The organism is Oligoflexus sp. (assembly GCF_035638955.1).
Lineage (GTDB): Bacteria > Bdellovibrionota_B > Oligoflexia > Oligoflexales > Oligoflexaceae > Oligoflexus.
This window is the reverse complement of the sequence record NZ_DASQYZ010000141.1, coordinates 1-104,587: the sequence shown is the minus strand read 5'-3', so window position 1 is coordinate 104,587 and position 104,587 is coordinate 1. Positions and strand designations below refer to the sequence as shown.

The 104,587-nt window shown below is 52.9% G+C and carries 84 protein-coding genes and 4 pseudogenes; 46 read left to right on the top strand and 42 right to left on the bottom strand.

Translation table 11 applies throughout. The features are described from left to right. The 3 genes from VE954_RS14085 to VE954_RS14080 all read right to left on the bottom strand — a co-directional run. Positions 1 to 796 (bottom strand): 2-hydroxyacid dehydrogenase (locus VE954_RS14085; RefSeq protein WP_324953768.1); only part of this gene is annotated, 796 nt, incomplete at its 3' end. Positions 797 to 951: 155 nt separating this feature from the next. After that, positions 952 to 1,446 (bottom strand): transposase, encoded by a 495-nt coding sequence (locus VE954_RS44250; protein WP_414699006.1) that lies wholly within the window; start codon positions 1,444 to 1,446, stop codon positions 952 to 954. Beyond that, positions 1,353 to 1,862 carry a hypothetical protein gene (locus VE954_RS14080; RefSeq protein ID WP_324953766.1) on the bottom strand — a complete coding sequence of 170 codons (510 nt, stop codon included), beginning with the start codon at positions 1,860 to 1,862 and terminating at the stop codon, positions 1,353 to 1,355. The genes VE954_RS44250 and VE954_RS14080 overlap by 94 nt, the downstream gene beginning before the upstream one ends. A gap of 218 nt (positions 1,863 to 2,080) precedes the next feature. Between VE954_RS14080 and VE954_RS14075 the strand changes: the two genes are divergently transcribed. The 4 genes and pseudogenes from VE954_RS14075 to VE954_RS44245 all read left to right on the top strand — a co-directional run bounded on the left by VE954_RS14075 (position 2,081) and on the right by VE954_RS44245 (position 5,539). Beyond that, entirely contained in the window at positions 2,081 to 2,728 is a 648-nt protein-coding gene (locus VE954_RS14075) for a hypothetical protein (RefSeq protein ID WP_324953764.1), read from the top strand. Positions 2,729 to 3,018: 290 nt separating this feature from the next. Next, positions 3,019 to 3,914: pseudogene (locus VE954_RS43790) on the top strand (dienelactone hydrolase family protein). A gap of 386 nt (positions 3,915 to 4,300) precedes the next feature. Further along, a pseudogene (locus tag VE954_RS43785) lies at positions 4,301 to 4,486 on the top strand (N-acetylglucosamine-binding protein GbpA); the annotation flags it as partial. Between the two features lie 63 nt (positions 4,487 to 4,549). Next, positions 4,550 to 5,539: pseudogene (locus VE954_RS44245) on the top strand (lytic polysaccharide monooxygenase). Between the two features lie 42 nt (positions 5,540 to 5,581). Here VE954_RS44245 and VE954_RS14050 read toward each other — a convergent pair. The 4 genes from VE954_RS14050 to VE954_RS14035 all read right to left on the bottom strand — a co-directional run bounded on the left by VE954_RS14050 (position 5,582) and on the right by VE954_RS14035 (position 13,186). Then, positions 5,582 to 6,724, bottom strand: a complete 1,143-nt coding sequence (locus VE954_RS14050; RefSeq protein ID WP_324953757.1) for a chitinase — start codon at positions 6,722 to 6,724, stop codon at positions 5,582 to 5,584. Positions 6,725 to 6,840: 116 nt separating this feature from the next. Next, positions 6,841 to 7,539, bottom strand: a complete 699-nt coding sequence (locus VE954_RS14045; RefSeq protein ID WP_324953755.1) for a YkgJ family cysteine cluster protein — start codon at positions 7,537 to 7,539, stop codon at positions 6,841 to 6,843. 237 nt (positions 7,540 to 7,776) lie between these two features. After that, positions 7,777 to 8,382, bottom strand: a complete 606-nt coding sequence (gstA, locus tag VE954_RS14040) for a glutathione transferase GstA (protein ID WP_324953753.1) — start codon at positions 8,380 to 8,382, stop codon at positions 7,777 to 7,779. Positions 8,383 to 8,494: 112 nt separating this feature from the next. Then, positions 8,495 to 13,186, bottom strand: coding sequence for a cytochrome b5 domain-containing protein (locus tag VE954_RS14035; protein WP_324953751.1), 4,692 nt, complete (start codon positions 13,184 to 13,186; stop codon positions 8,495 to 8,497). Positions 13,187 to 13,393: 207 nt separating this feature from the next. On the opposite strand from VE954_RS14035, the gene VE954_RS14030 reads away from it, so the two are divergent. After that, positions 13,394 to 14,230: a hypothetical protein gene (locus VE954_RS14030; protein ID WP_324953749.1), complete on the top strand. Its 837-nt coding sequence runs from the start codon at positions 13,394 to 13,396 to the stop codon at positions 14,228 to 14,230. A gap of 71 nt (positions 14,231 to 14,301) precedes the next feature. On the opposite strand, the gene VE954_RS14025 is transcribed toward VE954_RS14030, so the two are convergent. Further along, positions 14,302 to 15,762 carry an ice-binding family protein gene (locus tag VE954_RS14025; RefSeq protein WP_324953747.1) on the bottom strand — a complete coding sequence of 487 codons (1,461 nt, stop codon included), beginning with the start codon at positions 15,760 to 15,762 and terminating at the stop codon, positions 14,302 to 14,304. Positions 15,763 to 16,311: 549 nt separating this feature from the next. Between VE954_RS14025 and VE954_RS14020 the strand changes: the two genes are divergently transcribed. Beyond that, entirely contained in the window at positions 16,312 to 16,557 is a 246-nt protein-coding gene (locus tag VE954_RS14020) for a WGxxGxxG family protein (RefSeq protein WP_324953745.1), read from the top strand. Between the two features lie 160 nt (positions 16,558 to 16,717). Here the strand turns inward: VE954_RS14020 and VE954_RS14015 are convergent, their stop codons facing one another. The 6 genes from VE954_RS14015 to VE954_RS13990 are packed head-to-tail and all read right to left on the bottom strand — an operon-like array spanning position 16,718 to position 25,198. Further along, the gene (locus VE954_RS14015; RefSeq protein ID WP_324953743.1) at positions 16,718 to 18,805 is read right to left on the bottom strand and encodes an adenylate/guanylate cyclase domain-containing protein; all 2,088 of its coding nucleotides are present in this window, start codon (positions 18,803 to 18,805) and stop codon (positions 16,718 to 16,720) included. Positions 18,806 to 18,862: 57 nt separating this feature from the next. Then, on the bottom strand, positions 18,863 to 19,528 hold the full coding sequence (gene pdeM, locus VE954_RS14010) for a ligase-associated DNA damage response endonuclease PdeM (RefSeq protein ID WP_324953741.1): 666 nt from the start codon (positions 19,526 to 19,528) through the stop codon (positions 18,863 to 18,865). Next, positions 19,441 to 21,984, bottom strand: coding sequence for a ligase-associated DNA damage response DEXH box helicase (locus VE954_RS14005; RefSeq protein ID WP_324953739.1), 2,544 nt, complete (start codon positions 21,982 to 21,984; stop codon positions 19,441 to 19,443). The genes pdeM and VE954_RS14005 overlap by 88 nt, the downstream gene beginning before the upstream one ends. Then, a complete protein-coding gene (locus VE954_RS14000) occupies positions 21,953 to 23,569 on the bottom strand; it encodes an ATP-dependent DNA ligase (RefSeq protein ID WP_324953737.1) in 1,617 nt (538 codons plus the stop codon). Before VE954_RS14000 ends, VE954_RS14005 begins: the two co-directional genes overlap by 32 nt. Continuing rightward, positions 23,570 to 24,568: a ligase-associated DNA damage response exonuclease gene (locus VE954_RS13995; RefSeq protein WP_324953735.1), complete on the bottom strand. Its 999-nt coding sequence runs from the start codon at positions 24,566 to 24,568 to the stop codon at positions 23,570 to 23,572. 27 nt (positions 24,569 to 24,595) lie between these two features. Then, positions 24,596 to 25,198 (bottom strand): hypothetical protein, encoded by a 603-nt coding sequence (locus tag VE954_RS13990; protein WP_324953733.1) that lies wholly within the window; start codon positions 25,196 to 25,198, stop codon positions 24,596 to 24,598. An 80-nt stretch (positions 25,199 to 25,278) separates the two neighbouring features. On the opposite strand from VE954_RS13990, the gene VE954_RS13985 reads away from it, so the two are divergent. Then, positions 25,279 to 25,959, top strand: coding sequence for an endonuclease III (locus VE954_RS13985; RefSeq protein ID WP_324953731.1), 681 nt, complete (start codon positions 25,279 to 25,281; stop codon positions 25,957 to 25,959). 34 nt (positions 25,960 to 25,993) lie between these two features. Here the strand turns inward: VE954_RS13985 and VE954_RS13980 are convergent, their stop codons facing one another. Then, positions 25,994 to 26,269, bottom strand: a complete 276-nt coding sequence (locus VE954_RS13980) for a hypothetical protein (protein WP_324953729.1) — start codon at positions 26,267 to 26,269, stop codon at positions 25,994 to 25,996. A gap of 79 nt (positions 26,270 to 26,348) precedes the next feature. Between VE954_RS13980 and VE954_RS13975 the strand changes: the two genes are divergently transcribed. Beyond that, positions 26,349 to 28,076, top strand: a complete 1,728-nt coding sequence (locus VE954_RS13975; RefSeq protein WP_324953727.1) for a PQQ-binding-like beta-propeller repeat protein — start codon at positions 26,349 to 26,351, stop codon at positions 28,074 to 28,076. Here the strand turns inward: VE954_RS13975 and VE954_RS13970 are convergent. After that, positions 28,022 to 28,633: a DUF4142 domain-containing protein gene (locus VE954_RS13970; RefSeq protein WP_324953725.1), complete on the bottom strand. Its 612-nt coding sequence runs from the start codon at positions 28,631 to 28,633 to the stop codon at positions 28,022 to 28,024. The genes VE954_RS13975 and VE954_RS13970 overlap by 55 nt on opposite strands. Positions 28,634 to 28,882: 249 nt before the next feature. On the opposite strand from VE954_RS13970, the gene VE954_RS13965 reads away from it, so the two are divergent. Next, positions 28,883 to 29,044, top strand: a complete 162-nt coding sequence (locus VE954_RS13965; RefSeq protein WP_324953723.1) for a hypothetical protein — start codon at positions 28,883 to 28,885, stop codon at positions 29,042 to 29,044. 33 nt (positions 29,045 to 29,077) lie between these two features. Here the strand turns inward: VE954_RS13965 and VE954_RS13960 are convergent, their stop codons facing one another. Together VE954_RS13960 and VE954_RS13955 are read right to left on the bottom strand one after the other, a co-directional pair. Next, complete coding sequence (locus tag VE954_RS13960; protein ID WP_324953721.1) at positions 29,078 to 29,371, bottom strand: hypothetical protein; 294 nt, start codon at positions 29,369 to 29,371, stop codon at positions 29,078 to 29,080. Positions 29,372 to 29,387: 16 nt separating this feature from the next. Beyond that, the gene (locus tag VE954_RS13955) at positions 29,388 to 31,316 is read right to left on the bottom strand and encodes an acyl-CoA dehydrogenase family protein (protein ID WP_324953719.1); all 1,929 of its coding nucleotides are present in this window, start codon (positions 31,314 to 31,316) and stop codon (positions 29,388 to 29,390) included. 164 nt (positions 31,317 to 31,480) lie between these two features. Here VE954_RS13955 and VE954_RS13950 point away from each other — a divergent pair, with 164 nt between their 5' ends. Beyond that, positions 31,481 to 31,834 (top strand): hypothetical protein, encoded by a 354-nt coding sequence (locus tag VE954_RS13950; protein WP_324953717.1) that lies wholly within the window; start codon positions 31,481 to 31,483, stop codon positions 31,832 to 31,834. A gap of 5 nt (positions 31,835 to 31,839) precedes the next feature. Here VE954_RS13950 and VE954_RS13945 read toward each other — a convergent pair whose 3' ends face one another. Beyond that, complete coding sequence (locus VE954_RS13945; protein WP_324953715.1) at positions 31,840 to 32,721, bottom strand: ribonuclease H-like domain-containing protein; 882 nt, start codon at positions 32,719 to 32,721, stop codon at positions 31,840 to 31,842. Positions 32,722 to 33,606: 885 nt separating this feature from the next. On the opposite strand from VE954_RS13945, the gene gltB reads away from it, so the two are divergent. Then, entirely contained in the window at positions 33,607 to 38,184 is a 4,578-nt protein-coding gene (gene gltB / locus VE954_RS13940; protein WP_324953713.1) for a glutamate synthase large subunit, read from the top strand. After that, positions 38,177 to 39,625 (top strand): glutamate synthase subunit beta, encoded by a 1,449-nt coding sequence (locus tag VE954_RS13935; protein ID WP_324953711.1) that lies wholly within the window; start codon positions 38,177 to 38,179, stop codon positions 39,623 to 39,625. The genes gltB and VE954_RS13935 overlap by 8 nt, the downstream gene beginning before the upstream one ends. A 91-nt stretch (positions 39,626 to 39,716) precedes the next feature. Here VE954_RS13935 and VE954_RS13930 read toward each other — a convergent pair whose 3' ends face one another. Beyond that, positions 39,717 to 42,533, bottom strand: a complete 2,817-nt coding sequence (locus tag VE954_RS13930) for an ATP-binding protein (protein ID WP_324953709.1) — start codon at positions 42,531 to 42,533, stop codon at positions 39,717 to 39,719. Positions 42,534 to 42,732: 199 nt separating this feature from the next. Next, positions 42,733 to 43,146 (bottom strand): hypothetical protein, encoded by a 414-nt coding sequence (locus VE954_RS13925; protein ID WP_324953707.1) that lies wholly within the window; start codon positions 43,144 to 43,146, stop codon positions 42,733 to 42,735. A 293-nt stretch (positions 43,147 to 43,439) separates the two neighbouring features. On the opposite strand from VE954_RS13925, the gene VE954_RS13920 reads away from it, so the two are divergent. After that, positions 43,440 to 43,829 carry a DUF4189 domain-containing protein gene (locus VE954_RS13920; RefSeq protein WP_324953705.1) on the top strand — a complete coding sequence of 130 codons (390 nt, stop codon included), beginning with the start codon at positions 43,440 to 43,442 and terminating at the stop codon, positions 43,827 to 43,829. Between the two features lie 164 nt (positions 43,830 to 43,993). Here the strand turns inward: VE954_RS13920 and VE954_RS13915 are convergent, their stop codons facing one another. Next, positions 43,994 to 44,461, bottom strand: coding sequence for a response regulator (locus VE954_RS13915; RefSeq protein WP_324953703.1), 468 nt, complete (start codon positions 44,459 to 44,461; stop codon positions 43,994 to 43,996). Positions 44,462 to 44,646: 185 nt separating this feature from the next. Here VE954_RS13915 and VE954_RS13910 point away from each other — a divergent pair, with 185 nt between their 5' ends. From VE954_RS13910 to VE954_RS13900, 3 genes are all read left to right on the top strand, one after another. After that, positions 44,647 to 45,228 carry a LysM peptidoglycan-binding domain-containing protein gene (locus tag VE954_RS13910; RefSeq protein ID WP_324953701.1) on the top strand — a complete coding sequence of 194 codons (582 nt, stop codon included), beginning with the start codon at positions 44,647 to 44,649 and terminating at the stop codon, positions 45,226 to 45,228. A 168-nt stretch (positions 45,229 to 45,396) separates the two neighbouring features. Continuing rightward, positions 45,397 to 46,752, top strand: a complete 1,356-nt coding sequence (locus tag VE954_RS13905) for an adenylate/guanylate cyclase domain-containing protein (RefSeq protein ID WP_324953699.1) — start codon at positions 45,397 to 45,399, stop codon at positions 46,750 to 46,752. Between the two features lie 11 nt (positions 46,753 to 46,763). Then, entirely contained in the window at positions 46,764 to 47,282 is a 519-nt protein-coding gene (locus tag VE954_RS13900; protein ID WP_324953697.1) for a hypothetical protein, read from the top strand. 16 nt (positions 47,283 to 47,298) lie between these two features. On the opposite strand, the gene VE954_RS13895 is transcribed toward VE954_RS13900, so the two are convergent. After that, entirely contained in the window at positions 47,299 to 48,075 is a 777-nt protein-coding gene (locus tag VE954_RS13895) for a hypothetical protein (RefSeq protein WP_324953695.1), read from the bottom strand. Positions 48,076 to 48,303: 228 nt separating this feature from the next. On the opposite strand from VE954_RS13895, the gene VE954_RS13890 reads away from it, so the two are divergent. From VE954_RS13890 to VE954_RS13875, 4 genes are read left to right on the top strand one after another with little or no spacing between them, the layout of a single operon-like run. After that, the gene (locus VE954_RS13890) at positions 48,304 to 49,038 is read left to right on the top strand and encodes a hypothetical protein (protein ID WP_324953693.1); all 735 of its coding nucleotides are present in this window, start codon (positions 48,304 to 48,306) and stop codon (positions 49,036 to 49,038) included. Beyond that, positions 49,016 to 50,479 (top strand): RimK family protein, encoded by a 1,464-nt coding sequence (locus VE954_RS13885; protein ID WP_324953691.1) that lies wholly within the window; start codon positions 49,016 to 49,018, stop codon positions 50,477 to 50,479. Before VE954_RS13890 ends, VE954_RS13885 begins: the two co-directional genes overlap by 23 nt. Beyond that, on the top strand, positions 50,476 to 51,705 hold the full coding sequence (locus VE954_RS13880) for a carboxylate-amine ligase (protein WP_324953689.1): 1,230 nt from the start codon (positions 50,476 to 50,478) through the stop codon (positions 51,703 to 51,705). Before VE954_RS13885 ends, VE954_RS13880 begins: the two co-directional genes overlap by 4 nt. Beyond that, entirely contained in the window at positions 51,698 to 52,426 is a 729-nt protein-coding gene (locus VE954_RS13875; RefSeq protein ID WP_324953687.1) for an N-formylglutamate amidohydrolase, read from the top strand. The genes VE954_RS13880 and VE954_RS13875 overlap by 8 nt, the downstream gene beginning before the upstream one ends. Here VE954_RS13875 and VE954_RS13870 read toward each other — a convergent pair. Further along, positions 52,423 to 52,770, bottom strand: a complete 348-nt coding sequence (locus tag VE954_RS13870) for a hypothetical protein (protein WP_324953685.1) — start codon at positions 52,768 to 52,770, stop codon at positions 52,423 to 52,425. The two genes, VE954_RS13875 and VE954_RS13870, sit on opposite strands and share 4 nt — an antisense overlap. A 345-nt stretch (positions 52,771 to 53,115) precedes the next feature. Between VE954_RS13870 and VE954_RS13865 the strand changes: the two genes are divergently transcribed. From VE954_RS13865 to VE954_RS13845, 5 genes are all read left to right on the top strand, one after another. Continuing rightward, positions 53,116 to 53,478 carry an EF-hand domain-containing protein gene (locus VE954_RS13865; protein ID WP_324953683.1) on the top strand — a complete coding sequence of 121 codons (363 nt, stop codon included), beginning with the start codon at positions 53,116 to 53,118 and terminating at the stop codon, positions 53,476 to 53,478. A gap of 105 nt (positions 53,479 to 53,583) precedes the next feature. Further along, positions 53,584 to 54,057 carry a hypothetical protein gene (locus VE954_RS13860; protein ID WP_324953681.1) on the top strand — a complete coding sequence of 158 codons (474 nt, stop codon included), beginning with the start codon at positions 53,584 to 53,586 and terminating at the stop codon, positions 54,055 to 54,057. Positions 54,058 to 54,180: 123 nt separating this feature from the next. After that, positions 54,181 to 54,753: a hypothetical protein gene (locus VE954_RS13855; RefSeq protein WP_324953678.1), complete on the top strand. Its 573-nt coding sequence runs from the start codon at positions 54,181 to 54,183 to the stop codon at positions 54,751 to 54,753. A gap of 157 nt (positions 54,754 to 54,910) precedes the next feature. Beyond that, positions 54,911 to 55,738, top strand: a complete 828-nt coding sequence (locus VE954_RS13850; RefSeq protein WP_324953676.1) for a TIGR02147 family protein — start codon at positions 54,911 to 54,913, stop codon at positions 55,736 to 55,738. Positions 55,739 to 55,755: 17 nt separating this feature from the next. Then, complete coding sequence (locus VE954_RS13845; protein WP_324953674.1) at positions 55,756 to 56,280, top strand: hypothetical protein; 525 nt, start codon at positions 55,756 to 55,758, stop codon at positions 56,278 to 56,280. A gap of 4 nt (positions 56,281 to 56,284) precedes the next feature. On the opposite strand, the gene VE954_RS13840 is transcribed toward VE954_RS13845, so the two are convergent. From VE954_RS13840 to VE954_RS13815, 6 genes are all read right to left on the bottom strand, one after another. Next, on the bottom strand, positions 56,285 to 57,025 hold the full coding sequence (locus VE954_RS13840) for an SDR family oxidoreductase (RefSeq protein ID WP_324953672.1): 741 nt from the start codon (positions 57,023 to 57,025) through the stop codon (positions 56,285 to 56,287). Positions 57,026 to 57,062: 37 nt separating this feature from the next. Next, positions 57,063 to 57,887 carry a GIY-YIG nuclease family protein gene (locus tag VE954_RS13835; protein ID WP_324953670.1) on the bottom strand — a complete coding sequence of 275 codons (825 nt, stop codon included), beginning with the start codon at positions 57,885 to 57,887 and terminating at the stop codon, positions 57,063 to 57,065. A 58-nt stretch (positions 57,888 to 57,945) separates the two neighbouring features. Beyond that, positions 57,946 to 62,844, bottom strand: a complete 4,899-nt coding sequence (locus VE954_RS13830; RefSeq protein WP_324953668.1) for an AAA family ATPase — start codon at positions 62,842 to 62,844, stop codon at positions 57,946 to 57,948. A 248-nt stretch (positions 62,845 to 63,092) separates the two neighbouring features. Then, positions 63,093 to 65,240: a TonB-dependent receptor family protein gene (locus VE954_RS13825; protein WP_324953666.1), complete on the bottom strand. Its 2,148-nt coding sequence runs from the start codon at positions 65,238 to 65,240 to the stop codon at positions 63,093 to 63,095. Positions 65,241 to 65,248: 8 nt separating this feature from the next. Next, positions 65,249 to 66,526 (bottom strand): imelysin family protein, encoded by a 1,278-nt coding sequence (locus VE954_RS13820; RefSeq protein ID WP_324953664.1) that lies wholly within the window; start codon positions 66,524 to 66,526, stop codon positions 65,249 to 65,251. A gap of 30 nt (positions 66,527 to 66,556) precedes the next feature. Then, a complete protein-coding gene (locus VE954_RS13815; RefSeq protein WP_324953662.1) occupies positions 66,557 to 67,873 on the bottom strand; it encodes a delta-60 repeat domain-containing protein in 1,317 nt (438 codons plus the stop codon). Positions 67,874 to 68,078: 205 nt separating this feature from the next. Here VE954_RS13815 and VE954_RS13810 point away from each other — a divergent pair, with 205 nt between their 5' ends. The 3 genes from VE954_RS13810 to VE954_RS13800 are packed head-to-tail and all read left to right on the top strand — an operon-like array spanning position 68,079 to position 71,779. After that, a complete protein-coding gene (locus VE954_RS13810) occupies positions 68,079 to 69,080 on the top strand; it encodes an extracellular solute-binding protein (protein WP_324953660.1) in 1,002 nt (333 codons plus the stop codon). After that, positions 69,077 to 70,702: an iron ABC transporter permease gene (locus VE954_RS13805; RefSeq protein WP_324953657.1), complete on the top strand. Its 1,626-nt coding sequence runs from the start codon at positions 69,077 to 69,079 to the stop codon at positions 70,700 to 70,702. The genes VE954_RS13810 and VE954_RS13805 overlap by 4 nt, the downstream gene beginning before the upstream one ends. Before the next feature lie 3 nt (positions 70,703 to 70,705). Beyond that, positions 70,706 to 71,779 (top strand): ABC transporter ATP-binding protein, encoded by a 1,074-nt coding sequence (locus tag VE954_RS13800; protein ID WP_324953655.1) that lies wholly within the window; start codon positions 70,706 to 70,708, stop codon positions 71,777 to 71,779. A 27-nt stretch (positions 71,780 to 71,806) separates the two neighbouring features. Here the strand turns inward: VE954_RS13800 and VE954_RS13795 are convergent, their stop codons facing one another. Continuing rightward, on the bottom strand, positions 71,807 to 73,195 hold the full coding sequence (locus VE954_RS13795; RefSeq protein WP_324953653.1) for a serine hydrolase: 1,389 nt from the start codon (positions 73,193 to 73,195) through the stop codon (positions 71,807 to 71,809). Between the two features lie 164 nt (positions 73,196 to 73,359). Here VE954_RS13795 and VE954_RS13790 point away from each other — a divergent pair, with 164 nt between their 5' ends. Then, positions 73,360 to 73,986 carry a globin domain-containing protein gene (locus VE954_RS13790; RefSeq protein ID WP_324953651.1) on the top strand — a complete coding sequence of 209 codons (627 nt, stop codon included), beginning with the start codon at positions 73,360 to 73,362 and terminating at the stop codon, positions 73,984 to 73,986. On the opposite strand, the gene VE954_RS13785 is transcribed toward VE954_RS13790, so the two are convergent. Then, positions 73,959 to 74,405, bottom strand: coding sequence for a CBS domain-containing protein (locus tag VE954_RS13785; protein WP_324953649.1), 447 nt, complete (start codon positions 74,403 to 74,405; stop codon positions 73,959 to 73,961). The two genes, VE954_RS13790 and VE954_RS13785, sit on opposite strands and share 28 nt — an antisense overlap. Before the next feature lie 216 nt (positions 74,406 to 74,621). Here VE954_RS13785 and VE954_RS13780 point away from each other — a divergent pair, with 216 nt between their 5' ends. Both VE954_RS13780 and VE954_RS13775 read left to right on the top strand, forming a co-directional pair. After that, the gene (locus VE954_RS13780) at positions 74,622 to 74,750 is read left to right on the top strand and encodes a hypothetical protein (protein ID WP_324953647.1); all 129 of its coding nucleotides are present in this window, start codon (positions 74,622 to 74,624) and stop codon (positions 74,748 to 74,750) included. Positions 74,751 to 74,780: 30 nt separating this feature from the next. After that, a pseudogene (locus VE954_RS13775) lies at positions 74,781 to 75,410 on the top strand (serine protease); the annotation flags it as partial. On the opposite strand, the gene VE954_RS13770 reads toward VE954_RS13775, so the two are convergent. The 4 genes from VE954_RS13770 to aceB form a co-directional block, all read right to left on the bottom strand. Then, the gene (locus VE954_RS13770) at positions 75,411 to 78,062 is read right to left on the bottom strand and encodes a 7TM diverse intracellular signaling domain-containing protein (RefSeq protein WP_324953770.1); all 2,652 of its coding nucleotides are present in this window, start codon (positions 78,060 to 78,062) and stop codon (positions 75,411 to 75,413) included. Positions 78,063 to 78,189: 127 nt separating this feature from the next. Beyond that, entirely contained in the window at positions 78,190 to 78,696 is a 507-nt protein-coding gene (locus VE954_RS13765) for a cupin domain-containing protein (protein ID WP_324953645.1), read from the bottom strand. A 339-nt stretch (positions 78,697 to 79,035) separates the two neighbouring features. Then, positions 79,036 to 80,325: an isocitrate lyase gene (aceA, locus tag VE954_RS13760; protein ID WP_324953643.1), complete on the bottom strand. Its 1,290-nt coding sequence runs from the start codon at positions 80,323 to 80,325 to the stop codon at positions 79,036 to 79,038. A gap of 50 nt (positions 80,326 to 80,375) precedes the next feature. Continuing rightward, positions 80,376 to 81,974, bottom strand: coding sequence for a malate synthase A (gene aceB / locus VE954_RS13755; RefSeq protein ID WP_324953641.1), 1,599 nt, complete (start codon positions 81,972 to 81,974; stop codon positions 80,376 to 80,378). Between the two features lie 393 nt (positions 81,975 to 82,367). Between aceB and hflX the strand changes: the two genes are divergently transcribed. The 4 genes from hflX to VE954_RS13735 all read left to right on the top strand — a co-directional run bounded on the left by hflX (position 82,368) and on the right by VE954_RS13735 (position 87,897). After that, positions 82,368 to 83,693 (top strand): GTPase HflX, encoded by a 1,326-nt coding sequence (hflX, locus tag VE954_RS13750; RefSeq protein ID WP_324953639.1) that lies wholly within the window; start codon positions 82,368 to 82,370, stop codon positions 83,691 to 83,693. After that, on the top strand, positions 83,690 to 85,039 hold the full coding sequence (locus tag VE954_RS13745) for a glucose-6-phosphate isomerase (RefSeq protein ID WP_324953637.1): 1,350 nt from the start codon (positions 83,690 to 83,692) through the stop codon (positions 85,037 to 85,039). The genes hflX and VE954_RS13745 overlap by 4 nt, the downstream gene beginning before the upstream one ends. A gap of 258 nt (positions 85,040 to 85,297) precedes the next feature. Next, positions 85,298 to 86,236, top strand: coding sequence for a cytochrome-c peroxidase (locus VE954_RS13740; RefSeq protein ID WP_324953635.1), 939 nt, complete (start codon positions 85,298 to 85,300; stop codon positions 86,234 to 86,236). Beyond that, positions 86,233 to 87,897 carry a DAHL domain-containing protein gene (locus tag VE954_RS13735; RefSeq protein ID WP_324953633.1) on the top strand — a complete coding sequence of 555 codons (1,665 nt, stop codon included), beginning with the start codon at positions 86,233 to 86,235 and terminating at the stop codon, positions 87,895 to 87,897. The genes VE954_RS13740 and VE954_RS13735 overlap by 4 nt, the downstream gene beginning before the upstream one ends. 56 nt (positions 87,898 to 87,953) lie before the next feature. Here the strand turns inward: VE954_RS13735 and VE954_RS13730 are convergent, their stop codons facing one another. Both VE954_RS13730 and mdtD read right to left on the bottom strand, forming a co-directional pair. Then, positions 87,954 to 88,703: a hypothetical protein gene (locus VE954_RS13730; RefSeq protein WP_324953631.1), complete on the bottom strand. Its 750-nt coding sequence runs from the start codon at positions 88,701 to 88,703 to the stop codon at positions 87,954 to 87,956. A gap of 157 nt (positions 88,704 to 88,860) precedes the next feature. Then, positions 88,861 to 90,279, bottom strand: coding sequence for a multidrug transporter subunit MdtD (gene mdtD, locus VE954_RS13725; protein WP_324953629.1), 1,419 nt, complete (start codon positions 90,277 to 90,279; stop codon positions 88,861 to 88,863). Between the two features lie 109 nt (positions 90,280 to 90,388). Between mdtD and VE954_RS13720 the strand changes: the two genes are divergently transcribed. Continuing rightward, positions 90,389 to 90,841, top strand: a complete 453-nt coding sequence (locus tag VE954_RS13720; RefSeq protein WP_324953627.1) for a hypothetical protein — start codon at positions 90,389 to 90,391, stop codon at positions 90,839 to 90,841. Here VE954_RS13720 and VE954_RS13715 read toward each other — a convergent pair. Beyond that, on the bottom strand, positions 90,836 to 91,405 hold the full coding sequence (locus tag VE954_RS13715) for a CoA pyrophosphatase (protein WP_324953625.1): 570 nt from the start codon (positions 91,403 to 91,405) through the stop codon (positions 90,836 to 90,838). The two genes, VE954_RS13720 and VE954_RS13715, sit on opposite strands and share 6 nt — an antisense overlap. A 63-nt stretch (positions 91,406 to 91,468) precedes the next feature. Continuing rightward, a complete protein-coding gene (locus VE954_RS13710) occupies positions 91,469 to 91,921 on the bottom strand; it encodes a hypothetical protein (protein ID WP_324953623.1) in 453 nt (150 codons plus the stop codon). 168 nt (positions 91,922 to 92,089) lie between these two features. On the opposite strand from VE954_RS13710, the gene VE954_RS13705 reads away from it, so the two are divergent. The 8 genes from VE954_RS13705 to VE954_RS13670 all read left to right on the top strand — a co-directional run bounded on the left by VE954_RS13705 (position 92,090) and on the right by VE954_RS13670 (position 101,567). After that, positions 92,090 to 93,085 (top strand): hypothetical protein, encoded by a 996-nt coding sequence (locus tag VE954_RS13705; RefSeq protein ID WP_324953621.1) that lies wholly within the window; start codon positions 92,090 to 92,092, stop codon positions 93,083 to 93,085. A 231-nt stretch (positions 93,086 to 93,316) separates the two neighbouring features. After that, positions 93,317 to 94,642: a hypothetical protein gene (locus tag VE954_RS13700; RefSeq protein ID WP_324953619.1), complete on the top strand. Its 1,326-nt coding sequence runs from the start codon at positions 93,317 to 93,319 to the stop codon at positions 94,640 to 94,642. Positions 94,643 to 94,860: 218 nt separating this feature from the next. Then, positions 94,861 to 96,045 (top strand): glycosyltransferase, encoded by a 1,185-nt coding sequence (locus VE954_RS13695; protein WP_324953617.1) that lies wholly within the window; start codon positions 94,861 to 94,863, stop codon positions 96,043 to 96,045. Continuing rightward, the gene (gene rfbD / locus VE954_RS13690) at positions 96,029 to 98,215 is read left to right on the top strand and encodes a dTDP-4-dehydrorhamnose reductase (RefSeq protein WP_324953615.1); all 2,187 of its coding nucleotides are present in this window, start codon (positions 96,029 to 96,031) and stop codon (positions 98,213 to 98,215) included. Before VE954_RS13695 ends, rfbD begins: the two co-directional genes overlap by 17 nt. Positions 98,216 to 98,225: 10 nt before the next feature. Next, complete coding sequence (glf, locus tag VE954_RS13685) at positions 98,226 to 99,374, top strand: UDP-galactopyranose mutase (RefSeq protein ID WP_324953613.1); 1,149 nt, start codon at positions 98,226 to 98,228, stop codon at positions 99,372 to 99,374. Between the two features lie 68 nt (positions 99,375 to 99,442). After that, positions 99,443 to 100,645: a hypothetical protein gene (locus VE954_RS13680; protein ID WP_324953611.1), complete on the top strand. Its 1,203-nt coding sequence runs from the start codon at positions 99,443 to 99,445 to the stop codon at positions 100,643 to 100,645. Continuing rightward, positions 100,642 to 101,376: a ferritin-like domain-containing protein gene (locus VE954_RS13675; RefSeq protein ID WP_324953609.1), complete on the top strand. Its 735-nt coding sequence runs from the start codon at positions 100,642 to 100,644 to the stop codon at positions 101,374 to 101,376. Before VE954_RS13680 ends, VE954_RS13675 begins: the two co-directional genes overlap by 4 nt. After that, positions 101,373 to 101,567: a hypothetical protein gene (locus VE954_RS13670; protein ID WP_324953607.1), complete on the top strand. Its 195-nt coding sequence runs from the start codon at positions 101,373 to 101,375 to the stop codon at positions 101,565 to 101,567. The genes VE954_RS13675 and VE954_RS13670 overlap by 4 nt, the downstream gene beginning before the upstream one ends. Here VE954_RS13670 and VE954_RS13665 read toward each other — a convergent pair. Together VE954_RS13665 and VE954_RS13660 are read right to left on the bottom strand one after the other, a co-directional pair. Beyond that, positions 101,556 to 102,836 carry a family 43 glycosylhydrolase gene (locus tag VE954_RS13665; RefSeq protein WP_324953605.1) on the bottom strand — a complete coding sequence of 427 codons (1,281 nt, stop codon included), beginning with the start codon at positions 102,834 to 102,836 and terminating at the stop codon, positions 101,556 to 101,558. The genes VE954_RS13670 and VE954_RS13665 overlap by 12 nt on opposite strands. Positions 102,837 to 102,966: 130 nt before the next feature. Further along, on the bottom strand, positions 102,967 to 103,527 hold the full coding sequence (locus tag VE954_RS13660; protein ID WP_324953603.1) for a hypothetical protein: 561 nt from the start codon (positions 103,525 to 103,527) through the stop codon (positions 102,967 to 102,969). Positions 103,528 to 103,784: 257 nt separating this feature from the next. Here VE954_RS13660 and VE954_RS13655 point away from each other — a divergent pair, with 257 nt between their 5' ends. Together VE954_RS13655 and VE954_RS13650 are read left to right on the top strand one after the other, a co-directional pair. After that, on the top strand, positions 103,785 to 104,255 hold the full coding sequence (locus VE954_RS13655) for a hypothetical protein (protein ID WP_324953600.1): 471 nt from the start codon (positions 103,785 to 103,787) through the stop codon (positions 104,253 to 104,255). Further along, positions 104,255 to 104,587 (top strand): pirin family protein (locus VE954_RS13650; protein ID WP_324953598.1); only part of this gene is annotated, 333 nt, incomplete at its 3' end. The genes VE954_RS13655 and VE954_RS13650, both read left to right, overlap by 1 nt.

Here is a 104,587-nt window from a genome sequence, read left to right as displayed (position 1 = left end):
CCTCTTCCTCTTCATACACATCCAAAGCAGCGAAACCGATAATGCCAGCTTTCAAAGCCCGCATCAGAGCCGCCGTTTCTACGAGCCCGCCTCGACTGGTATTCACGAGCACAACACCCTTCCGCATGGCTTGAAATGCAGCATCATCGATCATGTGATGGGTCTTCGGTGTCAGGGGCGCATGCAAGGAGATGATCGACGATTCCGTGAAGAGTTCGCCCAGCGGCACATAACGCACCTGCAGCTGATCGATGAGAGTCTGATTCGGATAAGGATCATAGGCCAGAACCTGACAGCCGAAACCTCGCATAATGGAGGCAAACGCTCGACCGATTCGGCCCGTCCCGATAATGCCTACGGTTTTGCCGTGGAGGTCGAAACCAACCAGACCATCAAGTGAAAAGTTCATCTCCTTCACACGGTGATAAGCCCGATGGATGCGCCGATTCATGGTGAGGATGAGGGCCACGGCATGCTCAGCCACTGCATAAGGCGAATATTCCGGGACGCGCAGGACGGGCAAGCCGAGTTCGGAGGCCGCCTTAATATCGACCTGGTTAAAACCGGCCGAACGCAATGCGATCACCTTTACGCCCCCTTCCTTTAAGATCTGCAGCGTTTCGCGATCGATGCGATCGTTGACAAAAGCGCAAACCGCTTCAAATCCTGCCGCCAGTGGAGCTGTCTCTCGGGTCAGACGCGGTTCGAAATAGGTGATTTGGTGTTGAAAGGCGCTATTGCTGACATCAAAGGCTTTGCGATCAAAACTATGAGTGTCGAAGAATGCGAGTTTCATAACTGGTGTGCCTCATCCTGAATCAAGACCATCGGATTACAGTCACCCTCTTTTACCCTAAAAAAGCTGGACCTCCAATGTATGGCTCTGAAAAAAAAGAACGCCCTCCAAACCCTGGACAGTCTTAGAGCCTATCCAGCTCTGTTGAAAGGTTATCATCTGATATGACAGGCAACAATCATCAAATTGTGTGTTAATGTTCTGAGCTGAGCTTCTCTTATTTGAGCTGGCCAACTCCTGCTTATCAAAGCCACCCCCAATCGTCTCTTGTGTCTTGAGATTGCACTTTCAACCTGCCAGCGTTGTCTATAGATTCGCGTTGGGAAATGTAGTTTCATCTGCCGCCTGAATTTTGTCGTTGGCCATTTTCGAGAGTTGCGTTTTCGCGCTGGAATCACTGACGACTTTATGCCCAATTCCTTCCTGCACACACAGTGGTTCGCTTCCGAATCATATGCTGCATCTGCCAAAACGCGATCGAAATGAATATGGCGCGAAGCCTCGCGCATGGCAGGTGCAAAAGCTGGCGAGTCATTTGTAGGTCCCATCGTAACTATCATACCTGCCCAGAGGTGGGTCTTGCTAAGACAGACGATATTAAGTTTTGGATAGCGATGCCATGTACTTCTTTTTTGCCCCGTTCGTTGCACATAGTATCCGCTGGGATTGCTTGAGTCCATTCCTGTAGAATCAACGATACCCTCGATTTTTCCTTTGAGAATTCCGAGTCTTTTTGCTTCATCGAAAACGGAAGACGGGAGGATTTCAAACCCCCTTTTTTCAGGAGTCTTTGTCCTGCATAGTAGAGCGTTGAATAATGCGGAGTATGATCAAGCTTCAATGCATGCCTGAGCTCGGACAAATCATTTAAAATGGCGACGATGCCACGATAGTCAGTTCGGAAAAAAGATTTCAGGACCAGAATCGCAAAAAGCTGAGCTTGGGTAAAATCGTGACGGGATTGTGGACACGAATATGTATCAAGGGATCTTTGGCCTATTTTTAAGGCCAATTTAGCGATCGCTAGAGGAGACTTTGTCATTGGGCGTGCATCTGATGGGCACATGATGAACCCTCCCTATTCGAGATAAGGTCATCATATTCTTCTTACTTTTTTCTTCAATAACCTTTCAACAGAGCTGGATAGGGTCTTAATAGCGTAATATACTTAGAATACAATAGACAGCGCCTGTAAGAGGGGTATGGGAACTTTTTGTCTCGGACCAGGAAAATTCGATACTCTCAGAAGTTCAAGTGAAAGGGAAGACTCGTATGGGAAGGTTCTTGCAGAATTCGGCCTTGACCCTGTGCTTTTGGACAGGCGCGCACGTCTGGGCACAGACGTTGCCCACTTCAGCACGATCTGAATTTAACCGTCAATCTCAGGAAGCGGGTGTGTGGGCTGGCGCCTCGCTTCGAATAGGCGACATGAATCTGTTCGAAGTCAGTGGAGAAGCAGCGTATTTCTCAGAACCCAATGAAATTTTAAGTGTGCGAGTGAGTCGTCTTTCAGCCAATGAATTATGGTATGGCTACCGTCTCGATTCCGTAGACAACACAACGCACTTGGAAGTCAGTGGCACTGCCATCAGCGTAAATTGGAAGCGCTTTCTTGCCGATTCGTTCTACCTTAGAGCAGGACTTGAGCACTTCAATCTAAAGGGTGAATACTTCATAGCGAGCGAAAGTGAAAACGTGAGGCTGCACGTCGGCGACATGAGTCGGCAGAATGCCTTGTTTGCGCTCGGCAATCAATGGCAGTGGGAATCTTTCACCCTGGGTTGCGACTGGGCTGGAGCCTCTTATCCCATCGCATATCGTTATGCATCGCGTCGCGACGAGATCGAATCAAACACCGTTAACAAGTTTGCCAAATCGGGTGAAACAACCTATTTCCACCTACTTCATTTTTATCTTGGGAGGACTTTTTGAGCCATTGGGGGATCCAGCGGATAGTAAAAACGGCTAGAGCCGATCCCTCTCGCGAGCCTTGATGGATGTAGTGGCATTGATCGAAGAGCCATTCTTTTTTTCCGCCCAACCTCCAGCACCCACCCAGGACCAGGAACTCCTTAGCTTCCTTGGCTATCGGTATTATTATGACAAGCTCTGCACAGCAGTCCCTTCATGGTTGCCAGATATTGCACAAATGGTAAGTTGCATTTTGACAAGAACGAAATGAAAATCATATCCTTTTGCGTAAACCTCTCAAGGAGGATCTCATGACGAACCGCAAATCCTCGCAAGACTATCCGCAGGAGCTCTGGAACCTTTTTGACCAATTTGTTCACGGAGAAATGGACCGACGCGCATTCTTTTCGCAGGCTCAAAAGTTCGCGGTGGGCGGACTCACCATGGCCGCCCTCTGGGAAAGTCTTCGCCCGAACTACGCTTGGGCCATCCAGGTCGACAAGAATGATAAAAGAATTCAAACCGAAACAGTGACTGTTGAGTCGCGTCAAGGAAATGGGAAAATCACCGGACACCTGGCGCGCCCTGCAAACCCAACATCCAAAAAACTACCAGTCGTGTTGGTGGTGCATGAGAACCGGGGCCTTAATCCCTACATCGAAGACGTCGCCCGCCGATTGGCGACGGAGGGATTCATCGCGTTTGCGCCTGATGGGCTGACGACCGTCGGTGGGTATCCGGGAGATGAAGACAAGGGCCGGGACTCTTTAAGAAAGTGGACGAAGATAAGATGACAATGGACTTCGAAGCCGCGGCTCGATGGCTAAAGGCGCGTCCGGATTCCAACGGAAAACCTGGTGTCGTCGGCTTTTGCTTCGGTGGCAAGATCGCCAATACCCTGGCTGTTCGCATGGGATCCGATCTCCAAGCTGCAGTGCCGTTCTACGGATCACAGCCGTCCAGTGATGAAGTTCCCAAGATTCGAGCTGCTTTGCTGATTCACGATGCCTCCCTGGACGAACGCATCGTGAAGGGTTGGCCCGCTTATGAGGCCGCGCTCAAAGCAAACAAAGTGAACTACACCCACTACTTGTATGAGGGAGCGCAACACGGTTTCCACAATGATACCACCCCACGATATGACGTGAACGCAGCAAAGCTGGCTTGGTCGCGAACGGTGGATTTCTTGAAGAAACATGTGAGTTAAGTTGAGGCTGTTGCAACGCTATAGCCCTGATTCTGAAAAACCCAAATACACTCTCCAAACTCTGGACAGCCTTAATCCTTTTGCACCATAAATCTGTCAAGCCTCAGGTCTGACTTCAGAAGTCGTCGTGACCTGATGCGCGCGGCGATGTGCAAAACGGGATCGAGAGCGTGGATGAATCTTGCATAGGGCTTCGATGCTCCCATTCATTCAGCAAGAAAAGGCAAACCATGCAAACACTTCCTCCCATCAGCTGCGTCCTGTCCCTTGGGCTGGCCCTACTCCTTTTAGGGTGCAGTCATGAAAAATCGCTCAGCTCGGTCTCATCATCCGATGAAACCCAATGCCACACCCATGCTTTGACGCTATCATCAACCGCTGTTGATTTTGTTTTCCCCAATGGACTCTCCACTTATGGAGATGGCACCGTGGTCCTGCAGCCTAAAAATGGCAGGATCTATCGCTGTAAAGGGTTTCCTTATAGCGGCTTTTGCCAGCAATGGTCATCCGCATCAACTCGATTTGAGCCCGGTACGGGTTCCAACTGGATGGCCGCCTGGGATCTCCAGTAAACAGGTCATATCTCATGGATAACCGTTCATTCTCACCATCAACAGCAAGCAAAGAGAGCCGTTATGCATCAACCCAAGTTCCTCGTATCCCTGGGCTTCGGCACAGCCCTGACCTTCATAGGACTTCTTATTTCACAGCCCGCGTTGTCCCATGGCTACGTGAATAATCCTGAATCCCGATCCTTCTTTTGTAATCAGGGCGGCAACACCAACTGCGGATCCGTGCAGTTTGAACCGCAAAGCGTCGAAGGCTCGGATGGATTCCCTGGCAGCGGCGCAGCGGATGGACAGATTGCAGCCGGAGGCCAAGCGAGCTGGAGTCCGCTCAATGAACAGACGGCAAGCCGCTGGAAAAAGCGCGTGATCAAGTCCGGAGGCAATAGCTTTAGCTAGCATTTCACAGCTCCGCATGTGACCCGGGACTATCGTTATTACATTACCAAGGCGGACTGGAATCCAAATCAACCTTTACGTCGTGATTCCTTTGATCTAAATCCTTTTTGTGTGGTTGACGGCGGCATGATTCGACCGCCTTTCGATGTCACCCATGATTGCAACGTTCCCGATCGCAAGGGCTATCATGTGATCCTTGCTCTTTGGGATGTTGGTGACACAGCAGCCACGTTCTATCAGGTCATCGATGTTGAGGTGAATGGAACCGGCGCTGTTGTGCCAGGTAATGGCGGCAGTGGTCCCAAGCCTCCGGTCGATCCAGGGAAGGTGACGCCTCCAGCGCCTGGCAATCCAGGTGCGGGAACTCCTGGTTGCAAGGATCCCAGTGTTGGGAAGAAATCATGCAAAGCCCTGCCGGGAGCAGCTGCGGATAATCAGTGGTGCAATTTGAATTGCAATCATAATCCAAGCTTCTGCCCGATCGACCTTTGCAGCTGTACCGGTGACAGTGCAGCCTTGGAAAAAACCACCCCCGGTGCCGGGGTGAAACTCAAGGTGTGCCAGCCGGTGCCTGGAAGCGCGGCAGATGCGCCGTGGTGTAACATCAACTGCAACAATAATCCGAGCTTCTGTCCGGCTGATTTCTGCAGTTGTCAGTGATCTTATTGAAGCGTGAGCGGTGACGCTCGCGCTTCTCGCGCTCTAGAGCGTATCCAGAAATGCCCGATGCCCTTTGGAGAACTCGGAATTGCTGGCCGCATCCCAATTGATGGACCAGGTCATGAGCCCACGAAATTCAGGATAGCCCGCCGCCTGCCGCAGCTGATACGTGCCACCAAATCCCTGACCTTTGATAAGATACGTCAGCGCCTTCTGAACCTCGGCGTTCGCCGTAAAGCCACTGCCCGCGGCGCTGGCGTTGGCCGGTAAACCGATGATCACCTGATCGGGACGGAGGCCGGGAAAGACAGCCGCCGCATTGCGAGCGACGGGAAACCCAGCGATCAGCATTTCAGCCAAGGCCACATGAAAATCAGCAGTTCCGGCGTTGTAGGCTTTATCATCCAGAGCGGACACGCTGCCGGTGTTGTAATGCTGAACATGAATGAAAGTCAAAATATCCCGCAGCGCATGAATAACCGGCAGATAAGCGCCGGCGGGACCAACATAACTTGAAAAACCAACCTGAACGTAAAATGTTTCCGGCGCCATGGTGATGAGCAGCTTCTTATCAAAAGCTGTATGAAGTTCACGCACGGCATTGATCAAATTGGTAATCGCAGGCGTCTTCGGTGCTTTAAAGTCTGTATCTCCAGCATCCAGGAAAAGTGAAGCGCCTTCCAGATCGATGTCGATACCATCAAATCCGTAGTTTCGGATGATCTCATGCATGGAATCATAAAAATTCTTTTTCTTCACATCAGTATCAAGATGAACTATCGCATTCGCTCCCCCTACCGAGATGAGAACGGGTTTTCCCTTGGCCTGCAGGGATGCGATATCCTGCTTGAATTCCTCAACGGTGGTTTTGTAAGGCGTGAAAACCATCTTGGCCGAATTATCCGCGCTTTCTGCAAACGCCACATCCACGACATCATAAGCTGGACTCACATCCTTGAGTCGAATAAAACCCGAGCCGTTATCAAAATTATGCCAATAGCCTACGAGCAACCTTTTACCCAGGGCTGCATCCGAGCGCGGGCGATTCGGGTTGACGGCTGGTTGGGTCGGGCTATCGGCGCCAGGGGACGTGGTTGTTTGATCCGAAGGGGGCGTGCTCTTGTTCGCCTTACGAGGCTGGCACGACATCACCAACAAAGCTGACAGCAGAATAATTTTCTTCATGGACGCGAGACCCCTGATAGGCAAAAGCAAGAGTGAGAAACGAATGCAGGTAGTCTATCACGTGAAGGTGAGATGATGCTATGGGATGCGAGGCTCATCGAGAGCCCCGGCCTGGCTCAGTTTGCCTTATCAGCTAACTCGGTGTGGCTGTTAAAGCTGGCTTGTTGTTCCTGAATGAAAGCAGGCAGGGGTACGGTGGCATTGTGTGTCACGTAAGCCGAAAGATAGGCATCCACATCCGGATTCACGTCGATTTCAATGCGAGCGAATTCCTCGGTTTTGCAGAAGGATGGATCACTCTGCACGAAATGCCGGCGGCACATCAACGGCCTTACACTGTAGATCGAGCACTTCTGATCAGCATCCAGAAAGATGCAGCGGCGGTCGGCAAAGGGAAGCTTTTCATAAGTCCCCGGTTCGCCTTTCAAGGCCTCGGATTGTATGTCCAGGAGCCGCGTGTCAAACCTTATGTTGTTCTCTGCCACATGCTGCTTAATTAATTCCGCTTCCCAGGGAACGATATCAACTTTGGAATGACAACAGGCCGAGCAACCCGCTCGGCAGGATATCGGTCTTCTATTATTTAAGCTGATTTCATCCAAAACAACTTTGATTTTGTTGATGGCAGTTGCATACGCATAATCAGGGTCCATGGTTTTCATTTGGTGCTGATAATCTGAAAACTTTTTATCGAAAAATTCCACACTGCCCTGCTGACCTGAGCTTTTGATCAAAAATCCCTGAGGCGTCAGATTGAAATCCACAGTCTTGGGTTTGGCATCGGCTTTTTTCGGTTTTCTGGAGCGGCTACTCATATGGTCTTCCTCGTAAAGAAGATGTCACGAGAGAACTCGTTCTTTTGCATGATTGGATTCAATTTCTAGCGGACTGCTTTAAGAATAGATTCAGCGATTTTATTTGACAAGTCCTGCCTGTGCCGGGTTTATAGACAGTTTTACCCTTGGCATTTTGGATGGTCATCGGGAGGAAATAAAAAAGGCTCCCTTATGGAGCCTTGTCTTCATTGTCGAGCCATCGAAGGGCGTCTTCTGCTATTTGATCAGCCCCTCGGCTTTTAATGCAGCCTGGACGGCGGGACGATTTCGGACGCGTTCCATGTAACCAGCCAGCTCCGGCCATTTACTGAGATCAATCCCTTGCACGGGGCTCCAGTTCAGGACCGTGAAGAGATAGGAATCCACCACGCTGTATTGAGAACCCAGCATAAATTTACCACCCGCGACGCGCTGAGCAAGATAATCAAATTTTTTCCCAAGCGTTTGCTTCGTCACCTCCTTGAACTCAGGCGGTGTCGCAGGATTCCATAAAGGTCCGAAACCCTTGTGCACTTCAGTGGCTACGAAATTGAGTGCTTCCAGTGCTTTCCACCGTTCGGTGGTGCCGGCTTTGGGCAGCAGCTGTGCTTCAGGCTTCAGATCGGCAATATACTGCAGGGTCACAGCGCACTCGGTAAGGAGATCACCACTATCCAACTGCAGAGCAGGAACCTGACCTTTGGGGTTCACTTTGGTGTAATCACCATCACGCCAGGTCTTGGTCTTGAGGTTGACCGGTTCCAGACTGAATTTAGCTCCAACTTCCTGGAGCGCAATATGAGGGGCCAGGGAACATGCGCCTTGAGAATGATAAAGTTTCATGTGAATCCTTTATGAACTATGGATTTGCCACCTGGGTCAGCTGCTCCATAATATCCATCAATCCCGGCATTTTTGAAAGGGTATTTCCTCATACCCCTTTTCCATAACCCGTTTAGGCGGCCCCCCTGGCAAACTTGACCGCGGCGAACTCATTCATGGTGGCAAAGGTTTCCGCGCCATCATTACGTCCGATGCGGTTCACCTGCAGAACGCCGGTGGCACTTTCCAGCAGAACGGCCACTCGGGCAAAACTGGTTGCAACCGCCAGGCGGAGCTTCAGCATGGCGTTTTCAAAATCCGGATCGTTCCTCTGCGAGGCCTGCCGCATGTCGACAATGACTCCGTAGCTGACGTATTGCGTCTGCATCAAGGATATAATGCGCTCGTTGCTCGCAATCAGTTCAGCGATCGCATTGACCGGCGTGGGGGTTCGCCGCAAGATGACGATTTTTTCGAGCGGGTGTTCCTCGAACGTCCAGTAAATATCAGTCATAAGAACATTGATTTTTTCCGGCTGCCAGGGCCTGATATCCAGGAGGTTGCCATCGTGTTCACGCTTCCAACCCATCTCGTGGAAGAAATTGCGGGCCTCCCGATAATAGGTTTCAAAGGCTGTTGGGAACTGCCGAAGCTCTGCCAGCAGCCCCTGGCCCCCTTCTTCCAGGGTCCTGGATTGAAACCTTTCAAAAATCTCAATCCCGCGCTTCAAGCCTTTTTTGATGGTGAGCAGCAAACGCTTATCCATACTTTCAATCTGCGTACAGGCCAGGTTCAAGGTCTGGCGTCTCGGATCATCCGCAGTACTGCTTTGATCGATCAGTTCCGCCAGCAGAGTCTGCATGGCGCTTGACAGCGCAACGGGAAACTTGGCATCCAGGCCTTCGTGGATAGCCATGATCACATCCTGCATCCAAAGCTGTTCGCTACCAGTGGATGCCATGCCGCTGGTCAGTTCCCAGATTTCAATAAAGGGTCGGCCGCCCAATTCATGGGCATAGGACTGAATGAAGCGCTGATGGGTTTCAATCGACCTTTGCACCTTATAGAGGCTGCGGTCAGTCGCTGTGTCCCCAAGGGTCGCCTGGCTGGTTTGCAGGGACTGATCAAGATTCTGAGCATTCTCCATTTCCACGACCAGATAGAGAATGTCGATCCATTTTCGATAGAGTGCCGATAATCCGACCACGGACTGCGCACCACGCAAACTCACAGTCCGGGAGGCTCCCTTAAAATCCAGTTGCCGCACCACACCAATTTCATACATATCGCGCATGGCTTCGATTTCCGAATGACCCTGATGGACCCTCATGAAGCCTTGCGTCGCATCCAGACCACAGTAATTGACCAGAACGCTATGACCGCCCGGATGCAGACCAATAAAATCTGTGACGTCGTAGACAACGCCATCAATGATCATCCAGTAGCCCTGATCTTCTGAATTGCGATCCACTACATCCGAAATGTTATACGCCTTGCGATCGGTATCCCAGGATCGGGCATGCGTGAAAATCTCCTGCATGAAGCGACCCTCGGCCGCGATGCGGCATAGGCTTTCATGCGATGCTGCCATCCGCTGATCGATGTTGCCTTCGAAAAAGTCCGAGAAGGCTGTTTTCAAGGCATTGTGGATGCTTTTGGCAAATCGGGTTCGGCCGCAGATGTAAAGATAAGCCCCCTGACCGCCTTCTTCGGGACTTTGCAGCATGCGCCAGAGCTGGGCCGCATTAGCCTTATCGAGCAGGAGATCCTGGATGTGACCGCGTGGGCTTTCGTGATAAGTGAAGGTTCCGTGGTTCGCCGACAGTTTTTGAAACACAGGACGCGCATCTTCCTGGGAAAACAGGGTGTCGAGTTTGATCATGCCACTGGCGAGACCGGGCAGCAGGTCGTCCTGATAATAGAAGAAATCCCGCGACTGAAGGCTGAGCAGAATCCAGCAGGGACCACTCTCCTTTTGCTGCATCCGGCGCGCGATGAAACTGCGGAAGGGAGCAAAGCCTGTTCCGCCAGCGATCATAATGATGGGCGTGGTGTGATCTTCGGGCAGGCTGAAGCGTGGGGGATGATCGATAGTGATGGAAAGAGGCGCCTTGCGGCCGTGACTTGTGGCTAGAAAGTTTGAAGCCGTACCCAATCGTTCCACATCGGATTCACCTGATTTACCATCGGACTGATAGCGAAGGCGCCCTATGGTCAGATGAATTTCCGTGGCCGCTTCACCCGATTCCAGTGCCGATGAAATGGAATACATGCGGAACTGTTCGGGTGGAACCACACGGGCGATATACATAGGTGAATGGTAATCACTGGTCCAGAGTCGACTCGGATCAAAACCTTCGGATCGCAGAAAAATCAAAAGATCCCAGAGTTCCCAGCGTGACGTGGTCTGACCTTTGATGGCCTGAGCCAGAGCTTTATTTTGCGAGATGGCATGCAGGGCTTCCGCAAGGCGCGGGACGACGGGTCGAATTTTGGCAAAGCGAAGAAAATCACGCAGACTCAAGGTATGAGATTGGGCAAAGCCATGCCGCAGATGGGCAGCCTTGATCCACTCCTCGGTCAAGCGAATGGATTCGCTGCCGTTGGCGCCGAGGGCCGCCAGCGTGCGCTCGATCAGTTGATCCGAATTTTCGGGTAGTATCCCGCAGCGGTCACCGGGCCTGTAGTGGATTCCGGCTCCGGAGACGTCGATCACCACATGTTTGACGTTTTCGGGTCCTGAGTGATGGGTTTGACCCACCGCTTTGATATAACCGTAGTGACAGCTGCTCGGAAACGACTCCTGCCTTTCCAGACGGGAATATTCGAGTTCAGAATCCACCTGATCCCAGGTCCGATCCTTGAAGAGTCCTGAAAAACCACCAATGGTGACACTGCGTCCGACCTTGAAGGCAATCTCAAGATAGCCATAAACCTTCAGGCGGTGGCGCCCCAAAAAGCCATTGGGGCCTGCATAAAGTTCGAACGCTTCCCGAAGCAGGGCCTGCAGATTGGGATCGTCAGAGGAACGAATATATTCGGGTACCGAAGTTGAGGCCACCGCTTCGAGGAAATCCTGCCAAAAAGGAGGATAACCACTGCGAAGACTTTTGATCTCTTTGCCCAGAAACGTTTCATGCTTCTGGCGCCCGAAGAACGTATCCATAAGGTTGAAGATGGGCGAGGATGTCCCACTGGGACCCTGGACTCCTGGCTTCAAGGGAACGGCAAATGGCGCCACGGTCTTGGCCCATATCACGGGATCCACATGACTGCTGCTGACGGGATTGGGATTGATTTTAAGGAGAGAAACCTGAACCACATGCTTCAGACACTTCAGGATCGTGACCAGCTCATCTTCCAGCACGCTCCGGCTGTCTGTTTTCAACGCTTCCTGACCCCGGGCGATGGCGCCGATGATCGGAGCGCATTGGGCGAGGATCTCGGTTTGCGTCAGATAAAAATTCTGCTCTTCCTTATTGTTCACAGTCGGCATCAGGAGGGCCATGTTCTCGACCCGAAATGGATTGGCCGCATCCGCCTGCCTTAACCTCCAGTTGTACACGATAAGATCGATGTACGAGAGGACTTCCTGGTCACGACCCAGACGCCGACGCACATCAGTCCAGGGCTGGGTGATCGAGGGTGGCGGGTCCTGAGGACCGTCGGTTTCCACATACGCATAGGCATGAGCCAGCATCGCAAGGATGGCCCCGGCGCGGAGCAGATAGGCGTCGCTTAATCGTTCCTCGCTGGCTTGGAGAATGGGGAGGTTGCGGATTTCCTTGCGAAGCTGCAGATTTCCATAAAGATCGGGCAGTCTACGGATCAGATCATCCCAAGGCTGAAAATCAGCCGGCATTTTTTTTTGGGGGTGATGCAGGGGCATGAATCCATGTGAAAACGAGAGAAAGCCCAGATTTTCATGACCCAAAAAGCGATTCATCTTTTCGGCATTTTCGATCACAGCATGCGATGAGGCCTTTTCCGACGGCTTGATCTCGACTTTGTCGGATATCCGCGGTTTTCGTTTGAGGTCCAGCTGATAGTCCATCTTCCCAACAAAACGATACTCACGATCGAATTCGTGCAGATAGTTGGTGAGGTACCGGCGCTGTTCATTGCTGATACGACCTTTATAAATATCTTCAAAGGATTCTGTGCCATCGCTCGAATCCATGCGCTTCAGAAAGAACAGCGTCATGTCCTTGCCCTTGAAGAAATCCTGAAGATACTGGTGATCGGGCCGGGCGTGGCTCATGTCAAAAACAGCGCCTGCGATCGCGGTGTGCAGCGGATATGTTTTCAAATCCTCTTTGGAAAAAATCCGCGCCGGGCGCGGCGGAAAATGAAAGGGTCGGTTGACGGGATCCGTCTTGACTTCAATGCTCTTCAGAACATTGATATAGTCCGGATTCAGCGTCATTTGCTCGGCACCGCGGATCAGGATATTGAGATAGCGGCGCGAGGGTTGATAGCCTTCTTTCAGTCGTTCTTCGATCCCGACGTAGGCATAAGCGGAGACCGTGCGTCCGGTATAGGTTACGACCATGAACTTGAGGCGTTTATAATTCACGCCTATCGCTTCCAGTTCATCCAGGACCTTGAGATGCTCGTCACGACAGGAGTAAAGGATGCCATGCACCTGATGGTTGGCGTCCATCGAAATGTTCCCTGTTCCGCCTTCGATCAGGAAGAAATCCGGTATATTGAAACTCAGCTTCCAGCCATCAAGAACAGCTGGCTCGGCAGAAAGAGGTTCCACGCCCTTGGCTTTCAGGGATGTGATACTCATGTTGGAACCGTAACCGAAGTAATAAAACATGGCCAACCTCACTCTATACGCCGGATAGGGATATGTTAGCCTGGGGCTGTAACCGGGACCAGGGTCAGCTTCTGCAGCCCCCTGGTTGGAAATTTTGGCCAGAATTCCTACTTTTTGTAAGGAAGTCGCAACCCATGGGTGATTTCTGGGAAGCTCAATAATTGGGCGCAATCGACCGATCCAGAAAGGGTATGAAAGGAACGGTGTATGGCAGCTGTTAAAAAAGCTGAAAAATCGGAGCCGGCTCAAGCCGAAGATCGTGATATCTTCGCGAAAGCTGCGCCTGATATCGTTCTTTACCAATGGCCCGCAAGTCAGAATTGTGACAGCATTTACGTGCGCTGCACGAAGATCCATAGGTTCCTGGGCTATCTGCATGCCCCTTATAATGTCGCCGATATCAGTTTTCCCAAAACCTCGAATCAAGCCGAGATTTCGGATAAGGTCGCTCCGCTGATGCGAAAGCTGCCTATTATTCGAATCAACGATACCAATTATGTTGAAGGTACGGACAAGATCGTCAGTTGGTTGGTCGAGCGGCACAATTGTCAGGATTTTCTGAATACCGACGAATCGCAAAAGACCCAGCTTTGGTTTTTGGATCATTGGGCTGAACGCTGGCTGGTCTGGCTTGTGATCTATGGACGGTGGTTTAAGGAAGAAAACTACGTTAACTTCGTTAAGTCCTTCACTGCCATCAAAAGCAGTCACGAAATTCCACGTGCCATTGAATACATCAAGATGCGGGCCTGCACCATCCTGAAAACCACCGAGGTTGGGGGGATGAAACACAGCGAATACGTTCAGCAGCTCAGCCAGGGCGCAGAAATGTTAAACCGGATCCTGGAAAAATCGGAATTTATTTCCGGTCCCGTCCTTAGAGAATGTGATCTTACGATTTTCATGAGCATTCAGGCCCTGCTAGACCCTGCGCTGGAAGATGAGTCCAAGCTGCTGCAAAACTTTGGCAACCTGGTCCGCTGGGCGAAAAAAGTCGATGAAATGACCAAAACTCCGCATAGCAAACCTATCTCCCTCGGATAAATTTGTCCTACACAACGAAAAAAGCCAAAGATAAATCTTTGGCCCCTGGTTTCTTTTCGAATGAACCAACTTCAGTTGGCAGGCTTGGTCACAGCATTCGCGTCCAGAGTCACTGCCGTTTGCGCCAGGGCCCTACCGTTGAGGACGGCCCCTGTTTCAAGGACAATCTTGGTTTGGCTCAGTATGATTCCATTGAACTGCACGGTGGTACCGAGCTTAACCTGTCCAGCAACTTGCCAAAAAATGTTTTTGGGCAAGGCGCCACCGGCAAGGATGACTTTGACTCCATTGCTGACTGTTAGGTCCTGGGCTATTTGAAAGATCCAAACATCATTGGCGGAACCCGAAATGGTGACATCGGTGGCCATGAGCAAGCCTGTGCCCCATTTATAGAGTCCAGGAGCCAAAGTCTTCCCGCTCACATCTCCTGCTCCCAGCTCCGTAAAGTCTGGCAGCGATCGTCCCGCAGCATCGGTATAAGCCGTTTCCATATTGCCTATCGCAGTCGTGAGCTTGGATGGGGTTGGTGCTGCCATGTCAGCAGCAAACAATTGTCCTGTCACAAGACTTGATGTCGCAAACACATTGGTGGCGTCCAATGTTTCGGAAAAGCCGGTCAGGTAGCTCTGGGCAGCAGGGCTTAAGCCAATGTTACCGACAACGGACGTGGCGCCCGTCACTGAAACCGCGGATTTCGCCAGGACAACATAATCACCAGATGTTCCAAGGATGACCGGTGCTGGCCCTAAGGCTGCTGTTGAACCCGTGGTAAAGCTCAAAGTATAGGCGTTGGCCAGGGGGTTTCCTGATAGGTCCTTGACACCCGTGGTCACTGTGCCGGTAAACAGGGTATTACTGGACAGATTAGCCGTCGGGGTGAAGGTTATCTTGGTTGCCGTATATGTGACCGTACCTGCAATAGCTGCAGATCCTGTGCCCTTCAAGGAGAATGTGTTTGCATTGAGGGTTGTTGGGTCCATTTCTTCATCAAACACAACACTGATAGGCCCATTGATCGCGACACCGACAGCGCCAGCAATCGGGAGGGTGGAATGTATGCTTGGAGCTGTGCCGTCCGATGTTGACCCGCTGGTGAAGGTCCATACATGATCGCTTGGCAGCGCATGACCTTCCAGGTCTTTGACGCCCGTTGTAAGGGTCGCTTTATAGAGAGTATTGGCTGAGAAATTGTTTGTCGGTGTAAAAACCGTCGTTTTGCTGGCTTCTTCGTAAGCTACGGTGCCTGGCAGCGGTGCTGCATCGGGCCCCGAAACGATGAAGGTTGCGGCAGTCAGTGTTGTTGGGCTCATGGCTATACTGAAAGTGGCAGCTACTTTTCGATTGATAGCAACATTGGTCGCTGCATCGATAGGAACAGTGGCATCAACTGTGGCTAAGCTCGCCGTGATAACTGAGGATTGGCTATCATTGTCGTCTTCGCAGCCGCCGACAAACGTCGCCAGGGCGCAAGCGGTTAAAAACTTGATCAGTAAGGGTTTCAATGCGGAGGGTAATACACGACTTCGGGACATCGGATGTCTTTCTTGTTCACATCGTGGATGGTCTTCATAGAGACCCAGAAAGTGAACGTACGACTTGTTATCAATCTTATTCTTCGTGAACTATAGCACTATTCACGAGGGATAGCTTGCATTATCGCCATAACAATGTGCGTATATCGTGAAAGCATCGACTTTGTGTTGATAGCATGATGTTGAGGACATCGATGACGAATTACGAAACCTCAGACGGGAATTTTGATGTCCGGCCAAACCAAAGCCAATGAGAAAAATTTCTTTTGCAACGACGGCCATCGCCGAAAATTTTGAAACGTTTTCGCCTCGAGTCCACGCGCCCGCCTCTTCTGAATTTCAGGGAATAGAACGTAGAGTATAAACGCCGCGACGAGCTGAGAAGTTGGGTGGCCATGGCTCTGCACAAGTTTCCACCCAAGCCTGATGGACGCAATCAAATCCATCTTACAAGAAAGTCAACGCGCTCCAGCTTGGTTGGATAGCATTTTGCATTGAGATGAGCGGCAGGTTCATAGCCTGATTCATACACTTTTGGGAGTTAAAATTATGAAGTTTTCCGCTGCAATTTTGAAAACAGCTGTCCTTGTTGCTGGCCTTAGCGGCGTCGCGCTTACCGCTCAGGCGCAAAGCGGTGACACGACTACCACGAACGCCCCTGATACAGACCGCGACAATGACCGTGGTTTCAATCCAGGCTGGCTTGGACTGCTTGGCCTTGCAGGGCTAGCCGGCTTGCGCCGCAAGTCGGATGACCATAATCACACACGCGTTGGAAACGCAGCCCGAGCTTAAGATCATTCCAAGAAACGTATGACTGGCAGCGGCTCTCGCTGCCAGTGGTGGCATTCCACCTTCCGGTATTTCAATGCTATCGGACGTCGTCAGGATTTGACCTCGCGCCGCGATTCTTTATACCCACGTCCAAGTTTACCCCGAGGAATTATCATTCTTATTATGAGACGCGTACCAAAGCGGCAAGACCCTGCGGCATCTGAGCAACTTTATACAGGGGGATTTCCATTTCGAGACCGCGGAGACGGTAGGTGCCGCAAAGCGTGTATTCAGCCGCATTCAGAAAGGGGGTAATGGCGTCAGTGACCATAATGGAATTTGGCGCTGCGATGCCTTCCACCCGAGCGGCGATATTCACGCTGGTGCCGACCACTGTATAGTCGGAGCGCTTGCTGCCGCCAAAGGTTCCGACCACAGCCTGACCTTGATGAATGCCAATGCGCATTTCAAAATGTTGACCTTCGCTTAGTTCCCACACTTTATTCAATTCAACCAGTTTATCCTGCATTTTGCGGGCGCACCGAACGGCGGCCAAAGCCTGTTCATCCGGTGGCAGCGCGCTGGGCGCACCGAAGATCACCATGATGGCATCGCCGATAAATTTATCAATGGTGCCACGCTCGGCGAAGATCACATCGGTCATGTTGATGAAAAAGTCATTGAGAATATGGGAGATGGTTTCAGGCCCCAGTCTATCGGTTGCGCGGGTGAACTGGCAAAGATCAGCAAAGAGAATGGTGACCTGTTCGTTTTTCGTTCGATCGTCGAGTCTGGATTGACCTGTGAGGATTTCCTGCACCAGCTCCGGCGGCAGAAAGCGCTGCAACACATTGGTTTCGATGTAACGCTGCAGACTTTCAATCTTGCGCCGGCTTAGCTGTACTCGATAGAAGCTGAAGGCCAGCACCATAATAGCAACGACGGCCGCTGTCAGAGCCTGACGGGTGATACTGGTGATTTTGGTCTGATTATCGATTTCAATGGACTGAAGGTGGTTGGTGTGTTCCAGCATGAGGTTCTGCTGGTTGCGTCGCTCCATTTCGAATTCTGCATAGTAGCGGTTGGTCAGTTCCTGCTTTTTGCTGTCAAACATATCACGCTGCAGCTCGGTGAGCCTTTTAAAGGAACGCATGGCTTCCGGGATGCGACCACTTTTTTCCAGGATCTCAGCTTCCAGCTGCGTATAAGTTGCCACCAGATCCAGATTGGTTTTTGCCTCAATATACGATTTCCATTTCCGTGCCAGCTTCGATGCGTCCTCGACCTGGCCCAGCTCCAAATGGGCTCGGGCCATGGACGTATCAATTTCAGCCAGACCAAGCTGGTCGTCATATTGGGCGATGGTTGGTCGGGCCATCTTGTACTGGTCAAGGGCCTTCTGATACAGCTTTTGTTTTTGATAGACCGCGCCCATGCCTCGGGTGGCCCCGGCAATTCCAAATTCATCCTTGATCGCGGCAGCATGTTTTAAGGATTTTTGATAGGAGCGTACGGCCTCATCCAGCTTCCCGACCTGGACCAGACTATTCGCATAATTTTCATAGGCAATGGAACCAAGAAAATGCAAATTGTGACGATCAAAATACTCGGTGATTTCCGCGAAAATCTGCAGTGACTCGCCCAGGTTCTGTCCGTTCAAGTCGGCCAGGAAAAAGGCAATGTTATTCAGCATCGCGTAATACCGTGCATCCTGGGGAGAATTTTTGAGCGTAACCAGAGCTTGATGCAGAAGGACGGTAGCCACATCCGTATGTCCATTGCGTTGCGCATCCCGGGATTGATACATCTGAACCAGCGCCAGAGTTGTGGCAGAGTTTGAGGCTTTTGCAGCCCGGAGTGCGCTTTCCAGTGCAGCGAGCGCGCCGGTGAAATCCCCTTTGCTGAAGAGAAAGCTGTGCTGCTGAATCAAGAACTGGGCATGAAGTTCAGGCTCGCTGGCCTGGGCGGATCGATCCAGGACCTGGGCGAGAACCTTGGGGACTTCTGTCAGATCATTGATGTGAAAATAGGCGGCATTCAGTTTCTGGGCAGCCCGCAGCCAGACCTTCAGATTCGTCTCGGGGGAGGTTTTGGAAAAGATATTCTGATAGACTTCGACAGCCTTATGCGGGTCTGCGTAGACAAGGTTTTCAGCTTTATCCAGGGCGAGCGCGTCGTGATCCATTTCAGCAAAAACTGGAGGAAATACCCAACCAGCGCATAGGCATGCGACGCCGAAGATTAAGAAGGTTTTGATGAAATACTTCAAGACTTTGCCTCTGCTTCCCTTTTCGACCGAAAAGGCTAAAACAGTGACCCCGCTTTCTTATTTCCCAGTAGGAATTCCCTTACTGCAGACAAAAACTGACTGCTCGGCTATGGCCAGGACACTATCGCTTCGTCCCGGACGAATGGGAGCCCCGCCGGTAAAGGAACCAAAGGAGGGTAGAATTCCACAGCCATTCTGCAGCCAAAAACAAGGCAAACGCAGACGATCGTTGCGAGGGCCTACGTTCACGACCGGATGCAGATGCCCGCACCAGGTAAAGGTCGAGCGTTGATTCTGCGGGTGGTGGCTGAAGACAAAGGACCCGTCCTGGTAAAGCTCGCTCACCATACCCATGCGCCACCCGGGTGGCAGGATCACGTGCCGATCATGATTGCCCCGGATAAAAAGAATTTCCGCTGAGATGGAGTCACGCCATACCCGAACAGTTTCCTGAACTTCAGGTGTCATGCCCTGGGGGCCGTGCATCAGGTCACCAAGCAAGACCAGCCGCTGCACCTGCAAACCATCGATCATCCTGCGCAGTCGGCTCAGGTCCTCGAGGAGTATGGCGCTACTCACCGGAATGCCTGCCATCTGAAAAATCTCGGCCTTGCCCCAATGCAGATCAGCGACCATCAGAGTTCGGCGCCCAGGCCAGTGGACGGCTTTTTCGGGGAGGAACGTGAAGATTTCGCCGCGGATTTCCCGCTGGGCTGTTTCCATGAATTCTTGATCCTTTCGATACGATCGGCGAGTTGTTCCGATGATATCTGTGCACTCACCCGCTCCACATAAAGAGGAAAAGCCAGGGGCGAAAAGTTGCGGGTCGTTTGAAAGCGGATCGGCGTGGACTGTAATTTAAGGAGGACCCTCTGCAGCCCGGCGCAATTGAATTGATCTTCCATGACTTCAACTTCAGCCTGACGAACGAGCAGATTGCCGGTATCAAATCGCTTGAGAACGTCGAATAGCAAACCACTGCTGCTCTGCACCTGTCTGTTGCTATGCCGACGACCTGGAAGGTTCTGATGCACAAGACCGGCCACCCGGGCAATGCCACGAAATTTGTGTCGAGCCAGCTCGGTCTGGTTCAGCGCGGCTTCAAGATCCTGGTACATATTCTCGGTGGTCAAGAGACCGTGAACCAAATCGCGCTCCCAATGCAGCGGAATGGAGCTGACGATTTCCAAGCCATAATCATTGCTGGCCAGAGAAAAGGTGGCGGCCAGCAGTCGACTCATGCGGTAAACCAGGAGCATACCGAGACTTTCGTGAACAGCCTGACCCTCAAACGGGAAAATAAAAAAGTGTTCGCCTTCGCGACTTCCGGTGATTTCAGCGAGAATTTCACCCGCGTGCGGCCAGAGTGAAATTTTTTTCTGCGCCTGGCAGACCGCGCTTAAAACACTGAGTTCGGGATCATCGCTTAAATCGGACCCATAGGCCAGCTGTTCGACCACCTCCCGCATAAAGGTACTGAGAAGCGGTGACCAGGGCAGCTTCTGTCCCAACCAGGTGGGAATAAGACCGTTCCCGGCTTTTTTACTGAGCCGTGTATAGATCGTAAGATCAGCGATGCTCACGACCTCCATCCAGCGGCCCGCATAAAGAAAGCGGTTGCCTTTACGGAGTCGTGCCGCAAAATTTTCCTCGATCATGCCGAGCGTGCGACGTCCCATTTTCACAATCATGCTGGAATCGGAAAGGATGGTGCCGATATTCTGCCGATGCCTTTGCATAATGCTGCGGTCTTTGACCACAAACGTTTCACTCTCCAGGACCACCCGGCAATACTGAGGATAGGCTTTCAGAACATCACCTCCCTCGACCACAAAGCGTAGCACCCAATCAAATGTTTCCCGGGTCAGTTGGCGAAAGCCATAGGCCGTGCAAACCTCTTGATACAAAGCATCCGCCTGAAAACCCCCACCCATGGCGCAGCTGACCACGTGTTGAATCAAGACATCCAAAGGCTGTTCGCGAGGTGTGCGTGGTTCGATAAATCCTGCCTGAAGCGCGCGACGACAGGCGGCAATCTCAAGCAGTTCCAAATTATGAGTCGGCACGAAAAGGAGTTCCGAATCTTTCCCGGGGGCGTGAGCGGAGCGCCCGGCCCTTTGAATGAGGCGACTGATCGATTTCGGGGTTCCGATTTGCACCACCCGATCGACTTCTGGAAAATCCACACCCAAATCCAAGGATGAGGTGCACACCACAAAACGGATCTGCCCTTCCTTGACGCCGTGTTCCACCTGCTCCCTGGTTTTGGGATCCAGGGAACCATGGTGCAGAGCGATGCGGTCCTCTAATTCCGGTCGAATCATCAGCTGGCCCTCATGCCAGCGCTCGGCCTGTGACCTGGTGTTGGTAAAGATCAGGGTGGAAAAAGCCGGATCCAAAAATGTTGCAACTTGAGGCAGCATGCGCAGACCGATGTGACCCGCCCCCGGTAAACGATCCTCAGGGCCTGGCAGAAGGGTTCGCATTTGAATGTTGCGCGGCGGCAGCCCGGTGATGAGAAGAGGTTGCGAGCCCACACCGCAGGCCGCCAGTGCTGCTTCCTCATGATTGGGTAACGTGGCGCTCAGGGCCCAGGTCCGAGCCCCAGATGCAAGGCTACGCACCCGACTCAGGCAGAGTTCCAGCAGAGATCCGCGTTTGCTCGATAAGAGCTCATGCCACTCATCGATGATAATGCCCTGCAGTTCACTGAACAGTGACGCAGAATTATCCTGGGTTAAAAGCAAGGCCAGTGATTCCGGAGTCGTGATCAGAATCTCGGGCAACTGCAACTTTTGCTGCCGTCTGCGAGCGGCGGTGGTATCGCCCGTTCGCGTTTCGACCCGCAGATGCAGACCAAGATCGGCACAGGGTTTGTGTAAAGCGTGTTCCACATCGCGAGCCAAAGCTTTGAGCGGAGAAATATAGAGCAGGCGCAATCCACGTCGACCGTCCCCGAGCTGAGGCAGGAATCCAAACAGGACCGCATAGGTTTTACCGCTGCCGGTGGGCAGCTCCAAGAGTCCGCTCGCCTGATTTTGAATCGCGTCCCAGGCTTGCTTCTGATGCGGCAAGGGTCGCCAATTTTGATCGGCAAACCAACGCTCACGCCAGGCCTCGCCTTCCTCGCGTGACCAAAGTCGGGCTTCAGGATAATGTGAGGTCCTGCGTGCGGCCATCGATCAACTCCCGGGCGCGTTCGACGGTATCCGCTTCGTCAGGTTTCTTATCGAAGCGCTCCCGCAGAATGCGCGGAAAACGCACCGCAAGACCGGATTTGTGACGACTGGATAAACCAATGCCTTCAAATGCGATCTCAAAAACCCGTTCCGGAGTCACGGATCGTACCGGTCCAAAGCGTTCCAATGTATGGCGCCGGATCCAGGCATCCAGTTCCTGAATTTCCGCGTCGGTTAATCCGGAATAGGCTTTGGCAAAGGGCACCAAAGCACCATCCTTCCATAAAGCAAAGGTATAATCGGTGAAAAGCGTGGCCCGTCGGCCATGACCCGCCTGGGCATAGACCAGCACGCTGTCCAGCGTCATGGGATCGACTTTCCACTTCCACCAGTCACCGCGTTTGCGGCCTTGTTTATAGGCTCCGTCCCAGCTCTTCAGCATAAGACCTTCACCACCACGGACCTCGGCCTGCTGCCGCAGCTCGGCGGCTTCTTCCCAATTTTTGGCCTGGAGCAGGGGCGAAACATGGAAGGGTGAGGGACTGTTGTGGAGAAGTTGTTCCATGTGTTCACGGCGTATGCTTTGGGGTTCGCCTCGCAGGTCGACGCCGGCGCGTTCCAGACAGTCAAAGGCGAGAAAGATCGCAGGGTGCGTGCCCAGCATTTTCTCACTGATTTTTTTGCGGCTGATGCGTTTCTGCAATTCGGCAAAGGGCAAAATCTTGCCATCCCGCTGCAGCAGCATCTCTCCATCGAGCACACAATCCTCGGGCAGTAAATGCGCGGCTTGAACGATTTCCGGAAAGCTATCGCTGATCAACTCCTCGCCGCGTGACCAGATGGCTACAAGGGGACCGCGTCGAACCAATTGCGCGCGAATTCCATCCCATTTCCATTCAATGGCATAACGCGAAAGATCGATGTCCTCACGCGCGGCCTCCTGAATGGACGAGGCTAAGTAAAAGGGATAGGGCCTCGTACTGGGAATCCTGACATCACCGGACACAGGTTCACGCAGACTTTCAATGAAGGTCGCCGTCACGGGCCAGTCACCGGTAAGCTGCTCGGTAACATAAGGCTCTTCCTGACCAAAAGCATCGGCCAGGGATTTAATCATCAGCTGACGCGCAACACCGGCCCTAAAGCCACCCGTGATGAGTTTGGTGATCATAAAGATTTCGTCGCGATTATGCTCGCGCCACCAGCTCTGCAGAAGGTCGACCTGTTCCCGGGGTGTTGTCCCACTCAGTTGTGGAAGCCTTATTTCCATCCAATCCTGCAGGGAAACGTCCACATTGCCTTGCGCACGCTGTGGGACCAGAAGTGAAATGGTTTCAGCCAGGTCGCCCACCACCGCATAGCATTCCTCAAACAGCCAAGGCGAAACCGCGGCCATTTCCAAAACGGCATCCTGCAGAAGACGTCGATTGACGAGCCGTTTTTGTTTACGTCCCATGAGCAGATAAAGGGCCCAAATTGCATCCGTCGCAGGCGCGTTACGAAAGTAAGTGGCCAGGGCCTCGCGTTTGGCCAGCGTGCTGGTGGTGGCATCCACCTCTTGAAAAAGGGTCAGGAAACGCCGCATTCAAGCATCCCCCTCGCCTTGAAAATGCGTGGACAGGGGTTCGGCATCCAGACCCTGTTCCACAAGATATTTGGAGAGTTCCTGGCTGTAACCATGAGTCACTAAAACTTTGCGGGCACCGGTGCTGGTAATGGTCGAGAGTAGACCATTCCAATCGGCATGATCCGAGAGAATAAAACCCCGATCATAGCCGCGCCTCCGTCGATTGCCGCGAATCTGCATCCAGCCTGACGCAAAACCGGTTTCGGCATCACCAAAGCGCTTGGCCCAGGGACTGCCCAGGGCGGAAGGCGGAGCCAGGACCAGGGCTCCTGCCAGCTTGGGAGTGGATTCGTGAACGCGCAGAGTCGGAGCCAGGGTCACGCCCTGATCTCGATATATCTGCACCATATTTTCGGTAGCTGTGTGGGTGTAGATGGGTTCATCCGTCAATTTTTCCAGAGACGCGAGCAGCCTTTGCGCCTTGCCGAGGGCATAGCAACCCAAAAGACTGTTACGGCCCAGGGCCCGATTTTTTTGCCACCATTGATGCACCTGTGCAGCGACGTCATCGGTGTCCGGCCAATCATAAATGGGCAGTCCAAAGGTGGCCTCGGTCACCAGGCCGTCGCAGGGGATAACTTCAAAGGGAAGACAGGTGGGGTCCGGCTGACGCTTATAGTCGCCCGTGACGACCCAGACTGTTCCTTCATATTCGATGCGCACCTGGGCTGATCCTAAAATATGTCCCGCGGGATGCAAGGACACTGTGACAGGACCCAGTGCAAAACGCTCACCATAATCATGCCAAATGAAATTATTCTCGGAACCCAACCGATGCTCAAGAATACGCTGCGAATCACGGACCGCATGATAGACCCGGCTGCCGGTGCGGGCATGATCGCTATGAGCATGGGTCAGCACAGCACAGTCGACGTTCTCCCAGGGATCAATATAAAAATCCCCGGGAGGACACTGAAGTCCTCTCGGGGTAAGCTTCACTAACACTGATACCGACACGTCCGACCTCCCGCTTACTGCGGTCGATCATACCTCAACGAGATGAGAATCGGGTAATAGTTGTACGCTCCGATAGTAGCACTTGACGCCAAGTCGCTTGCAGAAGGACACAAAGTTCTGATGATACCAATGTGTTTTGACGGCCGTTTCAAAATTGCGATTGGATTCCGCCTCGTCAATTCTGTCCGTTTCACCCAGGCGCGACTCATCAATTTTGATGGAGAAATGAGTGCCCAGGGGCTCGCGGAACTGCGGTCCTTCCAGTCCCTCGGTACGGGCCTTGGCTTCAAGCTGCAGCCTTTGCTGCCGTCGACGAAGGACACTTTTGCCGTGATCCTCCAGAATACTCATAATGATACGCAGGGCGTTGGGCGATTCCTTCAGCCAGCCCAGCAGGGTCACGCGACCCTTGGCTTCACCATCAGGCAGCTCCTGCACCACCAGATTAAAACGCACACCACCCGAGGTTTGGATGTGAGTTTCTTTGTCTTTTTTCAGAATGACGAGGTCGCAGTTTTGGTAACCCTTATACCAGTAGCGACCGCTCTTGATCTGGTGATCGCCGAGCATGAATTCAGCCTTGGATAGGGCCTTTTTAGCCAGGCCATTTTTTAGAACAAGTGTTGTCATGGTTGCCTCTTTCCATTCGGGTTCAAGCGAAGGAAACCCCATTCTAGCCATAAAAATTTATGGTGCAATCAGGAAATAAAATGAATGAGCAAACCCAGACTGCGTCTGAAAAAGCAGCGAAATTTTCCCTGAACAAGGCTCTGCAACTGGTCGAGATAGCCGTCGAACCCTTCCCTAAGGCTGCCCTCTTCGAGTTGGCGGAGCGTGGATGGAACACGACCTTTCAGCAGGTACTGGCTTGTATGATATCGGTCCGGACGTTGGATGAGGTGACCATCCCAGTGTCTGAACGCCTCCTGACGCGCGCGCCGACACCCGATCGTCTGCTGGAATTGCGTGAGGAGGAAGTCACTGAACTCATCGCCGAGTCCACGTTTGCGCGGACCAAAGCCCACAACATGCTGGAAATTGCTCGTCTGGCGTGGACTCGCTATGAGGGTGTCTTGCCCTGTGATGAGGCTCTCCTCTTATCCCTGCCGGGTATTGGGCCTAAATGTGCCAACCTGGTGCTCGGGATTGTCGCGGGGCAGGCCAAGATTGGCGTCGATATCCATGTGCATCGGGTGATGAATCGCTGGGGCTATGTGCAGACCTCGACTCCGGAGAAGACATTGCGGGTTTTGGAACAGAAGATTCCCAAGGAAACATGGATTGAGGTGAATCGCCTGCTGATGCCGTTCGGGAAAAACATCTGTACGGGGCGTCGACCACATTGTCCGACGTGTCTACTCCTGCCCATCTGCCCCCAGATTGGGGTCTAAGTCCGAAGCTCCGGGCTTCGGACCTTGTTTGTTATCAGTGCGGAACCGAAGCTTCCTGGCCTTGCGAACGCTCGAACTGATCGCTGTTCTGCATCATCTCAGCCAGATGATCCCGCAGTTCCACAACCATTTGCCGGTCCTGCTCGATGACGCGGTTAAGCATATCAATACAAGATTGTGAGTTTTGCTGCTCAGCATCGCGAAGGTATTTTTCACAGGCTTGCAGGCCCTCGGCCTTGTTGTGCAGCACGCTGATGAAGTCATAGAGAAGGTTGCTCAGCGGGCTGGCAGAATTTTGTTGGGTGTTCATGGATTATTTCCTTTGAAATAAGTGTTGCCGTTGGAACAGCTGCTGCAAAGACGATGCCGACACAACTAAGGAGGAATCCATGATTAAGATCTCGCACACGCTTCGATGGACGTTACTGACCTTATGCTGTTCGGGTTTCAGCAGTCCCCTCGCCGCCCAGGGACACTGGCCTTTTTGGGGCTATGATGTTTCGAATAGCAAAAATCCTGCAAGCGAAACCAGCATCAGTCCCGAGACAGTGAAAAACCTGCAGAAGGAATGGACCTTCGAAACCCGCAGCAGCGTCTATGTTTTTCCCACCATCCAGGATCAATGGCTTTATGTCACGGACTATCCGCTGTTTTCGCTGGAGAGCGTCATTGACCCGAAAGAGGACGGCGGCTGGCTTTACGCACTGGATCGTCACACAGGCCAGAAGCTTTGGGAGAAAAGCATTTATCAGTACAGCGGCAGCAAGGCTAACATTGTGTCGCGTAGCAGCCCGGCGATTTTTGAAGACATGATCATCATCGGTGATGCCGTCAATGCGCGAACCATTGCTCAGGGTTTCAAGGACGCTCGCGCTTCGATGTATGGCATCAATCGCTTCACAGGCGAACTGCTCTGGAAAACCGTAGTGGAGGAACATCCCGCCGCGCAGATTACCCAGTCGCCGGTCGTCCATGATGGAGTGATTTATGTCGGGGTCTCATCGATTGAATTGGCCATTCCCGGGGCCCTGGGGCCGCTGTATTCCTGCTGCAATTTTCGCGGCAGCATGCTGGCGCTCGACGCGCGGACCGGGCGCATTCTGTGGAAGACCTACACGGTACCCGATAATTTCGGACGCAAGGATCTGTTTTCCGGAGGATCCATCTGGGGCAGCTCGCCCTCGATCGATTCGCAACGGGGTCTGGTTTATGTGGCGACCGGCAATAACTATGATGCCCCATCGGAGTTGAAAAACTGCCTCAAGGACAGCGACGGTGATCCGGCCCGGGATGAAGCTTGTTATCAACAGCATGAACCGGCGGATAATTATTTTGATTCAGTCCTGGCCCTGGATATGAAAACGGGTGCGGTCCGTTGGGTTCAAAAAGTCTTGCGTTACGATGCCTGGAATTTTGCGTGTCTTGGCAAGGTCATTCCTTTCAACCCGATCACCCTCGAATGCCCCAAGCCGAGTGGTGGGGATTTTGATTTTGGTCAGGCGCCGATGCTGATCAAGAACGTACAGTATAAAGATAAGACCGGCGACCTTGTGGTGGCAGGACAAAAAACCGGTCTTTTCTGGGCTTTTGATCCGGATCGTGGGGGCGAAAAGGTTTGGGTGACGCGGGTTGGGCCCGAAGGGCTGCTCGGTGGGCATGAATTTGGATCGGCCACCGATGGGCAACGCATCTATGCCCAGATCACGAATTTCGAGCACAAGGAAATTTTGTTGACCGCTGGACCGTATCAGGGTCAAACCACAAAGAACGGATTGTGGGCGGCTTTGGATGTGGCGACGGGACGACTGGTCTGGCAAATGCCGGTGCCTGGAAATGATCCGTTGGCGGCGGCCATGGGGCCTTTATCGGTGACCAATGGCGTGGTGTTTGCGGGATCGCTGGATGGGTTCATGTATGGGCTGGATGCGGCGACGGGACAAATTCTCTGGAGTCACAAAACACATGGTTCCATTAATTCGGCCCCATCCATAGTTGATGGGGCCCTTTACTGGGGTAGTGGATACCCTATTGGTACTGCCGATAATAAACTTTACAAGTTTAGTTATTCGACAGGTTGTGTGGGTTCAGCTGGTTGTGCAGGTTCCGAAGGCGATTGAAGTTTTTGAGCGTCGGAAAGGTGCTTTTCGACCAGCTGACGGAAGATGCCGATGGCGGCTTTCAAAGCATCATCGGTATTGCCTTGCTCGATTTTGTTGAACATTTCCAGAGTTTTTTGGTGCATGGCAATGTTCATTTCCAGGAAAGCCGGGCGGAATTCTTCCACAGGTTTGGCCGCCAGATTTTGCATTTCCTGCTCCATCTTCGTGCTGGTGAGTTGAGCCACTTCACTCAGCTCGTTATCTTCAAGGCTGATGCTCTTCACATTGGCCATGGTTTCCAGCAGCTTGATCATAAAGCTGTGATCGCGTGCCAGCTCATCAGCATAGCGTTGCAGGTCGGCATCTGGATTGCGTTCGCTCACCAGATCCGAGAGTTTGATTTCTGCTGTATTGCTCACGTAAAGCACTTGAATCACTTCACGGGTGTCGGCCACATCAAGAGTGGCTTCTGTTGGGAGTTGGTCAGGGTTTTGGACTTCGGGTTGGGCGGCTTGTGCGGTCAGGCTGAGTGCGGAAATCAAAAGGCCTGTACAGAGTTTCGTGAAAACAGACATGGTAGTCCTCCTCAAAATGTGATGAATTTATCCTTCAACGCTTCCCAACCTTTCTAATGGCATTCGCTGCTAAAATATATCCGGCGTATCCCTCATCCCGCTGATTTTTTGTAAATTAAATTTCGTTTTCGACGCGTATGAAATCCGGACCAGCGCGTAGTCGGATGGCGACAAAACCCTTGAAATTTCGTGTCAGCAACGTGGACGACATCTTGCAGATTAGGGATTGGAACAAGGAAGGAGACGCTTATGAATCGTTTTACGCATTGGTTGGATACTATGTTTAGGCGCTTCGGGTGGAAGGGAATTGTTCCCACCGGCAGTATGCCACCGGATAATACTGAACCGTTTGATACAAAAAGACAGCCGGAACAATACTCAGAGTATGTGGAATCACGCCGTCCTTATTAAAAAAAGCGGAGCCTGAGCTCCGCATTTTTACCTTCATTTCACGCCTGCACCGGGACTATTGTCATACCACGATCCCAGATAACGACGCATGAGCATAAACAGGACAGTTATCGCGAAGCTGACGCCGACACAGGTCAGAAGAATGGAATCCATTCCGGATTGACCAAAACTGCCAGCGAAAGCGTAAGACAGACCGTAAGTGGCTCCGAGCGACGCAAAGAACTGCAAAGCCAGAGTTAACGGGAAATTTTTGACCTTCAAAAAGAAGCAACCGAGATAAACCGCTGCACTCACTACCATGGCGATAATCATTAAAGCCCAAAGCATGATAAACGCTCCTTTTCTAAACAGTCTGCGTGAGGTCCTTGCCGAATACCCTTGGCAATGGATGGAGGTCTGGCTTGGCGGGTATCGACAGGCCAGGCGAGTCCTTCAGGATCCTGGTTGCAAGATCCTTGCAAAGTTTGTCATCGTTCTCATGGATCGAATGGAAGAGCTGTTTCACAAAAAGGCGCCGACTTTTTAACCAGTAAAGGGCGCGTGGAAGATTGGCTTCCCGTCCTGCAGACACTTCACCCTGGACACGGCTGGCCACAAGCGCCATCACCGCGAGTTCAATCCCTGTATCCACCAGCCGGCCGAGCAGCAGCTGCTTATATTCCATAGCCGCACGATATTTCAGCATCTGATGAAAAAGGGTACGGGCCAGCTTTTTACTCTGTCGATCGATCCAGCGCAGCTGTCGAGCCAGCTCCGGTTCGAAGCCCGAATAAGGCCGAAAGAAGGCAACCAGGGAGCCCAACCAGAGTTTCACATACCAGAAGGGATAAAAAGCGGCACACCGCAGCAGCGCCTGCAATTTTTCCTGGGACGATGCGCGGCTCAGCAAAGCGCCGGCTTTTTTAAAATGAGGATCCATGGCTTCACGAGCCAGGAAAAGATGCATAATCTCGGTGGACCCTTCCAGGATGCGATTGACGCGAGTGTCACGCATCCAGCGTTCCAAAGGCAAGGAGGTTTCGCCGCGCTGCTCCAAGGAACGGTCTGTTTCATAACCACGGCCACCGCGCAGCTGAATGCCAGCATCCAGTGCCTTCCAGAATTCCTCGGTCGCCCATAGTTTGGCGGCAGCGGCTTCCATGCGGATATCAACGCTACCCGCGTCTGACAGCTGAGCTGTGTAGGAGGAAAGACTCTCCATCGCATAGGCCACAGAATTCAGGTACGCAAGCTTTTGCATGCCCGGTTCATGGCTGCCCACAGGTCGACCCCATTGGACGCGACTCTTGCCCCACAGATTACAAAAGCCGGCCAGTTCCAGAGTTGCGGCCGCTGAAAGGGCAGGAATACTGAGGCGTCCATCATTCAATGTCGCCAGAGCCAATTTAAGGCCGTGTCCGACTTCACCGATGACGTTGTCTATGGGAACTTTGACCTCGTTGAATCGAATCAGCCCATTCTCAATGCCTTTAAGCCCCATAAACTCACAGCGGTGCAGAACTTCAACACCTTTCCAGCGACCTTCCACAATAAACGCCGTGATCTGCTTGGTGGCTTGTCCATTCTCCATGCGATCCGGTGTGCGAGCCATCACCACATAAAGATCGGCGATGACACCATTGGTGCACCAGAGTTTTTCGCCGTTCAGAATCCAAAACTGACCGTCGCGCGAGAGTTCGGCGTGGGTTTGAACATTGGCAGGATCCGAGCCGACGTCTTTTTCGGTCAACGCAAAGGCGGTGATCTCACCTTGAGCAATTCTAGGCAGATACTTCTTTTTTTGCTCGGGCGTCCCGAAAAGTTTGAGAGGTTGCGGCAGGCCGATGGACTGATGCGCCGACAGCAGAACAGCAGTGGAAGTGCAGTATTTTCCAATCACCGCCAGAAGGCGCATGTAGTTGGTTTGCGAGAGACCGAGCCCTCCATACTCCTTGGGAATTTTGATGGCAAACAATCCCAGTTTTTGCAAACCCGCATAAACGTGTTCGGGGATTTTGCCAACCCGATCAATTTCCGCGCCATCAATATGCTGCCGTGCCCAGGCATCGACCTCTCGACTGATGGCGTCACCGATGGCTTTATCATTCGAACTTTGCAGAGGAAAGGGAAACGCCAAGCCCATATCGAAGTCACCCATGAAGAGCGAGGCGATCAAGGATTTGGATTTCCATTCTTGCTCACGACTGGCTTCCGCGACAGCCATGGATTGTTCTTCCGCCGCGGAACGCCTGGTGTTTTCAAGTGGAGTGGTTTTCGGGTGTTCACCTCGCATGGTGTCTCCTTTCATGGGGACACCAGGAATCCTGCATCGTTTATTCCAAAGCCCGCAATCGGTCCTTGTTTTGACGCATAAATGGCATGCCTCAGTCCTCTCTGTCATGGCTTGAAAAATGCAGAAGAGGCCGAAGCTGCAAGGATCAGCTCGGAGGATTTTTGATGAGCGCCTTTATTTCTTCCATCGTCTGGCGTGGTCTATCCGAATGGTTACAGGAGAATCGCAACATTGAACGCTATCGAGGGCGCAAGGCTGTCCTCGCGGTCATGAGCACGGACCGCAATCATCCGGAATTTAAAAAGATTGAACAGTACCATGCCGAGCTCCAGCAGGCGGATGATATGGTGCTGGTCGCGGAAGATGAACCTCATGGACCTCTGCATGATCGCTTTCATTGCAAGCCTCAGGAGTTTTGCTTTGCCTTGATCGATCGAGATGGAAATGCTGTCATGAGGGGATATCGCGTCCCGAGTCTGCAATCCTTAAGACAGCGCCTGGAAATGGAGCACGCCTAGCCCTATCAGGCTGTCGGCACGGTTTCACGGGTGCGAAGAAGCTGATAGATGTGGGGGTCCATCCGGGTCTTGAGCGCCGGGACGGGAATGCTTTGCATTTTCTCGAGATTCAGTTCCAGATGGTTTTCCACCTCACGATTGTACGCCTCCACCAGAAGCGGTTCGAGAATCAGGACGTCCTCGGCGTTATAGGTCAGCAGCGTTTCCAGAGCACCTGGCAGAGCCTCCTCGTGCATGCGCCAGAGGCGGACGGCATCATAACCATCCAGATCCATCGAACTGCGTTGATGCAGATGGGTCGTGGCTTTTTGAATGGCTTTCAGACCACCCTTGAAACCCTGACGCCGGAGCCAGGGGCACAGATCGATATGAGCCTTATCCAAGGGCATACCGAACTCGGCGCTTAAAAACGGGACATCATAGGCGGCGCCGTTATAGGTGCAAAACAGGGCGGCCTCGTCCATGATCCAATGCAGAAGATCACGTTTACGACTGTATTCATATTCCTGGTAGAGCTCGCCTCGAAAGAGAAAGGCTATAGCCGTCGATTCGGTGGCTGGGGGCATGCCACCGTTGGCTGCTTCAATATCAAAATAGGCGATATCGTGAAATCCACCCGGAACCAAACGCCAGCGTTCGTTGCCAGGCAGAGCCCGATCGAAATAATAAAGATCCTGGCGTTCCCAGGCGGCCATTGAACGTTCCAGAGATTGATAGATATCATCCAGGCGCTTGGCTTTGAAAAGCTGCGAAGCCCGGTTCAAGAGCTGTTCCCAGTCCGTGATGCCGATCTTCCACAGATGCCGCTCGGAGCGTGGTCCGACGCCTTTGAGATGAACAAAAGTGCGTCTGAGAAGCTGGTGATTCAAAATAGAGTGCGATGTCATGCGCCTGTTCCTGTCCGCCGGTGCTTTTGTCACTATAGCTTCGATTGTGCCGAAAGCCAAAGCCTTGCTGTAAGGGCCTATCGCCGATGAGTCCGCTGCGGGCTCTTGCCTACGACGGTGACTTTTTAACAAAATATTCCCTACCAAAGCGAAACTTTTCTGGAGCTTTGGTTTTGAGTTTCCCTTTGCGCGCTATGCAGACCCCGTCGTGACAAGATTCGGCACAAATCATCCCAGGGACTTGAAGCTCGGAAACACACCACCTTGTAGTAAAGTTACAAGAAAAGCGTCCCATCCGGTTATGAAACGTATGGAGAGAATGCGCATACACGTGAATAAATACAATTTAAATGAACATAATTTGCATTAAATGGGCGTCTTTTTCAGCGAACATTTGCGCCTTCCGAGAGGGTGCTCAACACGGCCAAGATGGGAGCTTTTAGAAATACTGAATACCTGGACGCCTTGAAAGAGGCTTTACTTACCGTAGTCTAACGGAAACCGACCCGTGCGTGAGCGAACATTTGCCGTGACGAATATGATCTTGCGATACTAATATTCCTGTGGTTATACTCCGAGCCGAACCCGACAACACACAACGTTTTTATGCGCCACGCTTGAATACACGCACAAGGGACGGAACTCCCACGAAGAGGAGTGCAGATGCAGCGGCCAACACATAGCACAAACGCTCCGCACTTTACGGGGATCACGTTTTCTGCAGCCCGACAAATTCTGCAACGATGCTCTCGAATCTTCCGGAATGTCGCTTCCGTTTTTCGAGAGGCCATGGTTCGACTGAGTAAACCCCTGCCTGGGTAGAACGCGCCCGCGCTCTTCCGCCTTCGGTTAAATTCAAAACTCGCTCACAGATTGAGGTGCCTTATGTCACAGGAAAGGTTTGAGCAGGCTTGGCTGGATGATCCCCGCATGGTGCAACGCGATGCTTGTGGCGTCGGTTTCATTGCCAGTATCAAGGGTCATAAATCTCACAAAACCGTGACTGAGGGCTTGGAAATCCTGCGGCGCATGGATCACCGCGGCGGTCGCGCGGCGGATGACCTGACCAGTGATGGTGCAGGAATTCTGACCCAAATTCCCCATCAGCTCTTTCAAGCGGCGGCTCAGGAAGCTCATCAAACTCTGCCGGCGCCAGGTGCGTATGCGGTGGGTTTATTCTTCCTTCCCAAAGAGGATGATGAGCAGCAGCACTGGTTTACCAGGGCCGAGGTCCTTGCGGAGAAGTGGCAACTTGTGCCCTTGATTCGCCGTGCGGTTCCTGTGGATAACAGCGTGCTCGGCCCGATTGCAAGAGGCAATGAACCGTCGATCATCCAATGGGTTTTTACCGATAAGAACGCGGCGGCTCCCTCGAGTTTTACCTGGCGTCTTTATATGCTGCGCAAGGAACTTGAAGAAGAAGGTCGGGAAAAGTATGGCATCAAGCAGCTGCGCTTCTACTGTATGAGTCTTTCCACCGAGACCATCTGTTACAAGGGACTTATCTTAGCCAAGGATCTGGCCAACTATTATCACGATTTGCGGGATGAACGCTTTACGTCAGCCTTCGCCATGGTGCACCAGCGTTTCAGTACCAACACAATGCCTTCATGGCCGTTGGCGCAGCCCTTCCGCGCGATCTGTCACAACGGTGAAATCAACACGCTGCGCGGCAATATCAACGCCATGCACGCCCGTTCGAAACTGCTGCAAAAAGCCGGTTTGAATGATGACCTGGCCGCCATGGGCCCGATCTGCACACCGGGCCTCAGCGATTCCGCGATGCTCGATAACACGATCGAGTTTTTGGTGAATACCGGCCGTCCCTTGCATCAGGTGCTGACCATGCTCATTCCCGAGCCCTGGGATTCCAACACGGAAATGGAGCAGGCGCTCAAGGATTATTATGAATATCATTCCTATCTGATGGAACCATGGGACGGTCCGGCCTTTATCGGCTTTGCCGACGGGCATCGGATTGGTGCAATTCTGGATCGCAACGGTCTGCGTCCCGGCCGCTATTGGGTGACGCTCGACGGTTATGTGATCATGGCTTCGGAAGCCGGGGTTCTGGATCGCCGTCCCGAGGAGATCGTGCATAAAGGACGCCTGAGTGCGGGCCGCATGTTCCTCGTCGATATGAAACAAGGGGCCATAGTCCCTGATCATACGATCAAGCAGAGCCTGGCCATGCAAAAACCTTATGGAGCCTGGTTGAAGGACAATCGGCGTCACCTTTATGAACTGCCCATTCCCAATTTTGCGTCCTATCCTGCGGACAGCGACGATGGGATTCAGCAGAAACTTCTGGCTTTTGGTTATACCAAGGAAGATCTGCGCATGATCGTGGCGCCGATGGCCAATGAAGGCAAGGAACCCGTAGGCTCCATGGGCAATGATGCTCCGATCGCAGTGCTATCGCAGCAGCGACCCTTGCTTTATAACTACTTTAAGCAGCTTTTTGCTCAGGTGACGAATCCGCCGATCGATGCGATTCGCGAGGAAATGGTCACCTCACTGGCGTCGCATCTGGGTGCCGAATCCAATCTGATCGATGAAACACCGGAGCACTGCCACGTGCTTCGTCTGAAACAGCCGATCCTCACCGACCTCGATGTGCAGCGGCTCGAGTTTCATGGTCACGGCAGGCTGATGGCTCGCAAAGTTTCCACTGTCTACGAACCGGAGACGGAAACACTGGAAGCCGCCGTGGGTCGGTTGCAGTTCAATGTCGCAGCCGCCATCCATGAAGGCTGTAGCGTCATTATTCTTTCGGATCGTGAGGTTGATGCCACGCATGCACCGATTCCCGCCCTGCTGGCGACAGCTGCTGTGCATCATGATTTGATCCGCCGTGGCCTGCGCATGAAGGCCAGCCTCGTGGTGGAAAGTGGTGAGCCCAGGGAAGTGCATCATTTCGCGTTGCTCATCGGCTATGGTGCCGCCGCGGTCAATCCTTATTTGGCTCTGGCTGTGATCGCTCAGCGTTCAGAGTCCCATGGTTTTGACAGCAGCAAGACTGCAGCGACTCTGCAGAGTAACTTCACCAAATCCTTGGGCGACGGACTTTTGAAAATCATGTCCAAGATGGGCATTTCCACGCTGCAGTCGTATCGGGGCGGGCAAATTTTTGAAGCCCTGGGTTTGACGCAGGCTTTCATCGATGCGTATTTCACCTGGACGCCGACCCGCATTGAAGGGGCCGGTATCGAGGATTTTGATGCGGATATAAGATTCCGTCATCAAAAAGCCTATGCCCCGCGCACGACCTTCACGGCTCTGCCCCAGGGTGGCCAGTACCACTGGCGTCGCGAAGGCGAAGCTCATTTGCATCATCCTGCCATGATTGTGACCCTGCAGCAGGCGACCCGTATCAACAGTCGCGAGGAGTTCAAGAAATTCTGCGCGACCCTTGATTCCCAGTCGCAGCAGTATCTCAACATTCGCGGCATGCTGCAGTTTAAAAAGTCACAGAACTCGATTCCTTTGGATGAAGTCGAACCGGCCAGCGCCATCGTTAAACGCTTTGCCACAGGAGCCATGAGCTTTGGTTCCATTTCCAAGGAAACTCATGAAACGATAGCGGTCGCGATGAACCGCATAGGTGCCCGCAGTAACTCAGGTGAAGGGGGCGAAGACGCCGATCGCTTCATTCCAGCGGCCAATGGTGATCTGCGCCGCAGTTCGATCAAGCAGGTGGCGAGTGCACGCTTTGGTGTGACGAGCCATTACCTGATCAATGCCGATGAACTGCAGATTAAAATCGCACAGGGTGCCAAGCCCGGTGAGGGTGGTCAGCTGCCTGGTCATAAGGTGGATGAAGAAATCGCCCGCGTGCGCCACAGCACACCAGGCATCACTTTGATTTCACCGCCACCGCATCATGATATTTATTCGATTGAAGATCTGGCTCAATTGATTTTCGATCTGAAGAATGCCAACCGCGAGGCCCGCATCAGTGTCAAGCTCGTGTCCGAGGTTGGTGTTGGAACGGTCGCCGCAGGCGTGGCGAAAGCTCGCGCCGATGTGATTCTGATCGCCGGTTATGAAGGCGGCACGGGAGCCAGCCCGATCTCATCGATTAAACATGCGGGTTTGCCTTGGGAACTTGGCCTTGCGGAATCGCATCGCACGCTGGTGGAAAATCAGCTACGGGGCCGCGTGGTGCTGCAGGCTGATGGCCAAATGCGAACCCCACGTGATATCGCCATTGCCACGCTCCTCGGGGCCGAGGAATGGGGTATTGGCACTGGGGCTCTTATTGTTCTCGGCTGCATCATGATGCGCAAGTGTCATCTGAATACCTGTCCGGTTGGAATTGCCACGCAGGATCCGGACCTTCGTCGTAAGTTTCATGGTCAACCCGAACATCTGATCAACTACTTCTTCCTGCTGGCGGAAGGTTTGCGTGAAATCATGGCAGAACTTGGTTTCCGTAGCGTTTCGGAAATGGTTGGCCGCGTCGATCTTTTGGAAAAAATCGCCGACCCACGTACGGCTCGTGTGGATCTGCGCGCTATCCTCGATGCCCCCCAGGCACCAGCTGATGCTGCGCGGAGCAACAAAACCCGGCAGAACCACGAGATGGAAAAGACGCTCGATTATCGCGTGCTGCTGTCCGCGTGTGAGCCGGCACTCACGAAACACCAGTCTGTGCATCTGGATCTGCCGGTCGCCAATACCGATCGCGCCGTGGGCACCATGCTTTCCAGCGAAATTTCGCGGCTGCACGGTGGCTACGGACTTCGCGATAACAGTATTCACTTGAACTTCAAGGGTTCCGCTGGGCAAAGCTTTATGGCCTTTGGTGCCAAAGGTATTACAGCGGTTCTGGAAGGCGAAGTGAACGATTACTGCGCCAAGGGCCTTTCCGGTGCCAAGGTCGTTATCGTGCCGCCCGAAGAAAGTGCGATCATGGCGGAAAGCAATGTGATCTGTGGGAATGTGACCCTTTACGGTGCGACCTCAGGATTCCTCTATATCCGCGGCCTGGCAGGCGAACGCTTTGCCGTGCGGAATAGCGGGGCGCATGCTGTGGTCGAAGGCCTTGGTGATCACGGCTGTGAATACATGACAGCTGGTTCTGTGATTGTCATCGGCAAGGTCGGGCGCAACTTCGCCGCCGGCATGAGCGGTGGTTATGCCTTTATTTATGATGTCGATGGAACTTTGCAGAAACGCATCAATACGGAAATGGTGGAAGTATCCGCTCTGCAGGATGAGGAGGACGAGTCTTTTGTCCACCGTCAGATCCAGGAACACCTACGTCTTACGCGCAGTTCTGTAGCGGCGCATATTTTGGAAAATTGGAACGTGGAAAAATCGCGATTCCTCAGTATTGTACCCAGCGCTTATCGGGCGCTTGTTCGCCGGCAACCACGCGATCGCATGCACTCCAGCGCTCGCGTGGTAGGTGGTGACAACCTTGGGACGATCCTGGAAGAAGGAGGCTACCATGGGTGAAGTTAAAGGATTCATGACCTACGCACGCGCAGTTCCCACCAAGCAGCCGACCGCGTTGCGTGTGAAACACTATCGTGAATTTATCGAGTCCATCAATGATGAGGAGCTCAGACAGCAGGGAGCCCGTTGTATGGACTGTGGCGTTCCCTTCTGCCATCACGGTTGTCCCTTGGGCAATGTGATTCCAGAATGGAACCATCTCGTTTCCGAACGCGATGAGGAAGCCGCGCTGCAGTCTCTGCTGGCGACCAATAATTTTCCGGAATTCACGGGCCGCATCTGCCCCGCACCCTGCGAAACAGCCTGTGTGCTCGGCATTCATGAGGATCCGGTGTCCATCGAAGCCATTGAAATGGCGTTGGCGGATAAAGGTTTTGCCAAGGGTTGGATTCGTCCTGAACCACCGACTCTGCGGACCGGAAAAAAAGTGGCTGTGATTGGGAGCGGACCGGCAGGACTGGCTGCTGCCCAGCAGCTGAACCGTCAAGGGCATTGGGTTACCGTCTATGAACGTGCGGATCGTCCCGGTGGGCTTTTGATGTACGGTATTCCCGACTTCAAACTGGAAAAAAGCAAGGTCCAGCGTCGGGTGCAGTTGATGGAAGCCGAAGGTATCAGCTTCCGCTGCAGTGTGAATGTTGGCTTCGATGTGACGATGGCGGAAATGCAAAAAGAATACGATGCGATTCTCCTGAGCCACGGCGCCACCAAAAAACGCGATGTCGCCATTCCTGGTCGTGAACACAAGGGCGTGTATTACGCCGAGCAGTTTTTGACTCAATCCACGCGTCGGGTTTTGGGCGACAATATCACCGAACTGGAACCCATCCTCGCCACGGGCAAGGATGTGATCGTGATCGGTGGCGGTGATACCGGATCGGACTGCGTCGGCACTTCAAACCGTCAGGGCGCACGTTCGGTGACGCAGTTTGAAATCATGCCAAGGCCACCCGCACTCAATAAATATCCGCGCGCGCAGGAACGTCCGCAGGAAACACCCTGGCCCTATTGGACCCATATGCTGCGGACCTCGTCATCGCATGAGGAAGGTTGCTCGCGTCACTGGTCCCTGGAGTCTGTCAGTTTTGAAGCGGACGCTGAAGGCCATCTGCAGGCGCTGGTGACCCGTGAGTTGGCGTGGTTTACCAATGACAAGGGCCAACGCACATTTGAACCGGTTCCTGGTTCCGAGAAACGCTGGCCGGCGCAGCTGATCCTGATCGCTGTCGGATTTCTTGGTCCTGATCCAGCGGGTCCGATCGAGCAACTGGGTGTATCATTGAATGAACGTGGCAATATCAAAGCCGATGAGACCAGCTACGCAACCACCGTCCCTGGCGTCTTCGCAGCCGGTGATGCCCGTCGTGGACAGTCGCTGGTGGTCTGGGCCATCGCGGAAGGACGGAAGGCGGCGGAGGCCATCGGACGTTATCTCGAATGATCAAGTTTAAGGCGCCATGACTCACCTGTGGCACCTTTTCCTCCGTAAAGCATACCGTCCTGCTGTGCAAACAGCAAGGCGGTCTTGTTTTTCAGGCTACCTGCAGGGGCAGCCTGATACTTAATTCAAAAGGGATGTAGTCACCGGTTTCCTGAAGAGGTTTAACCTCGATGGTTCCCCCGCCCCCTTCAATGAATTTTTTCACCGCATCCATGCCCACGCCACGACCCGAGATTTGCGAGAGGGAAAGTGCCGTGGTAAGACCGGGCAGAAAGATGATATCGGCAATGGTCTGGGCATCGGCATCAGCCTTGATATAGCCATTTTTCAGACCTTTTTCCTTCAGTTGCTTCAGGGCCAGCCCACGGCCATCATCACGGATATCGATGACAATGGCCTTGCCTTCCGCATGACTCCTGATGGCGATCACACCGGCCAGATTTTTGCCTTTACTGAGCCGTTCTTCAGCGGGTTCAATGCCATGATCCATGGCGTTGCGCAGGATATGAATCAAGGCGTTCCGTAGAATGTGCTCCACTTCGCGCGGGACCTGGAGTTCGGCCGTCTCGAGGCGGATCTCGGGCGCCGGCTTGCCGAGATCTTTGGCGATCTTGGCAGCGGGTTCGAAACATTGTTCCAGGATATGCGTATCGGATTTGAAGATCAGGCTGGCCAGCTGATCCCTGGTCTGACGGATGCTGTCGAGCAGCAGGCGCGGCGTCGTGGGGTTATCCAGCATCAGGCTTTCCAAAACCTTGTAATGATTTCTTATGAACTCGATATCCAAAGTGATTTGATCGCTGTTGGTTTTGCGTCCCAGCTTGTCCCGGTTGATCGCGAGATAGAGATCAAGAACCGTCCAGGCTCGCAAGACGCTGAGAGCGAGACTCGACTGCTGCGCGGTGGCAAGGTTCTTCATGATGAGAGCATACTCATGCTCAATTTCGTGCAGGATATTGGCTAAGCCCGAAAGACCCAACGTACGGGCTCCGCCTTTGACAGTATGGGCGTTGATAAACATGATTTTGACATCATCGTTCGACAGGGCACCGGCCTGGATCAGGCGTCGATTCTCGGCCAGCAAGGCTTCTGAGGCTCGGGCGAAGATCTCGAACTTCTCCGGCTCGCACTGGAGCAGCTCCTGGATAATTAAAAGATCCTTGCGCTGTTTTTCACTCTCGACTTCCAAACGCTTTTTCACGGTCACGTCTTCAATGGTCATAAGAATGCTGCGGACTTCATCATTTTCCGCCAGCTCAGCCCCCCAGGTCAAAGCCAGGAAAAGAGGCTCCGCCTGGGACCTGACAGTCACTTCCAGCGGGAGGTTGGCTTCGTTGAGTAAGAAGCTCAGGCTGTTCTCACCGACGCTGGCCCGAAAGGTCTCGACCATTCGGTTGAGAGCATCCGGGGAAAGTGTCGTGCGCTGGAAAAAGTCCACAATGGATCGGCCGCCGAGGTTGGTCTCGCGCAGGATGGATTCCAGATGCCGTGAATAATTGGGCGAAATGATCCCTTCGGCGTTCAAGGATGCCACCCCTTGGGGGATGTTATCAAAAATGGTCTTGAGCTCGCGCGTCCGATCATGCACCTTCATTTCCAGGTTCCGGTTCATATCCTGGATTTCACGGTTTTTGCCGGTCAGCTTTTCATTCAGCAAGCCAGCCTGTCGATAGGCTTCTGCCGCCTGCTGACCGGTCATCAGTGAAGACGCCAAGGTCATAAACAAAAGGCCCAGGGTCCCCACTCGAAAGAAATCGATCCTGCCCTGGATAATCAGGGAATCAACGCCCACCAAAATCGGGCCTATGGTATAGCCGAGCAGTCCAAAGACAGCGCCGGGAATGGCCTGCTTCCACGCCTTGAAATAAAGCCAGGCGGAAATCAAGGCGGCAGCGAGGATGGTGACTGTCAGAAGAGCGAGGGCGCGATCCTTCCAGTAGCCCGGCACGGCCGGATTCAATTGCACAAGGCCGATGATAAGAATCGTAATCACGTTCATCACCGTCAGAGTGTTAAAATAAGCTCTGGTAAAGACCTCCTTCAGAAGAAAATAGGACACGAGGAAAGAGGCGCTGTTCAAAAAGATGAACCGAAGGAATTGAATGGTCGAATTATAAATAGCCAGGGCATTGGATTGTTCAAAGTAAAGTGCCAGGACCTGTTCCTCGGAAAGACACCGCATCAGGAACGCGAGTGCGGCCAGCGCAATCATAAGATTCGAAAGGTCATTACGCCTTAGGAGATAGATGGACAGCTGGTACATGAACAGGAGCAAAAACGCCCCGAAGCATGCGGTCTGATAAATCTGATTGGAGACTTGCGCGGTACGGATGCTCGCCGCTTCGCCCATCTTCAAACTGGCAATTCCCAGGGATGAATAACGGCGATCGCCTACGGTGTGAGCCGGCGCCGAGGCCTGGATGAGGAGCCACAGATCACCACCTTCAAAGGAAAAATAAGCTTCATGCGTGGAATAAGGCACCAGGCGGTAAATGCTGTCGTCCGCGTTGGTGGTCAGGTTGCCGTCTTCATGGAGCAGGACGGTGTTCTTCCCACGAACCAAATACATGCGATAGGCTTCATTGATATTAAACGAAAGACCCTTGTGGCCAGGCAGTCCGCCTTGCAAGGCAATCAGATAGGTTCCGAAATGGGCACTTTTGGGAGCCTTGGCGCTGCCCTCGGCGGCTGATGGAGTCATCAATGGCGAGAATATCGCACGGCTATCGGGCCATTGGACTGGTGTTCCCAGACGAGTCGCAAGGCTGCTGAGGTCACCAGCATGGATGGGGTCAATGAACTGCTCGGGTATAAAAAAGACGCCCTTCACATGCGGGCGAGCGGATTTCTCAGCGCCATAGGACGCAGGCGTGATGAGCAGAAGGAAAAGGGCAAGGATTCGGGCCATCACAGGATGGGACTCCTTGGAAGCATACGATCACGCAAGGGTCTGATTCAAAGCTGAACCTGCTCATCCCTTATCGGCGAGTTAAATACGGTATGAAGGGGAACATGGGGTGAGGACTTTTGGAATAAAGACCAGGACAAGGCAAACCTCTGTCCGAGTCGAAGGCTTATCGCTCTGGAAAAGCCTTCGAACCACCTGGTTAGCGCGCTGGAGCGTCAGGACGGTTGGGACCTTTCAGAAAGAATTCCTTGATGACGCCACCATTGGGATCCAGGACCTCAATCAAAAAGTAGCGGGCCGTGTCGGTGACATGCAGAATTCTAGCCTGGGCTGGCAGTCGCCTCTCTGTGGGGCTAAAATCGTCCAGTACGACTTCACCGCGAAAGAGGCCGGAACTATCCTGATGGAAACCCGCCCAAATGAATTTTTGATTGGTGAGTCCGGCAATCTCGGCTAGGTCCAGCCGCAGATAGAATTCGCTGGTGGAATCCCAAATCCCAGCTTCCGTTGCCTGTTCGAACACCTGCGCCCGTTGTCCCATGGCGAGGGCCTGACTGCCGTGGAGAGAAAGAGCCAGTAAACCTGTCGTGACAAGAGATAGAGAAAGCCTCATCGTTCAACTCCTTTGTGATCATAAGCTGTCACCACGGTTTATAATCAACAGTTGAACACGTGTATATCAATTTGCGATCGCTCCTTATTTCGCCTCAGTCAGTGGTGCCAGCCTTTAGATGCTAACCCCCTTCGATGAAGGCAGTGGAATGAATTCCTGATCAACAAGCGTGATTATATGCAGCTTAATATTTTGTTGCTTCGTTGCAATCAGATATCAAAAAAAGCGTTGCTAGGTTGCCTTATGAAAGCTGCATTTCACAAATGTTCTTGAGTAAAAAAGGAAAAAAATCCATGTTGAAAAAAACGATAGCAAATGCACTTATTGGTTTCTCATCCGCCATGGCGATGGCTGCATTCGCCCCAAGCGCTCTGGCGACGGAATACTCCGTGATCGCATTTTCCTACTCGACTGGAAACGTTGGAATATCAAACCATATGCCTTCTCTTCAGGATGCGACTGACCTGGCGGTGTATCGCTGCCATGCAGAAGACTGCCAGGGGGTTACTTATGTGGTCAATGGACAGTGTCAGGCCATCGCTGCTTCCAATGACAATCGTCTGGTGTGGTGGGCGCATACAGAGTCCGGCAATGAAGCTGGAGCCTGGGCTGCGGCATTGAATGAGTGCGTTCAAGGCGCTGGTGGTCAGGGCTGTAGCGTACGCGCCAGTTCCTGCCTCTGACAGGGATCGCAGCGAAAGAGGTAGTATTGACGTTGCTTGATAAAAAAGTTTGAAACGTGCGAGAGACAAAGCTAAGAATTCTTCTCTGTCCGAATTATGATCCGTAGACGTCGTCTGCGGATTTTTGATTCCCGGCTGCCTCTCAATTTCAGTGATTCGTCTGCCTAGTAATCACGGCCTGCGTCTTCTTTTTCCGTGATGAGGCTTTCTTTTTCCACATCAACCTTGAAGGGTTGATGCAGGCAGTCCCGATGATGGTCATGCCGCTCGGCGGCATTCAGCGCCGCCGCCAAAATTTTGAAATTGATCGGCTTGTTTAACCTCGTCGCGCAGCAGTCACCCAGGGCGATCTGCTCGCGGTCGACGGCCCTTCTGGAAGCCGAGGTAAAGACCACAGGTATGTGAATGGAATGACTCCGGCACCACTTCAGCAAATCCAAACCATCCATTTCCGGCATCTGAAAATCAGTGATGATGAGATCAATGGGATTTGTTTTCAGTATGTCGATGGCCTGCTTGCCACTTTCTGCCAGGACGGGCTGAAGGCCTCGCAGGGTGATCCATGCGCTGAGTAAAGCGCGAAAGTCCTCGGCGTCATCAACAATGAGGATTCTTTTCAGTTGATGGAACATCACGTTCCCTCCTTCCCATAGATTCACTTATGCCGCCTGACCATGACGGTCAAGTTGATCTTGCTGGATCTGCGTCAACTTCATCTGAGAAAATGGCTTAGTTCCTATTTCCGAAAGCCAGGCATGCGTCCTGCATAACGGAATGACCATCGCCTGGACGATGATACAACCGAAGGAGAGTATATATGGGCCTTTTTGATTTCATCAAAGATCAGCTGGGGCAGAACGATAAGGAAACCGATAACGCCAAAATGCAGCAGGATCTGCTCGCGGCTGTGAATAAGGCTGGTTTATCGATTCAAAATTTTCAACTCAAGTACGAGAAAGGCCTTGCCACTCTGAGTGGCGTGGCACTGACGCAAAAGGATCTGGAACTGACGCGATTGATTGTCGGCAATCATCGAGGTGTGGACAAGGTCAATGATGATGGCCTGCGTGTCGCGCCCTACGCGGCGGGACACACCGTGCCTGAAACGCCTTTAGTCCTTGCACCCAACCAGCAGAAGCCAGGAGCCACGGCTACGCCTCCCATGGCATCCACGGCTCCAGGAGCACCTGCTCAGCCATCCACGATGGTGACGGTGAAGACAGGTGATACACTGTCGAAGATCGCCAAGGAATATCTGGGCAGCGCCAATCGTTATGCTGAAATTTTTGAGGCCAACCGGCCGATGCTGAAGGATCCTGATGAAATTTTTCCAGGTCAGGTCCTGCGCATTCCTCCGGAGCTGAAACCTCGGTCTTCCCAGGCGCAAACCCACGTCTGATCGGCGTTTCAAACCGACAGAATTCTGCGAGCACGGTCCACGGATGTTGGGCCTATGCCGCAGATTTCAGCATTTCCCCTCGCCTTCCTTACTTTTCGATCATTTTGCTCAAGAAAACCTTTGAGTTCCTGCATCAGCTGACCGATCCAGGATGCTGGAGGTCGCGCTATGCCTATTCCTTTCTGGTTGGCTCCCAAAGTGGTTCGGAATACGGGTTCACCGGAAATCCTGCGAGCCTGGTTCCAGCATGAAAATGACTTTTGCCGGCGCCAGCTGGCGACCACTTTTTTAGGTGTGGGTGTGCTCATTCTGGGTTTCATCCCACTCGATATGCATCTTGGGGATGTGAATCCCGGGTTGACCTACGCGCTTCTGCTACGCGGAATTCCCTCGTTCCTCTTCCTGCTCGGCTTTCTGTATCTGCGCTTCGGCTACCGGTTTTCGGGCGAGCAGGGCTTTTTGATTCCCAAGGTTTATGGAATCGCGTTGGTCGGCATCATGACGGCTTTGCAGTATAGTTATGCGGCTGATTTTCACGACCGCGCGCGTTTTTATCCACCCTTGATCGCCGCCTTTGCTGTGTTTACATTGCGCGTGGACTGGTTCGAAGCGATCCTGATCTTTGCCATGCAGGTCTGGGTCTGGCTCCTCTTTTCCGAATGGAATGCCAATCTCATCGTGCGGGATGTCAATTATCAGCTTTTTGGTTGTGTGCTCGCCCTCCTGTTTCAACGGCGGATTGCTTATGAAGCGGCGAATTTTGTGAGCGAAGAAAAGCGCAAGATCATTGAACGTGAGAATGCCATGCTGCGACAGAAAAGGACGTCGATGCTGCTGCAGCGGTTTCTGCCTCCTGCTGTGACGCGCGATATCATTCAGGGCGGTTTTGATTTCAATGCCCGTCCGAAAAGAATGACGGTCACCATGGTGTTCTGTGATATCGCTGATTTTACCAGGCTCTCCGAGCATGTTCCGCTCGAAGGTCTTGGCGAGTTTCTGAATCGCTATTTCGCGGCGATGACCGAAGTCACGTTTGCTCACGGCGGCATGATTGATAAATTCATCGGTGACGGTGTGCTGGCCATTTTTGGTTTTCCGGGTGAACTCTCTCCCGCGGAGCAGGCTCAAAAAGCAGCGCAATGCGCCCGTGAAATGCTGGAGGTTCTGCCTTCCGCCCAGAAGAATATTTGTGCTGAACTCGAGGCGTGGTCGGTCAAGGTTCGCATCGGCATCCATCAGGGCGAAGTCATCATTGGTGGATTTGGTGGAGAAGCCCGTACGGATTATATGGCTCTGGGAGCCACGCCGCTCATGGCTCAAAGACTCAAGGCGTCCGCACCTGAGGGTGGTATTGTCGTGTCCGAGGCTGTCGCTGAATCACTCGCCTATGCAGGCTGCGAAGATTATGGTGAACGTATGTTGCGAGGGATAGGCCCACGTCGCGTCTTTCAATTGCAGGCGGTCCCGGAGGATTCACTTCGGAGTATCGGTCGCGCGGGATTTCGCGATAAAATGGCCGCCTAAGGAGGTGGCCCATGCGCAAACTCGTTCTGACCCTCATCTGTTCCATGACACCGTCTCTGCTGCTGGCTGACGCATTCATCATACCGGCCGAAAACAAGGATGAAACGCTGAAGGCCACGATCGATCCCTTCGATCCCCAGGCCCAGCGTCTTCTGACTGCGCTTGAAAAAGGCAGTTTTGCCGAGGTCAAAGACCTCTTTTTTCCCGAGCCGGCTTTTTTGCAGCTGAAAGCCATCGCCAAACCCGCTGACTACTACAGCCAACTGGTTAAATGGTACGAACAGGACTTTGCTCGTGAGCAGGCTCGATTTAAAGGGCGCGGGCCGCTCGTCTTCAAAGCGATCAAGGGCGGGTCCTGCAAATGGAAAGCGCCACAGACGGAAGCCAACAAGATTCCCTACTGGTCCTGCTATAAGCGGAAAATCGAACTGACGGCCTCAGGACAGCCTGAAGTGCTGGAGGTTCGTGCGCTGATCAATTGGGGACGGCAATGGTATATCACACACCTTGGCCCGATTCCGAAATCCTAGGTGCGAACGGAGTGTTCTAAATTTTTAGCATCAGCGAAAGGCCGGTGGTATAACCATAGATATAGGACCGTTGATTGCGGTCCACGAAAGCCACGGATCCATACTGAGCCGATGTGAAAAGGCCAAAGGAAAATCCAGGGAGCAGATTGAACTGATAGTTGCCGGTGATCGAGAGGCGCCCTCCTGAAGCGAGGGAGTCGTTGATGATGGCATAGTTTTGTGTCGCATCGGAGCGAATGGATTTGGTGAGGTAACGGGAACGCAGTTTGCCGCCCAGAACGTGATCATAACTCATGGTGACCAGGGCCTGACCCCAGCGGTTGAAATTTCTCAGAGCGCCGCCTTCCAGAATCAGGGAGTTCATGTGAAAACTACCTTCGGTTCCGCCTGCTTTACTCAGAGAACTGCCGGAAACGCCCACATCCAAATCCTCAAGACCCAGCCCCACGACAAAGGAGCGTCCGCGAAACGGCAGAAGCGTTGAGGCCACAGTGCGAAGTTGCTTCACACTGCCGTTGGCATAGGTTCCACTGACTGGTTGCCCATCTTCATAGGCATTCGGGCTGGCGGCTTTGGTCAGAGTCCGATTCCCATTGGCTTCCAGCGTCAGTGAGCCCGTTCCATAGTTGATCGACAGCTGAAAGACCTGGGTCTGGTTGTCGCTGGTGTTTTCGTTGGGTGCCTGATTGGATCCCCATTCAAGAGAGGCACCGGTGCCCGTCGCTGGATGGGCCGATTGAGCCGCCACGCCGGAGGCTGGGACAAGCAGGATGCCGATGCAAAGACTACGCAAAGCCTACTCCCTTAGGTGATTGGGGTCTATCGATGGTGTCGGAGGAAACCCGGGAAACTTGAGATCAGTATTTTTCTGCTGGTCCCGATTTCATGCATCCGCATACAATAGCTCTTAGGGCCGGGAATTTTTGCATTTTTGCTAAAGACTGGTGTTCTCAACTTGCCCGGTTGACGTTCCGATGGGGACACAGTATTTCCAGGGTATAGGGCCGCTGGAGGGAGCTGTATGGGCAATCTGAAAGAGAAGGTCAATATCCGGAAGCAGCCGGACGACGTCACCTGTGGACCGACCTGCCTCCATTCCATCTATGAATACATGAACGACAAGGCGGCCTTGGAGACAGTGATCAAGGAAGTGCCGATGCTCGAGACCGGCGGGACCTATGCCTCACGTTTGGGAGTGCATGCTCTCAAACGGGGTTATACGGCCGAAATCTGGTCTTTCAACGTCAACATTTTCGATCCGACCTGGTTTGGGTTGCCACCCGCCCAGTTGTTTGAGAAACTAAAATTACAACGTCACGCCAAGAAGCAGAGGAAGCTTCGCACGGCCAGTGATGGTTATATGGAGTTTTTAGAGCACGGTGGAATTCTGCGCTTCGAAGACCTCACACCTGACCTTCTCGTCAACCTTCTTAGCGGGCCTCGGCCTGTGATCGCGGGGCTGAGTGCGACTTATCTTTATCAGAGTTCCCGCGAGGATCCCAAGACCTGCGAGCATAATGATATCAAAGGCCGGCCGTCGGGACACTTCGTGGTGCTGACCGGCATTGATAAGGAAACAAGGACTGTGAATATCTCGGACCCTTATTTCCCGAATAACCTTTCTGAACAGAATACCTATACGATCTCCATCAGCCGCGTGATCTGTGCGATCCTGCTTGGTGTGGTGACCTATGATGCTAACTTACTTCTCATACAGAGGAAAGACGCGCCCCATGAAGAACCTCATCGTAGTTGAATCGGTCGATGAATGGCCCAGACGTCTGGGCGACTTTGAGGTTATCAGCGATATTGATTACTTCGTGGATGAAGGCTTTCAGAATATCAAGAACTATCGAGTCTTCAATCTCTGTCGGTCCTATCGCTATCAAAGTTCCGGCTATTATGTTTCCCTTTTGGCAGCTGCCCGAGGCCACAAACCCCTTCCCTCCCTGAGCACCATTCAGGAAATGAAGACCAAGGCCTTCGTCAAGATCACTTCAGAGAACCTCGATGATTTGGTGCAGAAGTCGCTTGCTGATATCAAATCGGACAACTTCGAACTCAGCATCTACTTCGGCAAAAACATGGCGAGGAAGTACGACAAGCTGAGCAACGAACTCTATAAATATTTTGCGGCGCCGTTGATCCGAGCTAAATTCGTGAAGAAGACCAAGTGGCTGCTCAGTTCGATCGGCCCCATCAGTCTGAAGGATGTGCCGCACTCGCATCAGACCGATCTCATTGGCTTCGCGGAAACCTACTTCAAATGCGGCTCGCAAAGAAAGCAGCTGAAGTCGGCCCGTTATAGTCTGGCCATTCTGCGCAATCCCAAGGAGCAGTTTCCCCCTTCCGATGAAAAAGCGATTCAAAAGTTCATGAAGGCCGCGCGCGATATGAATATGGAGGTCGATATCATCGGCCCTGATGATCTGCGGCGGCTCGCGGAATATGATGCGCTCTTTATCAGGGAAACGACCAACGTGAATCATCACACGTTCCGTTTCGCGCAGAAGGCCAAAGCCCTCGGCCTCGTCGTCATCGATGATCCGGAGTCCATCCTGCGTTGTACCAATAAGGTGTATCTGGCCGAACTTCTCAAACGGCATAATATCCCAACGCCCAAGACCTTCATGATTCACAAGAAGAATCTGGAATCGATCATAGACAAACTGCCGGTGCCTTGCGTGCTGAAGCGCCCGGACAGCAGTTTTTCCCAGGGTGTGGAGAAGGCCGAGTCCCTGGAGGAAATTCGGGAAAAAGTCCTGACCATGCTCGAGGATTCGGATCTGATCATCGCCCAGGAATTCATGCCCACTCCATTCGATTGGCGAATCGGGATCGTGGATAATAAACCGCTCTATGCCTGCAAATACTTCATGGCCCGTAACCACTGGCAGATCTATCATACCGACAAAGCCGGTGACCTGGATTATGGGCACTCGGAGACCTTCCCCCTGGAAGAGATCTCACCCAAGCTGCGGATGCTGGCGGTCAAAACCGCTTCGGTCGTCGGCGATGGGCTTTATGGGCTCGATATCAAGGAAAAAGACGGCAAATTCTATATCATCGAGGTCAATGATAATCCCAGTATCGATGGGGGCGTCGAAGACCGTATTATCAAGAATCAGCTGTACGAAGAAATCATGCGGGTCTTTATCAAACGATTGGACCGTAAAACGAAAGGGTATACCGAGTGAGTCAGACCCTTCGGCTTTTTGAAGCCTATGGCATCGAAATGGAATACATGATCGTCGACCGCCAGACGCTGCAGGTCAAACCGATCTGCGATCAGGTGATCGAGGCCCTTTCTGGGGAAATCGTCAATGAGATCTCTCTGGGGAGGATCAACGTTTCCAATGAAATCGTCTTGCATGTCATCGAATTCAAGGGCAATGGTCCGCAGAAAGACCTCGTCCGCCTGGCGAGTTCGTTTCAGAGTGAAATTCAGCGGGTGAATAAACTCCTGGAACGATGGGACGCCTGCCTTCTGCCGACGGCCATGCACCCCATGATGGACCCCTTGAAGGAAACCAAAATCTGGCCGCATGGGCAGAACACCATTTACGAGACGTATAACCGCATTTTTGATTGCAAGGGCCATGGCTGGTCCAATCTGCAAAGCGTGCACATCAACCTGCCCTTTGCCAACGACGAGGAATTCGGCCGACTGCATGCTGCCATCCGTATCGCGTTGCCTCTGCTGCCAGGCCTGGCAGCCAGCTCACCCCTGGTGGAAGGTAAAGTTACGGGCATTCAGGATAACCGCCTGAATTTTTATTCGCAGAATCAAAAGCGGATCCCTTCGATTATCGGGTCCATCATCCCCGAGGCGGTGTTTACGCAGAAGGATTACGAAGAGAAAATTATCCGCCGCATTGAAAGTGATATCAAATCTCTCGATACCGACGAGGTCCTGGAAGGCGAATGGCTGAATTCACGCGGCGCCATTGCCCGCTTCGAACGCAACGCCATCGAGATCCGGGTGCTGGATATTCAGGAGTGCGTGGCCGCGGACTTTGCCGTGATCGGGCTGGTCGTTTCACTGGTGAAAAGCCTGGTGGATGGACGATGGATTCCGCTCGCCGAGCAAAAGGCAGTCTCTGAACAAGATCTGCAGACCACGTTCCTTGGCGCTTTACGGGAAGGCGGCGCGTTTGAAGTGAAGGATCCGTTCCTCTTACGCTGCTTCGGACAGAAAAACCCAGTGACGCTGCAGTACCTGTGGCAAAAAATCTGTACGCGTCTGACCAGCGAGGATTATCCGGTGAAGCACTTCGCAGGCGAAGCGGATGTTCTTTTGCAGAAGGGTACTCTGAGTCAGCGCATTATCAAAAGTCTGCCGGCTCAGCCACAGGCCCCGGATATTCAGAAAGCCTATCGCTCCCTGGCTGCCTGTTTGAATGATGGCACGTTCTATGGTTAGTTCCGGAGACCCACGTCACTGGACGGTGCTGATTACCTGTGAGCATGCGGGTCATAAAGTGCCCGCTGCTTTCTTGAAACGCATGAGCAAATCCCAGCAAAAGGATCTTCTCACGCACAAGGGTTGGGATCCCGGTGCCCTGGCGATGGCTCGTCAGGCGGCGACCGCTCTGGAAGCACCGCTTCATTTCACGCAGATCTCCCGCCTTTTGGTGGATTGCAATCGATCGCCCTATCATCCTCGCTGTCTCGGCCCCGCTTTTCGAGATATGGACGCGACGGAAAAGAATTTTATCCTGGCCGCCTGGTACTGGCCGCACCGGAATGCGATTGAAAAGGAAATCCTACGCAGCATTCAGGATGGAGCCTCGGTTCTGCATCTGGCCATGCATAGCTTTACGCCGGTTTTGGATGGTGACGTTCGAACTGCGGAATTGGGTTTGCTCTATGATCCAGGACGCCCCTGGGAAAAACTCTGGTCCGATGCTTTAATGAAAGAAATGCAGAGTGAGTGGCCGGACTGGAGAATGCGTCGCAACTATCCTTACCTGGGCACGGCCGATGGCCTTACGACCTGGCTTCGCAAACATTATGGACCCAATGAATATGCCGGGATCGAAGTGGAATGGAACCAGGCTTTGTTTACGAAGGATCAACCGGACGCGAAGATGAAGCGCGGTCTGGCCCGCTGCCTTCGCAATCTCTTTCTGCAGTACAGTTAAATCGCCGAACCGCCCCACTTCAGACAGAAACCGCCAAAGAGAATCAAAGCGATACCAACATAACCAATGGATGTGAGCTGCACGTTGAACAGCATCACGGGGATAGCGACGGCCATCAGCTTATACACAATTTCCCAGACGAAAACATAATGGGCAATCGCGGTATTGTCATTCAACTCGCGGGTCAAACCAATCCACAGAATATCAGCGATCACGGTACAGCCAATACCAATCGCCCAAACGGAAGAACTGGCCCGGATCTTAGGGTGATAGGTGGCATAGAGATGAATGCTATAGATCATAGCGGCGAGCACAACAACAGCAAGAGCACGGTACGACAGCATGGAACACCTCATCAGCTGCTCCCTGTTTTGCAGGTTCCATGCCCTCCCTCTTTGTAAGAGCGTAATACAAAATATTGATATTATTAATTAAAATCGTCTCGGGTGTGGCATTTCGAAAGCGGGCCTGACCAGGGTTTCGACAGCTGTGCCTGACCTCGACCGCAGGCAGAGCCCGTGGTGACATACGTCTGAGTGCACTGGCTTCCTAATAAGTGAAATTTTTTTGTCTGATTTTTTCAGCTGGCGCGTCTTTCTCTGCAATAATGGACTTGTATGAGAAGTCCTGTTCCTGTAGATGGTCACTCAGGGCAATGGCCCGTAAGTCAAGGGTTTCAGGGGAAAACTATGCACTCTTTCCACGTCATTGCCGCTCTTCTTGGTCTCATCATGTTGACCGGCGCCTGTTCGTCGGAACGGGATGAGGCAAGGCCGCTGCCGATCAGTACCACGGGCAGTGACGAGGCATTTTCCTATTATGATGTTGATCATGATTTGCTGATTTCCCCTCGCGATCTTTTGAAAGCTGAAGAACCATTTGCCGGCACGACCATCACCTCGGAAGACGCAGCCAGCCAGATTCTCGAGCAATTCGATGTCGACGGCACAGGTCGTTTGGATAGCATTGAATTCACCGGACTTCTCAACGCCAAAATTCTAGCTGGCGCCCAGCATCATCCCGAATGGACCCGCCCACGCCGGTCCCGCTAAAACTGCAGCACTTCAGCCTTTCGCAAGCAATCCCGAGCAAAGCGCCAAAACCGCTGTGTGCTAGGGTTGCGACGTCTTTGGGCTTTCATTGGAGTGACGCGATCCATGGTTAAATTGATGAATGATTTGCGAAAGTTCGTCCTGCTTGCCGCCGCTGCGACCGTTGTCAGCTGCGGTGCCCCAACGCTCACCAAAAAACGCATTGAGCTCGATCCTGAAGTCGAAGCCAAGGTTCGACAGATAAATTTGGAACGCTATGCGGGAAGCTGGCTCATGACCCTGGCCCGCGGCACCATTTATCTCGAAATCTCCGCGGATGGCTATTATATGACGGCTGACAACAAGACCAGCCAGGCTACGTTCGGGGATTTTGGAACCATTGCTCACTATAAGCCCGGCTACATGCTGCTCTATTCGGATCGTACCGAGTGTGGTGAGGATGGCACGGCCAGGCATTTGAAAATGGATCGGAACGGTGACACAATCGAAGCCACCGATTCGATCGATCGCAGCCTAACGCTGAATCTGGTCGCGGTCGATAAGCGCGACCACATCGAGACTCTGTCCTGCATACGCTAAAGTGCCGCCGTACCCCTCTGGTGTACAAAAACTTAAGCCCTGCCCCTGCGCGTTCTGTCACTCACGAATCGTTTATGCGACAAGGATTCCTGTTGACCAACTCCCAGAAGGAAAGGGAATCCTATGAAAAAGTCTCTCGCCACATTAGGTCTCACACTGGCCGCTCTCGTCCTGTCGTCCTCAGCTATGGCTCAAGGCCAGCGCTCGGGTACTCAAGGCGTAGGGCTCAATATCTACTGCGATCCGATCGACCGCATGTATACGGGTGGCAGCCCGCTCTTTAACGAAGCGACCGGCGAATTCACCAGCCGCGAAGATTACCTCGCTCAAAAACAACTGAATGCTTACTGTGATCCGATCGACCGGGTTTATGCTGGCGGCAGCCCGCTTTTCAATGAAGCCACCGGAACTTCGATCAGCCTGGAAGATTACCTGGCCACCAAGCGCTGGGCCCATGGTTTGAATCAGTATTGCGATCCGCTGGGAACGATGTACATGGGTGGCACACCCCTGTTCAACGAAGCCACTGGCCGCGCCACCTCCAAAGTGAAATATCTGGCCAGAAAGAATCTGAACATTTACTGCGATGCTCTGGGTACCGTCTATGCCGGCGGCAATCCACTGTTTGACCCCACAACCGGTCGCAGCCAATCCTTGAATGCGTACCTGGCAAGCAAGTTTGTCATCCTGAAATAATTGGCTTTTGTCGGCATACAGTCCCGGATCTCTGGGACGGTATGCCGACTGCATTTTTCAGGCTGATCAATTTGTATAGCATGGCATTGACTTAAGGCTGAACCTGGCCTACTAAGAGGGCGGAATTTCTGAGTGATCCCCTTCCTTACCGGTGTCTATGCAATCCATTGTTCACTCCATCCTCCTGTCGCATCGTGGGGTTCCCGCCTTGGAAAGGCTGATCGCCCTGAAGAAAATGGAGAATAGCGCGTATACCAAAAACTACCTGACGCGACGCGTCGGATTGAGTTCGCGCGGCTACCTCACGGATGTCTTCAAAGGCCGCAAAAAAATCAGTGCGCGGTTTGTCAGGCCCCTGGTGGCCACCCTTGACCTCGAATCTTTCGAGGCGACTTACCTTGAGAAAAAGCTTCTGCTGGAAACGGAATATGCGAAGTCCGCCGAAGTTCGCGAAGAACTGCAGGCCGAGCTCACGATTCTCGAAAAGAACTTTCGTTCGATGACGCTGGAAGTCGAGGATAACTTCGACGTCTATGCTCTGTCGCTGGTCTATCTGAGCCTTTTTCTCTTTCCGGAAAAAACCGCGGGCCATCGGGATCTGCTGAAAGTCCTGCCTATCCTGCCCGCTGCCACCATCGAGCGGTCGCTTCAGTTCCTCTTGCAAAAAAGTCTCATCGTGGAGCAGGGCCATCGCCTGACTGTGAATCCGGACAAGGATTTTTCGTTTTTGAGCGCCCAGTATAGCGCTGGTCAGGAAGCCGATTATCTCAAGAAGAGCTTTATGGAAGGTATCGAACGACTGCCTCTTTTGCGGCAGCAGCGGGATGATGTGATCTTTCATAGCTCAGTCCTGACGGTCAAACGCAGCGCCTATCGCGAATTCATTAAAAGAATCAAACAGGATTTCCGAACCTATCATGCAGAGCTGGATCACGAGAATCCAGACGCTCTGGTTCGGTTCAATGTTCAACTTTATCCCTTATAAATCCATGGAGATCGTCTATGAATATGGTGCGTCAGTGTTTATCGGTTGGTTTGGGCTTGATGATTTCGGCAACAGCGTTCGCAGCGAATAAGTCCCCTGACTGGAATCAATGGCTTTTTCATAAGCTGGTCGACCATCCTCAGTTTGAGGCGACTCTTTATACCGAGAAAGCCCTGATCTTGAGAAGGGACGACAATTTTTACGCGGCTTTTGCTGTGGTGCAGAGTGAAACCAGCTCTTTTCTGTGTGCCTATGCCGCTGCCTTTGATTCTTTGATCGGCAACGAGCCTGGGGCTTATACGTTTAAGCCCCGCTATATCTGTGATGATGCTTCGCGCCTTTCGCCTTACGATGGTCTGTTCGTGGTCAAGTATCCTGGGTGCGGTGCCGAGATTTGTGCCAACCCGGCTATCGGCGTAGGTAACCTGGATATACTCCCCGACTCTAATTTTTCGCTGGACCGACTGCCTATCCGATTGCCAGTGAAAGTCGATGCTCGCATTCGATTTGATCCATCTCTGCCTATCGCAGGTGGCTCCTAACCATTCACTCTTCGTAGATCATCTTGCGCGTCATGCCACCATCCAAGATGAAGTTCTGGCCTGTGATAAAACCTTTCTGCTGATCCACAAGCCAGTGAACAAACTCAGCCACATCCTCCGGTTCGCCGACCCGGCCGGCGGGATGTTGCTGGTGATCGCTGGGTTTTAAAGGCTCTTGCTTTTTCGTACTCGCGTCACGCGTATCAATCCATCCGGGACTGATACAGTTCACCCGCACATCAGGACCCAGACTGATCGCCAACGCGTGGGTCAGCGCCACGATTCCGCCTTTGCTGGTGGCATAGGCTTCCGTGTCCGCTTCCGACTGCAAGGCGCGCGTCGATGCAATGTTGACAATGCAGCCATGGGAAGCTTTCAGGCTTTCCACACACAGTTTGGCAAACAGGAAATAGGATGTGAGATTAGTATCCAGGATCTCACGCCATGCCTTGAGGCTGAGTTCAGTCAGCGGAACTTTTTTAAAAATACCGACGTTATTCACCAGCGCGCCGATGCCGCGCCATTCCTGGTTCATCCGATTGACAAGCCGGGTCGCCGCTTGTTCATCCGTGGCCTCGCCCTGGACGAAGAGTATGCGTCCTTCCTTTTCATAGAGCTTCAGGACTTCAGGCAAGGGATCCTTATCGATAATACCAACCCGATACTGGGCAGCCAGAAACCGTTGGCTGGTCGCCAGACCAATACCAGAGGAGGCGCCGGTGATGAGGACTGTCTTTTTTTGCATGGGTTCACCTCAGCAAATGGAAAGCTGTGAAGACGACTCAAGTCAAAGCAAGAAAAATGCCGTCGCGCTCCTCCTGAGGGATCATGGACACATCCCGACCGTGATGATTAAGCGCCACGCGCAAGCGGGAGGCTTCACTTACGAAAAAACTTCGCAGGTTTCGCAAATGAGTTTGCACCTGCTCGGCATGCCGGCGGGCTCCTGGTTTTTCCAAAAGACAGGTAAACAGGCGATTCATCACCTCGCCGGATTCGCCACGGAAAAAACTGGTCATGAGCCCACCCCATTCGGGATCCACCTGACGAAAGCAGCTGATCCGCGTGTAGGCGAGTTTGCCAAAGGCCGCGCGTTGCGAAGGATCATCGTGACCAATATAGGTGAGAAGTTCTGCCAAAGCGTCAAACGCCAGCCCTACGGTTTCCCGGGAACGAAAGGCCCCGAAGAGTTGAAAACCATGGATTTCCAGCGCTTCTGGACGGGTCGTGCAGCAGAGCACCAGCTCCCGCGGCGATGAAGGGTCCATCTTAAACCCCAGATAGGGGTAAAGAAAAGCATAGGCACCGGCGATATTAAACATCGGTCGATGCTTTTGAATCAGCTGGTTTTCGAGGAGCAAGGCTTCGGTTTCCGACGTGCAGAGCTCAAACTCGACCGTACTGGCTTTCCTTACGATCATACGCATTTTGCGCTGCGATTTTTTTGCGAGTGCAAGTCGATATTGCGAAAGACGTCGACGTAGGTTCTTGGCCTTGCCGACATAAATCGGAACGGCCTGCTCATTGCGAAAAACATAAATCCCCGCGCAATCCGGCACGGATCGAATGAAATCAGGACCCCATTTTGTGTCAAAAACCTTTTTCATGCCCTAAATTTACCGCAAACCCCAGCGAACATCCATCCCTACCTTGACCTGGTCTGGGTCATTTTTGCTTATTCGGCAATCGGAAAGAAAATATCGACCCGGCTCCCGGCTGGCTGGAAAACCAGATCGTGCCCTGGTGAGCCTGGATGATTTCCTGGGCCAGGAAAAGCCCAACTCCCATGCCGCCCATATCATGTTCCGTTTCTGCATGCGCCCGATAAAATCTTTGGAATATTCGGTCCTGGCGGTCAAGTGGGATACCAATGCCCTGATCCTTGATGCTGATAACGGTAAAATCATCGTCATCCACGATATTCAATTCGATGTCGCCTTCACGCGCGTACTTGAGAGCGTTCTGCAGGAGATTGGTCATGACCTGGGTAAGACGCATCCGATCCGCACGAATCATGCCCGGCTCGTGCGCCGACGCAGCAAATTTCAAACGATGCCGGTCGTCCTGGAAGGTTCGGGCTTGGATCAGCTCCTGAATGAAGGGTCGAAGTTCAAAGGACTCCCTGTGAAGTTTAAGCTTGCCGAGCTGAAATGCAGCCGTATCCACCATCGTGGTCATCAGCGATTTAAGCTGCGACAGCCCCTTGTCCATCCGGAGCATGGTTTCCTGAAGTTTCTGGGCATCGGCGCCTTTTTGAGTCAGGATCTTAAACAATTCAAAATAACCTGTGACCACCAGCAGAGGCGTTTTGAGTTCGTGAGCAATGGCCCGCAGAAATTCATCCTTGAGACGGTCGAGCTCGGTGAGTTCGGTGACATCCCGCAGCACCAGCACAGCGCCTGGAATTTCGCCCGAGGGTTGACGCATGGGAGATGCGCTGACCCGCACAATGCGATGCCGTCCGCCCGGCTGAATGCTTTCCAGAGTGGCTCGCAGCTTTTCCTCCTGCCCCTTGAGTTCGTCATACAGGCGAGCATTTTCCATGGAAATGGCCGCCTGGGACGCGATGATTTCCAGAGCGGTGAGTTTGCTGGGCGTGAAAGCGCCGGCTACGAATTTATTTTCAAGATAAATCATGCCGATCAAAACCTGATGTTTTAGAATCGGCAGACAGAGAATGGATTTAACGGGATGATGCTGCAGAAATTCATCCGAGGTAAAGGCATGCGGGGCCCGTGCATCGGCGATCAGAACCTTGTCCCGGGAACGCCGTACGTAATTGAGAATGGTTTGCGGCAGATGAGGAAATGTTTCGCCCGGGCACGCTGTGAACATTTCCACCTGCAGTTGACCGGCGCGAGTTTCAGCTCCCGCCCTGACATGGTATGTATCCTCACTCGAGGTGATGAGATAGCCGCGTTCGGCTCCCGAAGCCTCAACCAGGAGACGCATGAGTTTTTCAATCAGTTGGTTGGGAATAATCTCACTGGAGATGCTCTGCGTGGCCCGAAGCAGCGACAGCCGATCGATGTTAATACTCTGATGGACGCTGTCCTGCATGCCATGACCTGTCACCGGACTTGAATGCGGACAGTGGTCCTTTAGGAGCCGCAGCTTGCCGGTGGCACCCCATGCCTCGTAGCACCGCCTGGCTTCCTGCAGGTAAAGGTCACAAAAGGCTTGAAATCCAGATCTTTCACAAAAGTGTGACGCGAGTTCATAGCTGAGAGCCTCAACCTGAATGAATGAGTTCTGTCGGGCCAGACGTATCGCTTCATCATAGTGATGCATGGCTTTAAGGTCTTCCTTCATCAAGCGAGCGGTTTCCGCCTGGATGAGATGATACCTTGCCGAGAAGTTTTCAGGGCTGTTGTGCGCCCATTCCTGCCACGTTTCGCCATAGGCCAGGAGTTCGTTGAGCCAGACTTTACGTTGCGCGCCTGACGCTTGGGTACAGACCTGAGCCAATGTAAGAGCGTGATAGAAGGCATACTCCACTTCCTCCAAATGGCCTCGGGACGACCAAAGGAAAGGTTGGGCCGCTTCTGCAGCGCGCAGCGCCTCATCTGGTTTTTCCAAAAGGTAGCAGGCTTGCAGATTCCAAGTGTGATACCAGCATCGGAGCAGGATCATGGGACTTGAAAGGACGCGCGTCGTGTAACCGATATCATCAGCGTTGAACTCACCATCCGCTCGCAACCGTCGGACCAGTCGTTGCTGACCCAGCAGAATATCAGCGATGGCTGGATAATTCATGGCCTGAAGAAATTCCAAGGCCCGTGTGATCTCGGCGTCAACATCAGGCAGGGGCGCACCCAGGGCGAGCAAGGTTGAAATCAAATGATTGCAGCAAAAGCAGGCCCCGGCTACGTCGCCGACTTCCTGGGCCACAGGCCTTGCTGCGTATACATAAGGCAGATCGGTACGCATGGGCTGGGTCCAGAAATTCACCGCATTTCCAAAGGTCACGTAAATACGTGCTTTCCAGAAATGGGTCTCGCGCTGCGAGAGTTCATAGGCGACCTTGCCCAGGCGGTAGGCTTCCTCGTATTCACCAAAAACGGGACCCAGCAGCATGGCAAAGTAGGAGTAAGCGGCAGCCGTGGCGTGACTTGTTCCATGCATGAGACTGGAATGAACCATTTTGCAGCAAAGGTAAGTTCCCATATTCAGGGAGGTGAGTATCGCAGCAGGAATGGCAGCTGCCATGCAATCCATCGCAGCTTTTTCAAGTGGATCCGTGAGCGGCGGCAGTTCCAAGAGCGATTCGATCGCCCGGTTCTGAAGGCTCGATCGATAGGCCCTGTAAACCTCAAGAACCTGATCATCCGTAGGGTCCATGGTAAAGTCCACGCCAACGGACGCGAGCCCCTCCTGGCACGTGTGAAGAGCCTTTTGTGTGAGGCCTTGTGTGGTGTCGATTTCAATCAGCGTATGATAAAGACCTAGCCGATCCAAGGGTGCGATTTGCGCCACGTTCAATAGCTCTGTCAAACAACGTCCGGCTTCATCAGCTTTTCCGCAACGCCACAAGCTTTCTGCGTGAGCCCTATGCAGGCCAAGAGTCAAATCATAATCGACTTCCCAGGCGTCATCAGGCAGAAGTGTCAAACCCAAGCGGCTGTATTCCAAAGCGGAAGGGTTGGCGGCCAAAACTTTGGCCTTGAGCGCCGCAGCCAGACTCCTCTGGGCCACGTGCAGGCATTCCCGGCGGTCGATCAGAAGGTCTCTGGCAAGCTGATAGTGGCTCATCATGTTGAACATGGATCGGTCATCATCATGACTTGTTTGATCAACCCGACGGGCGATACTCAGATGGACTTCTTTTTGTTCATCAGGTCGCAAAAGTGCGTAGGCTGCCTGTTGCAATCGATCATGCAGGAAACGAAACTGCGGACCAGTCTGGAGTAAAATGCCCGGGAACAAATCGGGTTGAACGGATTCCCAGGAATGTCCCTGATTCCTGGCAAAACTTTCGAGGTCCTGAAGCCTGCCCCGACTGCCAAGGCAGGCCGCATACTGCAAAACTCTTTGCGTGGCCCGCGGCATCTTCCGCAGTCGTGTCAGCATAAAATCTATCACGTTATCGGCATAGTTCTTCGCCTGGATGGCATCGACGTTCCATGTCCATGCGCCGGAGCGAACGTCAAGGGTCAAAAGATTTTCTTCTGCCAAAGACTTCATATACTGAATAAAGAAAAAAGGATTGCCATCGGTCTTCTGATGCAGAAGCGCTGCCAAAGCAGTGACGTCGGGCTCATGGGTCAGCAGGATGTCCGCTAAAAAACTCTGCAGGTGATCCGGCTGCAGAGGCGCCAGCTCCGATTCGTGAACCCGCCCTTGGGCCTTGCGAATGGCATTCAACCAGTCATCCAGGGGGCGCGATTCTTGTTCGTGCTGGCTTCGACGCGCACCTAGCATCAGAACATGATGAAGCTCCGTATCTGTGGCAAGATTTTCCAGGATTTTCAAGTTCGCGGCGTCAGCCCATTGCAAATCATCCAGAAATAGAACCAGAGGATGTTGGGCTGTGGCAAAGACACTGAGGAATTTTTTAAAAACAGTATGGAAGCGATGTTGTGATTCCAGCGGAGGCAGCGCGGGAACCGGGGGCTGATGACCGATGATGATGGCAGTCGAGGGAATCATTTGGGTGATCAGGTGACCCTGCTGGCCCAGCGCATCGTTCAGCTTTTGCCGCCAGGACGCAAGTCGCGTTTCATTCTCGCCTAAAACCTGCGTGATCAGACTCTGGAAGGCCTGAGCCAGGGTCAAATATGGAATTTCTGTATTCAGCTGTTCGAATTTACCAGCAAGAAAAAAGCCACCCTGCATCGTCACAGGTTCATAGAGATCACGGATCAGCGTGGTTTTGCCAACGCCGGCCATACCCGAAATCAAAACCAGCTCAGCCAGACCCCCGTGCCTGACCCGATCCACAGCTGCCAGCAATTCCGCTTGTTCCCGCTGACGCCCATATATTTTCTGAGAAATTTGCAGCCGGATGGAAATATCCTGCATGCCCAACGGAAATTCCTCATGATCCAGGTTGGCATTCAAAATGTTTTGGCATCGGCCTAAATCGTTGAGCAGGCCATGAGCGCTCTGATAGCGATCTTTCATATCTTTGGCAAGGAGCTTGAGAATAATCGTCTGAAGGCGCGCTGGAACATAAAGCCCGGTGCCATGAGAAAACATGGGGGTTTTGGCGAGATGACCATGAAACAACTCCAGCTCATCACTGGCTGGAAAGGGGAGGGATCCTGTGAGCATCTGATAAAAGATGACCCCAAGGGCGTAAAGATCGGAGCGGTTGTCCGGAACCTTGCCCCATCCGCCCAGCTGCTCAGGCGACAGATAAGGAAGATTATTTTTGGTGATCACCACGGGCAGCCTGGCCCGTTCGTCGTCGTGCCTGAGCTTGACACTCGAGCCATGGACAGCAAACTCATCCGGCGTAAGATAGCCATGGATTCCATGAGTCAGATGAAGGTGAGCCAGTTCCCGCGTCATGGCCAATGCCAGTTGGAAAAAATAGGAAAGATGCAGAGGTGCGCCTTGCAAGCAATCGACTCTGTCCTGGGGCATCTCCCGTGTAGAGTGGCTGTGTCGGTCATCTGTTTGCATGGAGTCCGTCACTGGTATCCTCACCAGGCCCGGGCTCTTACTGTGGCGTTTTCATAATCAAGGTTGGAACGACCCGTGGCCTGGGGTCAGCTTAGGCTTAATCTGAGGATTGGCTACCTAAATTTTCAAGAGGGGCTCGGGCTCGCAAGGGAGCCCTGGTAAGTTCATGTACTTCGTGTGGCGAATTAAAATCTGGCTTTGGCGCCCCAGACAAAAGCCTGTGGTTTACCGGGGCGGGCTCCAAAGGGACGGAACGAGGCGATGGTTTTCACGTTCGTGATATTATCAGCGGTGGCATAAATCTCGTAGTTTTCGGCCAGGGTCAAACTGAGTGAACCATCCAGAATGCTGGATGCTGGCAGAGTTTCCCGACCCTGCGCCAGAGCCTGGTCATACGATGAACTTTGGTGTTTCCATTGTAAATTGAAGAGTACCGGTTCCCAGCGCACACCAGCTTGAATCCCGACCTGATGCCGCGGCACATACGGAATCGGATCGCCCTTGTGAATTTCACCGAGGCCCCAATCCGTCAAGCCGGAAACAAAGGTCCCATCAAAACTGGCCCGGGTGAGCGTATATTGAAACGAGGTCGGAAACTGAAGCGAGCCTGTCCGAAAGTTATGGGATGCGGTGAGCTCCAGACCATAAATCAAAGCTTCTCCACCATCATAGCTGATATCCCGGGTGGCCGTGCCGCAACCTTCGGACACGCTGCAGGTGCCTTTGATATTGCGATAGTCGTTCCAATAGCCGATCAGATCCACCAGGGTTTTGTCCTGCATGAAACGAAAACCGGATTCGTAGTTGATACTTTCCTCGGCCTTGCCGCTGCCTTTATCGTCCGCCGCGGCCAGTCCCATACCGCGATACACACCGAGCAGCCAGCCCAAATTGCCATTGATTTGATGAAAGACGCCGATGCCTGGCATGGACGCCGACCGTTTATTGACGGCATCATCATTCGCAGCCGAAAAGTCATCCTCTTCGATGGTCACCCATTCCTGCCGCAAGCCTCCACTCAAACGCCAATCACCCAGCGTGTAGGTATCCCAAACATAAGCGGACCACGCTTCGGCTGTAATGCGATCCTGGGCTCCGATGCCCGAAGGTTCGCCGCTCGGTTCCAGATGGCCCTGGACCATGTTGAAGGTATCGCTCGTGTGATTATGGCGAATGCTGTCCTGATGCAGACGCACACCCCATTCCAGTTGGTTGGACTTTTGAACCGCAAAATTCGAAATATACTGACCGTCCCAATTTACGCCGCGGCTATAGTAGCTTCGACTGTTGTTGGCTTGCAGAATGAGGTCACCCGAGCCGAGCGTATCATCAAGGCCCTTGATCACATCGTAAATATGCGCGTTCTGGCCAACGGGATTGGTCAGCACGGAACGGATATCGATGGAACGGTCGCTCATGCCATCAAAACGTTTCCACGTGCGATCGAACGTATGATTATAAAGTGTGACGCGACTCAGCCAGGTTTCGGTCCGCAGCTCGTGCCCCACGGCCAGCGTGCGATGACCATTTTTCATTTGATCGCGTTCCGAAGCCGCATAGCGCTGATAGGGATCCGCTTCAAAATCAGCTTTGGTCAGACCCAAATAACTTTCATCCGACAGTTCATCCGACCAGCCGCCTTTGAAAAAGATCTGCTGATTGTCGGTGATGTCGTAACTTAATTTTCCCAGCACATCGCGTTTATGAAAGCCGGTATCATGACCGTTGGTCAGAGTCTTGAAACCGTCGCTTTCCATCTGCGCGCCGAGTATCGACCAGCCCCAGGCCCCTTGCCTTCCGCCGGCCGAGGCGAGTGCTTTCTTAAAATTAAAGGTTCCCTGCGCGACGTCCACCTGGGCCGCAAAGGGCACCTCGGGAATGCGACGGGTGATGAGATTGATGGCACCGCCGACGGTCTGTGGTCCATAGCGTACAGCGGAGGATCCCTTGGTGACTTCGACATTTTCAATCGTGGTCATGGTGGGAACATAATAGGCAGCAGGAGCCGCGTAAGGAGCCGGACCGGACGGAATCCCGTCCTCCATGATCAAAACCTTACGACTGCGATGCGGGGCCACGCCTCGCATGCCGATGTTGGGACGCAGGCCGAAGCCGTCCTCTTCCTGGATTTGAACCCCGGGCACTGTTTTCAGGACCCGGTTCAAATCCGTATATTTGTAGGTTTCCAGTTGCTCGACGCCGATGACCGTGGTGGAACTCGGTTCCAGAAAAACGCTGCTGCCATGGACGGTGATGCGTTCTTCGCTTTTCTCCTGAGCCAAGAGCGCAGGTGCAAAAAACGCTAAAAGAACATAAGGCGTCGAGTCGCGCATGGGTCCTCTCAATCATTGTCCCCTTGGGGACCGGCCGGTACGGTCAGCGACAAAAGTCGACTGTACTCGTACTTAAAATCACTCGAGATCTGCTTAATACTTTTCCGCAGCTGACACAAGAGGCTGATTTGCGACTGGTCACAGTTCTCCTGATTCTGCTGGACGATGAGGTTGGCCAGGCTTTCATTCTGGGCTGCAAAGTACCCTGCAAGTTCGCGGGTTAGCGTCTCGGAGCGGGTCGCCACAGCGTCATCACCGACTTCGCGCACAAGTGCGGCGAAACCGCCTGGACGGACCTGATTGGCCTCTTCAAATCCATAGATCAGATCCGTGAATCCGGTAATATTCGCTTGAATGGCTTCCCGGGAAATCTGGCTCAAAGGAAATTCATCCTTGCCTGGGCAGGGCGCAGGACTGTTGGGGCAGAATTTGGGATCGTGTCCGGCAGGTGACGCGAGTTTATAATTTTTAACTTCGATATCGAGGTAGAAAAGATTTTCGTAAAGGCTTTGCAGGGCGGTTTTTTCGGCTTCAGGATTGCCAATCACACCGGTCAGATAATTGCTGCCTTGTGTGCCCCACGCTTGTGATACCGAGGCGGCCATGGCCTGCAGTTCCAGAGCCAATGGTTTCAGATACAAGCAGCGGGCCTGAGCGCGGGTCGCCAAAGGGAGGGCATCCCATTCTTTTTTGGATGCCGAGGCCCCTGGGCAGGATGAAGCCAGAGTTTCTTCGTACAGAAGATGTTCGATCGCTTGCAGACCCTTGCGATTGGAATTGGGTGGCAAGGTATACGTGGGCGATTGGATGGCTTTCAACGTTTCCTCATCAATGCGGCAGGTATTGGCCAGAACAGGCCAACCGTAGATGGCCGTTTTCAGCGCTTTTTCATTGGCCGCGATCGGTCCAACCTGCTGGACCTCAAGCTCCTCCCACAGCAGCATCGTTTCTTTCCAGGCGGCCCGGACCGGCGCTTTATCCTGCGTCGTGGGCTCAACGCAGAAGACTTCGATCGCCTGTCCTAGCTGAGTGGTGGACTGAGCGAACGTGGCAATGTTTTGCGCGATGCCATCGCCCAGATTGCGAAATAAATGAGCTTGCGTCAGCCGAAGGCCACCGACGAGTCCTCCCACCTGGTTCGAAGGTGTTTCGGGTGGAGGTATTCCATCGTCGGGGGGTGGAGTCTGCACAGGGACTCCGTCCGTGGATTTCGAGCTTGAGTTGCTGTCACAGCCAAGGTTCATCCCGGTAACCAGAGTCAGGCCTAGGAAAAGTTTGAAGCGCATATCAACTCCGACGATGGAAAATTTTTAAAATTAAAGAGGCAGAGTCACAACCACGGCGTCATCACCTGCCGCATCACCTTTGATGCCGACAGCAATAACTTTATCCCCTTGAGGTGAAGCTTTCGCACCCCACAGGAAATCACCTGCGCCACCAAAGTCGAGAAGTTGCGAGCCATTTTCACCGAAGTTTTCATCCGGTGTTCCGTCAGAATTCAGGACCACCATCATACCTTCCGAAGCGTTGGCCGCGTAACGACCGCCACCGATCAAAAGAATGCGGTCATCGGGCAGAACAGTCATATTACGGCCATTGTCGTTGTAACCATCAGCATCGATACGGGTGTAGCCACCATTGGTGCCGTAGGTGGTATCGAGTGTGCCATTTTCCAAAATGCGCAAGGACAGGAAATCGAGCGACTCTTGCGGATTGTTACGACCGTAACCCACGGTCACGATCGAGGTGCCCTGCAAAGCCACGGCATAGACTTCAGTGACCGCGGCCAGAACCGCCTGGCTGAAGATACCGTTCACACCGTAGCTGGTGTCCAGTTGTCCAGCTGCCGTGAGTTTATAAATCACAGGCACGACGACACCGTCCGTGCTTTGATAGCCGGCGCCCAGAATCGAACCATTGGGAAGGACCACGGGAGGTTTCGGTGAAGCATTCGAGCCATTGATATCAAGACTGAAAACACCCGCCGTAGCAAAGGTCGTATCCAGGGTGCCGTTCGCGTTCAGACGGGCCAGGGCGTAATCCGTATCGAGGGCGCCGTCGCGTTTTTTCGAGCCGTGCACGAGCACGCGCTGGTTGGCATCCAGAGCCACGCCGCCGAAACTGTCGGCCACGTAAGCGGTTCCATTCACTTCACCCTTGCTGAAATCGACGATGCTCACGCCATCTTTGCCGAAGCTGCGATCCAAAGTACCATCAGCATTCAGACGGATCAGGGCGATATCGCGGTCCCGCGCGTCACTGACGCCAGCCGCTTCGACCGGTCCAGCGACCACGATCTTGCCGTCCTTTTGCACCAGCACGCCGCGTGCTGTTTCGGTGGAAGCTGCGGTGATCACATTGTGAATCACGTAGCCTGCTTTGCCAAAGGTGGTATCGAGTTCGCCGCTGGCCTTGTATTTGGCAATGGCGAATCTGGCATCACTGGTGGCATCCACGGTGTCGGCGACGGAACCAACAGCGTAGTAGCTGCCGTCCGAGGCGAAAGCTACGTCGTAAAAGCGATCGTGACCCTGCGAGATGGGAGTAACTTTATAGGCGGGTGCACCGGCGTAAGCGGCTGCATTCAGTCCACTTAATAGGGTCAAAGACAGAGCGGAATTCCTTAGCAACATGGTTTGAGCTCCTGCATTGAAGATGTGATCTTGAAAGTCATTCTCAGATTTGATAGGAGGGATCGGCTCCGCTTGTCAATGTTAAATCCTGTGGAATTCGGAAATGAGAGAGTTGTGTAAGGTTGTTATCTCAGGTTGAATGACGGGAGTGGAGTGAGTAAATAATGATTCCCAATCTTGAAATACCCAATGGGGGACCCGCTAAATGACATGGAAGCTTTGGCCCGCTGTTTTTTCCCTGCTTTTGAGCCCACTGCTGCAGGCGGCTCCTGACACGACGCTGACCGTTTACTCGGAGCGCAAGGATCATCTGATCAAACCGGTCTTTGATGCTTACACCAAGAAAACGGGAGTGAAGATCACCTTCCTCACCGACAGCACCGCAACCCTTATGCAGCGGATCCAGGCTGAAGGTAAAAAAAGTGCTGCGGATATTCTTCTGACCGTGGATGCCGGCAACCTTTGGAGCGCAGCGAAGCAGGGTTTCTTTGAACCCGTGACGAGTGCAACTCTGGAAAAAAACATTCCTGCTCACCTGCGTGATCCCGGGAACCAATGGTTCGGTCTTTCGCAGAGAGCGCGCACCATCGTTTATAATCCTGCCAAGGTCAAACCCGAAGAGATCAAGAGCTACGAAAATCTCGCCGATCCCATCTTTAAGAAACGCCTCTGCCTGCGTTCTGCAAAAAAAGTTTACAACCAATCGCTGGTCGCCATGATGATCGCCGAAAAGGGCGAGGAGCGCGTTGAAAAAATCGTGAAGGGTTGGGTGCAAAATCTTGCTGCTCCTGTATTCCAGGATGATACCGCGGTGATCGAGGCGGTGGCCGCCGGACAATGTGATGTCGCTGTGGTGAACACCTATTATTACGGTCGCCTCCTGGAAAAAAATCCGAAGCTCTCGGCTAAACTCTTCTGGCCTGGCAAGGATGTCGGCGGCGTTCATGTGAATGTGTCGGGCGCCGGCATTTTAAAAACGGCCCCGCATAAGGCCGAAGCCATCAAGTTCCTGGAATGGCTCTCAACACCTGAAGCCCAGGGAACTTTCGCCGAAGTGAATCATGAATATCCCGTGAATCCCGCGGTTGCCCCTTCCAGTTTTGTCCAGTCGTGGGGTAAATTTGACGCCACGCTCATCAACATGGCTAAAGCCGGTGAGCTGCAGGAAAGAGCCATCAAACTCATGGATCGAGTTGGTTACAATTGACCCAGAATATCCGGCATAAAATTTCAACAGCAAGCTGGCGATACCTGTCCTATGGTATCGCCGCTTTGGTTTTGGCACCTGTTATGGTGGTGCTGGGTTCCTGGTTTCTGCCCATTCAAACCCAGCATTGGGAACACCTGGTTGATTATCTTCTGCCGTCGCTGCTCTGGCAAACGGCAGCCCTGCTGCTTGGTGTCTGCTCGCTGACGCTGGTGATCGGTGTGAGCCTGGCCTGGCTCTGTTCGCAGTACCGCTTCCCTGGAATTTCCATCCTGCGGCGTGGGTTGATTCTGCCCTTTGCCATCCCGGCCTATGTGAGTGCCTTTGTTTTTGTCGGCATGATGGATTACACGGGACCTGTGCGCACCTGGATTCGCAGTGTTTTGGGCGGTGATGGTTGGGTGCCTGAGGTGCGGTCACTGCCGGGCGGAATCCTCATCCTCTCGCTTGCCCTCTTTCCTTATGTCTATGTCTTCAGTTTTGATGCCTTCTCGACCCAGGGTCGGAGCAGTCTGGAAGCGTCGCGCTCACTTGGGGCTTCCCCATTGACCAGTTTTTATCGTCTGGCGGTACCCTTCGCCCGGCCGTGGATTGCAGGTGCTCTGTGCCTCGTGGCGCTCGAGGTTCTGAATGATTTTGGAACCGTGTCCATTGTCGGTGTGAATACATTTACGACCGCCATTTATAAAGTCTGGTTCGGATTTTTTTCCCCGGAAACAGCGGCCCAGCTGTCCAGTTTTCTTGTGACGCTGGCCTTTCTCATTTATTACACCGAACAGGGCACACGGCGCCGTCATCAGTATACGGCCAATAACCCCAATCGGCCGCTTGAGGCGCGCAAGCTCCTGGGATGGCGAGCTGGTCTTGCCGCTGGTTATGGCTGGATGATTTTTAGTTTGGCCTTCCTGATTCCTGCCTTACAGCTGGTGATTTGGGTCACGCAAACGTCAGAAGAACTCTTCACGACCGAGATGTTTCAACTTCTCTATCGATCGATCATACTGGGGACTTGTGCGGCGACTCTGGCCTGCATTTTTGCGACGATCGTCTGTCTTGCCAAACGGTATCTGCCGCTGCCGAGTCTCATGAGAAGCCAGCAGTTGGCCCAGCTGGGATATGGCATTCCCGGTTCCGTGATGGCCATTGGCATCTATCTTGTGATTGTGAAATTGGATCATGCCCTGGTTGATTTTTTGGAGCGTGTGTTTGCGTATAGCGGTCCTCTTCTTCTTTCCGGCACAATTTTTACCATGGTGCTGGCGCTGGGCATTCGGTTTTTGGCCGTTGCCAGCTCCTCTGTGGATGCCGGCTTTGCCCGCATCTCCTTGCGACTCGATGAAGCGGGACGGCTTTATGGAGTTTACGGCTGGCGCCAGTTCGTTTTGATTCACTGGCCCCTTCTCAAAAAAAGTTTTGCTTCAGGCTTTCTGTTGGTCTTCGTCGATGTGGTCAAGGAAATGCCTCTGACTCTCATGACCCGGCCCTTTGGTTGGGATAGCCTTTCCGTTCGTATTTATGGTCTGACCAGTGAAGGGGAATGGGCTCGCGCCGCTCTGCCTGCTTTGCTGCTCGTCGTCATAGGCACGCTGCCTCTCTTTCTCTTTCAGCAAAAAAGGAGCTGACCCATGAGTCGGGTGGTTCTTGAAGTTCAGGACGTTGAGCATCGTTACGGCCAACAGAAAATTCTTCAGTCGGTCAGCCTGTCGATTCAGGAAGGGAAAATCGCCTGCCTTTTGGGAGCCAGCGGCTGCGGCAAGACCACTTTGCTGCGGTGCATCGCCGGATTTGAAGAGGTCGAAGGCGGCAGTATCGTTCTGAATCAAAAACTGGTGAGCAGCCGGGACCATTTTTTACCGCCTGAAAAACGGCGCATAGGTGTGCTTTTTCAGGATTACGCCCTATTTCCCCATATGACCGTCACCCAGAATATTGCCTTTGGCATCCGTCATCTGCCCGCCCACGAACGGCAGGTGAAAATTCGTCATCTCCTGCATTCCGTCGCGTTGGAGGATCTGGAGCATCGTTATCCATCGGAACTATCCGGTGGTCAGCAGCAGAGGGTGGCGTTGGCCCGTGCGCTGGCCCCTGAGCCCGAATTGCTGCTTTTGGACGAGCCCTTTTCCAATCTTGATCAAACGCTGCGCGAACGCATGAAGCATGAACTCAAAGTCCTGCTTGAATTCTTTGGCGTCACGGCCCTGATCGTCACCCACAATCAGGACGAGGCCTTTGATATGGCGGATGAGATTGGGGTGATGGCGGCGGGGCGCATTGTGCAATGGGGGTCAGCTTATGATCTTTATCATCGACCCCAGAACCGTGCGGTCGCAGAGTTTCTAGGAACCGGAGCGTTCCTGCCGGCTGAAATCACCGCCGATGGTTGTCTCGAATCGGAGCTCGGCGAACTGGTTTGCACCGATGACATTAAGCCACTCGTCGGCCGGAAAGTAACAGTGCTCTTGCGCCCCGATGATATCGTGCACGATGATGCCGCACCGCTGCGGGCTCTGGTCAAGCGTGTGGCCTTTCGCGGGATGTATCGCATCTATTATCTGGAACTCCCGAGCGGTTCCGAGCTGCACTGCTTTACCTCAAGCCATCATGAGCGGCATGAGGTTGGATCACGCATCGGGATTCGGTTGGATTTGAAGCATGCCGTGATTTTGGATCACGATGTCGCGCTGGTGGAAGAAATTTAGCGCGCATCGCGTCCCTTGCAGTTCTTATCAGCGGATGGTCGAGACCTGCTGCAAGACTCCTGTGGCCACGCCCAGGAGGTCGGATTCCTTGAGAGGCTTGGCCTTGTCATTGGCCGAGACACTCACGACGAACCAACGCTTATCGTCTCGTTGCAGCAGCCAGCTCAGGTTCATGACGCCTGGCTCGGATCCGCCTTTAAAGCCAATAAAAGGAAATTTTTGAGCATCGATCGGTAGACCCGGATTCTTGGAAAGAATGGCCATGGCGGGTTGCGTGCTCGGGTTATTCTTTTCCGACGCCTTGACAAAAGTTCCCAGCACACGGCAGAGATCCTCGCCTTTGGCGAACCATTCCAGGCTATCAATGTGCTTGGGCTGCGTCCATTGCCCTAACTCAGCGGGACTTAGGTTGAGCGGCATGGGCGCGAGCACATCCTCCAAATATTTTCTTCGGTCGCTGGGACTTTTGCTGAGGTAAGCCTCGGCGGTGCCCGCTTTGAGTTTCAGAAGAAAAAGTTCCCGGGTTGAAAGAAACGGAATGTTGAGGTCGGGATTGTGGTGACCTGAGCGGCGAAGCGCGGCCTCGACGCGGTCGCGACCGATGGTGTGGATGAGATGATCCGTGGCGGTGTTATCGCTGATGGAAATCATCTGCTCCGCGAATTTTTGAACGGTGAATGTTTTTCCTGCGGGTTCGTCCTGCATCGTCCCCGACGGTAGACTCTTCCATTCATCCCGGATGGCAATCGTATCATCCCACGATAACTTTCCTTCCCGAATGCGTTCCACCAAGGCCTGCAGAACATACAGTTTGAAGGTCGAACCGATCGCCAACAGTGCCGATGGCCGTAGTTCATGAATGGGACGGCAGGTCCCCTGATTGAATTCCGCAACGAGGATTTCGGCTTGTGGCGCCAGGGCCAGAATCATTTGATCCGCCTCGGCCCAGGTCACAGGGACTTTGGCGGGTGGAGATTCCGGTTGAACAAAGAGTCCCGTGATGGTGCCACTGGCCTCTTCGATGGTTAAGACAATGCGAAAGTTTCCGGAATTGGCTGTGACATGCGCGATCATGGTTTTCATACCGGGAGCAGGTGCAACCACGGGATCAGTGGATTTCAAAGTGAGAAGGCCAAGCTGGGCCGCGAACTGTTGAAATGTAGCCGAGAGCTTGTCAGCTGGAAGAGCGGCCAGAAACGAACTGTGAAAGTGAGCGTTGATCTCTTCCAAGGTGATTTTGCCCTGCCGCTCGTTCAAGGCCTTCAGGAACCAGGTCAGCTGTTCCGAAAGAGCACTGTCAGATGTGGAAACGCCGGAAGGGTTGGGAGGTGGCTGAGGTAAAGCTTTTTCGGCAGCCGTGGCACAACTGGCCAGGATCAGATACAAAAATCCATTCCGCAGAACCTTGACTATCATGGGTGTATTCCTCGTCCGCACAGGGTTACAAGTCGGACACGAGGATAGCGAAATTATTGCGAAAAAGCCCAGTCTTTTTATCCTTACCAAAAGGTAAAGGAAAATCACCAGGCCGGTGCCGCCAAATTCCGATGCGGTATCATCGCAATGACCGGGAGCCGTCCATGGAACTTAATATCAAATTGATTCAAGAAACATTTGAACTGGTGAAACCTCGCGCCGAGGAATTTGCCACGCGTTTTTATTCCGGACTCTTTCATGATTATCCATCGGCCCGGGATCTTTTTAAATCTTCGAGTCTGGATCAGCAAAAGCGTCTGCTCGTGGCTTCACTTGTGCAGGTCGTGCATCATTTGGATGACCCGGAATTTTTAGGAGAGTATCTCGGCAAGATGGGTGAACGTCATCATGCCTATGGCACCACGGAAGAACATTTTGAGTGGGTGGGTCGGACTCTTCTGAAAACTTTGCATGAAATGCTCGATTCGGCCTGGACTCCTGAAGTCAACCGGCAGTGGACTCTGGCGCTCGCCATGGTTGCCGCTTTGATGCGTGAGGGTTTATCGCGCGTCAGAACCAAAGTGGTGCCGCTGCGCAAACCTGAAGTGGAACGAGACACTCGGGCAGACTTCCGGATCACCTTGCCCCGTGAGGTGACAGAGCAACTCGATCAGCTTGCCAAAAAATACGTGCAGCAGGCTGTGCAGGAATATTTTGAGCAAGCTACGCAAAGGGAATTGAAGCACATCATGAACCGAAATGTTCAGGACATACTCAAAAAAGTCTCCTGATCCGCTGCTTTCCTCCCACGAGTCTGAAGCACATCCGCAAGCGCGCGCAGGGCATCAGACTCGGTAAAGATCCCAATCAGATTTCCATCCTCTTGAATCACCAAGGCTGAACTTAAATGATGTTCCACCATGTGCGAGGTCACAAGATCGAGGGCCGTATCCGCGGTGACAAAATAGGGATTGCGCGCCATGGCTGCCTCAACTTGTGTTGCACACAGGTCCACAGAACTGATGGAGGCCAGCAGGTTGAGATCCTGCATTGAAAGAAGGCCCACGGTCTTCATGCCCGCTCGAACCGGCAAATGATGAATCTTATATTCCTTCATCAGCACCGAAGCCTTGCTCAATGAATCATCATTCGCGATCGTGTAAGGCATAGGTGTCATGTATTTGGAGACAGTTAGTGTTATTCCGTTCATACATTTATCTCCTTATGATTGTTCAAACAGCAGCTGCCAAACTCGTGCCGAATCCATCATTCCCGTTTGATTTTTATCGCGCATGCCTCGATATCGCATAAAAAATTCACGCAACTCGCTGATTTTGCTTATTGTCAAATTTTCTAAATACGCTTTGTCATTCATTCAAAATAAGTATGGGAAAGAACATACCAAGGACTATGCAGGAGTCAGCACATGATCGGAAGTCTCAGAAATCTTTTGCTTGTTACTTTGACTGGCTGGACAGTTATGGTTGGTTGCGGTGCCGAAAAGGACAAGGCCGCGGAACAAACCAGTCAACTCGACATCGTTGGCGGGAGCTAGGCGAGTTCGGAGGTTTACAGCCAGTATTTCAGTTCTATCGTTTCCATTCAATACAATGGTTCACATTTTTGCGGTGGAACTCTGATTGCATCCAACAAAGTTGTGACAGCGGCCCACTGTTTGGTGGACTTCAGCTCCAGCGAGATCAGAAATTCGCTGAAGGTTGTCATTGGTGCACGCGATTTGCGTTCGACCAGCGGCGCGGAGCGTTTTTCCATTTCCAGTGCCGCGATCAACCCACGCTATCGTTCTTCCGGAACTCAGTATGACTCGGCAACGATCATCCTGAACGGCAACAGCACGTATACGCCCGTAGCTGTGAACAAGAGCGCTTCATTGCCAGCGGCAGGATCCACCGTATACGTGGCTGGCTGGGGATCGACCTATGAAGGTGGTTATGTCACCTCTACTTTGAAATATACCGCCGTGAAAACCGTAAGCAACTCCTCCTGTGCCCAGGCCTACGGCTCCGAGATCTATGACGGCAACCTCTGCGCCTACACCGCCGGCACCGATTCGTGCCAGGGTGATTCCGGTGGACCGCTCTATAGCTACGACGGCACTAAAATGACTTTGGTGGGTATCGTCAGCTGGGGTAACGGCTGTGCACGTCAAGGCTATCCCGGTGTTTACACCCGGGCCTCGTACTTCAGCTTCTAATTAGGAAACAGATCGCAAGGAATGCGGTCGAGGGATAAAGATTTCAAAGCGGCTGCCTTTGCCGGGCTCACTCACAATATCGAGGGTGCCTTGGCATTGGTTCACCGCTGCAAACAAGGCTTCGATCCCAACCCCACGTCCCGCTAGCAGCGAGGCCGTTTTCTGGGTGGAAAAACCACCGCGGCTGATCTCACTGACCAACTGCACAAGAGACAAGCGACTGATGTCCCCTTCCACGGGCAGACCTCGGGCGATCCATTCCGCTTCCCACACCTTGCGATCAAAACCGCGTCCATCATCGGAACAGCTGATCGCCAAACCATCGGCCACCTCACGGAAATCGAGGCAGATAAAACCCTGACGAGGTTTTTGTACGGCTTCACGATCATCTTCGATGCCGTGCACGATCGCATTCCGCACCACGTGAATGAGCTGCTCGATCAAGGCTTCTTCACTTTCGGATTGAATACGGGTATTGCGATCCAGGACTCGGAATTCGACATCCTTATTGACTTTACGGGCCACGACCCGCGCATCATTCAAAAGAGAATGCAGAATGGAAAGGACCGGTTTGGCAGAAACGTCCTGAACCCATTGTTCTATTTCAAGGCGCAGAGGAGGGGCAAAGCGCGTTCGCGCCAGCTCCTGGAGAGCCTCCAGTTGTGCATCCGTAACGCGCTTTTCATGGCTTATCGGGCCCCAAACGGTCCGCAAGAGACTGGCGTGACGCGTCAGATATTTTTTAAATTGCTCCTCCAGCGCGGCAATCTCTGTGCTGCTGACTGAAGTCTGCTCTTCCAGCTGATGCAAAAAGCGGGCAATCTCAGGCAGCTGAAAAACGAGACAGTTGCCTTTGAGGGTATGCAGAATGAATTGAGTTTCTCGCGAAGCTTTCACTGTACGCAGGGTCTTCAGTTTTTGCACGGCTTCGAACGAGTACGCGACGAACTGCCTGAAACCTTCAATATCCCGCAGGATTTTCAAAAGACTGCGATTCCGTTGGGCTTCGATTTTACGTTTTCGCAGTTCGGTGGCATCGGTCAACGTCAGGAGGAGATGCTGCAGCTGACCGTCCTTATTCCGGATACCAGCGGCCTCCACATGCACATACTTGCCATGCGAGAGCACATAGGTCGGCAGTTGAGCGAGTGTGACCTCCAGTGGCATCTGATCATCAAAAATCTGCTCCAGGGCCATCCGGAATTTTTTGGAAACAGCGGGCTTCACGCCCAGGATTGCTAAAAAGTTCTGGCCTTCCCGCAAATCCTGGCCCAGCAATTGATGGCAGGATCGGGTGAAGCCAGGAACGATCGTTCCCTCGCGACTGACCATGAGGAAACCGCTGGCGACATTATCAATAATCGTACGAATCGTTTCCGTGCGTTCGGCCACCAGGGCTTCCACCTGCACCAGGTGCTTCTGCAGTTCCTCGTTCAATTCATGGATGGTTCGATCGGCTTTGGCCCTTATGAAATTCACCCGGTCACCCAGAGCGAGCGACATCAGAATGCCCTCGCAGGCCACGCCGGGGAAATTGCCCCATTGCACGATCATGGGAATATGGGACACGCCTTCATAAGTCAAAGCCAGCAGGATGTTGCTGGCGATCATGAATCCCCAGGCAAAGGAGTAGGCAAACGCCGGACGATAGCCTCGACCCACGGCTATAAGACTGGCCATGATCATCATTACGCTGCCGAACAGAAACATCGATGACATGACTTTGACGTGAATATTATAGGGGGTGACGAAGGCCAGCGGGATCATGACGCCGCTGAAGGCCAGGAAACCTATGAAAACATACCAGCCCACCTTCATATGTTCGCGCATATTGAGAAAGTTCATGGTGACAAGGCCGGCCGTAAAAAATGTGATACAACCCGAGATCAGAAAGCCTGTGTTGTTGGCCCAGGCGCCTGCTGGCCCGGGAAGAATCATGGGCCAAATACCCTGCATCGATAATTCTGTCACCGTCATGGAGGTCACAAATACAGTGTAAAAAACATAGGTGATACTGCGGAAGGAAAGGCTCAGAAATAAATTGTAGAGCAGCAGCGTGAGCATGACCCCAAACATAAGCGCCAGGACCGCGATATCCTTCATCTGAAATTGGCGTTCCGCTTCCGGCGTGGCCAGATAAAGGGCAATTACGCTGGAACCCTTGGCCTGCATTTTCACATAATAAACATTTCTTCCAGGTGTTGCTTGAAGCTTGAAGGATGGAATTCGATATTTCGGCTTCACCCTGCGTTCAGGCTGGTTATCCCCCTGAACCTCACCGACGTACACGCCTTGAGCATTTTTTTGGAAGAGAGTGACTGAATCCAGAAGCGCATAGCGGCTGTCGAGGTACAGCACTTCAGTCGCAGATCCCGGATTGTCGACGGCGATCCGAAACCAGACTGAGTTTTTAATGAAACCGCGCCCCGGTAGATCCTGGGTGGACCGGCCGAATTTTTGATCATGGAGTCCCTGAAGCACATCGAGATCGGTCGTCTCCTGGTCCGCGTCCCAGTACATCACATAGCGCCCGATCAGCATCGGCTCGTCGTCGTTCAGCATGGAAAAGGAGATAACAGGATCCTGCGCCCGAGCCTGACCTGCAAGCAGCAGGAGACAGAAGATCAGCCAGAATTTTTTGGGCGAAACCATCAAAGCAGAGTGTCCTCGTAAACTTCCACACGTTTCGGTATCGGTGGAGTCGTACCGCCTTTGAGGACACAATGGACCTTTCCCAACATGTAAGGGTCGGTGCAAGACAAGGCCTGGAAAAGATGAACTAAAGTGGTTTGAGCCACTCAGCGGGCCAGAGGGAACGCGGATTCTCCTCGCCCGCCCAGTAGTCGCTGATTTCCTTACCGTCCTGTAAGATCCGTCTGGTATTGCGTTCCATCACTTTGCGCGAGTCAGGGTACTCGCACACATCCTGCTGATTGCGATTGGAGAGCGCGAAAAAGATAAAAACCTCGGGCCCAGGATTATAAAAGTGATGGCAAACCCCCGTGGGAAAAAAGACCAGATCCCCGGCCTGCACCCGGCGAAATTTTCCATCCTGCCGTAGCACACACGTTCCCTTGAGGGCAATGAATAGCTCCTCTTCACCCCGGTGCAAATGATAGGGACAGGAAAATTTCCCAGGGTCCAATGTTTCCACATGGAAGCCAAGAAATTTTGCGTCCCACTGATCAGCCAATGGCAGTTCGGAGCCACCATAATGATCGCCCTGGCTCCAGGTTTTGAAGTTTTCCAGCAGCATATGTTGCAGTGAGATAATCCGTTCGGTCATGCGTTACCTCTGAGTCCAAATCGAGGTCGACGGGATGCCCACTGATTTATGCACAGTCACCAGAGATTTGATACTATTTTTGAGGCCGCAAATCTGGATGCGAGGATGGTAACGGGTGGGTGTTCTCTTGTAAGTCACAAAAAAAACCATGGCCAGTCCCGAAAGCCTGGCCATGGATCTCAAGATGGGGGAGCTATCTGCCTTGTTCCCTGGCGCTCCAAAACCATCGTCGGCTAAAGGTCAGTAAAACCGCGACAGTCCTTGGACAACGAAATCGGCTCTCTCAAGGTCCCTTTGAAAGAGCCCATTGTTGCCCTACCCAGGCTAAAGACAAACATCTCAGTGCTGGAATTGCTCTTCCTCAGTCGATCCTTTGATCGCCGAAGTCGAGGATTTTCCACCGGTGATTGTCATCAACACGTCGTCAAAATAAGAAGTACCGACTTCACGCTGATGCTTCACAGCGGTATAGCCATCTTTTTCCTTCTGGAATTCAGCACGCTGCAAGTCGACATAAGCGCTCATGCCGCGATCGCGATATTCGCGAGCCAAATCGAAGGTGTGGTAATTGATCGAGTGCCAGCCGGCCAGTGTGATGAATTGGAATTTGTAGCCAAATTCAGCCAGGTCGCGCTGGAAGCTCGCAATCTGATCCTTATTCAGCTTGCTTTCCCAGTTAAAGGAAGGCGAGCAGTTATAGGCCAGCATTTTGTTCGGATATTTTTCCTTGATCGCCTGGGCAAAGGCCTTGGCTTCACCGATGTCCGGTGTGGATGTTTCGAACCACAGAAGGTCAGCAAGCGGAGCATAGGACAGGCCGCGGGCGATCGACGATTCGATGCCTGGCTTGATGCGATAGAAGCCTTCGGAGGTTCTTTGGCCGACGATGAAAGGTGCATCGGCGGGATCGATATCCGAGGTCAAAAGCGTGGCGCCGAGCGAGTCGGTCCGGGCGATCAAGAGCGTGGGAACACCCAACACGTCAGATGCCAGGCGGGCTGCCACGAGGTTGTTTTTGAATTGCGATGTGGGGATCAGAACCTTGCCGCCCAAGTGTCCGCATTTCTTTTCCGCGGCCAACTGGTCTTCAAAGTGCACACCGGAAGCTCCGGCTTCGATCATGGCTTTCATGATTTCAAAGGAGTGCAGGTGACCACCGAAACCGGCTTCCGCATCAGCGACGATGGGAGCATACCAGTATTGATCGGATTTGCCGTCCTGCTTGGCAATGAGATCCGCACGAGCCAAAGCGTTGTTCAAACGCTTGACGAGCATCGGCACCGAGTTCGAAGGATACAGACTTTGGTCGGGATAAGTCTGGCCTGCCTGGTTCGCATCCGCAGCGACCTGCCAGCCGCTCATATAGATAGCCTTAAGGCCACCCTTGACCATCTGCACGGCTTGAGCACCGGTCAAGGCGCCCAAAGCGTGAACATAGGGCTCGTCCTTCAGAAGATTCCAGAGACGTTCGGCGCCCACGCGAGCCAAGGTCTGCTCGGGCACGATGCTCGGACGAAGTTTCAGAACCTGCTCGGCGGTATAAGGACGCGTGATGCCCTTCCAACGAGGATTCTCTTTCCAGTCTTTTTCCAGAGCGGCAGGATTTGCGTACGAAGCTGGGTTAGTCATGTGGCTCTCCTAGGTGTTGTGGCGCTTAACTTTTCATCGCGCGAAAGGGTTCATCGCGTTGTATCAAGCAGTTGATAGGCTGGGAGAGTCAGAAACTCGTTGAAATCGCGTGCCAGAACCAGACCATCGAGAAGCTCGATCACTTGCTTGTGCCGATCCTTTTCAGGACCGCCCAACTTTTCGAGCTCTTCGCTGCGGAACTTGCTGTAGAGTTCAGGAGTCAAGACCCTTCCGTCGTCCATCGAAGACTTATGATGAATCCACTGCCACAATTGGGCCCTCGAAATTTCCGCCGTCGCTGCATCCTCCATGAGGTTGTAGAGACCGACGGCTCCGAGTCCATTGAGCCAGCAGTTCATATACTGTATGGCCACACGAATGTTGTGCCTGACTCCTTCTTCGGTTATCCGGCCACCAGGAATGCGAGTGTCGAGGAGTTTGTTCGCATCGGGAATCACATCCTCACGAAGCTTATGCTTCTGATGGGGACGATTGCCGAGGACCTCATCGAACATCTTCTGGGCCACAGGGACAAGATCAGGGTGGGCAACCCAGGTGCCGTCAAAGCCTGCTTCGGCTTCCAGCGTCTTGTCTTCCGTAACCTTGCTGATGGCGCGCTCGTTGACCGCTGCATCTTTCCTGCTTGGGATAAAAGCCGCCATCCCCCCGATGGCGTGCGCTCCCCTTTTATGGCAGGTGCGGACCAAGAGTTGAGCATAGGCGCGCATGAACGGAGTGCTCATGGTCACCTGGGATCGGTCGGGCAATATCCGGTCCGATCTTAGGGCATGTTTTTTGATCAGACTGAAAATATAGTCCCAGCGTCCAGCGTTGAGGCCGGCCGCGTGATCCCTTAATTCATAGAGGAATTCTTCCATTTGGAAAGCAGCATTGATGGTTTCGATCAAACAGGTGGCGCGAATGCTACCACGAGGAACCTTCACATAGTCCTGGGAGAAATTGAAAACATCGTTCCAAAGTCTGGCTTCCAGGTAGCTTTCCATTTTAGGCAAGTAAAAATAAGGTGCTGAGCCACGGATGCGTCGCTCGTCGGCGTTGTGGAAGAAATAAAGACCGAAATCGAAAAGGCTGGCTGAGAGTGGTTCCCCATTCAGAGTGACATTCTTCTCCGTCAGGTGCCAGCCGCGCGGCCGAACCACAAGAGTGGCGCGTTCATCCGCAGGCTTCATTTGATACGTGCGACCATCTTCGCTGGTGAAGCTCAGTCGATCGCGAATCGCGTCCTGAAGGTTGACCTGACCCTGGAGGACATTCATCCATGTGGGTGATTGTGCATCTTCAAAATCCGCCATGAAAACTTTGGCGCCGGAATTCAGTGCATTGATCACCATCTTCGCATCGGTGGGCCCGGTGATTTCCACGCGCCGATCATTCAAATCCTTGGGGGCCCCGGCCACCATCCATTCGGCGTCACGGATGGCTGCAGTCTCAGGAAGAAAATTGAGATCTTCGCCAGCATCGAGTCGGGCCTGCACTTCATGGCGTTTGGCCAGGAGTTCGAGTCGAATCGGATTGAATCGCTCGTGGAGTTCACGGATAAACTTCAGCGCTGGGGCCGTCAGCACGCGGTTAAGATAGATGTCAGGCGTGTTTTTTTCGAGGACCAGACCTTCAGTTTTCAGGCTCATCGATGGTTCCCAATCTTCTGCGGTGTGCGGATGATCGGAGCATATAGACGTCGAGCGCACACTGTCAAGTAACTGGCCGTTTCTTACAAAAAAATTTTTTTTTTGTAGGATAATGACGAGTTGCTGTGTGATTCGATGCAGGATCCCTACAACTCGCGTGCTTTTTTCTCGTAAAGTTTCAGATGAGCAAACAATGGTGAGTCGAGACTTTGGCTTTTCGATTGTCTCCTATTGGGTTCCTTGAAAACAAATTCACTTTTCTTCAAAATCCCAAAGTGTACGCTGAAAATTTAAGACGTCAAAGAGGCGCTGCGCGGCTACAAAACAACTGTTCACGTGCAAAGCTTGGGTGTAGCTTGGTGAGCAAAACTTCTGCCAAAGGATGGAGGACGTTTGGAAGACAATCTAGAAACCAATCTCACCGGCAGTGAGAAGGCTGTCATTGTCGGTGTTCTCTTGCCAGGTGATGCCCCTGAAAAATTGGAAGAACAGCTCGTGGAACTCCAGTCGCTGCTGGATACGCTCGGCGTACAGGTCACCGGACGTATTGTGCAAAAGCGTCAGAAGCTCACTCCCAATTGCTACATCGGTGTCGGAAAAGTTCAGGAAATTAAGGATTTGGCCGGCTCTACACACGCCAAACTTGTGGTGTTTGACCATGCGCTTTCTGCGCCGCAGGTGCGCAACCTCGAAGAGATGACCGAATGTGTGGTGCTGGATCGTACAGGTATTATTCTGGAAATATTTTCAAGGCATGCCCGTACCAACCAGGCCAAGGCCCAGGTGGAAATTGCCAAGCTGGAATACCTGTTGCCCCGGCTGTCTGGACAATGGTCCCACTTCCAGCGGCAGCGTGGGGGCGGATCACTCCAACGCGGCATGGGTGAAAAACAGATCGAGATTGACCGTCGTCGGGCCCGGGAACGCATAGCCCGTTTGCAAAAGCAGCTCGAACAGTTCCGCAAAGAGAAGGCGACCCAGCGAAAATCCCGCTCGAACGAGCTCAAAGTGGCCATCGTCGGGTATACAAACAGCGGAAAAACGACCCTCATGAAAGGTCTCACCAAGTCCCAGGTGGCCCCTAAAGATGAGTTGTTCGCTACTTTGGAAACCAATATTAAGACCATCGACCCGCGCACGCGTCCGAAAATTTTGCTCTCGGATACGGTCGGATTTATTCGCAATCTGCCGCATGGACTCGTGGCTTCCTTTCGCACGACACTGGATGAAGTGAATGAAGCGGATCTGCTCCTGCACGTGGTGGACGTGAGCTATCACCATTACGAGGATCACATTCACGTCACGCGCTCGGTTCTGGAGGAAATGGGAGCGGGGGATATTCCGCAGATTCTGGTGTTCAATAAAGTCGATCAGTTGAAGGATCCGATTCTGCCAAGGATTCTGCGTGCCGCCTATCCGGGCTGCATCGTGGCTTCGGCGGTATCGGAGAAGGACGTTCTGAATGTCCGTGATCATATTTACGCCTTCTTCCGCAAGAACCTGCTGACATTTCGGTTGGCCGTTCCGGCTGAAAATCACAATGCCCAATCGCAGGTTTATCGGAACTGCCTCATTATCGAGAAGGCTTATGATGAGGAGCAGGATCTGGTTTTATTTCATGCGCAGGCCACCCGGGCCACTGTCGCCAAGCTGCGCAACTACATAGTTTCTGTTGAAGACGAATCGTTTCTGACTGACAAAGTGGAGAGTGAACCATGAGTTACATTAAACTTAACACCCGGTTCCTTGGTGAGGCCCTGGAACAGCAGACGGCCGCTTTGCAAAAATCCGCCCAGGACCATCTGCAGCGCTTGCACGATAAAAACTGTGTCGGCTCGGAATGGGTCGGCTGGTACGATTACCCCAAGACTCGTGGTTTCGAGCAGGAACAGAATATTCGCCAGTTCGTCCAGAATCTGGATGTGACTTATGACCTTGTGCTGGTGATCGGGATCGGCGGCTCCTACCTCGGCACAAGGGCCGTGACCGAAGCCCTGCTGCATTCCTATCAAGGGAATATCAAAGATAATCGCCCCATGATCGCCTATGCGGGCCATCATGTTTCGGAAACGCAGCTGATTGAATTGCTCGAACTGCTCGACAAAAAGCAGCCGATCGTCAATGTCATTAGCAAAAGCGGAACCACGACCGAGCCCGCGGTCGTGTTCCGGGTGATTCGCGAGTATATGGAAAAGCGCTTCGGCAAGGAAGAATCCGCGCGCCGCATCATCTGCACCACCGATGCCAAGGAAGGTGCTCTGCGTCAGGTAGCCGATCAGGAAGGTTATGCGAGCTTCGTGATTCCGGATGACATCGGTGGCCGTTTCAGTGTGCTCACGCCCGTCGGCCTTGTGCCCCTGGCCTTGCTGAAGCTCGATACCAAAGCGCTGATGGAAGGCGCGGCCCTTATCTTTAGCGAATTGAGTCAGAGCAGTGAACATCCTGTTCTGCGCTATGCGGCCTCGCGTATCGCCGCCTATGAGCAGGGTAAGCGGATCGAAATTCTAGCGAGCAGCAACCCTAAACTCAGTCACATCATCGAATGGTGGAAGCAGCTCTACGGTGAATCGGAAGGCAAGCAAGGCAAGGGACTCTTCCCGGCCGGCCTCACCTACACCACCGATCTGCATTCCTTGGGACAATACGTGCAGGATGGTGTGCGCAATATTCTCGAGACCTTTCTCACCTTCGAACAGGATGTGCCTCGCCGCAAGGGTGTGGAGCAGCGCATTCGTGTGCCGTTTCAGGCGAGCAAGCTCGATCAGCTGAATTATCTGGAGGGTCGCTTCCTGGGTGAAGTCAACCGGGCGGCCATGCAGGGTACGATGATGGCTCATTTTGATGGTGGAGTTCCCTGTCTTGGTCTGACTGTGCCGGAACTCAGCGAGCATGGGCTTGGCGCGCTCTTTGCGTTTTTTGAAGTGGGTTGTGGCATCAGCGCGGCGATGCTGGGAGTGAATCCTTATGATCAACCCGGTGTTGAAGCCTATAAGAAAAATCTTTTTGCGTTGCTGGGTAAACCGGGAACCGAAGCTCTCGGTGCCCGTTTGCGGGAACGGCTTTAAGTCTTGCGCAGGACCGGGCCAAGTGCCCGGTTGATCAAAGTGGGTTGGCCACCACCCATTCCCCACAGCAAGTATTCCCTCCTTCCTGATCGGACCGCAATCAACCCGTTTCATCTATCTCATTGATCTGTTTTGAAACTTGAGATGAGTTTAGGTAAGGACCCAATTCATAAGCGATATCAATTGATGAGGTTGCAGGAAACCGATTCTTCACTTCTTTTTGCCTGATTCCGATAGCACCAGCAGAGGAATCGCAGCATGGGTTTATACCCTCGCCTGATCAAAATCATGGTAAGACTTGCCTTGCTAGGCCTTTGCTGGACTGAAGCGGGAGCTCAGGCCTTGCGTCCCATTCCGCCAGCTCAATCGCTGGACATGCGTCTTGTCAAACTGGGCCGCATGCTTTTTCATGATCCTCGCCTTTCACGCTATCAGGATATGAGCTGCGCAGGCTGCCACCCCATAGGTCGTGGCGGAGCCGACGGCGTTGCTTTGTCACGCGGCACAGGTGGAGCTATCACGACTTACAATACGCCCACCATTTATAACGCTGCTCTGGTTTTAAAATACGGCTGGGAAGGTGTGGCGACCACTTTAAGCGAGGCCACCCAACGCGCGCTTGAAAGCCCCAAGGCGATGGACATGAAACTGGCGCAGGCCTTTGAACGCTTGCGCAAGGACGAAGAGCTGCAAAGAAAGTTCGGTCCTTTGCAAGAGGCAACGATTCTGCAGGCGCTGATAGCCTACATGGAATACCTGGTCCCCCGAACCTCGGCTTTTGACCGTTTTTTACAGGGAGATACCACGGCCCTGAGTGCGGAACAGCAGCAAGGTTATCAACGCTTCATCGAGCTTGGTTGTGCCTCTTGTCATCAGGGTGTGGGGATCGGTGGCAATATGTTTGTACGCTTTGGCGTTATGGTGGATCTGTTTCGCGACCAGCCCGAGTTGCATCGGGGCCGTTTGAATGCCACCGAACAGCCCAGCGATCGGCATGTTTTTCGGGTACCCAGTCTACGCAACGTGGCGCTCACGGCTCCTTACTTTCACGATGGGCGCGCGGCAGATCTGGCGAGTGCGGTGCGAACCATGGGGTATGTGCAACTCGGCATGCAACTGACGGAGACTGATCTTGGACAGCTTTTATCCTTTCTGGATAGCCTCACCGGCCAGCTGCCTGATGAGGTTTTGCCATGAAAGGCACCAGGGCAGGACTTATTCTTTTGGCAGGATCCATGTTCCTTGGCCTGGCCTGGGCCTGGTCGATGGCCCGCGATGTCGCCTGGGAAAAGATGGTCGAGTTGAACAATCAGATTCGCGAGATCACATATGCGGATTCGGCCTTGGACCTTGAAGTTCTACGCATCCGTTCGGGTGTGGTCGCCCATTATGATGATGTGTCCCAGGCTTCGCAGGCTCTGCAAAAGTCTTTGCAGAAACTTCAGGCCAGGATTACGACTTTGCATATTCAGCAGCCGGATATGGAGGGTGCACTGGCGCGATTGCAGGAGCAAATCCATATCAAGCTCCGTGCTGTCGAGACTTTAAAAGCGCAAAATTCCATACTGCGTAATTCCGAAAGCTATCTGCCGGCGCTGCTGCATGAATATTCACAGAGGCATTCTGAGGATTCGGTGCATTCCATACAGAGTCTGCTTTTACGGACTCTGGTCTTGCCCGATCCGCACGCTGTTCAATCTCTGAAGGTCCAGTTTCAATCGTTGGTTCCTGCCCTGGTCCCCTTGGACCTCACGAATATCCAAACCCGAGTGGCCTTGCATGGCATGAAGGCTTTGGACATACGGCAAACCCTTCAGACCTCCTTGCATGACTTTCTGAATATACCCGTTCATGATAGCATTACGCAGCTGAACCAGGCTTCTATCAAAGAGCAGGAGCAGCAGGAGAATATCCGGGAACGCTTTCGGAATATCCTCTATCTTTCCGCCTTCAGCTTTTTTTCGCTCTCCCTCTTCATTCTATGGCGCTTTATTCGATTGAATCGCAAGACCAAAAGTTTTGTGCCTTTTGAGATGCTGAGCCTGCTCGGCAAGAAGACGCTTTTGAGCATCGAATACGGCACCAGCATCCAACGGGAAATGACGGTGATGTTCGTTGATCTGCGGGACTTTTCCCGCACGTGTGAAGTCCGGCAGCCGGCAGAAAATTTCGCTTTCGTGAATGAGTACCTGGCGGCCATCACGCCAGCCATTCAAAATCATCGAGGCTTTGTTTCGCAGTTTACCGGGGACGGGGTCATGGCTCTTTTCCCTGGTTCGGGTGATGATGCCCTCCACGCCGCCATGGATTTGATCCATACGCTCTCGGCTTTGAATCAACGGCGCCATGCGCGCGGTGATGATATTCTGCACCTCGGCATCGGCATCAATACGAGCGAACTCATGCTAGGGACCATCGGTCACCAGAAACGCATGGAATGCACGGTGTTGGGGAATGGCGTGAATATAGCGGCACGGGTCGAGGGATTAACACGGATTTATGGGTGCGAGGTTCTGCTGACCGAGTCCACAGTCCGGCGTCTGCAGCATCCTGAGTCCTTTCAACTGCGGATGATCGACCGTGTCCGACCCAAAGGCTTGCAGGAACCGCTTCAACTGTTCGAATTGCTCGATCCCAGTCACTCCGAGCAGCATCGGGAAAAATCCAGGAAAGCCATAGAGTTTCAGAACGCTCGCCTGCTCTATCAGCAACGAAATTTTCAGGCTGCGGCTGCGATCTTTGCCAGCATCAGTCGGCATGATTCCGTCAGCGCCGTTTATCACCAACGCTGTTTGGATTTGATGGCGGCTGCACCAGTTGCCGACTGGGACCGTGTTGCCGATTTCAGCAGCAAATAAAAATGGCCCCTTGCGGAGCCAATTTTTTCTAACTGTGCTTATCAATCCAGGACTGATTAACCTTTGCCTTTGCCACCGTTCTGTACGGGGGCTTTGTCATCATCCTTGTCCTTGGAATTGTCGTCGTCCTTGTCGTCATCTTTATCATCATCTTTATCTTTGCCATGATCCTTGTCTTTGTCGGAGCCTTTGCCGCCTTTATTCTTGTCACGGCAGTCCTTGGCTTTCTTGATCTTCTCTTTGCAGTCTTTCAGTTTCTTTTCGCAGTTGGCTTTTTCCGTTTTGATGACGTCTTTCAGTTCCTTGATCAGTTCCTTGGCTTTGTCGCAATCACCAGCCTTGATGGCTTTGATGATTTCCTTGATCACCTGGCACTTCTCGGAACACTGACCTTTTCCGGTATCGGGGGTCTTGCCAGTATCAGGCGTTTTGCCAGGATCGGTACCTTTGCCAGTATCGGGTGTCTTGGGAGTTTCTGTTCCCTTGCCAGCGTCTGGCGTCTTACCCGTATTTGTACCTTTATCCTTGTCATCGTCTTTATCGTCACCCAGATCAGGCAGTTCCTGCTGCACACCGGCCAGCATATTGCCGACAGCGGATGAATAGCGATCGGAATCACCCACGAGTTGGTTCAACTCTTTTTCCAGTTGAGCCGCTTGTTTTTCCAGTTCGGCTATTTGCTCATCCGACAGCGCATTCGGATCGACTTGAGCAGCGGCAGGGCTTTGGACGAATTGTTTTTCGGATTGACCACAGGCTTGAAGCAGACCAAGACAAACGAACATTTTAACTAACATGAGTTTCATCGTTCAGTAACCTCCAGAAGGAATACAGGCCGGAGCAGGCAGCTGGATTCCCTTATGCAAGCGCTTTGCCGATCAAGTTAATCATGTAAGTGTCTGAAATAAATATATATATTATTGGTAAGCGTGTCAGCCGAAAGCCCGGCTGTCAGCCTGCTGGTCATCCCAAATCCGATTCCATTTTATCACTCCGCTGGTCATGAAGGGCGGCATCAGGTTCGAGTTGCCAGAAAATACAGGCTGATGCGGCTGTGACCAAACCAACGCAAATAAACGTAATTTGAAAGGCCTGCAGCACATCCGTTGAACCTTCCACGACGATATGCCTGGAAACAGCGGCAAGCAGACTGCTGGCACCGGCCACTCCCAAGGACATGGACAGCATCTGGACCATGGATAGAAGGCTGTTTCCACTGCTCGTGAGGCCCGCATCGAGATCCTTCAAGGTGATCGTATTCATGGCGGTAAACTGCAGGGAATTTACGGCGCCGAAAATCGAAAGCTGAAGATAGCGCAACCATGGGGGATAATTGAGACCGAAGAGGGCAAAGCTGGCCATGCACAAGCCAATGACCAAAGTATTGCCCACCAAAACCCGTCGATATCCAAACCGATCGATGAGAGGCTTGCCGAATTTTTTCACCAGCATCCCGGTCAACGCAATCGGCACCATCATCATGCCAGCTTCTGAGGGGGACAGCTGCAAACCCAGCTGCAGCATAAGAGGCACTAGAAAAGGCATGGCGCCTGTGCCGATGCGCGCAAAGAGATTGCCCAGGAGGCCTATGCGATAGGAGTCGGTCGAAAAAAGTCGGAGCGGAAACAGCGGCGCGGGATGCTTGAGGGCGTGCAGCCAATAGGCAGCCAGACTCGCCAGACCAAAAATGAGGATCACGATTCCATAAGCCCTGCGCTCACCCAACTCGCTCATGCCCTCCAGGGCCAGTGAAATCGAAGCCATGCTAAACGCCAGCAATAAGAATCCGGACACATCGAGCTGCGGTCGCTCGGCTTGTCGAAAATCCGGCATAAAACGAAGACAGGCCGCGCAGCCGACCGTACCGATGGGAATGTTGATGAAAAAAATCCAATGCCACGACGCGTATTCGACCAGCCACCCGCCCAGAGTCGGTCCGATCAAAGGTCCCACGAGGCCAGGAATTGTGACAAAACTCATGGCCACTAAAAATTCCTGCCGTGGCACGGCCTGGAGCACAGCCAAACGGCCAACAGGCATCAGCATGGCCCCGCCTGCGCCCTGAATCACGCGCGCGATGACCAGCTGATTCAATGAGGTCGACAGCGCACAGCAAAGTGAGCCCAGAGTAAAAATCAAAATGGCTGCAAAAAAAATTTTGCGCGAACCAAAACGATCGCTGAGCCAACCCGAAATCGGGATCAGCATCGCCATCGCCAGCGAATAGGAAATGATCACCGATTGCATCCGCAAGGGACTTTCGCCGAGATCACGGGCCATGGCTGGCAGAGCCGTATTGACGATGGTAGCGTCGAGAGTCTGCATAAAGAAGCTGATCGCCACCAGCCAAAGCAGCGCCCGATGGGTTGACGTTTCGGCCATCTTTCATCCCTGCGTCTTGATGTACATAACCTTCACCCCCCACCCGAGATGGTAGGCTTCTTGCTATGTTGCTCTTAGGCCTTAAGCCATGTGAAGGGGGAAAAGCTCCATGGATCGAAAAAATAGCAAGAGCACCATAGATAAAGACCAGCAAACTGCAGAAGACGAAGCCACGATATTCGCCGAAACGGCCCATATGCGGGATCGCGACGAGATGGTCCTGGATGGCAATCGGATCGTGCAGGGCGGGGCCTCCACGGATATCGATGATGAATGGGATCCGGCTGATGGAGACCGGTTGACGGGAGGTTCGGAGCAGAGTTCCGAGGCCGTTGATTCCCAGCTGAATCACATGGGCCGCATCACACAGGATATTCGTGAATCGCGGGATCACCGTGCCCCGACTTTGGCCAAGCCCATGGACGATGATGACCACTTTGAAGATCTCAGTGATGAAGATCTGATGAAGTACGCTGATGTCCTTGGCATTCCGGATCGACAGTCTGTGCCACGCATGGCTTTGATCGGCAAGATCCGGGAGCAAACGCGCGCCGGATTATGAATACAGAGCAGCGGTCTTTAGCATCCAGGCTGTCAAACCCCAGACGTGGTAACCCGAGGCTGGAAAATAAGGTGTTTCGCGCCAACAGCCAAAAACGTTGAAACGTAGATTTTGCATGACCTCGGGTGTAAAAGACGGCCAGGGAAGAGCGAAAAGTTCCGCCACTTCATCCGCATTGGCTGCCAGAGTCGCAAGATCGACCTGACTGAAACCCACAATCGGTATCACCGAACGCCGATCCAGGCTGGGCAGAGGCGGCAGCATACCGAGCACTTCCACGGCCCCGGGCGGCAGGCCAATTTCCTCATGAGTTTCCCGCAAAGCTGTGACGACGGGGCTGGCATCGGTTGCCTCGCGGCGTCCTCCAGGAAAACCAATTTGACCTTTATGAGTTCGGACCAGAGTGGATCGACGGGTAAAGACAATCCGGGCGGGGGCACCAGGGTCCCGATCCGGAATAAAGAGCATCAAAACTGCTGAGGCCCGGCTGTGCATGACAGCGGGCCAATGGTCCAGGACCGGTTCGAGATGTCTCAAGCGCGGCATCATCACGGCACTGGTCATGGCAGAAGACCTCCTCGCGTCGGTCTTCTTACCTTAGCCAGGTCCCGATGCCGACGCAATGTGTCAGTGGTGAAGGGCCTCTTCGCTATCTTTAATGACCCGAAGTTTAGGCTTGTCGGTGGGAGTCAATTTCGTGAGCTGAGCGATCGCATCCTCAAGCTGGCCCAGAAAGCTACGCTGATCCGCAATGGCCTGTTCGACAGCATCGGCACCCAGAATGGTCCGGGCATCGCGAACCACGCGATCGGCATAAGCCACCTGCTGCAAAAGACCGCTTTTCAGTTTGGACTCGAAAAACTGCATATCGATGCCACGTGTGGTCAATTGGTGAACGAGGGTTTGTTCCGAACTGAGGTCCCAGAGAAGGTCGCCGATCTTACGAAAACGCCAGCGCAATTTATCATCACGGCGCCATTGAATTTCAAAAAGTTGGGCACCATCGAGGGTGGGAACCCTCCAGTACATTCGGGGGTCGATGCAAGCAAAGTCCATAAATGTCAGCAGTTTATCCAGCATTTTCCGCTCCGCTAGAAGATCAGCAGCAACTACGCCTCATGGACGTATCTGCAAAGATGTTGCCAAGGATTCCTACAGGCTTTTAAATGGGTTGGAAGCCCTTGTGGGTGACGCCTGTCATGAATCATGACAGTGCTACGTGATGAGAAAGGCTATTGGATGAAATTTATGAAGTCCTGGGGCTTGTTTCTGGCCATGGGAAGTTGGGCGTTCACGGCCGGGTCCTGGGCCATTCCACGCCTGAAAATTGAGAACCTGCCGAAAACGCAGATGCAGAATCCAAACCCGAACCAAAATCAGTATCAGGATCAGGGTCTCGATATCGATATCGAAAGGGATCAGGAACAGGACCAGGATCCGGATTCCATTGAGGGTCGTCCGCTGGCTCAAGCCACGCCTCCCGCGAGCACAACGCCGCCGCCTGCCACACCTGTCGATCCCAATGAACTGCCGCCGCCCAAGCTGCCGAAGAAAACCACGTTTTCGGAAGCGGAAGTCAAAGCCGAGTGCCGGAAGTTCGAGGGCAAGTTCATCGCTTATTATGATCGCGTCTTCAAAGTGGAAGGCTGCAAACGTCGTGAAGTCGTTTCGGATGATGATGAGGAAAACCCGGCTTTAAAAGGTCGTCGCGTGGTGCCGGTGGAAAATATCACGATCGCCAAAATTCCAGAAGGACCGGCGATAGGATCCTCGCCGAAAGGTAAGAAACCCAACTGCGCAAAAATCGAAGGCCGCTACATTATTTCGCGCGCATCGGATGTCTTCTATGTGGAGCGCTGTAAGAAGCGTCCCTTCCCTGACTGGGACACCTATGCCGATCATAGCGCCAAGCATCCAAAGAAAGCTCAGGACATCCTGGAGCTGCCAGAGGAGGAATTCCTGGCCCTGCCTGTCGGCACCGAGTTTACTTCGTCTCTCAATGATGAATATAGAAAGATGCTGGTCACGGAAAAGAACGTGGACGTCCTGCCCTTGGATGAAGCGTGCAAAGGTCTGAACGGTTCCTACCTTTCCTACTATTCAAAGATTTATAAAGTGGAGCGTTGCCGCAAGCATGAAGTCGATGCTGAACGCTTTTTGATGCGCTTTCCAAGCTATAAATTACGGGAAATGTCCTCGGAACAGTGGATATCCATACCAACCGGTAAGACCCTCAAACTCTAAAGAATCCTTACCAATTCGCCACATGAAAACAGGGAATTCACCAGTCGCCGCGGCTGGTTTCCCCCTAAAATCGCTTGGGAAGCACCCAAGCGCACCCCCCTCATTGCACCAAAAAAATATTGCAGGTTCTCGAATAGACGGCACTTTTTTTTGTGTTCTCAAGTTCCTGCCTCCGGAACCGATCGTGTTGCGGGACTCATGCAAACCCAAGTCTTAGAGAAGAGGGGACCAATGATACATCCAGTGAAAGTGCACCGTGTGTGCACCGGGCCGGCTTTTGCCTTCGCTTTGCTGCTCTTTGGTTGCGGCAGCATTCAGGAGGAAGAAGTCAAACGGAGAACGACACCGGTTGTGGTCCAGGGACAAGATGCGAACCCCGAGACGAGCATGGACACGAGTTCGTCTGCGGCAGCGGGAAAAGCGGACGGTACTGGAACCACACCTCCCGGAGGAACACCTGATTCCGGCGGCAAGGAAGAGGACAAACCAGGCCAGAATCCTGAAAATCCCGGCCAGAATCCTGGTCAAAACGATGACCCAGGACAAAGTCATCCCACACCGCCCGTCAGCGATTACGATGATGCGGCCTACGTTTACATCGAAGCGGATTGTTACTGCTCGCGTAAGCAGGACGTTTGCTCGATGATCAACTGGTTCGAGATTTCCATTCTCGATAAAGCCACGAAAAAAGTTTTGTGGGGAGCCGAAGGTCATAAGGTTGTCATGCACAACACATGTAACTTCATGACCGTTCTTGGCAAGCAAGTAAAGCTCCCCAAAGAGCTGCTGGCCAAGCCCGCTGGATCCATGCTCTTCCATTTGAAAAATGCTGCAGAAGAACAGATCGTCCCATTCTTCGCACCGTTTCATTATGGTCGCGTCGGTTTGCAAGGAACCAAAGGCGATAAGGGTGACATCGGACCGGTCGGTCCCAAAGGTCCTCAAGGCGAGAAGGGCAACACCGGATCCCAAGGTGTGCAAGGCGTTCAAGGTCCCAAAGGGGATAAGGGTGACATCGGTGCCAAAGGTGATCGCGGCGACGCGGGTCCACGCGGTGAGACCGGGCCGAAGGGTGATAAAGGCGATATGGGTCCCAAAGGCGATCGTGGTGATACCGGTCCCATGGGTCCCCAAGGTCCGCAGGGTATGACGGGACCTCAAGGCTCACAAGGCCCACGCGGTGAAGTCGGTCCCGTTGGTCCGCAAGGTTTGAAGGGTGATATCGGTCTGATGGGTCCCCAAGGCCTGCAGGGTCTGACGGGTTCTCAAGGTCCGAAAGGCGACAAAGGTGATACGGGTATCATGGGTCCGCAAGGCCCACGCGGTGAAGTTGGACTTCAGGGTTCCAAGGGCGACAAGGGTGACACAGGCCCCGTCGGTCCTCAGGGTCCTAAAGGAGATATAGGCTTGATGGGCCCAGAAGGTCCCGTTGGTCCCAAGGGTGATACGGGTGAACCTGGTCCACGCGGACCAAGGGGTGAAACAGGACCTCAAGGACCTGAAGGACCCCAGGGAATTCCCGGTCCTCCCGGACCTACCGGACCTGCTGGGGGCTGATAGCTTTCCCATCTCCCTGGAGGAGCGAGTGTCTTAGGCTTTGCCCCACGCCGTCAGGTGTGGGGCTTTCTTTATATGGCTTTGTGACGATGGGTGAAGATTACGCGTTGCCATTCACCTACTGATCGAATGACCCGCACTCCGTCAACCTGCGTTTCCAAGGCTTTCATGCAAACGGTACACCCCTTGCAAATGTGCAGCCTTGAAATGAGGAGTTGATGATGAAAAATTTGATGAATGCCTTCAATGATATCACGAAGCCCGATTTGATCTGCTTTTCCCACCTTCGCTGGAATTTTGTGTTTCAACGTCCCCAGCATTTGATGACTCGAATCTCCCGTGAACGTCGCGTTTTCTTTTTCGAAGAACCGATTTTCACCGACGAGTCAGCCCCTCGTCTGCATGTATATAAAGACGGGGCGAATCTTTATGTGGCCACACCCCATATTCCCCATGGCTCCGGGGAAGTGGAAGTCAATGCCACGATGAAAGAACTCCTCACAGAGATGATGGAATCGTACGAAATTGCTCACTATTTGAGCTGGTATTATAGCCCTATGCATCTCAAACACTCGTATCACCTTACACCTGTAGTCAGTGTCTATGATTGCATGGACCAGTTGGCCAACTTCAAGTTCGCGCCTAAAGAACTCCCCTTGCTGGAGCAAAGTCTGATTAACAAAGTCGACTTGGTGTTCACTGGAGGCTTCAGTCTGTATGAAGCAAAAAGACACTTGCATCGCAAGGTCTATCCCTTCCCTAGCAGCGTGGACACTGCGCATTTCGCAACAGGCCGTGCTGTCCGCAAAGACCCGGCTGATCAGGCCTCTATCCCATTCCCCCGCTTCGGTTACGCCGGTGTGATCGACGAGCGTATTGATATTGAGATGCTTGATCAGGTCGCCGCACAAAGGCCCGAATGGAATTTTGTGATGGTCGGTCCGATCGTGAAGATTGACCCTGCGTCGTTGCCGAAGAGACCCAATATTTTCTATCTGGGCGGCAAGCCGTACGAAGAGCTCCCCCAATATATGGGCGGCTGGGATGTGGCGATTCTGCCTTTCGCACGCAACGAAGCGACCCGCTATATCAGTCCGACCAAAACTCCAGAATACCTGGCGGCCGGACGTCGCGTGATCTCCACTTCGATTCGTGATGTGGTGCATCCTTACGCTGACAAAAACCTTGTGTCGATTGCCGACGATGCGCAGAGCTTCATCGAAGCCGCTGAAGCGATCCTTGCCGATCGTAATGGCCGTGACGAATGGCTGGCACGTGTGGATCAATTCCTGGCCCAAAATTCCTGGGAAAAAACTTACTCGGATATGTGGCAGCTGATCCACGGTCAGTACATCGTTCAAAACGTCGTATCGCCGAGTGCGGTCTATGGAACACAAGTTTGAACTTTGGGCGGGCATTGAGTGCACCGCCAACCGCGTGCAGGACACTTATTTTGATCAAATTAAGTGGAGCGGTCACGACACAAGACTCGACGATCTGCGAAAGTTCGCAGCGTTGGGTATCAAAACCCTGCGCTTTCCTATCCTGTGGGAGCGCTGCTATTTAAGCTCAGGTGGTTTTGATTGGTCATGGGCGGATGAGCGACTCGCGCTCGCTCGTGAGTTGGGCCTTGAACCCATCGTAGGTTTTGTCCATCACGGCAGCGGGCCGCCTCACACCCATCTGCTCGATCCCAAATTCCCAAGCAAGCTGGCCGAATTCGCTTCGCAATTTGCCCAGCGTTATCCTTGGGTCACCCGTTATACGCCGATCAACGAGCCCCTGACGACCGCTCGATTCAGCGGTCTTTATGGGGTTTGGTATCCCCATCATCGGAATGACTCGAGTTTTCTGCAGATACTCGTGAACGAGTGCCTCGGCATCGCGGAGTCCATGCGAGCGATTCGCCAGTTTATTCCAAACGCTGAATTGATACAGACGGAAGATCTGGGTCGCATTTTCAGTACGCCTCTGCTCGCGTATCAGGCGCGTTTCGAAAATAGGCGCCGTTGGCTCAGCTTTGATTTGCTGTTCGGCCGTGTGAACCAGGAACATCCCCTGTGGGATTACATGATGGAATACGGCATCGATGAAAATCAATTGCTGGAGCTGTGTGAAAATCCATGCCCGCCCGCCGTGTTGGGTATCAATCACTATCTGACCAGTAATCGCTTTTTGGATGAACGGGTGGAATTTTATCCTCCCCATAGTCACGGTGGCAATACCAAGCACCGCTATGCGGATATCGAAGCGGTGCGGATTGGTGGTGAGTATGTTTCGGGTCCCAAGGAAATTCTTCGCGAAGTCTGGCAACGCTACAAGCAGCCCATTGCTGTTACCGAAGTGCATGTGGGATGCACCCGGGATGAGCAGGTGCGGTGGTTGCATGAAGTCTGGCAGTCCGCTGAAGAACTGCGTTCCGAAAATATTGACCTTCGCGCGATTACCGTCTGGAGCCTGCTCGGTTCTTACGACTGGAATAGTCTTGTGACTCGTGCTGATGGCTTTTACGAGTCCGGTGTCTTCGATGTACGTGGTGGCGAGCCGCGCCCGACAGCGCTCGCCAAACTGGTCAAAGCCATTACTCACGGGGAACATTTCGATCATCCCGCTCTCGATACTCCAGGCTGGTGGGTAAGGCCTGAGCGTGTGCTCTATCCATCCACGCTGCCATCCAGTGGCAATGCCAGTGTTAAGTCACGGCCGGCTCCGCTGCGGTCAACGACAAGGCAGATTCTGATCACGGGCAGCCCAGGAACACTTGCCACCGCCTTCGGCTATATCTGTGAAAGGCGTGGACTGCCCTGTCGCTTGATGAGCCACAAGGATCTTGATATCGCCGATCAGAAAGCGGTTCAGGAGTGTCTCACCCAGATACGCCCTTGGGCCGTGATCAACGCCGCGGGTTATGTGAAGGTCGACGAGGCCGAGAAAAATCCCGATCTTTGCTTTCGGGCCAATGTGCTCGGGGCTCAGGTCCTGTCCCAGGTTTGTGCGGATCTGAAAATTCAGTTTCTGACCTATTCCACAGACTTGGTGTTCGATGGCAATCAGAATAATCCCTACAATGAACGGGATTTTACAGCGCCTTTGAACATCTACGGACAGTCCAAAGCTTTGGCCGAAAATCGTGTGAATGACGCGCACGCCGACGCTTTGATTATCCGCACCAGTGCTTTCTTTGGGCCATGGGATGAATACAACTTTCTGATTCAAACCCTCAGGAAGATGTCACAGGGTCGCGAAGTGTTCGCGCTTCATGATCAGGTGGTTTCGCCCACGTACGTTCCGCATCTGGTGGATGCGAGTCTGGATTTGCTGATTGATGGTGAATCCGGTATCTGGCATCTCGCCAATAGCGGCGTGCTCAGCTGGTATGAATTCGCTTGTGAAGCCGCCAAACGTCAAGGGCTGGATTGCAAGCTGGTTCAGCCCATCGATACTACGAATGTTGTGCATCTGGCGAAGAGGCCCAAGTTCAGTGCTCTAGGCAGTGAACGTGGTCAGCTCTTGCCGAAACTTGACTGTGCCCTGGATCGATATACTCAGGAATGCCGAGTCGCTTTTAAATAGGGGAATAAGGATGACAAAGAAGATTGCTATTGCCGGGGCTGGTTTTGCGGGTGCTGTTGTGGCCAGAGAGCTGGCCGAAACGGGAAAATATAAAATCGTGGTTTTTGAATCACGTCCTCATCTGGCTGGTAATTGTCATACCGAACGTGATGCCCCCACAGGCGTGATGGTTCATCAATACGGTCCTCACATCTTTCACACAAGCCGGGAAGATGTTTGGGCCTATGTGAATCGCTTTGCGAAGTTTGGTCCCTATACCAACCGGGTCAAGGCTGTGACCAACCGTGGCGTCTTTTCCTTGCCGATCAATCTATTGACCATCAATCAATTTTTTGGCAAGACCTTCAATCCTGAAGAAGCCCGTGAGTTTATCGGCTCACTTGGTGATTCCTCGATTGAAGATCCCAAAACGTTTGAAGACCAGGCGCTGAAATTTTTGGGCCGTGATCTTTATGATGCCTTCTTCTACGGTTACACGAAAAAGCAGTGGGGCGTGGAACCGACTGAATTGCCGGCCTCCATCCTGAGCCGTTTGCCCGTCCGTTTCAACTACGATGACAACTACTATACCTCACGCTACCAGGGCATTCCTCTGGAAGGGTACACGGCGATCGTCGAGAAAATACTCGATCATGAAAATATCGAGGTCCAGCTCGGCGAAAAATTTGACCCGGCCTTCAAGGATCAGTTTGATCATGTGTTCTGGAGCGGGCCCATTGACGCCTACTATAACTTCGAACTGGGACGTCTGCAGTACCGCAGTCTGCAGTTTGAACGCTTCGACGCAACTGGAGATCATCAGGGGAACCCTGTGATCAATTACTGTGAAGCGAAAGTGCCCTATACTCGTATTACCGAACACAAGCATTTTGCGCCCTGGGAACAGCACGAAAAAACGGTGTGTTTCAAGGAGTACAGCAAGCTTGCTGAGCCGCATGATACGCCTTACTATCCTTTGCGTTTGCAGAAGGACAAGGAGCTCTTGCGTGAATATATGGACCGCATCCAGGGTGAACCGAACATCACCTTCATTGGTCGCCTCGGTACCTATCGCTATCTTGACATGCATGTTGTGATCGGTGAATCCCTGGATCTGGCGAAAACATGTCTCGAAAAAAGTCAGTCTGAGTGGCCAAAATTCAGCGCGAGTCCTCTCTAGCCCCAAAGGTTCTGGCACGATGTCTGCAGTTTTTGTAGTGATACAAACGACCAGACATTGGAGGACCTATGGGCTTAAAATTGGAAGAAAACCGAGGTTACCCGCTGGATAAGCAACTTCGGTCCTGGAAAGATATTGTCATCGAGCCTTTGAGTAAACTTGATGATGACGCCATGACTCGTGTGCGTCAGATTCTGATGAATGGGATTGAAACCGAAGCCCTGCGTTTTTCACACGCAGCTCATCGTATGAATCCCCATATTCAACACGAACTCGCCATCATTCGGCGGGTGGAACAGCACCAGGCGACCACCATCAACTGGCTCACTCCACCCGACCAATCCCCTCTCGAAACGACGATTGCCTATGAGCAGGTCGCTATTGAAGTCACCGCAGCTGTAGCGCAGCGTGAGCCGGATCCCTATCTGGCTCAGGCTTATCGCTTTGGCCTTCTGGAGGACTTTGATCACCTCTACCGTTATTCCGCCTTGATGGATCGTCTTGAAGGCAAGGATGCGAATAATATACTCCAGAGCTACACCGATATTTTACCCGGACGACCCACGATGGTGGAGCACCGGCACCCGATCGATGATATCCGCACACCTTATGAAAAAAGCGCGGCTGATCCCTTGACCAAACTTCACGCTTTGATTTTGGTGGGTGGAGAGTTTCAAACCCATGATTATTACATGAATATTGGTCCGCTCTTTTCCGATCCGCTCGCGCGGCAACTCTATGCAGAGATTGCCTCGATCGAGGAGCAGCACGTCACACACTATGAGTCGATGTGCGATCCAACCGAGAGCTGGATGGAAAAATGGCTCCTGCATGAAGCCAATGAAGTTTACAACTACTACAGCTGTGCCGAGCAGGAAACCAATCCGCGCATCAAAGCGCTCTGGGAACAGTTCCTGGACTATGAACTCGGGCACCTGCAAGTCGCCATGGAAGCTTTCAAAAAATTCGAAGGGCGTGATCCCATGCAGATCATTCCATCGGTCTTCCCGGACCCTCTGCCCTATCAAAGCAATCGTAACTATGTGAAGAGTGTTTTGGCGGCTGAGGTCAATCTTTCAGCCAACGGCACTGCATTCGTGGATCGGAGTCAGGAACATCCTCGCTCCGTGCATTATCGCAATCAGTTGAACGCCTCCGGCTCGCCGTCTGAAGCTGTGGCCGCCAACTACATCTGGACGCCTGGAACCGAATTGAACCGGCCCAAATATGCTTCGAAAGCCGTGCATGCCGCGAAAGGAGCTATGATATGACCCATCTGGAACCCACCATGGGAAAAAATCGCACCGGGGCTCAGATGTCGCCTTTGATGTCCGCTGCGATGCTCGAATCCATTAAAGAATTTCCGTGGGACACGGTCCAACCCACGGCTGATTCTGCCGAGAGAATTCGTCTCGATTACGCGAAAGATGCTCACGCCATCGGCTCCATTCCGATGCCGCTCACGTTGAAAGGCATGGCCAGGACCGGATACGAAAAGATCAAAGGCGAAAAACCCGAGATTTTTATCGACAAGCTGGGTGAACGCATGGCCTTTGAACGCATGGGCGTGCGGCTTTACCAGGCTTTGATCCGCAAATGTGAAATGGATCCGGCCCGTCATGCCTCGATGGATTTATATCGGCTGCAGCAGATCTGTGATTCCGAACTTGAGCATATGCAGATGCTGAAGCAGGCGATCGAAGCAGTCGGCGCCGATCCCACCGCCACCACACCCGGGGCGGATGCGATGGCCGTCGCATCCATGGGCCTGGGACAAGTCCTCAATGACCCCAGGACCAGTGTGACCCAATGTCTGGAAGCGATTTTGATCGCGGAACTGGCGGATACCGATGGCTGGCAGCTGTTGATCGACCTCACCCAGGAAACGGGTGACGAGACTATGCTGGCGCAATTCCAACGGGCCATGCAAGAAGAAGAAGTCCATGTCCTGGAAATCCGCAGTCTCTTAAAAGAATTGACTCTAGGGAAAACCAAGCTATGAAAATGATGCGGGCTGTTTTTTTGCTGTCCATTGGAATCGGCGTGCAGAACTGCACGCCAGAGAGGAAGCCGGAATTGCATAAATCGCGTGCCGCGACCTGTCTGCATCCCGGCGACCCGGCTTATGATATGAATCTGGGGGAACCCAAGTGCCCGAATCCTAACAATCCGCCTACAGCTTCAGGCTCCTGATGTGCAGATCAGATTTGAATCGTCGTCTTCGGGGGACCAGGGTGATCCAAACACAGGATCACCTTGGGCATCCCAGGAGAAGGGCTGCATCCGCACGTGGCGGTTCCAGCCCGCCCCGCTATATTTTGCGGAGTGATAGACGATGAAATCGCGCTCTTCGAACTGAATGAACGAGGCATGCCCAGGACCAAAGACCTGATCGGTGCCCTGAAAGACGGGCCCTTTCTTCTTCCAGTTCTTCTTGTCCATAATATCACCACCCTGGAACGTCAAAAGTCCCAACTGATAGTGATCGGTCCAGCTGCCGCTGGCGGAATACACGATATGCAGGCGATCGTTTCGCCACAAAATCTGGGGGCCCTCATTGATGTAAGGCGGTCCGCCCATCTTTTCCCAGTGGAATTCCGGTGAGGAAATCACGCTGCGGTCCTGGCCCAAGGGCCTTATCAGCACTTTATCGATCTTGGCCTTGCCGATACCTTCGGCAAAGCGAAGGATATTGCGGCCCTGGTGAAGTTCAATTTTTTCATAATGGGTCTGCCAGTTGCCCGAACCGGTCGGCGTGTAGTGCAGACCGAGATGACTCTCGCCATTGATGGTGAGCCTTTGCATGGACGTATGCGTGCAGGAGTAAAGCACTTCAAGGCTATATGCACCCGCCTCGTCCGCATGAGCTTCCAGATTCAGGAAAGCTCCTGCGTGGCGTCGCACGGGTTTCAGCTTCGGGTTGGCAACCGTCTGCTGCACCAGAGTCCATGGATTGACCATCCGGGCAATATAGAGATTCTGTTGAATATTGCTTTGCCCGTCCCAGCCCGACCACACAAAATACCGGGCGCCGTCCGGCATCTCGAGCACGGTCCCATCAATGGCCCAGCGATCGGTGTTCGGGGTAATCTGACCCTTGAAACGATAAGGTCCCGTGGGGCGATCCGCTTCCAGAACGTACATGCGGTGCGTGTGATTGTTGCCATCGGAAGCAGCAAAATACACATACCAGCGACCGTCCAGGAAATGGAGTTCAGGGGCCCAGGTCTCGTGCGAGTAAGCCCGACCTTTCGGAGCTCGCCAGATGCAATGCTTCTTCGCCTGATCCAATCGCTCGGGACTGGAGGCGTAGCTCACATAGATCGACGACTTATTATCCGAGAAACAATAGTAATAGAGCTCGTCTTTCTTAATGATCCAGGGATCGGCGCCGGTCTCGATAATAGGATTACGAAATCTCGCTTCGTCGAAACGAAAGTCTGGCAGGAGTTTAGAATCCACTCTTGTCCTCAGCACGATATGATAAAGATGACCAAATCGTAGCATGCTTTTTTGAGAGGATCCAGGTGCTTTTCCCCATAAGAAAAGGGAAAAAATAGGGGGCTTCCCGCAGGGGGAAGCCGGGGAGGCATTAATCCTGTGTGGCGGTCACAGCTTTGAAAACGGTCGACTCGTCGAATGCAGTCGGGCGCTTTTCCAAAGTAGATCCATCTTTATCCTCGGTTACAGTGCCGAAGACGATACCACCCTGGACTTCCTTCACGATATCATAGGTCACGCTTCCAGCGGCTGGGATCTGGGTGCCGCCGCAATCAAGGCCGGCAACTTCATGAGGCACGCCAGCCACCCATTCAGCGACGCCACAGAGTTTTTGGGCGGTGAAAGCCGCAGCAATACGCGCGTCGATCGCTGTCAGCTCGATCGAAGCTGAGGTGAAGTTAGCAGCGCCGTCAGCAGCGATGCTGTACGGACCTTTGAAAGTGAAGGCATAAGCGGCAGTCGCGCAGGTCAGGTCACCGTAAATCGTCTGAACCTGAGTCGCAGATGACTTTTCGAAGTTGACACTGCGACCGACCGAAAGACCTTCTTCCTGAACAGGCCAGCAGTCGGCCTGATAAAGACCTTCCACAGCACCCATCGCCATACCGCTTGCGCAAAGAGCACCCACCACGAGAAGTTTCGAGAAGAGCATGATTTCCTCCATAGTATCGAAGTTGAGAAACGGATTTGGAACGGAGCATAGACAGCCTTGATGTTTTTGGTCAATGCGAAAACGCTCAACAGAGAAGATTTCCGTCTGTCCGTTTTGAGCAACAACGCCTAGCATAGGGATGGCCCTGGTTTCAGGCTCTGCTAAAGTTAGCGCCAGGGATTTCTCTTGTCTCTGCTGACTTGGGAAATTACTCTGAGTGTGCACCGTGACCCGTTCCATGCAGGCAGGAAGACATTATGAGCTTTTTTATCAGTGCTCTGGTTTTGATGCTGCTGGCGCTGCTCTTCGTCTTTCTTGGCGTCGGGTTGGCTATAATTCTTGCAGTGATCCTCGTGATCGCAGCCGTGTTCGCGGCGATCAGTTTTATTTTTGGTGGGGGTGGACTCACGGGCAAGGAGGTTCCGCAGAAATTCAACGAGTGCCTGCTTGAAGAGCAACCCGAAGAGTGTCTGCAGGATTGGACAACGTGGGATCAGGATAAGCTCGATATGATCAGGATCCTGGCCGATCGGGTGCGCAATGATCTTGGAACCCGTGGCACAAGCCGGTCCCAGGAATATATATCGGAAACCAGAAATGGCCAGCAGACCATTCGCATGGAACTTGTGACTGATTATGAAAAGAAAAAGGATGTGCAGGAGCATTACCTTCTGATTCGCGAGGACGGTGATTTGCGCATCGCAGAATTGAAGTGGGACTATCAATAATGGCGAAGAAAGCCCGACTGCCTCAATTTTTCACCTGGGTGCTGCCCCCTCCCGAGCAGGCAACCGGAAGTTTTGATCGTGGGGCCATCACGGAACAAAAGATGATCGGTTTTGCGGGCGAAGGCTCTTTGATTCATCGGGTGGGTCCCCTTTATTACTGGGCCTGGGCGAAGGCACTTCATCCTTCAGCCGTGGAGCCGCATCCGCATCGGGGTTTCGAGATCATGTCCTACGTGCTGGAAGGTACGATCGAGCATAGGGATACACTGGGCCACCAATCCAGGATTGGAGCCGGAGGTTTGCAGCTGATGCAGACGGGATCCGGCATGGAG

Coding starts and splice junctions, on each gene's coding strand:
- aceA (WP_324953643.1), bottom strand. CDS start 80,325: ATGACTAACCCAGCTTCGTACGCAAATCCTGCCGCTCTGGAAAAAGAC.
- VE954_RS13720 (WP_324953627.1), top strand. CDS start 90,389: ATGGATCGAAAAAATAGCAAGAGCACCATAGATAAAGACCAGCAAACT.
- rfbD (WP_324953615.1), top strand. CDS start 96,029: ATGGAACACAAGTTTGAACTTTGGGCGGGCATTGAGTGCACCGCCAAC.
- VE954_RS13765 (WP_324953645.1), bottom strand. CDS start 78,696: ATGACCGAACGGATTATCTCACTGCAACATATGCTGCTGGAAAACTTC.
- VE954_RS13860 (WP_324953681.1), top strand. CDS start 53,584: ATGGTTAAATTGATGAATGATTTGCGAAAGTTCGTCCTGCTTGCCGCC.
- glf (WP_324953613.1), top strand. CDS start 98,226: ATGACAAAGAAGATTGCTATTGCCGGGGCTGGTTTTGCGGGTGCTGTT.
- pdeM (WP_324953741.1), bottom strand. CDS start 19,528: ATGGAAACAGCCCAGCGGGAAATCCGCGGCGAAATCTTCACGTTCCTC.
- VE954_RS13975 (WP_324953727.1), top strand. CDS start 26,349: ATGATTAAGATCTCGCACACGCTTCGATGGACGTTACTGACCTTATGC.
- VE954_RS13875 (WP_324953687.1), top strand. CDS start 51,698: ATGGTTAGTTCCGGAGACCCACGTCACTGGACGGTGCTGATTACCTGT.
- VE954_RS13980 (WP_324953729.1), bottom strand. CDS start 26,269: ATGAACACCCAACAAAATTCTGCCAGCCCGCTGAGCAACCTTCTCTAT.
- VE954_RS13700 (WP_324953619.1), top strand. CDS start 93,317: ATGATACATCCAGTGAAAGTGCACCGTGTGTGCACCGGGCCGGCTTTT.
- VE954_RS13735 (WP_324953633.1), top strand. CDS start 86,233: ATGAAAGGCACCAGGGCAGGACTTATTCTTTTGGCAGGATCCATGTTC.
- VE954_RS13855 (WP_324953678.1), top strand. CDS start 54,181: ATGAAAAAGTCTCTCGCCACATTAGGTCTCACACTGGCCGCTCTCGTC.
- gstA (WP_324953753.1), bottom strand. CDS start 8,382: ATGAAACTTTATCATTCTCAAGGCGCATGTTCCCTGGCCCCTCATATT.
- VE954_RS13780 (WP_324953647.1), top strand. CDS start 74,622: ATGATCGGAAGTCTCAGAAATCTTTTGCTTGTTACTTTGACTGGCTGG.
- VE954_RS13800 (WP_324953655.1), top strand. CDS start 70,706: ATGAGTCGGGTGGTTCTTGAAGTTCAGGACGTTGAGCATCGTTACGGC.
- VE954_RS13675 (WP_324953609.1), top strand. CDS start 100,642: ATGACCCATCTGGAACCCACCATGGGAAAAAATCGCACCGGGGCTCAG.
- VE954_RS13810 (WP_324953660.1), top strand. CDS start 68,079: ATGACATGGAAGCTTTGGCCCGCTGTTTTTTCCCTGCTTTTGAGCCCA.
- mdtD (WP_324953629.1), bottom strand. CDS start 90,279: ATGGCCGAAACGTCAACCCATCGGGCGCTGCTTTGGCTGGTGGCGATC.
- VE954_RS13955 (WP_324953719.1), bottom strand. CDS start 31,316: ATGCGAGGTGAACACCCGAAAACCACTCCACTTGAAAACACCAGGCGT.
- VE954_RS13945 (WP_324953715.1), bottom strand. CDS start 32,721: ATGACATCGCACTCTATTTTGAATCACCAGCTTCTCAGACGCACTTTT.
- VE954_RS13695 (WP_324953617.1), top strand. CDS start 94,861: ATGATGAAAAATTTGATGAATGCCTTCAATGATATCACGAAGCCCGAT.
- VE954_RS13985 (WP_324953731.1), top strand. CDS start 25,279: ATGAATGAGCAAACCCAGACTGCGTCTGAAAAAGCAGCGAAATTTTCC.
- VE954_RS13785 (WP_324953649.1), bottom strand. CDS start 74,405: ATGAACGGAATAACACTAACTGTCTCCAAATACATGACACCTATGCCT.
- VE954_RS13870 (WP_324953685.1), bottom strand. CDS start 52,770: ATGCTGTCGTACCGTGCTCTTGCTGTTGTTGTGCTCGCCGCTATGATC.
- VE954_RS13850 (WP_324953676.1), top strand. CDS start 54,911: ATGCAATCCATTGTTCACTCCATCCTCCTGTCGCATCGTGGGGTTCCC.
- VE954_RS13660 (WP_324953603.1), bottom strand. CDS start 103,527: ATGCTCTTCTCGAAACTTCTCGTGGTGGGTGCTCTTTGCGCAAGCGGT.
- VE954_RS13680 (WP_324953611.1), top strand. CDS start 99,443: ATGGGCTTAAAATTGGAAGAAAACCGAGGTTACCCGCTGGATAAGCAA.
- VE954_RS14020 (WP_324953745.1), top strand. CDS start 16,312: ATGAAGTTTTCCGCTGCAATTTTGAAAACAGCTGTCCTTGTTGCTGGC.
- VE954_RS13970 (WP_324953725.1), bottom strand. CDS start 28,633: ATGTCTGTTTTCACGAAACTCTGTACAGGCCTTTTGATTTCCGCACTC.
- VE954_RS14000 (WP_324953737.1), bottom strand. CDS start 23,569: ATGCGGCGTTTCCTGACCCTTTTTCAAGAGGTGGATGCCACCACCAGC.
- VE954_RS14050 (WP_324953757.1), bottom strand. CDS start 6,724: ATGAAGAAAATTATTCTGCTGTCAGCTTTGTTGGTGATGTCGTGCCAG.
- VE954_RS13845 (WP_324953674.1), top strand. CDS start 55,756: ATGAATATGGTGCGTCAGTGTTTATCGGTTGGTTTGGGCTTGATGATT.
- VE954_RS14035 (WP_324953751.1), bottom strand. CDS start 13,186: ATGTTTTATTACTTCGGTTACGGTTCCAACATGAGTATCACATCCCTG.
- VE954_RS13885 (WP_324953691.1), top strand. CDS start 49,016: ATGAAGAACCTCATCGTAGTTGAATCGGTCGATGAATGGCCCAGACGT.
- VE954_RS13745 (WP_324953637.1), top strand. CDS start 83,690: ATGAGTTACATTAAACTTAACACCCGGTTCCTTGGTGAGGCCCTGGAA.
- VE954_RS14045 (WP_324953755.1), bottom strand. CDS start 7,539: ATGAGTAGCCGCTCCAGAAAACCGAAAAAAGCCGATGCCAAACCCAAG.
- VE954_RS13905 (WP_324953699.1), top strand. CDS start 45,397: ATGCCTATTCCTTTCTGGTTGGCTCCCAAAGTGGTTCGGAATACGGGT.
- VE954_RS13890 (WP_324953693.1), top strand. CDS start 48,304: ATGGGCAATCTGAAAGAGAAGGTCAATATCCGGAAGCAGCCGGACGAC.
- VE954_RS13935 (WP_324953711.1), top strand. CDS start 38,177: ATGGGTGAAGTTAAAGGATTCATGACCTACGCACGCGCAGTTCCCACC.
- VE954_RS14025 (WP_324953747.1), bottom strand. CDS start 15,762: ATGTCCCGAAGTCGTGTATTACCCTCCGCATTGAAACCCTTACTGATC.
- VE954_RS13865 (WP_324953683.1), top strand. CDS start 53,116: ATGCACTCTTTCCACGTCATTGCCGCTCTTCTTGGTCTCATCATGTTG.
- VE954_RS13965 (WP_324953723.1), top strand. CDS start 28,883: ATGAATCGTTTTACGCATTGGTTGGATACTATGTTTAGGCGCTTCGGG.
- VE954_RS13950 (WP_324953717.1), top strand. CDS start 31,481: ATGAGCGCCTTTATTTCTTCCATCGTCTGGCGTGGTCTATCCGAATGG.
- VE954_RS14005 (WP_324953739.1), bottom strand. CDS start 21,984: ATGGCCGCACGCAGGACCTCACATTATCCTGAAGCCCGACTTTGGTCA.
- VE954_RS13900 (WP_324953697.1), top strand. CDS start 46,764: ATGCGCAAACTCGTTCTGACCCTCATCTGTTCCATGACACCGTCTCTG.
- VE954_RS13655 (WP_324953600.1), top strand. CDS start 103,785: ATGAGCTTTTTTATCAGTGCTCTGGTTTTGATGCTGCTGGCGCTGCTC.
- VE954_RS13710 (WP_324953623.1), bottom strand. CDS start 91,921: ATGCTGGATAAACTGCTGACATTTATGGACTTTGCTTGCATCGACCCC.
- VE954_RS13915 (WP_324953703.1), bottom strand. CDS start 44,461: ATGTTCCATCAACTGAAAAGAATCCTCATTGTTGATGACGCCGAGGAC.
- VE954_RS13920 (WP_324953705.1), top strand. CDS start 43,440: ATGTTGAAAAAAACGATAGCAAATGCACTTATTGGTTTCTCATCCGCC.
- VE954_RS14080 (WP_324953766.1), bottom strand. CDS start 1,862: ATGTGCCCATCAGATGCACGCCCAATGACAAAGTCTCCTCTAGCGATC.
- VE954_RS13990 (WP_324953733.1), bottom strand. CDS start 25,198: ATGACAACACTTGTTCTAAAAAATGGCCTGGCTAAAAAGGCCCTATCC.
- VE954_RS13930 (WP_324953709.1), bottom strand. CDS start 42,533: ATGGCCCGAATCCTTGCCCTTTTCCTTCTGCTCATCACGCCTGCGTCC.
- VE954_RS13705 (WP_324953621.1), top strand. CDS start 92,090: ATGAAGTCCTGGGGCTTGTTTCTGGCCATGGGAAGTTGGGCGTTCACG.
- VE954_RS13715 (WP_324953625.1), bottom strand. CDS start 91,405: ATGACCAGTGCCGTGATGATGCCGCGCTTGAGACATCTCGAACCGGTC.
- VE954_RS13730 (WP_324953631.1), bottom strand. CDS start 88,703: ATGAAACTCATGTTAGTTAAAATGTTCGTTTGTCTTGGTCTGCTTCAA.
- gltB (WP_324953713.1), top strand. CDS start 33,607: ATGTCACAGGAAAGGTTTGAGCAGGCTTGGCTGGATGATCCCCGCATG.
- VE954_RS13815 (WP_324953662.1), bottom strand. CDS start 67,873: ATGTTGCTAAGGAATTCCGCTCTGTCTTTGACCCTATTAAGTGGACTG.
- VE954_RS13670 (WP_324953607.1), top strand. CDS start 101,373: ATGAAAATGATGCGGGCTGTTTTTTTGCTGTCCATTGGAATCGGCGTG.
- VE954_RS13795 (WP_324953653.1), bottom strand. CDS start 73,195: ATGATAGTCAAGGTTCTGCGGAATGGATTTTTGTATCTGATCCTGGCC.
- VE954_RS13910 (WP_324953701.1), top strand. CDS start 44,647: ATGGGCCTTTTTGATTTCATCAAAGATCAGCTGGGGCAGAACGATAAG.
- VE954_RS13740 (WP_324953635.1), top strand. CDS start 85,298: ATGGGTTTATACCCTCGCCTGATCAAAATCATGGTAAGACTTGCCTTG.
- VE954_RS13790 (WP_324953651.1), top strand. CDS start 73,360: ATGGAACTTAATATCAAATTGATTCAAGAAACATTTGAACTGGTGAAA.
- VE954_RS13960 (WP_324953721.1), bottom strand. CDS start 29,371: ATGCTTTGGGCTTTAATGATTATCGCCATGGTAGTGAGTGCAGCGGTT.
- VE954_RS13820 (WP_324953664.1), bottom strand. CDS start 66,526: ATGCGCTTCAAACTTTTCCTAGGCCTGACTCTGGTTACCGGGATGAAC.
- VE954_RS13925 (WP_324953707.1), bottom strand. CDS start 43,146: ATGAGGCTTTCTCTATCTCTTGTCACGACAGGTTTACTGGCTCTTTCT.
- VE954_RS13770 (WP_324953770.1), bottom strand. CDS start 78,062: ATGGTTTCGCCCAAAAAATTCTGGCTGATCTTCTGTCTCCTGCTGCTT.
- VE954_RS14030 (WP_324953749.1), top strand. CDS start 13,394: ATGGCAGCTGTTAAAAAAGCTGAAAAATCGGAGCCGGCTCAAGCCGAA.
- VE954_RS13840 (WP_324953672.1), bottom strand. CDS start 57,025: ATGCAAAAAAAGACAGTCCTCATCACCGGCGCCTCCTCTGGTATTGGT.
- VE954_RS13835 (WP_324953670.1), bottom strand. CDS start 57,887: ATGAAAAAGGTTTTTGACACAAAATGGGGTCCTGATTTCATTCGATCC.
- VE954_RS13825 (WP_324953666.1), bottom strand. CDS start 65,240: ATGCGCGACTCGACGCCTTATGTTCTTTTAGCGTTTTTTGCACCTGCG.
- aceB (WP_324953641.1), bottom strand. CDS start 81,974: ATGAGCCTGAAAACTGAAGGTCTGGTCCTCGAAAAAAACACGCCTGAC.